Below are 115,343 nucleotides of genomic sequence, written 5' to 3'. Positions count from 1 at the left end.
TGAAACCAATAATAGCGGTTAGCGGGGTGCGTATTTCGTGACTCATATTGGCCAGAAATACGCTTTTTAGCCGGTTGGCTTGCTCTGCCACTTCCCGGGCTAAAATCAACTGCTGATTGGCATACTCCAGCTGCTGATTGGCATTGGCTAAATCCTGAGTTCTGACTGCAACTTTGTCTTCCAACTGCAACTGATAAGCCCGCTCGCGCTCACGGTACACTCTCAGCTGGCGAACCATTACATTAAAAGCCGCAAACATATCGCCTAACTCGTCCTGCTTTCTGACGGTTAATACTGTAGATAGGTCTCCACGCCCCACTGCAGTTTTGGCGACTGTGAGCTCCCGAATGGGCGTTAACACAAATCGGGCCAGCACCCAATAAATCAGCACAGGTAAACCTATACAGAACAAAATACAAAACAATGCAATTAATGATGGCTTATACGCCATACTTTTATCCAGCAATGCGGGTTGCACCCCAATGACCAACTGATAGGGGCCAGCCAATGACACGCCCGTCACCAGCATAGGCTGCCCCAATAACAAGCTTGGAACAAACTCGTGCTGATCAACACTGGCTTGAATTTCAGTAAAACTCACAGGTGAAAATGCGCTCCCCATCAATAAGGCATTTTCAGCGAAGGCTATTGTTGCAGCTTGACTGACGACTAAAGGCGCTCGCAGTTCACCACTTAACTGGCTGATACCACGTTGGAATAATTCGGGTTTGATCACCAGAACCACATAACCCCAAAGTCGCTTGAAATCACCGGATGACTGCCCCGACAGATAGACTTTCTGCGCAACATAAAGATTAAGTTGATTTGAACCTTGCTCACTGGATAGAAAAAAGCCTTTGTCATCCATCATCGACTGCAAAGCTGAAAAATACTGGTTTCGAAATCTGCTGGTTTCAGCCGCATTTTTTTGTTCAGGTATAGTGAGCTGGTAATCGCCATTTAAGCGAATAAACTTAATGGCGCTGATGTCAGGTTCCCGACTGCGATAACGTTCAAATTCTGTAATTAAATCAGCGTCCACTCCAGGCTCACCGGAAATAAAACGCTCAACCAGACGTTGGCTTGATAAGACCAGCAAACTTTGCTGATAAGAAGATAATTTCAAACGAATATTTTGTTGCGTTTGTACCAGCTCATTTTTGATTTGCAAAAACAGCTGCTGTTCGTAATAGCGCGCGCTGAAATGATAGGACAAATACCCCAGACATAACAAAGGCAGAACCAGAATAGGCAGCATGTAGACTACTAAAGTTTCACGTAACCTCATGAAGATCCTGATTTATACCCTAAAAGCGCCCTGTGCGATGCCAAAGCATAACCAGAGCGCCTTCGAACTACAAGACTAAGCTTTAAATAGCGTACGGATCCAACGCTCTTCGGTAATAAAGTTCCAGCTCCAGCTTTTCCATTGCGCTGACAATCCTTGAGCTACTATTTGCTCTTCAGTTTTGCCAGCGGCTTTCAGCGCACTCACTTCGGCGAGAGTCTGCTCCATCATGCTTAAAAAGCGCTGTAACCCCGCTCTATCCATTAAATCACCATGACCAGGGATTAACTTGGTTTTATCGTCGATTTGACTGAGCAGCAGTTTGACGTTGCTTATATAGCCCGTCACTGAACCTCCACTCTTTAGGTCAATAAAAGGGAAACGGTCCGCAAAGAATAAATCCCCTGTATGCAACACATTGGCATCTTTGAACCAAACGACCAAATCGCCATCCGTATGGCTGACGGGCATAGTCACCAGTTTTAAATTTATCCCATTAACGCTAAGCGTTTTTTCACCGACAAAAGTCTCTGTTGGTAAACCTGCCGCTGGGAATTTTGCGTCAGCTTTTAACCGGGTCAGCACATTAGTGTGTGCAATAATCTGAGCGCCTGAAGCTAAAGCCGCATTACCATTAACGTGATCACCATGAAAATGGGTGTTGACCAAGGTTTTAATCTGCATACCTGCTTGTTTGCGTTCAAGCTCAGCCTTGATTTGTGGTGCCATGTGTTCGTACTGCGAATCCACCACCAGCGCACCTTCCGGCCCCACTACAGCGGCCATATTACCGCCCGCCCCTTTAATCATATATAAATGCGGTGCTAATTCAGTGCTTGTGACCTGCACTTTATCCTCTGCAACTACAGCAGTGGATAACATCAATGCCAATAAAACTGTAACTTTCTTCATACCTTCCCTTATGCAAAGAAAAATTTAGCAGTAAAAACTGCGGTTAATACCCAGACGCTTAAAGTCGTTTTGGCCAAACGACCAGTCACCAGACAAAGCACCGCATAGGTAATAAATCCCATGCCTATGCCATCAGCGATAGAAAACGTCAGCGGCATCATCACCAAAACTACGACTACTGGCACGGATTCGATCAAATCGTTCCACTCTACATGCTGCAAGCTACTTAGCATTAAAGTCGCCACATAAAGCAAGGCTCCTGCTGTGGCATAAGCAGGCACCATTGCCGCCAGCGGAGATAACCAAAGTGCAGCTAAAAAGGCCAACCCTACTACTACCGCAGTTAAACCTGTGCGACCACCTGCAGCAACTCCGGCCGTGCTTTCAACATAACTGGTGGTAGTGGACGTGCCCACTAAAGCACCAGCAATAGTAGCCGAACTGTCAGCCAATAAAGCGCCTCTTAAACGGGGGATTTCACCATTGGGTTTTAACAAACCCGCTCTTTGGCTAACAGCGACGAGAGTGCCAGAGGTATCAAATAAATCTAAAAACAATAAGCTTAAAATCACTGGCACCATGGCCCATTGCAGCACAGAGGCAAAATCCAGCTGTAAAAAAGTAGCAGCTAAAGAAGGAGGCATAGCCACAACACCAGTAAAGCTGGTGTCACCGCGCCACCAAGCGATAGCAGTGATCACTAAAATACTGATAAATACGGCCGCATGTTGTTTGCGATGCGCCAGTGCAAAAATCAGGAAAAAACCAGCTATGGCCAACAGCACTTTAGGGTCATGCAAATCGCCCAGCGTCACCAGCGTCGCAGGGCTGGCCACTATGATATTGGCAGTTTTTAATGCAATCAGCGCCAAAAACATCCCGATACCTGCAGCTATCCCCATCTTTAACGCGAAGGGGATACTCTGAATAATCCATTCCCGAATTTTGAAGATACTCAGCAGTAAAAACAAAACACCGGAGCAAAATACTGCAGCTAATGCAGTCTGCCAGCTATGGCCCTGTTCCAGCACTATCACATAAGTAAAAAATGCGTTCAGCCCCATACCTGGAGCTAAAGCTACGGGTAAATTAGCCAGCATACCCATAGCAATAGAGCCAAAAGCTGCCGCCAGACAAGTTGCGACAAAAACAGCCCCATGATCCATACCGGTTTGTGCCAGCATACTGGGGTTCACAAACAGGATATAACTCATCGCCATAAAGGTAGTAAGGCCAGCGATCAGCTCTTTTTTAATGCTGCTCTGGCGCGCCGTCAACTCAAAATAACGATCTATAAATTTCATCAGCTCAGATCCGTTTGTCAGATGCAGAAATGCAAAAACCCGAAGCATAGCCCCGGGTCTTTCAACAGCCAAGTAAATTCTTGCCTATAAACAATAATGAGCGGCCAAAGCTGCGACAGGTGAAGCCGAAGGCTTACCATGTTGCCAGTCGCCGCCGTCTACCCCACTGCCGGCAATGTCGATGTGGCAATAAGGCAGCGGTTGTTCAGTGTTTAATGCGTGTTGATCCAAACCTGCAGCTGCGACTAAAAACGCCATAGGGAACTGATGGCCACGTGGCGTCACTGAAGAAGGCGCGTTGTTACAACTTAATAAATCATCGGCTGAACTGCGACCTTTAATAAAGCTAAAGTCTTCACGGCGGCTACGGGAGATTTCGCTCGGGTCCGCCCATAAATCCCCCACCATAGCCAGATCGGCAGATAAACCCATACGGCGGGCAGCACCGTTTTCAACCAGAGCACTGTATGGCCCAACTGCACGGGCCGCATGACCTGTTAAAGTTGCAATAGAATATAAGGTAGGATTGACCGCAGTTTTGGCATCTTCGCGTAAATGCGATAATAAGTCCGCTAATACCAGACGACCTTCAGCATCCGTATTACCAATACGTACCCGTACTCCCGCATGGCTGGTAATAATTTCATCCGGCACAAAAGCGTCAGAACCTATGCTGTTACGCACAGCGCCAATTTCCGCGATGATGCGAATGCCTTTGGTTTTTAACAAGGCTACAGTTTTGATAAAACCAGCCACAGCCGCCGCACCGCCTTTATCACGACTCATACCTGCCATGCCGCCGCCGATTTTTAAGTCTGCACCACCAGTGTCATACACCAGGCCTTTACCGGCAAATAACAGAGTTTGTTCAATATCACCTTCGCCCTGATACTCAAGACGGATCACAGCAGGTTTATGACGTTCAACCTGCAAAGAGCTGCGTGCTACAGCCATCAGTAGGGGATAATCTTTTTGCAGCGTATCGACTTTAGTTTCTACCGATACCTGTACATCAGTACCGGCAAAAGTTTCAACACAATAATCAGCGAAGCGACGTGGCGCCATACGCTCAGGTTCAGTGCCGCATAAATCACGGGCAACACGTTTCCCTGCCTCAACGGCGTCCATATAACGGGCCTGATATTCTGTTACACCGATTACGCCAATTTGAGTGACAGGTTCAATCACTGCTTCACCACGGGCTTCACGGCCTTCCAACGGCTGCCACAAGGCCTGACAGGCACCTAAATACGCTACTTCTGCTGCATATTGATAAGCATCTGGATCCGGTGCAATCACATACAAAGCCGGAGATTTAGCACCAGCGGCTTTGGCCTGACTGATACCTTGTTTGGCGGCATCATAAAAACTGCGGACATCATCGTAATCTCTGTCCAGTGGGCCAGTAGGTGAAAGCACTAAACGTTGGCCCGGCGCTTTTGCAGATAACAACAACACAGTTTCTTTGCCGATACGGCTATCTATAGCCGCAGCAGCATTAATTTCAGACTGTAATTCAGTCACAGCAGTAAAATCGGACGCAATAATAATCAGAGCATCCCATTGAGAGTCATTCAGAGCAGCCTGAACAGAAGATACAGCGATAGCAACCGGATAAGACATGAATGTGGCCTCAAAAAAATAATGAGCTGCATTATTAAGTACGCGGCGCTTTGAGGCAATAGAACAAAAGGATGCGAGATTTATACCCTGTAGCTAAAAACTGACAAGCCAGCGAGAGCTGGCTTGACGGGCGTTGATAAAACAAAAATACGCAGTATCAGATAATTTTATTCTGCTGCCATTCCTGCTCTTTTTTCATACGTTGCTGACGTTTCTCACAAGGGGTATCGCAGTCACAGGCCTTTTCGATGCCTAAAGCACCCAAGCCACCACAGCTGCCGGCTATGGTTTTACGTTGCACCATGTAGCCTATAGCCATAGCAGCAACTACAACTATCAGGATGATAAAAGTAAAAATAAAAACTTCCATAGCCACCTCATCAAACTTAGAAGCGTTGAACAACCAGTCTGCCTGCTTGCCCGTTACAGGGCGCTATTGTAACAAGTTTCAGCCACTATCCCTACGCAAAAACGTGATTCAGACAAATAAAAAATTGTCAGGACCAATTTTTAACAATGCGAAGCATTGGCACGAAGGGTGAGCGCCAAGGATGGCTGCGAATAAAAATGGGGTCCCAAGGGACCCCATTTTTTAATTTGCTTTAGCTTAACCGCCGAAGTCATCCAACAGAATGTTGTCGTCTTCTACACCTAAGTCTTTCAGCATGTTGATCACCGCTTTGTTCATCATCGGTGGACCACACATATAAAACTCACAGTCTTCCGGAGCTTTGTGGTTTTTCAGGTAATTTTCAAACAACACGTTGTGAATAAAACCTGTGTAACCAGTCCAGTTATCTTCCGGCTGTGGATCAGATAAGGCCACGTGCCACTTAAAGTTTTCGTTTTCAGCTTGCAGCATGTCGAAATCTTCAACATAAAACATTTCACGCTTAGAACGGGCACCGTACCAGAAGCTCATCTTACGTTTGGATTTCAGACGGCGTAACTGGTCAAAAATGTGTGAACGCATTGGGGCCATACCAGCACCACCACCTACGAATACCATTTCTGCTTCAGTGTCTTTCGCGAAGAACTCACCGAATGGACCAGAAATAGTCACTTTATCACCGGCTTTTAAGCTCCAGATGTACGAAGACATTTTACCGCAAGGTAAGCTCAGGTTATTTGGCGGAGGCGAAGCAATCCGCACGTTTAACATGATAATGCCTTCTTCTTCCGGATAGTTCGCCATAGAGTAAGCACGAATAGTTTCTTCGTCTACTTTGGATTCCAGAGTGAAGAACTTAAAGCGTTCCCAGTCACCACGATATTCAGCTGGAATATCAAAGTCAGCGTACTTCACATGGTGAGCCGGAGCTTCAATCTGAATGTAACCACCAGCACGGAAAGGTACTGATTCGCCATCAGGAATAGCCAGCTTCAATTCTTTGATAAAGGTTGCTTTGTTATCGTTAGAGATAACAGTACATTCCCACTTTTTAATACCAAAGATTTCCGGTTCAACTTCGATTTCCATGTCAGTTTTCACACTAACCTGACAAGCTAAACGACAACCTTCGCGACGATCACCTTTAGTCAGATGGCCCATTTCCACAGGTAAAACGTCGCCGCCACCTGCATGAACATGAACACGGCACTGACCACAAGAACCACCGCCACCACAAGCTGACGACAGGAAAATACCTTTATCAGCTAAAGCGCCAAGTAATTTGCCGCCGGCTTTTGTTTGAATGGCTAACTTAGGGTCGCCATTCACTCCAATGGTAATGTCACCTGAAGACACCAGTTTGGCCTTAGCAGCTAAAATCATAACAACTAAAGCCAGAACCAGCAGGGTGAACATTCCAACGCCAAGATATATCTCTTGCATTGTTCTTTCCTTTTACAGCAATTGCTTACAGTGAAACGCCTGAGAAGGACATAAAGCCCAAGCCCATTAAACCAACCATGATAAAACGTGAACCTAAACCACGCACGCCAGCTGGCATGTCGGCATATTTCAGTTTTTCACTGACGGCGGCCATTAACGTGATAGCCAGAGTCCAGCCAATACCACTACCTAAACCAAAGACTACGCTTTCACCGAAGTTATAATCGCGCTCAACCATAAAGGCTACAGCACCAAAAATTGCGCAGTTTACTGTGATCAAAGGTAAGAAAATACCTAAAGCGTTGTACAAAGCAGGTACGTACTTGTCTAAGAACATCTCTACGATTTGTACTAAGGCTGCGATCACACCGATATAAGTGATAAAGCCCAGGAAACTTAAATCTGTGCCAGGAAAACCAGCCCACGCTAAAGCACCAGGAGCCAACAGGTTGTGATAAACCAGGTTATTTACAGGCACAGACAAAGCTAAAACGAAAGTTACAGCTATGCCTAAGCTGAATGCCGTTTTGACTTGTTTTGACACTGCGATAAAAGTACACATACCGAGGAAAAAGGCTAACGCCAGGTTCTCGATAAAGACTGCACGAACAAATAAACTAATGTAGTGTTCCATTGATAGCCCCTTATGCCTTCTCAACTTGCTCTGGACGGAAGGTACGCAGTATCCAGATCAACAAGCCGATGATGATAAACGCACTTGGTGCAATCAACATCATACCCATAGGCTGATACCAGCCACCGGCGCTGACTAATGGGAGTATTTCAACACCAAATAAAGTACCAGAACCAAAGAGTTCACGGATAAACGCAACGATCAGCAACAACACTGTGTAGCCTAAACCGTTACCAATACCGTCTAAAAAGCTCATTAATGGTGGGCTTTTCATGGCATAAGCTTCAGCACGACCCATTACGATACAGTTGGTGATAATCAAACCAACAAATACCGACAGCTCTTTGGCTACGTTGTAAGCAAAAGCTTTCAGCACCTGATCCACCACTATTACCAGTGAAGCGATAATGGTCATCTGTACTATGATACGAACGCTGGATGGAATATGGTTACGGATCATCGAGATAAACATGCTCGAGAAGGCCGTTACCAAAGTCAGCGCTATACCCATAACTAAAGCTTTATCCAGCTTAGTGGTTACAGCCAACGCAGAACAAATACCTAATACTTGTAATGCGATAGGGTTATTTGCAAAGACAGGTCCGAAGACGAGGCTTTTAATTTCTTTTGCACTAGCCATTGTTTAATGCTCCATCGCGAACTTTGGTCAGGAAAGGTGCGAAACCTTTGGCGCCAGCCCAAAAATCGAAAGTATTCTGTACACCCTTACTGGTTAAAGTGGCGCCAGACAAACCATCTACTTCATAGGCTGAAGTAGGATTTGCATTACCTGGCTTCATCACTTTGATAGCCGGAGCACCAGACTCGTCCAACAACTTCTTGCCAACAAATTGAGCAGTCCATTTAGGGTTTTGTACTTCACCACCTAAACCAGCGGTTTCGCCTTGTTCATAGTAGTTAATACCTTTAATGGTATTGCCATCGTTATCCAAAGCTAAAAAGGCGTGCATAGTCGACCATAAACCATAACCATGGACTGGTAGAACTATGGCTGATAACTTGCCAGATTCAACGCCGTCGTTATAGGCGAAGTAAACAGGAGCAATATTGGCACGGCTCTTAATCGAAGCCTTGTCGTCCGCACCTTCCAACTTGATGCTGGTTTCAGGCGCTTTCATCGCTCTGCGGTAGTCATAGCTTTCCGGAGCCATATCAACGAACTCGCCGGTATTCAGATCCACTAAACGCTCCTGAATATGCTTAGCGTAAAGTTCTTTGATGTCGCCACCAGATAACAAACCCGTCACTGCCAGAACGTTTTTCTGAGAATCTAACAGTTTGTTTTCAACCTGTTTTGGACGCAACTGCACAGCAGCTGTTGCTACCAAAATTGCACAAACCAGACATAAAGCAATAACCACAAAAAAGGTTTTGCCGATACTATCGTTATTACTAAACATTACGAGCAAGCCTCCGTTTGATATTCGACTGGGCCACCATGTAATCAAACAGCGGAGCAAATAAGTTAGCAAACAATATAGCCAACATCATACCTTCAGGGTAAGCCGGGTTTACCACACGGATCATCACCACCATAAAACCAATCAGGATACCGTAAGCCCATTTACCTTGATTTGTGAAAGAGGCCGATACCGGGTCTGTTGCCATAAAGAACATACCAATAGCGAAGCCGCCTAACACAATATGCCAGTACCAAGGCATAGCAAACATAGCATTTGTTTCTGAACCAATCATGTTGAACATAGTGGCAAAAACAACAGTACCGACCATAACACCAGCCACAATACGCCATGAGGCAATGCGGAAGTAAATTAAGGCTAAACCACCGATCATCAGAGCTAAGAAGGACGTTTCACCTACTGAGCCTGGAATAAAACCGTAAAACGCATCCCACCACTGAGCATTGATTGACCAGTCAGATACTTCACCATTGACGGCTTTAGACAACCAGGTAGCACCAGAGAAACCATCAGCTACTGTCCATACTTTGTCACCTGAAATCTGTGCCGGGTAAGCAAAGAACAGGAAAGCACGACCAGCTAACGCAGGGTTTAAGAAGTTACGGCCTGTACCACCAAAGACTTCTTTTGCCACAACCACACCAAAGGTAATACCTAAAGCGGCTTGCCACAGAGGAATAGAAGCAGGAAGAATTAAGGCGAATAGAATAGAAGTAACGAAGAAACCTTCGTTGATTTCATGCTTACGCACGGAAGCAAACAACACTTCCCAGAAACCACCTACAACGAATACAGTGGCATATATAGGCAGGAACCAAACGGCGCCGTACCACATTTTGCTGCCCCAACCCGATTCAGCGCTGAGTTCACCACCCAGTAACTGGAATAAGCCGACTTGCCAGGTCTCAGGCATACCAAAACCAGCCTGCAGCGCGATAACCGCCTGATGACCGATATTGAACATACCAAAAAACAACGCAGGGAATAACATTAACCAGACAAAAATCATGATACGTTTCAGATCGATACTGTCACGAACATGAGTACCCGCTTTGGTCACCAGACCAGGGGTATAGAAAATAGTTGCAGCAGCTTCATATAAAGCATACCACTTTTCGTATTTTCCGCCTTTCTCGAACTGCGGCTCAATACTTTCTAAAAAATGCTTTAAACCCATTTTTAGCCTTCCTTCTGGATAGTCGTCAGGCAATCACGCAATGCTATGCCGTAGTCATATTTACCAGGGCAAACAAAGGTAGATAACGCCAAATCTTCTTCATCCAGCTCTAAACAACCTAAAGAGACCGCGCCATCTGTATCACCAACCAACAGGTCACGTAATAACAGAGTTGGCAGAATATCCAACGGCATCACACGTTCATAGTTACCTATTGGTACCATGGCACGTGACGAACCATTGGTGGTGGTGGTCATATTAAACAGGCGTTTAGGATTTAAGTGAGCCAAGTAAGCACGGGTCACAGAGAACTTGTCAGCACCAGGCATAGCCCAGCCTAAAAACTCTTTGTCATACCCTTCTGCCAGCACAGACACCTGGTTGTGGAAACGTCCAAGGTAACCATGCACACCACCGGCAGCAGCGCCTGATAATACAGAACCAGAAATGATACGGTTCTGACCATCTTGCAGCTCACCTGCAGTCAGCTCAGCAATAGAAGCACCTAAGACTGTTTTCACTAAACGTGGATTTTTCACTACAGGACCGGCTAAAGAGATCACACGCTCTGAATTCAGTTGACCTGAAGTGAAGAGTGCGCCGATCGCAATCACGTCCTGATAGTTGATATGCCACACCACTTTTTTGATGCCGACAGGGTCGAGGAAATGGATATGAGTGCCAGGTAAACCAGCCGGGTGCGGACCGTCAAACTCTTCAACCTGCACAGCAGGAACTGAAGGGACATTGCTACCCGCTTTTTTACACAGATAAACTTTGTCAGACAAACGGGATAACACTGTTAAACCATTGCTGAAGTCTGCACTGCGTTGTGCTATTACTACAGTCGGATCAGCAGCCAATGGATTAGTGTCCATAGCCGTGACGAAAATAGCTCTAGGTGTGCTGTCAACCGCTGGCGAAGTGCTGAATGGTCTGGTGCGTAAAGCAGTCCACAAACCTGAACCTGTTAAGTTCTTCTTCACTTGTTCAACAGTTAACGTAGCAAGTTCTGCAGCGGTGAAGGAATCAAAAGCGACGGACTCGTCACCTTCAGCTTCAATAACAACAGACTGCAACACACGCTTAGCACCGCGGTTGATTTCTTTGACTGTACCGGCAACAGACGCCGTGAAAAATACGCCTGGATTCTTTTTGTCTTCAAAAAGAGCCTGACCTTTTTTCACACGGTCCCCAACCTCTACCAGCATTGTAGGACGCATACCGACGTACTCTTCGCCTAGTACAGCAACGTGTTTGATGGACGGGCCATCATGTATGTCTTGTTTGGGACTGCCCGAAAGGGGAATGTCCAATCCTTTTTTGATTTTTATCATACGTACTTGCACTTTTAACGGGAAGAAACAGGGCCTGGTTTATCGGCTGCTCGCCGCGCGTAGCATCCGGGACCTCAACAGCCTAACCTCTGTTGCAGGTGGCGGACACACGTACCAAAGTCGCGGATTCTAGCACTAAACATAAGTGCTATCTATGTTAATCAACAAAATTATCCAGCATTTCAGCCGACTTGAGCTCAGTGTAGACAAGATTTTTAACTTTGCCTTTCGCTCTGCTGTCAATGCTTTCAAATTCAGTTAAATCGACCAAAAACCAAAGGTTCATTAAAAAAAAGCCGCATGAAGCGGCTTTTCAAAGTTACTGCACCAGATTTTTCAGCGGCAATAAGGCCGGCACATCGGCGTCGTAATCGACATGGCTGTAGCCAAAACCGAATAACCGCAGGAATTCATTGTGATAACCTTTGTAATCGGTCAGCTCATCAATGTTTTCTGTGGTCACCTGGCCCCATAAGTCTTTGACTGCAGACTGGATATGATCAGACAATTCTTTGCCATCCATGCGCAGGCGACCACCTTCGTCTAAAGTGCGGCTGTTGTTGTAAAGCGCTTGCTGGAACAAACCATAAATCTGTTCGATACAACCTTCATGAGTGCCTTCTTCTTTCATCACACGGTATAACAAGGAGATATAGAGCGGCATAATAGGAATAGCAGAACTGGCTTGTGTCACTAAAGCTTTTAATGAAGCTACATAAGCATGGCCTGCAACTGAATCCAGTTTTTGCGTAATAGCAGTAGCGGCACGGTCTAAATCTTCTTTGGCTTTGCCGATAGTGGCTTTGCCGTAGATAGGCCAAGTCAGCTCTTTGCCAATGTAAGTGTAAGCAACGGTCTGGCAACCTTCAGCTAAAACACCAGCTGCATGCAGCTGATCTAACCAGCGTTCCCAGTCTTCCCCACCCATGACTTTTACCGTATTGAAGATTTCTTCATCAGAAGCAGGTTCAACAGAAACGTTTTCAATTTCACGTTTGCTGGTATTCAGGGTTTTGGCAGTGTAAGCCTGAGCTATAGGCTTTAATACTGAGCTGTAGACTTCGCCAGTCACCGGGTCTTTACGACGCGGAGCAGCCAGGCTGTAGACCACTAAATCAATTTTGCCCATTTCACGACGTATTAAATCAATAGCCTGGGATTTTAACTCGTCGGTAAAGGCATCACCGTTCAGGTGTTTGTTCCACAAGCCTTCAGTAGTTGCGGCCTGTTCAAAAGCCACAGTGTTGTACCAGCCAGCAGAAGCTGTTTTGCCTTCGGTAGGTTCTTTTTCAAAAAAGATACCTAAGGTTTTAGCACCTGAAGCAAAAGCTGAAGTAATACGGGAAGCCAGGCCATAACCCGTTGAAGCACCAATGACTAATACATTTTTTGGACCACCGGCCACAGGGCCTTTGGCTTTGACATAATCAATTTGTTCTTGCACATGAGCAGCACAACCGACCGGATGCGCGTTAGTGCAGATAAAACCACGAATTTTAGGTTGGATAACCATAACAAAACCTATTGTTGGTTGAAAATTGTCAGCTAGTTTAAGCCGTTAGCTTAAAAAACAGGTCTGATCAGCAAAAATAGCAGCATTGTGGATTTAAAAACAAGAACTTAGTCACATCTGCAACTGCATGACCAAATCAAAATACAGCGGCGGATAAAGTTAAAGCGTCTTACGACGCTTTAACTTAGTAGGATCTCAGGACTCCGGTAAGGCAGTTTTTTCTCTTTTACTGCCACCAAAACATTTAGGCGATGCCGGTGGTTTTTCGGCGTAATATTCGTACCATTCGCCAGGTGTATAGGTATGCAAGGCTAAAGCATGAATTTTTTCGGCCAACTCCTCGGCCACTACGGCATTGACTGCCCTGTGGCGGTTTAACAATCTCATGCCATCAAAGGCATTTGTCACTATCACGACTTTAAAATGTGACTCCGAACCCGGTGCCACACTGTGCATATGGCTTTCATTGACCACGTCAAGGAACACAGGATCAAATGCGCTCAATAACTTCTGTTCTATTGCGGTATGAACCAACATAGCTGAACCTCTTCATTGCTCCCTCACCTCTACTCTAGTTAAGGCATTACACCTTGTCAGCCCGCTTTTTTGCAAAAGTGAAGGAAAATCCGCTAAGCGACTGCTGCCATAGAGAAAATATAATTAAGTTGTTTTTTGCTTGATTTCACGAAAAGTCAGGTTTACACGTCCCTCTGTGGCTGAGGCCATTTTCGGTACTCTGTGCTGCCAATACTGCTGACATTGGCCTGCCATCAGCAACAATGATCCGTGCCCAAGCTCCAGCTTCAACTGTGTCCCTAAGCCCTTATGTTTTAAGTCAAAAAACCGCTGCTGCCCCAAGCTTAACGACGCAATTTGCGGGTTTTCACCCAGCTCCGGCTCATCATCACTATGCCACCCCATATGCTGCTGACCATCAGAGTACCAGTTCAGCAATACCGAGTTAAAATGAGTCTGACACAATTGATTTACCCAGTCTGTAAGTTGTCTGACCAACGGATGCCAGGGTTCCGGCTCAAATAATACGCCTGAATATTTATAACTGCAGTGCGGATCGCCCATCCACACCTGCTGCCTTGGGATCAGCACGGCTTTGCCAAAGATTTTTATTGCGGGCTGCTGCCAGTTTAATTGCTGCGCCAATTGCTGATAACAGCGCTCTGCCTGCTCTGGCGACAGCCACTTTGGCCAAAATAACAACTCTGCTTGCGGTAATACAAAGTGTTGCAACGATCCATGGTTGTCGCTCTGGTGTGCACGTGTCAAAATACAACCTTCTCTTCTTTAAGTTGAATGGCATGAATACTATTTTTACCGTCGCTGACAAGCAACTGCAGTTGGACAGATTACCACTGGGGCAAAGCAATCGCAGCTTACAAGCTTGGGATGCGGCCGATGAATTGCTGTTGCAACAAGCCTTACCTTTGCTTAATGAACGTGCTGATTTAAAAGTGGTAGTGATGCACGATTTGTTTGGCGCTTTGTCCTGTGCTTTGGGTGATTACCCACATAGTCAGCAGAACGATTCTGTATTAAGCCAGCAAGCGACAGTGCACAACAGACAACAAAACGGCTTGTCTACCGATGCTGTGAGCTTTCTGGACAGTGTGACTGCTTTGCCCGCTGATGTGGATCTGGTGCTGCTGAAAGTACCTAATAATCATGGTTACCTGCGTTATATGTTACAGCAATTGAGTCAGGTCGTTCGGCCAGACACTATTATTATTGCAGCAGCAAAAGCCAAAGATATTCATAAAAACTTACTGGCTATTTTTGAGCAGGAATTAGGAGCAACTCAGGCTTCGCTTGCCCAGAAAAAATGCCGGACTATTCATTGTATTCCTCGCGGTGAAGCTCGTGCTTTTACTTACCCTATTCAATGGGAATTACCTGATTATCAGCTGACACTGGTTAATCACGCCAATGTGTTTGCGAAAGAGCAACTGGATATAGGCGCACGTTTCCTGTTGGAACATTTACCAGTACTGGATGCAGGCTCTCTAGTAGCCGATTTAGGCTGCGGCAATGGTGTGCTTGGCGTTGCCTTATTACAACAACAGCCTGAGGCTAAAGTGATTTTTACCGATGACTCCTATATGGCTGTGGCATCATCAAAAGCTTCAGTTGAGGCCAACATACCTGAACTATTGTCTCAGGCCGAGTTCAGAACAGACGACTGTTTAGCCAGCCAGGCTGATCAGAGTCTGGATTATGTGATTTGTAATCCGCCTTTCCATCAGCAGCAGGCTGTAACAGAACATATTGCATGGCAGATGTTTAACGACGCCAAACGTTGCTTAAAGGCCGGTGGTAAATTACGTATTGTGGCCAACAGACATTTGCCTTATTACGAAAAAATGACGGTACTGCTGGGCGGATGTCGCCACATAGCCAGCAACAATAAATTTGTGATCCTCGAATCAACCAAAAGGAAATAACTATGTCCTCTGTTTTGCGACCAGTTTTAGTGGCTTTCAGTCTGGCTCTTGCCGCCTGTAGCAGCACTTCATCGTCTTTTTTAGTCACGCCCCAGGTATTCTGGAATCAAAGCAAAGCGTTGTCAGGTGCCGAGTTTGTGTTGACCGTGGTGGATCAGCGTCCTTCTGATCAAACCTTATTTTTGCGTAAAGGCACTGCAGTCACTAGTCTGCCGACCAGCAATAATCTGGCACAGCAACTGGAGTCCACCTTAACGGATGCAATGACAGCACAAGGGGCTAAATTAACCTCCAGCAGCGTGACCACTATGACAGTTCAAATTCTGAAGTTATCTGCAGATGCGGATCAACGCACAGTGGAGCATCTGGTGAAAAACGATGTCGAACTACGTATTGAGATCCAAAACAGCCATGGTTCTTTTGATAAAGTCTATGCAGGCAAAAGTAGCTTCTCGGGCCCGTTTAAGCTGGACAACGCCGCGGCCGAAGTGAAATTACGGGTTTTAACGGAACAAGTGCTGGCTGAGTTACTGAACGACAGCAGCTGGCACTCTTACGTGAAGGGCTAAGTGATGCGTCTGATTACTTTAGTACTGATCACACTGTTTTCAGTCTCTGCGGTGGCGGCGGTCGACATGACCAAGCCTACAGGCAAATATGTGCAGCAAAACAACTTGTTTCCGAAAGTAAAGCTAGTCACATCAGTGGGTGACATCATAGTCGAACTGGACAGAATCAAAGCACCTCTGGCCGTGAATAACTTCTTAAGTTACGTCAATATAAAAGCCTATGACAACACAGTGTTTCACCGGCTGGAACCTGAATTTGTGTTGCAAGGTGGTGGTTATAAAGCTGATATGGCGCCAGTGGACGAATTTCCGGCTGTGTTTAATGAATCAGGCAATGGTGTAAAAAATCAGTTTGGCAGTATTGCTATGGCTCGTAACAACGATCCGCACAGCGCCACCAGTCAATTCTTTTTTAATCTGAATGATAATTCAAGTTTGGATCCAGGCAAAAACTGGGGTTATACGGTTTTTGGCCAAATCCAGGATGGCTTTGAAGTACTAGAAAAAATGAAGCTGCTGGAAACCCATACTGATGAAACCACAGGCTGGCAAAATGTGCCTAAACAGCCAATTATCTTAAAACAAGTGATTTTACAGCCAGAACAATAAAGCCCGACTATACTTGCTCTGAGCACACAGAGCTGGCGTGGTGCCAGCTCTGACAGGGATCAGACCTATGTTAGAGCCCTTTATTGAACAAAAATCACGACAGTTAATTTTCTACCTTTCCCGCTTCCTGCGTGGCCGTCTGCCGCACAGAGAGTTACATCTATTTGTCTGGGATACGCTGGAGGAATGGTCTCAGTTTCGGGTCAGAAGCTGGCGACCTGAAACCTTGCGTGAGCAGGTGTTCTGGCATTTGCTGTATCAGATTGAATACTGGTCTGAGCCTGAACTGAAACAAAACACCGAAGTACGCCGCGATTTGCAGTATTGCCTGAGCTTTTTGCATGGTTATGGACAACTGCCTTGCTATTGCGTGGGGGTAAGGCCTTGATCTAATTTATTGAAGCTGTAAGCTGGTTTCATGTTTTTCTGCACGGACTACCGTCTTGTCTGCTATTGCTGCTTTTTTTTCCTCCTTACAACTTTATTGCCAGCGCCGGGTTCTAACCATTTTTATTATGGGTTTTTCCAGTGGTTTGCCGTTAATGCTGGTGTTTGGGGTATTGTCATTCTGGCTCAGAGAAGCCGGAGTATCACGCGAACAAATAGGTTATTTCAGCTGGGTGATTATGGTGTATGCCATTAAATTTATCTGGTCACCTCTGATAGACCATTTAAGCTTACCCGGTCTGAAACACTGGCTGGGGCGTCGGCGTAGCTGGCTGATCCTGTCGCAAAGCCTGATTGTTCTGGCCGTACTTTTAATGGCCACTATGAACCCGCAAACAGAATTGAAATGGATGGCACTCTGTGCTGTGTTATTAGCTATAGCGTCGGCAACTCAGGACATCACTATAGATGCCTATCGTATAGAAGCGGCGCCTGAGCGTTTGCAGGCGGTGCTGGCTGCGGCCTATCTGGCGGGCTACCGCCTTGCCATGATCTTCTCATCAGCTGGTACTTTATGGATAGCGGCGTTATTCAGCAGCACTGAGACTGGTTATGATCTGCAAGCCTGGCAGTCCACTTATCTGGTGATGGCAGGCTGCATGGCCTTAGGCTTATTAACCACTCTGCTCTCTCCCGAACCAGTTGTTGAAGATCAGCTTAAGATTAGCCCTGCCCATAGCTCTGTCAGTCAAAAGTTGATGAACTGGCTAAAAGTTGCAGTGGTTGGCCCCTTTGTTGATTTTTTTGCCCGTCACGGCCTGAATGCTTTACTTATTTTAAGTTTAATCGCCTGTTATCGCGTATCTGATGTCGTAATGGGAGTGATGGCGAATGTGTTTTATGTGGATATGGGTTTTAGTAAAGAAGAAGTCGCCAGCGTGTCGAAAATCTTTGGCGTGCTGATGACCCTGCTTGGAGCTGCCTTAGGGGGCATGTTGATCAATAGCTTTGGGACCTTACGGATATTGTTGCTTGGCGCCTTGCTTAGTGCATGTACCAATTTACTTTATTGTTACCTCAGTACCCAGGGCCACAACATACCTTTATTAATTGCGGTTATCTCTGCTGATAATTTAAGCGCAGGAATAGCCACCAGTGCTTTTATTGCTTACCTGTCGTCATTAGTTAACTTAGCTTTTACCGCTACACAATATGCCCTGTTTAGTTCCCTGATGCTGTTATTACCTAAGTTTCTAGGCGGATTTTCCGGGGGATGGGTCGAAGTGATGGACTATCAGGCGTTTTTTGTTATGACGGCTCTGATGGGGTTACCGGCCATTGTACTTTGTTTTGTGCTGTTCAAAAAAACGCCGCGTTAACGCGGCGTTTTTTTTCAGATAAAAGCAAATTAAGCTTCGATCAGAACTTGCTTCAATCCGTCCATAGGATCTATGGCCAGAGCCTGACAATAGCGAACGTATTCAACTACATCAAGACGACGTTCCTGATTCTCAACCTTGCCGATAAAAGAATGCGGAGTGCCTAAAATCTCAGACAAACTGCGCATGGTATGGCCTTTTTCCTGACGCTGACGCTTCAGCCACACACATAATCTTTTATTCTCATCTGAAATAACGCTTTTAGTACCTTTCATTTGTTGTTCTCCCAGCGCGCAAGCGCCTTGTGTTTACGACTTAAACTTCCTGCCAAAAAAAATCCAAAGCTTAGGGAATGTCCCAATAAGCAAAAAAAGCAATTCATTAAACCATAGGTTGTTCAGAGCGTATAGTTACCTTGCTGAAAATGTAGTCACTTATCGCAGATTTTTGTCGATTAACCGCCCTATTAAAAAATAGGAACGAACAATTTAATTTACACAACAGTGTCTGATCTAACCTGATTGCAGCTATGTTTCCACAAAAGGTCTGACTGTTAGCTGAACGAGCTGTCTTTTAGCACAAAAACTAAAAAGGCCTCTGCACTGCAGAAGCCTTTTTTCTCGTAGTGATACGCACGAAGAACTAAACGGAGAAACTGGAACCACAACCACAGGTTGTTGTTGCGTTTGGGTTTTGCACAATAAAGCGGCTACCTTGCAGACCATCAGTGTAATCGACTACGCCACCAGCCAGATACTGCAGGCTCATAGGATCAACCACCATAATGACACCATTTTTTTCGACAACCAGATCACCTTCGTTTACTTTTTCATCAAAAGTAAAACCGTACTGGAAGCCTGAGCAACCACCACCTGTGATATAAACCCGCAGTTTTAACTCAGGGTTTTCCTCTTCGGTGACTAGGGCCAATACTTTATTGGCGGCGGCGTCGGTAAACTGAATAGGAAGTTGTAACTCTGACATATGTCCTCCGGTATAACTGGGCGCGGATTATCTAATACTTGACTAATTTATTCAAGTATTTCGCCGGGCTGTACACTAGGCCAAAAAAAGCTCTTATCGACCTTAGCTGACTTGGCCGAGCGGGCTGCCGCCACCTTTAAAGCCACATCCACTTTTTCAGGTTTAAACCCTTCTGGCAAAGAAAACTCACCTTCAATGATCTGAAAGTATTTAAAGCTAAAAGCTTTATCACTTTTGCTGAATCCCGCTAGTTGCAACAGATCGACTGTATCTCTTTTATCACCGGCAAAACCATGTAATTTCAGATCAACAGTGCCCTTGGCAAAATTACGTTGTTTATCCTGCTGGATAAGCACCAGATTAAATCTGTAGCTATTGGCTGAGGCTCCAGGGGTGATGCTGAAGCTATCAATAATCAAACTGTCGGCCTGCAATTCAGGAGAAATAATACGCTGATAAAAGGCCAGGTCTTTGCGGGTATCAAACAGCTTTTGCTGTTCAGCTTTGAGTTCTTGCTGGATCAGTTGTCCTGCACTTTTTTCCACCGCTAATTCGGCCGTCAGATAGTCGTTTTGTTTTAACTGCTCGTTCAGGTTAGCTGTAAGGTTGTTGGTTTTTTTCTGACTTTCTTCCAGTTTGGACGAAAGCAAATTTACCTGTTGCACATAATAATAATTGCCAAATAACTGCCCGGCCAAAGCAGCAAGCCCCATCAGACCTGCGGTGACCAAAACCTGTCTCCAGCTACTTTTGAGCCAGAGCAAAAACTGCATACGATTCATCAACCTACTCAAATAGTTATGTTACACTTTGCCTATCGCGGACTCAGACACTATAGCATGTTACTACCAGCGGACTGGCAAGCAAAATTACGACTTCGGTTGGCTTTCCCTCTTACGTCAGTACAATTGTGCCTGTTGGCTATAGTGGCAGGCTTTTTAGCCGCATTGCTGATCCTGCTATTCCGTCTGACTATTATTGGCATCCAAAGTTTCTTTTTAGAACGCACCGATGATTTCTCTGGCATATCCGAAGGCTATCGCTGGGCTTTGCCTTTTATTGCTGCTGTGCTTATTAGCATCATGGCGATGTTAGTTGGGTTGGCCCATTACCGCATGGGTATAGCTTATGTAATCCACCGTATTAAAACCCAATATGGGGTGATGCCATTCTGGAATACCTTTAATCAGTTTTTTGGTGGCATTATAGCGCTAACCAGCGGTTTCTCTGTAGGTCGTGAAGGTCCTTCAGTGCATCTGGGTGCTTTTGGTGCAGGTTTACTTGGGCAATATTTACACCTGCCTTATAACAGTATCCGCATTCTGGCCGGCTGTGGTATAGCAGCTGCAATTTCAGCTTCTTTTAACACGCCTTTAGCCGCCGTTATTTTTGTGATGGAAGTGGTGCTGCGGGAATACCGAATTCATGTGTTTGTGCCTGTCATGTTGGCGTCTGTAGTTGGCGCTCTGCTAACGCGTGGCGTGTTTGGTATGGGCAATGATTTGGCAGCGCTGAAAATTGTCTCGATCAGTGGTTGGCATCTGCCTTATCTGGTGCTTTGTGGCATCGCCATTGGGGCTGCCGCTTATGTCTTTAACCAAAGTATCTGGCGTATTTTAAAGTGGTTCCAGAAATGGCATTTAGCGCTGAAATTATTTTTGGCCGCAGCTATCACCGCCGCTGTCGGCCATCTGGTTCCTCAGGCGATGGGTGCTGAGACAGGCGCTATATTTTATGCCGTCACCGCATCTACTGAATTCTGGTTGTTATTGACTATCTTATTGGCAAAATTTCTTTTAACTGTAGTGGCTGTAGGTTTGGCAGTGCCAGGTGGTGTGATAGGTCCGGTCTTTGGTATAGGCATTCTGGCTGGTACTTTATTGGCGTTTTTACCTGTATTCGTGTCGGGCGATGCAAGTTTATCCGGTACTTACGCTACTTTGGGTATGGCGGGTTTTATGGCGGCCACATTACATGCGCCTTTAGCTGCTTTAGTGGCAGTGATGGAGCTGTCCTATAACCCCGATATTATAGTGCCAGCCATGCTGGTGATTACCTGCGCTTATGTCACTACTGTACAACTATTTAAAAACAAATCGATTTTTGTCCTGCAGTTAGAACTGCAACAACTGCCCTACAAATTGGCGCCAGCCGACGACGTATTGCAAAAAGTCGGTGTACTGGCGATGCTGGATAAAGAGTATGTGCAGCTATCGGCTTCAGAAGAAGATAAAATTGAAACTATTCTGGCAGATAAAGCGGCTCACCAGTTGCTGATCCTGCAAACAGACAACCCAGAACAGCCTTTCTTGCTGATTGATTATGATCTGGATGCATCTATGACAGGGCAATCCACTCTATTGCGCCAACCACTGCAGGGCTTAAGTCATCAGGCTTCTATGGCAGAAGTTCATACTATTCTGGATGAACAAAAAGGTGGTGTAGTGTATATTTTCGACCCACAACAGCCTGAACAACTTTTAGGTCTGATCCGCTGGGAACAGGTTCGAGCCCTATTAACTAAACAGAATAATTTAATCTGATGAATACATTACTGGTTATTAAAGCATTGCATGTCAGTTTTATGGTGGCCTGGTTTGCCGGCATTTTTTACTTGCCACGGCTCTTTGTCTATCACGCTGACACGAAAGATCCGGCCGTAGATGCCCAGTTTAAAGTGATGGAAAGGCGTTTATTGTATTTCGTCACGCCTTTTGCAGTACTGACGCTGGTGTTTGGCCTTTGGTTGATTCATCTATATGGTGCAGCCTGGTTTGCAGTAAGTAGCTGGCTGCACTACAAACTGCTGTTGGTAACTCTGCTTTACGTCTATCACGGCTACTGTTTTAAGCTGCTGAACGACTTTAAACAGGGGAAAAACAGCAAAAGCAGCAAATTTTACCGCTTCTTTAATGAATTCCCTGTACTGTTACTTTTTGCCATTATTTTTCTGGCGATTTTAAAGCCGGTATAGGCTGATTTAAAGCACCTTATTTGCTATGCTATGCGCCGACTTTCAGCCAGTTTCGGCGCCCCGCAACCTCTAGCAGATGAGCACCCAGTATGAGCTTTAAAGGCGAACACATCCTCTCCGTCAAACAGTTTGACCGTGACAAAATTCAGCAGGTTTTTGATATTGCCCGCAGTATGGAACCTTATGCGACGCGCCAGAAGCGCACCACTGTGCTCGAAGGTGCCATTTTAGGTAATTTATTTTTTGAACCCAGCACCAGAACCCGTGTCAGCTTTGGTTGTGCCTTTAACCTGTTAGGTGGCGAAGTTCGTGAAACCACTGGCATGCAATCCTCTGCGTTATCCAAAGGTGAATCCTTATTTGATACAGCCCGGGTGATCAGTAGTTACAGCGATGTTATTGCTATGCGCCATCCACAAGCTGGTTCAGTGGCTGAATTTGCTGAAGGCAGCCGCGTGCCGGTATTAAATGGCGGTGATGGTGCCAACGAACACCCAACTCAGGCTTTGCTGGATTTGTTCACCATAGAAAAAGAGCTGGCCGCTTCACAGCAACATATAGATGGTATGCATATCGCCATGATTGGTGATTTAAAGTTTGGTCGTACCGTGCATTCATTATCCAAATTACTGGCTCTGTATAAAAACATTCAGTTCACTCTGATAGCACCAAATGAACTGGCGATGCCGGATGACATCGTCTCGCTGATTGAAAATGCAGGTCACAGAGTGACAGTGACGGATCAACTGGCAGGCAACTTAAACGCGGATATCGTCTATCAAACCCGTATTCAGGAAGAGCGTTTTCCTTCCCAGGAAGAAGCCAATAAATACCGCGGTAAATTCCGCTTAAATCAGGATATTTACACCAAACACTGTAAATCCAATACAGTCATTATGCATCCGCTGCCCCGTGATTCCCGTATCGAAGCCAATGAGCTGGATAACGACTTAAACCTGAACCCGAATCTGGCCATTTTCCGGCAGGCGGATAATGGTGTTTTAGTGCGTATGGCCTTGTTTGCTTTAACCTTAGGTGTGGATCAGCTTGTCAGCAAATACGAGCGTGAAGTGCCCTGGTACAGTAATAAGTAACCCAAAGGCACAGACCTCTACTTTTCATTTATCTTTAAGTCGGGCTTTGTGCCCGGCCGTCTTTTAAAGGTTTCGTTTTAAGGATCCACTATGTCCAAGTCAGCACAGTTATTTCAGCAAGCACAAAAAACTATTCCTGGTGGCGTTAATTCTCCAGTCCGCGCTTTTAAAAGCGTAGGTGGCACACCGGTGTTTATCGACAGCGCTAATGGGGCCTATTTATATGATGTCGATGGTAAAAAATACATCGACTATATAGGTTCATGGGGCCCGATGCTGTTGGGGCATAACCATCCTTCAATCCGGGAAGCTGTAATTAAAGCCGCTGAAAAAGGTTTAAGTTTTGGTGCACCTTGCCCTGCTGAAATCACCATGGCTGAAACCATTTGTGAATTAGTGCCAAGCATGGAAATGGTGCGTATGGTCAGCTCAGGCACAGAAGCAACCATGAGTGCTATTCGTTTAGCCCGTGGTTTTACCGGTCGTAACAGCATTCTAAAATTTGAAGGCTGTTACCACGGTCACGCCGACTCATTGCTGGTCAAAGCAGGCTCAGGTGCTTTAACTTTAGGTGTACCAAACTCACCTGGTGTACCAGCTGATTTTGCTAAATACACGCTCACTGCAGAGTTTAACAATCTGGAGCAGGTCAAAGCGATTTTTGCCGAACAAGGTGCTGATCTGGCCTGTATTATCGTCGAGCCGGTAGCAGGCAATATGAACTGCATTCCACCAGCACCAGGCTTTTTAGAAGGTTTACGTGCACTTTGTGACGAATACGGTGCAGTGCTGATTTTTGATGAAGTAATGACAGGTTTCCGTGTCGCATTAGGTGGCGCCCAGGCCTATTACAACATCAAACCAGATCTGACTACTTTAGGAAAAATTATTGGTGGTGGTATGCCAGTCGGCGCTTTTGGTGGCCGTCGCGATATTATGCAGCATATAGCACCTTTAGGTGGTGTTTATCAGGCTGGTACTCTGTCAGGCAACCCTATCGCTATGGCAGCAGGTTTAGCGGCTTTAACGGAAATCCGTAAGCCTGGTGTTTATGATGTATTAACGGCCAAAACTACACAGCTGATTGAAGGTTTAGCGGCAGCGGCTAAAGAAGTGGGTATTCCACTTGCAACCACTCAGGTGGGAGGTATGTTTGGTGTGTTTTTCAGTAATGAAACGCAGATCACGAACTACCAGCAAGCGACACAATGTGATATCGCAGCCTTTAAACGCTTTTTCCATCTGATGTTAGAGCAAGGGGTTTATCTGGCGCCTTCAGCCTATGAAGCCGGCTTCTTGTCTATAGCTCATAGTGATGACGATCTGGCTTACACCATAGCTGCGGCTAAAAACGCCTTTATTCAACTGAAAGCTTAACTTTTACTCAGCAGGCTCAGGATGCAACCAGATAATGTCGGTATCCTGAGCTCTGAATTGTTGCACAAACAAAGTTCCGTTCCCTGAAATCAACGCCTGAGCGGCTTGCGACAACGGCCATTGTTGCTGTTGTTGCTGTTGTTTCCAGTCGTAATAATTTAATACAGTCCCCCCCTCAGATAACCAGTACAAACCAGTATCTGTGCTGGCCCATGCCGCAGCGGCTGTTGTACGCCAGCTAATTTGTACTGGCAGTGTCGTCATCCTTTGTCCGTGTCGCCACAGTTTTACATAGGGAGTGTCCTGCAGCTGTATAGCCAGGCTTTGCTCTGGTCCACACTGTACATTGACAACATCGTTCAGCAGTTGCCGGATTTTTCCTTGTTCAAGTTGGTTTAAAGTCCAATCTTTCTGGTCATAAGATGTCCAGTATAAAACTTCATTACAGACCACAAAACGCTCACTACCTGCCATTTTTTCTGTCAGAGGTAGTAACTCTCCCCTCTTTTCCGAAAACTCAAACAGTTGTCTGTCGATCAGAATTAACAATTTGCCATCAAGCCATAACAACTGCTGTATAGCTAATTGTGTTTTAAACTGGCTGATCTGTTCTGTATTCTGCCCTTGCGAGCGCCATAACTGAGGCAACCCCGAACGGTCGGACACGAAATAAGACTGGTCTTGCTGCACCAGCAATAGAGATTCAGATCTGTTACTTTCGGCAAAAGGCAAAGTAACGATTTGGCTGTTTTGTTCCTGCCACTGCAGTTGCATTAAATCAGTGACAGCCTGGGCCGGATAAACAGCTAATAAGGATTGTTGCCATACCGAACTATCAGCAAGATTAAAGGTCATCTCGCCAAAAACTCTGCTGTTTCCAGTTCGCAGTGACAATACCTGGAGTTGTTTGCCAGATTTATTCACCAGCAAATCATGCTCCCCCCACCAGGCTAGCTGGTTGGCAGAAAACTCAAAGTCGGTAATCACACGCCAGTCTAAGTCTGTCAGGTCCAGCTCTATCAGGGAAGAATGGCTATATCCCACTTGAGCCAGTGCATAGGCTTTTTTGTCTTTAACAATAAAGTGACTGATGCCGCGCCACCGTGCAGGAAACTGCATCAACAAACGCTGTGAATTTTCCTGCTGCCAAAGCCAGAGCTGAGTTTGGCCAGTCGCAGGCTCCAAATCCAGCCAATACAAACCATCTGCAGTTATTGCTTGTCCTGCAGCAATAAACTGATGGCAGGAAAACAATGGAATAGCAGCAGTAAAATGTTGTTTCACTGTTTTACGCCAAAATGTGCATTCTTGCTGTTGTTGCGACCGGAAAATAATTTGTTCGCTATTTAACCACTGAGGCTGGGAGAGATGTTGATAACGTTCCTCATCATAACGGAACTGCATTGACGGCAATTGTTGTGTCACCCAACGCCAGTTGGCTTCATCGGGGCTCTGATGCTGAAACACGACTAAAGATTGATCATTGGACAACAAAGGTGTTTGTTCCTTGCCATCCAAAGCGCTGACAGGTGTCAGTTGTAAGTAGCGGGGTAAACTTGCTTTTTCGTTCATTTTACTGACCAATAAAGCAAAACTTAGGCTAAAAAGTAACAATATTAAGGTGCTGAACCAGATATACCGGATACGTTTTAGTTTCCTCTTTTTACCACTGTGCCAGCTTTCTATTGCTTGTTGAGTACTGAGTAAATCTAAAGGGGCTTCAGCTCCTTGTTGTGTTTGCACATCTGGAGGAGGTAAATCCACCTCTGCAACAGGAGCAAGCCAGCAATAGCCTTTTTTCGACAAGGTAGCAATATAGGTTGGTTCAACTCTGCTGTCTTGCAGAGCTCGTCTGAGAGCCGCAATAGCGCGGGTTAGGGATTCATCAGAACCTAAACCTTCCCCCCAGACACCGGACAATATCTGTTCGCGACTGACGACCAATTCTTTATGGTCAAGGAAAAAATTTAGTAACTTATGCAGCCTTGGTTCCAATGTCAGCACCTCCGGATCAGCTGACGCCGACAGAGGCTGTAATTGTCCAATGGTACGCAGATACCGCCATTGACCAAAGGTCAGGTAGTCTGCTGTATGTTGCATAAGGGTCCGCCTACATAAACAAGTAGGCGGATTATAACCAATTCAAGCGAAAAGTAGAGTAGGAGTATTAAACAGCCTTAATAGCTGACTGTGTAATTACTACTTGGGTCGTAGACTCTAATGTTTGATCTTCAAAATCTACACCACGGCAATGTGGCCAATTTGGGCATACACCTGCAACAGCTTGTGTGTGGCCTACAGCAGTGGCATTACCACCTGAAATTAAAGAAGTTGAAGCAACTAAAGCGGCAGCAGCGATAAATTTGATCAGTTTCATATTTAAGTTCCAATTAGAGTGGTTGAATTCGACCACTGCAGTATCGGATACTCGGAATTACATAAACTGATGAAATTATTATAAATTAATGATTAATTTATGGTTTTTAGCTCTAATTTAGCTATATCTAAATCCTGAGTTTCTCCTATCACCATATAAATGTACTGCCCATCATGACTTAACGAGAAACGGGATGAATACAAATCAGAGACTAAAGCAAATGGAGTCAGAGCTTTATCATGGTAAGAGTAAAAAAATAACTGGCTTTGCTGCTGCTCATTGATAGCGGAAAAGTACAGACCGTTTTCCCGCAGCAAAAAAGTAGAAGACTCAGCAAATATTAATCGCTGCACTTCATCACTTAAAAGCTCTTCACCCTGGTCAGTTAAAATGCTGTATTTACCTGTTAAGGTGCTGCGTTTTAATTGATGGTTGCTGCTTTTGCTTTGGATAAAAAAATCGACGCCATCCAGATAAACCACTGGCTGAGTTGAAGAATCCAGCTGATAAGACATCACCTGCCAATTGCCTTTATTATTGATCGTATAAAAAATGCTGTTGGTCTGTTGACCCCAGCTCAGGTTTTTCACTACCTCGCCTTTGGCACTTATTCTTTTTGCCTTGCCAGCTAAATCAAATAACCAGACTTCCTGATCAATCAACACCAATAGCTGTTTGCCATCTTCGGAGAATTCCATATCTGATATAACCACGGTGCTTTCAAAATGACTGATCATTTGCTGCTTGCCATCTGGATAAAACAACCAGATCTGTGGCAATCCTGTACGCATAGAAACGGCAGCGGTAGGCCCATCTACAGTAGGATTAGCCTCCACCGTTCGTTCACTGCGGTTGGATTTAAAAACTATTTCTTCTGACGGATGCGAGTTGGTAATAGGGTTATTAAACTTTTTAATATAATAATTGCCATAACGACCTACTGTCCCATAAAGCTCGCCTGAAGAGCCTAATAGTATTTCCGAAGCTTGGTTATTGGTAAGGGCTACCGTTGTTTGTTTAGCTGTCTTTACGTTAATACTTTCAATATTCCATCGACGGGCAGGATAATAAATCTGCTCGTCATTATGACTCCAGGCAATATCACCCGGATAACTATGTTTAATATGTAGCAATAGGGATGTTTCTCTGCTATTTAAATCCATTAACCATATTTGTACAGAGTTGCTGGCAACATCACGTAAAAAAGCAATCTGATCGCCGCTATGAGAGTAACGGGCGGTAAAGTCCCCCATCCCTGAGTTACTGGCTAATACCAATTGAGTTTTATTCCCTGAAGCGATATCCAGCGAATAAATAGCCATACGTTGTTTGCTATTTTCATCACTACTGAATAATAAGGACTTGCCATCTGGAGCCCAGGAGATACGGGTAGATGTGCTGCCAGCACCACAGGAGGTCAATAATTTATCTTCTGTCGCTGAATAACCTGGTTCACCAACAAAAGTTAATAAACGGATTTCGCAGGATTCACGGTATTTAAGGCGCTGATAAGCGACAGCTTTACCATCAGGTCTGAAACTGGCTCCATAATCATCGGCATCGCTTTGAGTCAGTTGTAACGTTTGATGGTTCTGCAAATTCTGCAACATCAACACATTGGAATGGTTTTTACTCTTTTGATAGCTATACACCAAAAATTTCTTATCATTTGAAATAGCCGGATAATATTCAAAACCATCCAACGAAGACACAGGGATCCAGTTAACAAAAGGAGCTTGTTCTTCAGGCACTGAGTCTGTTGGCCAGAAAATCCAACTGGCTAAAATAGCCAGCATGACAGTCGCAGCGCTCAGGCTCAACCACCAAATACGATTGATCTTACGTTCAGCAGCATTCTGTGGCGCCTCATAATCATCCGAGGCCTGAGCTATCAGTTGTTCCTGCTCAACCACTTTGGCAATAAAACGGTAGCCTCGCTTGGGTATGGTTTCAATATAACGGGGAGACTTCACATCATCGCCCAATACATCACGCAAAACACTGATAACCCGTGCCACACGGCCGTCAGTGACAGAAGTCATTTGCCAGACTTCTTTAAGCAATTCCTCTTTGCTGATTAAGCGACCAGGGTTCAGTAAAAAAAAGTTCAATACGCTTTGGCACAGATGATCGAGATCAGCCAGTTGGCTTACTTCCATCCGGTTGTTAAGTTTTGCCAGCTTGTCTAACTGCGGTAAATACCACCACTCTTCAACTTTTAATTGCTTCTCTGGCCTGAACGACATAAGTCAATAATTCCCGTTTATTCGCAATCCGTAAGTAGGGTCGCACTGACAACTTTTGGTAACAACAGAGTTCCTTCACAATCATCAGCGACAGCACGCCCTGTCGCAGCAGAAAAACGTCCCAAAGTAACATCTGGAGGTATAGCTCTGAACAAGGAATTCGGAGGGACCATTCTGAAATACTGGCTGAATAAAGTTAAAGCACCAGACCCCCCTGTCAAACCTATAGATTTATTGTCATCTCGTCCTAACCAGATAGTGACTGAAGACTCATGCTCAAAACCAGTAAACCAGCTATCTTTGTGATCACTGGATGTTCCGGTCTTGCCGGCAAAGCGTATACCAGCAAACTGATTCGCCAGAGTTTTTGAAGTACCGCTTCGCGTACTTTGTTGCATGGCATATTGCAACAGGTAATCCGCATCTTCTGTAACTCTTTGTTGCACAATGTTTCTGCGCTGATACAGCATAGTACCGTCTGTTTTGGTAATAGACTCTATGCTGGCTAATTTTATATAACGGCCTTTGTTGGCAATAACCTGATACAGCTGAGCCACTTCGGCAGGCGTCAGCTCTACCGCACCTAAAAACGCTGAAGGTTGCAGCTTCACATCACGCTCAAGCCCAAGGCGTTTAAAGCCATCCTGCAGAGCTGGCAAACCCAGTTGTAAACCTAAACGCACTGTAGGAACGTTCAGTGATTCAGATAGAGCCTGAATTAAGGTCACTTGTCCGCGGAACTTCTTATCAAAGTTCTGAGGGCTCCAACCGCCCTGACTGCCTTTGAGGTGAATAGGACTGTCATCGAGCATAGTGGCCAGACTAAACTGGTTGGGTTTACTTAGTGCCTGCAGATAAAGCACGGGTTTTACTATGCTGCCAATCTGACGACGGGCATCTAAAGCCCTGTTATAACCAGCAAAATGTACCGCTTTACCACCTACTATGGCTTTGTATGACCCAGCCTGGTAATCGGTCACCACCATAGCTGCTTCCAATTTGCTATCCAGTTCCGACAAGCGTTGTTTGACTGTGTGCTCGGCAGCAAGCTGAGCCTGAGGGTCCATATAGGTGAAGATTTTCATACCTTCAGCAATAACAGCAGGGTCTGTCACCAACTCCTTCAGCTCACGTTTCACCGCATCCAGATAAGAAGGTGAACGACCTTTTAAATGATGACCTAAAGGTATAACCGCCAATGGTTTACTCACAGCGCGCTGGAAGTCTGCATCTGATAATAACTGCTCGTTATGCAGCATTTTCAATACCAAATCGCGGCGATCCTTAGCTCTGGCACCAAAACGACGCGGGTCATAATATGAAGGTCCTTTGACAATGGCGACCAGCAGCGCGTATTCCTCTGGCTGCAACTCATCCAAAGGTTTACCAAAATAAAACTTGCTGCCTAACGCAAAGCCATGCACTGCATTGTTATGGAACTGACCAATAAAAATTTCATTCAGATAAGCTTCCAGAATTTGATCTTTACTGTATCGATAATCGAGAATTAAGGCGATCAGCGCTTCATTGACCTTGCGAACTATGGTTTTATCCGCCGTCAGATACATGTTTTTTGCCAGTTGCTGGGTTAAAGTTGAGCCCCCCTGCACTGTGCGTCCAGCCATAAGATTGGCCCAAAAGGCACGAACCACAGACCAGACAGACACACCATGGTGCTGGTAAAAATCCCGATCTTCTATCGTCAGCAGTGCATCTTTAATATGCTCCGGCATATCTGCCAGATTCACCATTTCTCTGTCTTCCTGCTCTGAGGAAACCAGATGCTGCACCAGTTGAGGTTCGATCCGGGCTTTTTGCACCGACTTTTTCAGTTGATGGTCATAAATGTTATGCACCCTTTGACCTGCAAAAGACACAGTAAAAACTTCTTCCTGATCGTAGCCATCGGCAAACTGAAAAGCGCGGCGAAACACTGTCACCTTATCGCCACTCTGGCTGTACTGACCAGGACCATTGATTTTATTGACCGCCCTGTACTGCAATAAATCCAGCTCACTGACTAATTGCTTTTGGGTCAGACTTTTACCAGGGATCAGCTCCAGACTGCGGGCATAAACCTGAGCTGGAAATTGCCATTTATGACTGGAAAACAAGGTGGTAATTTTGCTATCCAGGTAAATCAAATAAATAAATAAGGTCAGTAGCAACACCAACCCTAACTTCAATGCCAGCCACAACATTTGTTTGGCAAACTGCGGGCGCTTAGCGTTTTTAGCAGCTGGTTTTTTTCTTGGGGTACGGCTTTGTTTTTGTGTCATTTTTGCATAGCTTTTTTAGTTTTATTAGTCGGCATGGCCTCTGCAGGATTGTCTGGCCAATAATGTTTTGGATAACGGCCTTTCATTTCCTTTTTCACTTCAGCATAACTATTAGCCCAGAAACTGGCCAAATCCTGAGTTACCTGTAAAGGGCGACGCGCTGGCGACAATAAATGAATTTTCATGGCTAAACGCCCGTTTGCTACAGCCGGAGTATCGAGCTGGCCAAACATTTCCTGAATTCGAACAGACAAAATGGCTTCTCCTTCATCGCTGTAATGAACAGGGATCATAGATCCCACAGCTGAACGCCAACTGTCTGGCAGGCTGCTATTCAGCATTTGCTGCTCTTTGTACGTTAAACGTTGCCATAATAAAGAGTAAAGATCTAACTTATTCAAATCATTCAGTTTTGTAAATCGACCTAAAGCTGGAGCTAACCAGACTTCAGCGTCAGCCCATAAGCTATCATCATCTACCTTGGGCATAGCCTGTTCTGGCATGTACTGATGCATCAATTGCAGTCTGTATCGCAGCTGCATGGCTTGTTCAGTCCAGGGTAACGCCTGCAAACCTTGTTGTTTCAGCCAATCCAGCCAGGCCTGTTGCTGTTCGGATTCTGTCAGTTTGGAATGGACTGACTTACGTTCCAGTACACAACTGCCCAGAACTAAGCGCTGCTCCGCTATAAAACGACCTTGCTGCGCATCAAAACCAAAATAGGACTGCTTCTGCAAATCAGCCTGCCATTCCTGCATCAGTTCTGCCATAGTCCAGCGTGCCGCCAGACTGATTTGTGTGCTGTGGCCAAAATACAAATCACAGATCACCAGCACTTCAGTGCCTGACAGAGGACTGTCAGGAAATAATAAAGCACCCGCATTATTCGTCAGTAAGTAACCTTTGCCCCGCAAGATAGCAATGCGGTCAGGGAAAGCCCGGCTTAATAAGGCCGCTGTTAAATGCTGAGGTAAGTAGCTGCTGACTTTAATCTGATTCTGCTGTGCCAGTTGCTTCGCCTGTTGCAATAAAGCGCCATACAAAGGTTGCTGCAGCAACTGGTCAATATCCTGCTCACGACTGCGATTTGGATTCTCCAGCATCGTTGCCAGCACCACAGCCAACCAGGCAGCACCTTGCTCCCCCTGTTGTTCCAGCGCTTTGCCATGCAGCACTAAAGCGGCCAGTCGGGGCTCAGTACCAGTGGCTAACAACTGCCGGCCAAAGTCAGTGATCTGGCCTTTGTTCGTGATAGCTTTGAGTTGTAACAACACCCAGGCGGCCGATTTCAGGTTGGCTTGTGGCGGTTGATCCAACCAGAATAATTGCTCTGGCGAGCAACCCCAGGCAGAAATCTCCAGTAATAGCGAAGTTAAATCTGATTGCAGTATCGAAGCAGGAGTAAAGGCAATACGGCGCTGCCACAGCTCCGCACTATCGAGGCGATAACAAATACCGGCCGATAAACGCCCTGCCCGTCCTGCTCTCTGAATAGCAGCGGCCTGACTGATGGCAACAGTATCCAATCGTGTTAAGCCATGTTTGGGATGATACACAGCCTGACGACAGAAACCGGAATCGACCACCACTTCAATACCTTCAATGGTTAAACTGGTTTCGGCAATATTAGTGGTCAGTACTAACTTACGCCGCCCTCGTGGGCTAGCTGCTATAGCTTGTTGCTGCTCAGCCAAAGTTAAAGCACCGGACAACGCATAAATATCTAACTGGCTATCGTTGTTTTGCTCCAATAACCAGTCTCTGGCCTGATTAATTTCACGTTGACCTGGTAAAAAAGTAAGGATACTGCCCTGATGTTTGAAGCTGGCTTGCAGACTTAATTTAGCACTTTGCAACCAGACAGGTTCGGCTGTAGGTACTTGATAAACAATATCCACAGGATAACTGCGGCCTTCGCTGCTCAGCACGGGTGCGTCCAAGGCGAACGCTAGTTTTTGCTGTTCCAAAGTGGCCGACATAATCAGCAATTGCAAATCACTGTTCAGTTGCTGAACTTCTAATGCTAAAGCTAATGCCAAATCTGCCTGCAGGGAGCGTTCATGGAATTCGTCAAAGATAATCAGGTCTATGCCTGCAAGTTCAGGATCCTGCTGAATTTTCCGGATCAATACCCCTTCGGTGACGATCAACAAACGAGTGTTTTTGCTGTAACTTTTTTCATGACGAATTTGATAACCAACCTGTTGCCCTACAGCTTCGTTCAACTGACTGGCAAGATAACTGGCAATACTTTTTGCGGCCAGTCGCCTCGGCTCTAACAGCAGAATAGTTTTTCCGGCGAAATCGGCATGGTTGAGTAAAAACAGCGGCAGGTAGGTTGATTTACCGGCACCGGGCGGCGCAGATAAAATCACTTTGTTGTGTTGTTTCAGGCTCTGAACCAGCCTTGGGCAAATCTCTGCAACAGGTAACAAATCAGGTCTCGCAAAAAACAAAAAGCAGCCTTATCTTAGCTGCTTTTTTGGTTGAACCGAAGCCAGAAACAAACTTTATGCCGCTGACTGCTGCCTTAAACAGCAATCAGCCAAAGATTATTCCTGAGTCAGAGTTTGAGCCACTAAACGAATGCCCATACCTGTTGCACCTGCGGCCCAAAAACCATTGGCTGAATTATGGAAAGCTGCAGCTAAATCTAAATGAACCCAACCTTTGCCGTCGTTAGGCACAAAACGACTTAAAAAACCTGCCGCATTGCTGGCTCCACCTGTGCCCCCACCTTTGACAGGACGGCTATTGGCTGTATCGGCATAAGGTGAAGGGCATTGGCCCTGATGCCATTTCTCCAGCGGTAGTTGCCAGGCGCCTTCCTGCACTTGTTCGGCATAACCTAACACACGTTGTGCTAAGGCCTTATCCAAAGCAAAGACTGCATTGTATTCGGAACCTAAAGCATTCATTGCAGCACCGGTTAAAGTAGCTGCATCAATGATCAGTTCAGGCGCTGCTTCTGCAGCTTTTTGCAGACCATCAGCCAGTACTAAACGGCCTTCAGCATCGGTATTAACGATTTCGACAGTGACGCCATTTTTATAGGTCAGGATATCACCCAGTTTAAAGGCACCACCTGAGATCAGGTTTTCGGCACAGCATAAAATCAGCTGCACTCTTTTGTTTAAGCCCTGCAAAATGGCCAAAGCTAAAGCGGCTGTAACAGTGGCTGCACCGCCCATATCGCATTTCATGGTCACCATGCCTTCGCTGGCTTTAATTGAATAACCACCCGAATCAAAAGTAATACCTTTACCTACTAAAGCGGCAAAAACCGGTGCATCAGCCTGACCAGTTGGATTGTAGTCCAGCACTAACATAGCCGGGTCACGCTCACTGCCACGGCCTACGGCATGAATACCGACCCAGCCCTGTTCCAGCAAAGTAGAACCCGCAATAATTTCAGTGGATACTGTGCCAGCTGGCGCTACAGACTGAACAAAAGCTGCAGCCTGTTCAGCCAAAGTAACAGGGGCTAAATCTTCTGGGGTTTGGTTGATAATAGCTTTAGCCCAGCTAAAAGTTTGGTGCAACTGCTGTAATTGCTGTTGTTCGGCATCTGTCCCCGTCCAGCCGATAGCACCTAATTTCTTAGCTGTACAAAAACCCTGATACAAAGCCCACTGGCTATCGACAGTCCAGCCATCACCTGCCAGTTGAAACTGTTGAATACCTAAGGCATCTAATTGACGACCAGCTTTTTGCACTGCACGTAAATCAGCAGCTTTGACATGAAGTTGATAACCAGCCGCATCTGGTGTCAGCAGCACATTTTTGCCCCACTTGGCATCTGCAGCAGCGCTGCTTAAGCGAATTTGAATTAGATCTGACATAGTTTTTTATCTCTTAATGCGTGGATAGTGCGTCGATAAAGTATGAGCCGAGTGTATCACAGGGCTTTATGAGGTTAAGACGCTGTGTAACATTTTAGCGCTCAATGCAATGAGCAATGCGGCAAATACTTTCTTTAAAGTGGCCACAGGCAAACGGTGCGCTAACGCAGCACCAAGCGGCGCGGTAAAGTAACTGACAGCCGCAATTAACAACATGGCAGGCAAATACACATAACCCAGGCTGTACTCTGGCAATACTGCATCTGTCGAAGCACCAGCAAGGAAATAACCCAGCGTACCGCTGATGGCTATAGGTAAGCCAACTGCAGCAGAAGTGCCTATCGCCTGCTGGATTTTGACATTACACCAGGTCAAAAAAGGCACTGTCAGCGAACCTCCCCCTATAGCCACCAAAGCGGATACGGCCCCGATCACCAGCCCAACCCCACTTAAGCCTATAACGCCTGGTAACTGGCGGCTGGCTTTAGGTTTAATATTCAGCAGCATCTGTAGTGCGACATAACTCATAAAACAGCAGAAAAATATCGCCAAAGCCAAAGAAGATAAAGCAGCCGCCAGATAAGCCGCAGCTACAGTGCCTATTAATATGGCCGGAGTTAACTTCCAGACCACAGGCCATAAAATAGCGCCATGCTGCTGGTGACTTCTCATACTGGCAAAAGACGTCACTATAATGGCAGCCATAGAGGTAGCCAGAGCCATATGCACGGATAATTCAGCAGGAAATTGCTGTGCTAAAAATAAAGCAGTCAGTACAGGTACCATAATACCGCCGCCGCCTACCCCTAATAAGCCTGCAAAAAAACCTACAACTGCCCCCAGCAACAAATACGCGATAATCCATTCGATGGCCATATAAGCACCTTTCTGTCATAAAAAGAGCATTACTTTAGCAAAGTCATGCAATAAATATCTTCTGTTTTGAATAAGTTAACTGGGATAGTACAGAACAATGCTTCCCAAGTGATGTTTCTGCGGTTTAGAGTGTTGTTTTTTTAAACCAGCCGAATTTGTGGACCGCAGGAAAAAAGGTGACGCAGGCGGTTCTGCTCTGTATACTTCGGCGGCTTTTTTAATAGTGATTGCAGCTGTCATATTTTTCTGCTATCACTAGCCGCCAACTTTTTGCTTGGCACTGTTTTACAGGAGATGATCATGCCAGAAGGCAAAACCGTAAAAACCTTGGGACTGTTAGCCCTTGCAGGCGTAGAGCCTTATCAGGCCGCGCAAGGCGAAGAGTACATGAACCCAAAACAGCTGGACCATTTCCGCCGCATTCTGGACGCATGGCGTCAACAGTTACGCGAAGAAGTGGATCGCACCAAAAACCATATGGCCGACGAAGCTGCAAACTTCCCGGATCCAGTGGATCGTGCTGCTCAGGAAGAAGAGTTCAGTCTGGAATTACGAGCTCGGGATCGCGAACGTAAATTACTGAAAAAGATTGAAAAAACGCTACAAAAAATCGAAGACGAAGACTTTGGTTTCTGCGACACCTGTGGTATCGAAATTGGTATCAAACGTTTAGAAGCCCGCCCTACAGCCGATATGTGTATCGACTGTAAAACGCTCGCTGAAATCAAGGAAAAACAACTGGGCGGTTAATGATGCCTGTTGTCCCTCCTGCATACAGGGGCCGGTTTGCGCCATCGCCATCCGGCCCTTTGCATTTTGGATCCCTCATTGCTGCTGTGGGCAGCTATCTGCAAGCAAAATCCCAACAAGGTCAGTGGCTGGTGCGGATGGAAGATATCGACAGTCCCCGTATGCAGGCTGGTGCAGCCGATGGCATTTTACGAACCTTAGAGCGCTATCAATTACTGTGGGATGGTGATGTCTGGGTGCAAAGTCAACGACTAGAGCGTTACCAGCAGGTGTTGGAGCTATTTCAACAACAGCAACTAACCTACGGCTGTAACTGCAACCGCTCTCGTATTCAAAGCCTGCCACAAGGTTATGATGGCTATTGTCGCGATAAACAGCTGACAGAAGGCATGCTTGCCTGGCGTTTAAAAGCACCGGCTACTGCGCCAAGCTTTACCGACCTTTTAGCTGGTGAAGTGCAGATCCCCACGGCCCTCGCCGCTGAAGATTATATTTTAAAACGCCGTGATGGCTTATTTGCCTATCAGTTGGTGGTTGTAGTCGACGATTTGGATCAAGGTATTACAGAGGTGGTGCGTGGCGCTGACCTGATTGACCTGACGTCCAGACAACAAGCTTTGTTTCAGCTACTTGGTGCAACAGCCCCTGCATATCTACATCTGCCTTTGGCTGTGACTGAACCAGGCTTCAAACTCAGCAAACAAAACCATGCACCAGCTGTTGAAGACTGGCCCGTCAGTGCCACTTTAACTGCTGTTTTACGTTTTTTGGGCCACCCACCCCCAGCAGATTTAGTTGGGGCTGAGGCCAGCGAATTACTGGCATGGGCCAGTGCACACTGGCAGATCAGACAAATCCCAAAACAAAGCGAGCAAAAATCGGCAGATTTCCTGTAAAAAATCAGAGATTTTCCAGAAAGCACAAGGCCGCACGTTCTATTTTTCCAGAGGCTGCGGTATCATTAGCCGCTTTTTTCATCGAGTTCATTTAGCTAAGCTCACAAGGAGTACTGCCATTATTTCGCGAGTCCTGGATTTTTGCCGCCGCACCCTTGGCAGCAAAAGCGTTGAGAGCGTTGCTCAACCCAAAAAAAGCCGTCAGTCCATTCTGCCGGAGCTGAAAAAAATATCCCGTGATGCTCATTCAGTGTCGCGCAAAGACATCAGCCCGAACGCATTAAAGGTGTTATACCGCTTAAAAGATGCGGGTTATGAGGCCTACCTGGTTGGTGGTTGCATCCGCGATATTTTGCTTGGCTTAAAACCAAAAGATTTTGACGTGGTGACCAATGCTCACCCGGAACAAGTGCGTCAGGTGTTTAAAAACAGCCGCCTGATTGGTCGTCGCTTCCGTTTGGCTCATGTGGTATTTGGCCGTGAAGTGATTGAAGTCGCTACCTTTCGTGGCCATCACACAGGCGATGATGAAACAAGCCCTAAAGCCAGCCAAAGTGATGCCGGCCAGATTCTGCGTGACAACGTGTATGGCACCATTGAAGAAGACGCTGAACGTCGCGACTTTAGCATCAATGCCTTGTACTACTCAGTGGCTGACTTTGCGATTTACGACTTTGCCAACGGTATTGAAGCCATAGCAGCGCGCAAAATTGAGCTAATTGGCGATCCTGAAACCCGTTACCGTGAAGATCCGGTGCGGATGCTGCGTGCTGTGCGTTTTGCTACCAAGCTGAATATGGACATAGCAGCAGAGAGCAAAGAGCCTATTAAAGAGCTGGCTGTGCTATTGAAAAACATTCCGGCAGCCCGTTTATTTGAAGAATTCCTCAAGTTATTTATGGCAGGCAAAGCCTTTGATAACTTTGTGATGCTGAACGATTTAGGCATTATTAAGCAGCTGTTGCCTCAACTGGCCAAAGTGTTAAAACAGGATAGTAGCGGCAAAGTTTTTAACATGATCACCAAAGCTATGCAGGATACGGATCAGCGGGTTGCCATTGATAAACCTGTGACACCGGCTTTTACCTTTGCAGCTTTGTTATGGTATCCGGTTGAACAACGTGCAGAAAAACTGCTGGTTGAAAGTGGTTTAAACGAAGTGGACGCACTGAACATTGCCATGATGGAAGTGCTGGACGAAGTACAGCGTTCTATCGCCATTCCAAAACGTTTTAGCCTGACCATTAAAGACATATGGTTCCTGCAAAGCCGTTTAAGCAAACGAGCTGGCCGTCGCGCCTTTAAATTGATGGAGCAGGTAAAATTCCGTGGGGCTTATGATTTCCTGCAATTACGCGCTCAGGCCGAAGGCGGCGAATTATTGGAGCTGGCCAACTGGTGGCAACGTTTCCAGTCCGATGACGAAGCAGGCCGTGAAACTTTAGTACAAAACCTCGGTAAAGAAGGTATTGAACGCCGTCCACGCCGCCGTCGCCCCCCCACCAAACGTCGCCCTTCTGGCCCGGCCAATGGCTAATACCCTTGTGTATATTGGGCTGGGCGCTAATTTAGCCCAGCCGGTGCAGCAATTAGAACGTGCGGTTTTAGCTTTGCAGAGCATCAAAGACACTGAGCTTGTGCAGGTCTCGTCTTTCTATGGCTCCAAACCTATGGGGCCACAGGATCAGCCGGATTACGTCAATGCAGTGGCAGCGCTTCATACCCGCTTATCCGCAGAACACTTGCTGACAGAACTGCAACAGATTGAGCTTGAACAAGGCCGGCAACGTAAAGACGAACGCTGGGGCCCTCGTACTCTGGATTTAGATATTCTGCTGTTTGGTCATGACATCATTCAAACAGAACGCTTAACAGTGCCACATTACGGCATGAAAACTCGTGAGTTTGTGCTATACCCGCTGGCAGAACTAGACTTAAACCTTGTATTACCTGATAACACTAAGCTGAGTGAGTTGTTGACGACTGTGCCTTTAAACGGCCTGACTCGTCTCTGATAACTTGCGCGCCTCATGGTTTTATGCCAAGGTGCGCCCCGAATTATTCCCTTGTGGTCGGATGAGAAAGAAATGGCAAAAATTACCACTGCTCAATTGCTGAAGATGAAACAAAAAGGCGAAAAAATTACCGCCTTAACGGCTTACGATGCCAGTTTCGCTAAATTGTTTGCCGATGCCGGTGTGGAAGTTATTCTGATCGGTGACTCTTTAGGTATGGTACTGCAGGGCCACAGCGACACTTTGCCTGTGACCACAGCTGAAATTGCTTATCACACGCGCTGCGTCCGCGCTGGTGCACCGCTGGCATTTGTCATTGCCGATATGCCATTTATGAGTTACGCCACAGTGGAACAGGCGATGCAAAACGCTACGCCTTTAATGCAAGCCGGTGCCAATATGGTCAAGCTTGAAGGCGGTGATTTTTTATTACCTACCATTAAAGCCTTAACCGAACGTGGTATTCCGGTTTGTGGCCACTTAGGTTTAACACCACAGTCTGTGCATGTATTTGGTGGTTTTAAGGTACAGGGCCGCGATGAGCAGGCGGCTGACTTAATGGTGCAACAGGCCATAGCGTTACAGGAAGCAGGCGCTCAGCTATTGGTCGTTGAATGCATTCCATCAGCCTTAGCTGAACGTATATCCAAAGCACTGGTGATTCCGGTGATAGGAATAGGCGCAGGCAAAGAAACCGATGGTCAGATTTTAGTGATGCATGATTTATTGGGCATCAGCTCTGGCTATATCCCTAAATTCTCGAAGAATTTCCTGCAGGAAACCGGCGAAATTAAACAAGCCATAGGTAAATACATTCAGGATGTCAAACAAGGCCAGTTCCCTGGTCCAGAACATAGCTTTTAAGGTTCAATCTCTATGTTAATGATTCAGGATATTGCCCAGCTACGCGCTTTAATTCGTCAATGGCGCAGTGCTGGTGAACGGGTTGCCTTTGTGCCGACTATGGGCAATTTGCATCAGGGCCATTTGCAGTTAGTCGATACCGCCAAACAAAGAGCAGACCGGGTTATTGTCAGTATTTTTGTGAATCCAATGCAGTTTGGTGCTAATGAAGATTTAGACAAATACCCCCGCACTTTAGAACAGGACTGCAAAGGATTGACGGAACATGGTGCTGACGCGGTATTTACCCCTACGCCCGCCGTTATTTATCCAAGGGGGCTGGATGTACAAACTTATGTCGAAGTGCCGCTGTTGGGCGACTATCACTGCGGCGCCAGCCGTGCCGGGCATTTTCGTGGCGTGTCGACCATAGTCACTAAGCTGTTTAATCTGGTGCAGCCGGATATCGCCTGCTTTGGCCAGAAAGACTACCAACAATTAGCTATTATCCGCCAGATGGTGGCTGACTTGTCCATGCCTATTGAAATCATTGGGGTACCAACAACCCGCGCTGAAGATGGTTTGGCGTTAAGTTCCCGCAATGGGTATTTAACCAAAGAACAACGTACCACAGCACCGGCTTTATACCGCACCTTGCAGTGGATGAAACAGCAATTAAGTCAGGGCTTCAGCGATTTACGTGCTTTAGAGCAACAAGCCAAAGATCAGCTCAATGCTGCAGGTTTCAAAGCAGATTACATCAACATTTCTAACCGCCAGACCTTAGTACCAGCGACAGACTCAACTGCTTCTTTGGTGATACTGGCCGCTGCTTATCTGGGCAATACGCGGCTGATTGATAATATCGAAGTTTAACTCTCAGAAGAACGAACTGTGGGTCAGAGCCAAAGCTCTGACCCGGTCTGTACGACACTGAACTGAGAAAAACCAACTGTTCTTCTAGCCTGTCAGCCTTCTCCTCAAGCAGGCAATTCGTTTCTGCACACTGCCTCAGGTTACGCCCAACTCTTTTGGCCAACAAAAAATGCGCTGATCTGATTGCAATGAGGGTATTTTGCAGTTGCCTTTGGATGGCAACCCCCATCAATTGGTGTGGTGTTTAGCTTCAGAGCCGCAGTGATTCAGCTTCGGCCAGGTTCATGGCCATCATAACGTGGCAAGTCTGCATCCAGATTATCCCAGCTGGCTTTTGACGAAACAAAGTTATGGCTGATGGGACGCTCGGTGATTTCTGAATCCAGTATGCCCAAACGAATGCGGATCCTGCCTGGGTCTGCAGCGCTTGAGCTGTACACAGGACTGCCGCAGTTGGAGCAAAAATGCCGCAACCTGCCTTGTTTTAACGAAAAGGCTTTGAGCAGTTCTTTGCCTTGAATCACACTGAATTCTGTACTGGATACGAAGCCGTTGGTCGCATAAGCCGTGCCGCTGGATTTACGGCACAAGGAACAGTGGCAATGAATAATGTCGGTAATAGCACCACGAATTTCTACTTTTACTTCAGCACAAAGGCATTGGCCTGAATACATAACAAGTTTGCTCTTTCAATCACAGCTGGTTAAAGGCTGTCTTTTCTTGGCATCAACAACCACAAAATGACATAAACAAATATGCCGGGAAAAGCGGCGGACAACACCGACAGCAGCACATACACCAGCCGTACACCACCGCTGGACCAGCCAAAGTACTCTGCTATACCACCACAAACTCCAGCGATCATTTTATCATTGGATAAAGCTAAGCTTTTATCTGACATCGTACTTCCCTCTTGAATAAACCCGAACTCTAAAGTAACTCTGCCAGCGACGCTTAGCAATGCATGAAGATGTAAGAAACTATGAACGCCTTTACGAACACCTTCTGACTGCACTATGGTAACAAGCGGCAGAGTGATAACTCTGCTCCACCATAATACAGACCTGTCATAGTGTCAGTCTGACGTAATAAAGGAAGGATTGATGAAAATAACAAAACAGATTTTCGGTTCTACCCTGCTGGCTGCAACTGGCCTTTTATCGGCTGGCCTATCTTCAGAACTGAGCGCAGCCACTATGCCCGCTTTAAAAGGCAATGAAACACTCTGGCTGCTTGATAATACACATCAACTCATCAAAGTGAAGGTTGCAGCTCCGGACAAAATAGTCGAACAGAAAACACTTTCAGGCCTGGCAACAGGCGAGGCTTTAGTTGGCATAGATTACCGCGTTGCTTACGGCGTTTTATTCGCATTATCCGACCAAGGCCAGTTGTACAGTATAGACACCGGCACTGGAAAACTGACAGCCACAGGCCCTGTTTTATCTGCAGGCACCTTAAAAAAAGGTCAGTTTGGCTTTGATTTTAACCCTGTGGCTGACCGGATCCGGGTGGTGAATGAGCATGGTCAAAACTTAAGACTACACCCAAAGACCGCAGCTTTAGCTTCTGTTGACCCTGAACTGCACTACGCAGACAAGGACGCTAACTTTGGCAAAAAACCCACCATAGTGGCTGCAGCTTATACCTACAACCAACAAGACAGCACGCTGACGACCAACTACGCCATAGATAAAACCCATGGCACGCTGGTAACCCAAGGCAGTAAAGAAGGCACAACGCCAGCGGTATCACCTAATACAGGCCAGTTGTTTACCGTAGGCAGCCTTGGACTACAATCGCTGCAACAGATCTCCTTTGATATTTCCGACTTAAGTAACCTAAGTTTTATGGCTGTCAGCACAACAGCAGAGCCGGCCAGTACTCTGTATCAATTAGATTTACAGACAGGACAAAACAAAAAACTGGGTACTTTGGCGAATGGTCAGGGCCTGCTTGGTATGGCGATTGAACCCTGATTGGTAAGTTATTACCGCTCTGGCGCCATAAAAAAAGCCCGGTCACTTCACACTTCAGTGCTGTGATTGGGCTTTTTAACTACAGTGAACCTGCGCTTCACAGAATAAGATCAGGCTGCGCTGTCTTTAGCCAGTTGTAATAACTTAGGCAAAAACTCTTTATCCAAAGCGGCCACTTGCTGCTGTTCTTCCAGCACATCAAATAAAATTTGATCTGTCGTCAGCGGATTTGCCAACACTACACGGAACACCACAGTGTCCTGACGCTGATAACGTTCAGGTTTAATCCGGGTACGGGAGACAAAAGAGCGGCCTTCTTCCCTTTGGGTTTTCTGAATAAAGCGGGTTAAACCATTTAGCAGCTCATTAAACTTATGTAGTTTGTCGGGCGAAGCTTTCGCCATAGCACGCTGAACTTCGGCCGGTACATAACGATAGGTTAATAAACACAGCTCAGGTTCAGTGATCAGCTCAAACTCTGCGTGTTCTTTAATCAAACCGGCAAAATAACGGGCTTTGTCCAGACTGCGGTTAATCAGAATTTCATAACCCTGACGGCCAATTACCTGTAAGCAGGCATGCACCAACATGGCCATACCAGGGCGTGAACCTTCCAGCGTCTGGCTACCTAAATCTTTGGAACCTTTACGCAGAATATATTCAGCGTGATGTTCTATTGCATGGGCTGAAGATGGATGCTTAAACACCACCATACCAGCGCCCATCGGCACATACATTTGTTTATGCGCATCTATAGTGACTGAATCCGCCCGCTCTATGCCGCTCAGCAGATAACGGTACTTATCTGATAATAAAGTAGCCCCACCCCAGGCGGCATCAACATGGAAATGACAACCCAGTTCAGAGGCTAAATCGGCTAAATCATTCAATGGGTCAACGTTGCCGGTTTCTGTTGTGCCAGCCACACCCACTATCGCCATTACTTTGATATTTTTATCATTCAGCTCACGGCTGACGCGGCGCATTTCTTCAATTTGTACTTTGTTATTGGCATCGGTTTTCACCGGAACTAAAAACTCGCGGCCTATACCTAAAATATCAGCGGCTTTGCCCAAGGAATAATGACCCCGCTCTGACACTAAAATAGCTAAGCCTTCGTAACCATAATATTTCATGGCACGGAACAAGCCTTCTTTGGCCACGCCTTTAAAGTCACCTTCGGCTTTTAATAAGCGGTTACGGGCTATCCAGAGCGCTGTGATATTAGCGATGGTGCCGCCTGAACAAAATGCACCTAAGGAATGGTTAGCGCTGTGCATCCATTTTTTATAAAAGCTATCGCCCTCGCCATACACCAGATGGTGCATCATGCCGATGACCTGACGCTCTAGCGGAGTAAATGCTTTGGACGTTTCGATTTTCACCAGATTCTGGTTTAAACCCACCATCATTTTTGACAGCGGCAACACAAAATAGGGCAAAGCTGAGGTCATATGACCAATAAAACTTGGGGCTGCAGTATGTACTGAATGCGCCACCAACTTTTCCATCATTTGCTCGGCATAATCCGAGACAAATTTAGGTTCAGAGGGTATTTGATGGGCCTGAAAATCGCGCTCAATTTGCCACAGTGGTTTTTCCACAGCGACAATACTTTCGCGTAAAAAACCAGCCAGGTTTTGCGAAATATTCTGTTCGATGATACTTAAAGTCGAGTCCGGAGCCTCTGGCACAGTAAATATCCGCCACAAGGCTTCTTCAGAAGCTGTAGCCTGACGTTTGTTTAATTCTGTCATTCGTATCCTGTCTCACCGTTGTCGCTATTTCGGCTTCTTATTTTGTGTTTTCAGGCCGTAAAATCAGTAAGTCAAAAAGGAGGTCACTGTACTAAATGCACCTTTAAATGTCTTTAAAAAATTTCATCTGTTGATCATCTTGCTGCAAAGAGTTGCATGAACCCGCTATTTTTACTGAATGTCGCTACCAGATTGCAGAAAATGTCCATAAAAGCGCCAACCGAATTCAGTTCAAAGTATTAGCTGTCAGCCTGAATTAAATCAGCTAAGCTATCAAGGTATTGTTTTAAGGTCCCTTTTTTAACGAGTCATTGCATGTTACGGATCCGTTCAACACATTTTATTGTCCTTAGCCTGGTGGTGTACCTACTCGCCATTGCTGCTTACGTATTTTACCAGTACCAGCAAACCTACCAGACTAAACTTGCTCAGGTTGACTTACAGCTGGTGAATGCGGTTAAAGCTGTGCCTTATCTGTTAGGTGACAATTACCACAACAACATCAATGGCCCGCAGCATATTTCCAGAGCTGACTATCTTAAAATTGCCAAGAAACTCAGCCTCTATGCCAAAGATTTAAAATTGCAGTATGTCTACAGCATGATTCAGGTGGACGGCAAAGTACATTTCACCTCTTCGAGTTATACCGAAGATGACCTGTTGCGTGGCCAGTTGAGTTACTTTTACGATTACTACCCAGAGGCGACAGCAGCGAATAAAGCCGCTTTTGCTTCTATAACGCCAGTGTTTGAAGAGTCGGTTGATCAGTTTGGTCATTTCCGCTCTGTGCTGATGCCATACCAGAGTGCCGATGGCACAATTTATTTAGCCGGAGCAGATATTGCCATCACAGATTTAGAGCAATGGTTGTTGGATAGCATGCAAGAGTCGGTTTTAAGTGGGTCGATATTTTTTGCTTTGGCCTTACTGCTGGCATTGAGTTACGCCATGGTACTGCGAAACAACCTGACCACGGATCGCAGCTCGGGGCGGCGTAATGCTTTAGCTTTAGAGGCTCATTTGCGCCGTGAAACCGGTGGTTTAAGTCAATTAGCTATTTTGCAGGTCAATAATCTCGAAGAAATCAGCAACTTGTACGGTAACCTAATAGCAGAACAAGCTTTTAACCAATTTATCCATCAACTGCAATTGCATTTAGGCCGCTCCTTCCGCTTGTATCGCTTGTCCTTTGAGAAACTGGCGATCCGTCGCGTGGCCAGTATTTCTGACAATGAATTGCACGACAAACTAAAAAGTTTTGATTTCTCTCAGCCCGTACTAAACGACCCCTATTTACTCTTTACTGTGACTTTAGGTGTAGCTTTATCACCTGCCGCAGCGGTATTGGAAAATGCCACACTGGCGGTCAATACCGCACGCTTGCAGCAACAGTCTTTAGTGGTGTATTCAGATAATTTATTAGCGCTGAAACAACACCTGCATACCAATATCAAAATGGCCAAAGAAGTGCGTGAAGCTATAGGCCATGAACAAATAGTGCCCTACTTCCAGCCCGTGGTCCAAATCAGCACTGGCGAAATATTCCAGTATGAATGTCTGGCCCGTATTTTACGCACTGACGGCAGCATACTGACGCCAGACCAGTTTTTAAGCATCATCAACCGTAGCCATCTGGATACAGAACTGACCAAAATGATGTTTATTAAAAGTGCCAGTCAGTTTGCGGCCTCTGAAGTCAGCTGGTCTATTAACGTCAATTGCCGAGATTTAGTGGATGATGAATTACAGCAGTTTTTCCTCGACTACCTACAGCATTATCCAAAACCAGAGCGGGTGTATTTTGAACTGGCGGAAGCCGGAGTATTGCCTCAGTTTGAACGCTGCCGCGATGCTATAGCTGCGTTACAAAAAGCTGGAGCTAAAGTACTGCTGGATGATTTTGGGGTGGCCAGTGGTGTAGGTATGGCCGATCTGCTGCAATTGCGGGTAGACGGTTTAAAAATTCATGGCAGCTTAATTGAGCTGATAAGCTCAGATCAGGACGCTCAACTCTTTATTGAACATATCAGCTCTTTTGCCAAACAAACTCAGTTGCTGATCATCGCTGAGATGGTCGAAAGCAAACAGTCTCTGGATGCGCTGGAACGTTGTGGTATCAGCTACGCCCAAGGCTACTATTTTGGCCCGGCAGCACCTGTGCCACTGCGCTACTACGAAAGAGGCTCAGTCTAAAAACAAGAGGCGCTGATACAGCGCCTCTTGTTTTCATCTTAAGTATCAACGTCTGTCTAGCTTCTAAGACCAGTTCCTTTATTAATCAGGTACATAGCGAAGCTAAAAAACACCACAATAAAGCCAATAATCACGCTGAACGCAAACACCAGATTGACATCACTAACGCCTAAAAAGCCGTAGCGGAAGGCGTTGACCATATACACAATAGGATTGATTTGCGACACGTATTGCCAGAATTGTGGCAATAAACTTAATGAATAAAACACCCCACCTAAATAGGTTAAAGGCGTCAGCACAAAAGTTGGAATAATGCTGATGTCGTCGAAGGTTTTGGCGTAAATGGCATTAATTAAACCGGCCAGCGAAAATAAGGTGGCAGTTAACACTACAGTCGACATCAGAATAAACAAGTGATGCACTTTGATATCGACAAAAAACAGTGATAACAAAGAGACAATCAATCCAACCAGAATACCGCGCGCTACACCACCGCCAACATAACCCAATACTATGATGTAGTTAGGCACAGGCGCGACCAACAGCTCTTCGACATTACGTTGGAACTTGGCGCTGAAAAAAGACGAAGCCACGTTCGAGTAGGAGTTAGTGATCACTGACATCATAATCAGGCCAGGCACAATAAACTCCATATAACTGAAGCCGCCCATCTCACCAATACGGGAACCCACCAAGGCGCCAAAAATGACAAAATACAAGGTCATGGTAATGGCTGGTGGCACCAGGGTTTGCACCCAAATGCGCATAAATCTGTTGGTTTCTTTATAGAGAATACTTTGTAGCGCTATTAAATTACGTGAACTCATGCTTTTGCTCCGCGTCCGTTTTCGACCAGACTGACAAACAACTCTTCCAGACGGTTGGCTTTGTTACGCATCGAAAGTACCTGAATGCCCTGCGCTGTTAATGCACTGAATACACCATTTAAGCCCTGAGCTTTCACCACATCGACTTCCAGGCTATGGCTATCTGTCTGACGGAAGGTATAACCTTCCAGTGTGATCACTGCATCAGTAGGTGCTATATCGAGTAAAAAGGTTTCTTTGTTCAGCTTACTCAGCAGGTTCTTCATGCTGGTGTTTTCGACAATCTGACCTTTGTCGATGATGGCAATATTGCGACACAACGACTCAGCTTCTTCCAGATAGTGGGTCGTCAAAATAATGGTCACTCCCTGCTGGTTAATTTCTTTCAGGAACTCCCACATAGAACGGCGTAGTTCAATATCAACGCCTGCTGTAGGTTCATCTAAAATCAGCAACTTAGGTTCGTGCATTAAAGCTCTGGCTATCATCAGACGGCGTTTCATACCACCAGATAGCTCACGCGAACGAGCGTTGCGTTTGTCCCACAACCCCAGCTGACCTAAGTATTTTTCAGCCCGTACTATGGCGACAGAACGCGGCACGCCATAATAACCAGCCTGATTCATTACTATTTGCAGCACAGTTTCAAACTGGTTGAAGTTAAATTCCTGTGGCACTAAACCCAGCTGGCTTTTGGCATCTTCCAGTTGAGTGTCCAGATCGTAATCAAAGACTTTGACTGTGCCGCTGCTTTTATTCACCAGCGAACTGATAATGCCAATGCTGGTACTTTTACCTGCACCATTTGGGCCCAACAACGCAAAAAAGTCGCCTTGCTGTACTTCAAGGTCTATGCCTTTTAAAGCGACAGTGCCACTTTTATACACCTTGTGTAACTGTTTAATATCTAACGCTAAGGTCACTGTTGATCTCCATAGCCCCAACGGCTGACTAACTGTTGCTTTAAACCTAAATGGTCAAGAATTCGTGCCACCATAAAGTCGATTAAGTCATCGACAGATTGAGGCTGATGATAAAAACCCGGAGCAGCAGGCATCACCACAGCACCAGCTTTGGACAAGGCCAATAAGTTCTCCAGATGAATGGTACTTAACGGAGTTTCGCGTGGCACTATAATCAGCTGACCACGCTCTTTCAGTACCACGTCGGCTGCCCGTTCAATCAGATTGTCACTCATGCCATGAGCAATAGCGGCTGCAGTGCCGGTGGAGCAAGGACAAATCACCATTTGTTTAGGTGCAGCTGAGCCTGAAGCACAAGGCGAAAACCAATCGTCTTTGCCATACACAGCTAACAGTTCTTTAGTGCCACCGGTTTTTTCCAGAATAAAATCACGGCAGGCCTCAGGGCCGCCCGGCAGTTTTAAATCATATTCAGTGGCAAAAACCACACGGGCTGCGCTGGAAATCAGCAGATGCACTTTGACCTGCTGTGCCAGTAAATTTTCCAGCAAACGCCAGCCATAACCAGCGCCTGAAGCGCCGGTAAAAGCTAAGGTGACTTCTTGGGTCATGGAGTTCTCTTTTTAAAGTGGTGGCAACGGACTGATCTGCGGCTTTAACGTCATGCTAAAGCATCAAGCAACTTTTGATGTATCCCACCAAAACCGCCATTGCTCATAATCACTATATGATCCCCTGCGGACGCTTTTTCAACCAGGGCCGCCACTATTAATTCCACCGATTGAAATACTTGTGCCCTACCCGGCATCTGGTCTGCCACCGCAGCCAATGACCAGCCCGAATTTGCGGGTTCAAACAGCAGCACATCATTTGCATCATGCAGCGAATCGGCAATAGCAGATTTATGTACGCCCATACGCATGGTATTGGAGCGTGGCTCCAGCACTGCCCAAATTTTTGCGTCCCCCACACGAGCTCTTAAACCTGCTAAAGTGGTTTCAATAGCTGTTGGGTGATGGGCAAAATCATCATACACAGCAATACCTTTGACTGTACCTTTAAGTTCCATCCGGCGTTTTGGTGCGACAAACTGCGTTAAGGCTTCAATAGATACAGCCACAGGCACACCGACATGGCGGGCAGCAGCTATTGCCATTACAGCGTTTTCGACATTGTGGTTGCCACATAAATCCCAGTGTAAGGTGCCTTGTGACTGGCCCTGATAAAAGAGTTCAAATACGCTGCCATCTGGTTGTTTTAATTCCACAGTCCAGTCTTTGCCATAACGCTGCTGCTCACTCCAGCAGCCCATAGCTAAAGTTTGATCCACAGCGTCGACATGGGCAGGGCTTAACACCAGTCCACTAGCCGGCACCATGCGCAGCAAATGATGGAACTGACGCTGAATAGCGGCTAAATCCGGGAAAATATCAGCATGATCGTATTCCAGATTATTAATCACCAGAGTGCGGGGTCTGTAATGCACAAACTTGGAACGCTTATCAAAAAAAGCCGTGTCGTATTCATCGGCTTCAATCACAAAAAATGGCGAGTCACCTAAACGGGCTGAGCTGTCAAAATTCTGCGGAATACCACCAATCAAAAAACCAGGCTTTAAACCCGCATACTCCAGCACCCAGGCCAACATGCTACTGGTGGTGGTTTTGCCATGAGTACCAGACACTGCCAGCACCCAGCGTTGATGCAGTACCTGTTCCGCCAGCCACTGTGGACCTGAGCTATAAGGAATATTCTGATCCAGTGTGTACTCAACCGCCGGATTACCACGCGACATAGCATTACCAATAATCACCAGATCAGGCGCTGGTTGCAGCTGCTTTGGATCATAACCTTGCATCAGTTCAATGCCCAATTGCTCCAACTGAGTGCTCATAGGCGGATATACATTGGCGTCTGAGCCTGTCACTTTATGCCCAAGACTTTTTGCTATAGCGGCAATACCGCCCATAAATGTGCCACAAATGCCTAAAATATGAATATGCATGCTGCATCCTTACTACCAGTAAAACGGGTTCTGCGGCCATTCTAGCAAAGGACTCTGAAGAACAGCTGAAATAAAACAAGCATAAACCTGCAATTTAGCCTGAACTTGATTAAAATAGCAGCCGCTGTGGCCGACAGCCTTCAACCAAAATTAACACTGCGGTCAAAGCTTCCTCTACCTACACAAAAAAAGGATTGTTTTATGCGTCGATTGGCTCCGGCCCTGCGTCTTGATGGTGCAGATGCAGACCTGATAGATCTGATTAAAAGCATCGTAGCTGCCTGTAAAGAAATTTCTTTCCGGGTCGGACAAGGCGAACTCTCAGATGTGTTGGGCTCCACTCTGAACGAAAACGTTCAAGGCGAAACCCAGAAAAAACTCGATGTTATCTCCAACGAGCTGCTCAAAGATCTGATCCTTGAAACAGGTTCGGTGATGGCCATTTCTTCTGAAGAAGAAGACAGTACTGTACCTGGTAACCCGCAAGGTAAATACCTGGTTACTTTCGATCCGCTGGATGGTTCGTCCAACACCGACATCAACAGCTTAATTGGCACTATCTTTTCTATTCTGCCAGCACCCAAAGGTGCGGATCCAGCCGACCCTGCTATTTTCCTGCAGCCTGGCACAGCTCAGATCGCCGCAGGTTACATTTTGTATGGCCCCTCGACCATGATGGCCTTGACCACAGGTAAAGGCACCAGAATGTATACGCTGGATAAAACCTACGGTGGTTTCCTGCTAACGCAGGAAAAAGTCACAGTTCCGGGCGTAACCGCTGAATTTGCTATTAATATGTCGAACCAGCGCTATTGGCAGCCAGCGATGCAAAACTACGTGGCTGATTTGCTTAAAGGTAAAGAAGGCCCACGGGGTAAAAACTTTAATATGCGCTGGATTGCCGCTATGGTCGGTGACGTACATAGAATTTTATGCCGTGGTGGTATTTTTGCTTATCCGCGGGATCTGAAAGATCCAACCAAACCAGACAAACTTCGATTAATGTACGAAGCCAATCCAATGAGTTTTCTGGTAGAACAAGCAGGCGGAGCCAGTACAACAGGATTCGAGCGCATTATGGACATTCAGCCTGTGGACATTCACCAGCGCGTGGCTGTGATTTTAGGCTCGAAACACGAAGTGGAAAGCTGCCTGCAGTATCATCAGGAAACGTAGAGGCAGGGTTTCTCCCTGCCCGTCTCAAGGTACAAACCGATGTTGAGACAACAAAGCTGCAGCTTCAAGTACGACGGCTATAGCCATATTTACGACCGCTGCTATAATGCAGCACCAAATTTCAGAACAGAGGAAGCGTTATGAGCTTAAGTCAGGTTGCCGCAGGTAAAAATCTGCCAGATGAAATTAATGTCATCATTGAAATTCCGGCCAATGCCGATCCAATCAAATACGAAGTAGACAAAGACACAGGCACTGTCTGGGTTGACCGTTTTATGGCTACTCCAATGTTTTATCCTTGCAACTATGGTTTTGTAAACCACACTCTGTCGTTAGACGGTGACCCGGTTGACGTTTTAGTACCTACGCCATACCCACTGGTACCAGGTGCTGTGATCAAATGTCGTCCTGTTGCTGTATTAAAAATGGCGGATGAGTCAGGCGAAGATGCAAAAGTATTGGCAGTGCCAATCAGCAAACTGACGAAGATTTATGACAATATCCAGGATCTGAACGACGTGCCAGAACTGCTGAAAAACCAGATCCAGCACTTCTTTGAACGTTACAAAGAGTTAGAGCCAGGTAAGTGGGTGAAAGTGATTGGCTGGGGCGACAAAGCTGAAGCCAAAGCTGAAATCGTCAGTTCATTTGAACGCGCTCAGCAGAAGTAATATTCAGTTTAGAAAACGGCACCAGGGTGCCGTTTTTTTATCCTGTCTTCTCTCTAGACACTGCACTTTGGTCCCGAATCAAAACACCACTAAACCCTTTGTCTGGACTCCGTCTTTTTTTATCAAATAAACGAAAAATCTGATAAAAACTTCTGCAAATATCTGTTATTTTCAGCAACAGATTTGGTTTCGCTAACCATTTTCATTATTACAATAATAAACGCCACTTCAACACTATGATTGGAGTGATTCAGGGGTAAAGTTATGGCTTTGTTTGAATTCGGGTCTGCGCGCAGCAAAATTGTGCTGTCTTTCATCATCACGCTGATTAGCATGGTGTCAGTAGTCACTGTACTGGCAGAGCAACACTGGCTCTGGTCTGCATTAGTTATCCTTATCGCACTGGTCATGCAAGGAGTTTTTCACCAATCAGCCTTAAAAGGCTATCAGAGCTATATCACAGAGCAGCAACTATTGATCAGCCGCTCTGTACAGGAAAAAAATCTGGGATTGCAGTTAAGTACCACAACGACAACTGAACTTGCTTTACCTTGCCAGCAATTTAATCAGTGGCTCAGCACGCTGCAACAGCAGCAACAAGAGTCAACAGCTCTGAGTGAACAATTAAAGGATCTGGTGAGCTCTATCCGTCATATTGCAAAGGATGAACAGAAGCACCTGAGTCAACTGGAACACGCAGCGGGTCAGACGCTGACGATGGTAGAGTCGATGAACCAAAGTGTGCTGGACGAAGTACAAAGCGCAAATTTAGCAGCGGAAGCAGCTAACCACTCCAATCAAATTGCGCTACAAGGTCAACAAACCGTATCTAGCACTGTGCATAATATCGAACAATTGGCGGAGCATTTACAACAGGCGTCCACCACTATTGCGAAACTTGAGCAAGACAGCAATCAAGTAGGCGCTGTATTGGAAGTCATTAAAGGCATCGCAGAACAAACTAACTTACTGGCACTGAATGCAGCTATTGAAGCAGCAAGAGCTGGTGAACAGGGCCGCGGTTTTGCAGTAGTAGCAGATGAGGTTCGAACTCTTGCGTCCCGTACACAGAAATCAACCGAACAAATTCAGCACACCATTGAGCAGTTGCAAAGTGCCGCACGTGAAGCAGTACAAAAAATGAAGCTTAGCAGCGAGCAAGCAGATTTAAGTGTGCAATCGGCCAATCAGGCCGGTCATGCATTAAAGGAGATCACCGGCAGTATCGCGCAAATTTGTGCGATGAATCAGGAAATCGCTTCAGCAACAGACGAGCAGCAACATCTGACCAAAACTATGGTGAACTATGTGCGTGATATAGCTACCCACACCACTCAAAGCCAGAATAACACAAAAGATTTAGAGCAAATGGGTGAGCAACTGGCGTTGATTGCCAACAGCTAAAACGAAGTGGCTCAGATTAAAATAAATTTCGCTATTTAATTTTACTCTGAGCCCAATCTTTAGCTTTTCGCTAAAAACTTCACTAAATCCACAGCAGTCATTGGTTTAGCATACATAAAACCCTGCACTTCTTCACAGCCCATAGCGCGAACCGCATCTTCCTGTTCCTGAGTTTCGATCCCTTCAGCTATGGTTGCCAACCCTAGTTTTTGACCTAAGCTCACTATGGTTTCAGCAATCAAAGTGCCATTAGGTCGTGCAGAAACCTGAATAAAAGCGCGATCGATTTTAATTCGGTCCAGCGGCAATTGCTGTAAATAACTTAAGGATGAAAAGCCTATGCCAAAGTCATCAATGGCGACTTTAATGCCGAAGGTTTTTAGCTTATTTAACGCCGCAATCACTATTTTCGGGTCGTCCATCACCACAGACTCTGTGATTTCCAATTCGACCAGAGCTGGGTCTACCTGATAGCGCTCAACACAGTCAATCACAGACTGCACAAATCGGTGGTTACGGAACTGAGGCATAGATACATTCACTGCAATACGCAGATGAGAGAATCCCTGAGCTTTTAATGCTTGCAACTGCTTACAGGCTTGCTGCAACACCCAGTCACCGATTTCGATAATCAGGCCTGAGTATTCTGCCAGCGGAATAAACACCGCCGGAGAAATAAAGCTACCGTCCGGCTGAGGCCAGCGTAACAGCGCCTCCATACCCAGCACATGGCCGCTTTTCAAACAAATTTGCGGTTGATACCACAGCTGGAGTTTATCTTTCTGGAAATCCGATCTCAGGCTTCTGAGCATCACCAGCCGGTCGACCATCTGCTCTTCCATTTGGGCACTGTAGTACTCAAAATTTTGTGCCAGATGTTTTTTTGCTCGGTTCAACGCAATATACACATGCTTCAGAATAGTCAGACCATGCAGCGCACTATCCCGTAAACGGCAAAACCCGAAACTGGCGTTTACCTGCAAGGAGTGCTCAGAACACTGGAATGGCATTTCAAAAATGCCGGACAAGGTTTCTGGTGTCAACGCCAGCTCAGGGCCAATTAAACCAAACACATCAGCACCTATGCGGCCAATTTGAGCAATTTCACCAAACTGAGCTACCAGCCTGTGGGTAATAGCGATCAGCAGTTCATTACCCGTTTCCTGGCCTAAACCGTCATTTACGTCAGAGAAGTGGTCAATATCAATCAGGACAGCCACATTACGGGCTGGGTCCAACCGGCGGGTTTCTTGCAACAAAGAGGTAAATTCGTTGCGGTTTGGCGTCTTGGTTAAAGGATCGATATAAGCCGCATGTTTAAGTTGCTGAAACAAAGTGACATTTTCATAACCTATGGAAATATTACTTAAAAACACTTCAATCAGCTGACGGTCAAAATCTTCAACAGGTCTGTTGGTTTCAATATAGACAGCTGCAGCATGATCGATATTACCCAGATACAGCACAGTATCCTTATCGGTGAAAATATGCCGCCGCTCAGCCAGGCAAGTAGTGATTTGTTGAATAATTCTGTGATTATTCAGCCGCTCCAGTTTGCATTTAATATAAGGCGCATAATGCCCAGCTGCACCCAATACATAAATATTGTCACTGCTGCTGCCATCATCCTCAATCTGAGCACAAAGTACGCCTTCTGCATGCAAGCCTATCAGGGAAGAAATCTGAGTGACTACACCTTCGGAAAACTCGTGCAACGAATGTTGTTCCAGTAAATTGGCTCCGGCATTAATAATTTTCTGCAAGCCAATGCGATTCTGGTTAATAGTGCGGATTTGCTGATAACTGCGGATAGACGAAATAATAGCAGTGACCAGTTTATTCCGGGTTAGCTCAGTTTTGGTTTTGTAATCGTTGATATCATATTCTTTGATTACACTCTCTTCAGGAGCATAACCTGGCTGACCTGTGCGCAGAACTATACGCACTTCATCCATTTTTAATTCATCACGAATTTGCTGCACCACTTTGAGGCCAGCATCGTCAGATTCCATCACTACATCAAGTAAAATGACAGCTATATAGGGGTTATTCGCCAGAAATTTTAAGGCTTCTTTGCCGGAAAACGCATGATGAAACACCAGTTTACGGTCCAGAACCAACAAATCAGACAAAGCCAATTTAGTGACCGTATGGATCTCTTCATCGTCATCAACAATCAACAGGTGCCATTCACCGCTGGATTGCGTCTCGACTTCCGAATTCGTTTCGTCTTCTGCGAGGAACAGAAAATCATCATCTGCTGCTTTTGACACCATGCTCCGACCTTTTTTACATCTGCTGTGGGGATATTTTTTTTAAAGCATATCAAGGCACTATTGCATAAATACTAGCATATACCCTGAATTAACTTTGACAATCAGGGCCCAACCCCACCACTATCCTTTGTAAGCATTTAATCCAGTTTATCTACACTATACCCTTAGGCAAAAAAAGCAATTCATTTTATTAAAATCTTTGAAAATCAGAAAGTTAACACTTTCACAAATTTCTTTTAAAGTCGAGACTGAATTTTTGCGCTATTGTGAAAATTCAGCAATAAAATCTGTCTCTACCAGAGGTATATTGATGCAGAAAGTCTCTGCAGGCCGGGGTCATCAACGTTTACTGCAACTGGCCCGTAACCAGCTTGGTCACGAATTTGCGACAAAAACCAGCGCAAGTGACGCAGAATCAGTGAATTCAGTCCAAAGCAGTGACTTTAACCAACGCCATCAACGCCTGGCACAACGCTCGGGCGCACCAGTTGCTAATGATACAGACTTTAAAGGCCCTAACCTGCATCAACGCGCTGAGCGCCGTGAACGTATGCAAAAAGAACGGCAGCAATCAAATTTAGAAAAAATAATGGCTCTGGCTTTAGACTACTGTCCTGAATACGTTGCAGATATGGATGTGGATCCCGACTGGTTTCAACAATACTGTGATTTAGTATTAAATATTTCTAACCAGACTATGCAGCAGCTCTGGGCAAAAATACTGGCTGGAGAAATTGGTCAACCCGGTAGCTTCTCATTAAAAACCTTGTTTCTATTACAACGCATGAGTTTTAAAGAAGCCTTAGCCTTGCAAAAAGCCGCCAGCCTGACCTGCCGGGTCAGACTACAAGACAGCGGCCATATCTATTTTGGCTATGTACGCAAACCTTCCATCTGGCAAATTCTGACAGGCCGCAGCAGAGCAGTGCTGAATCTGAGCCAGTTTGGCCTGACTTTCCCGCAGATATTAAGCCTGATTGATTTAAATCTGTTGCATCAAATTGAAATTGAAAGCGGTGAATTGATCCCGGACCAAGCTTTGCAGTTGCAATACCACCAGCACCAGCTGAGCTGCAAAGCAAAGTATTCTGGTGTTGTGTTGCAGTACTATAAATTTACCGCTGTTGGTGTGGAGTTGTTACCTTTGCTGAATAGCCAGGCCAATCCGGCTTACCTTCAGGCAGTGAAACAACTGTTTAGCCCGGTATTAGAGTTTGAGGACTAAGCTGCTGACAATAACGCACCAGATCGGCCACTTTCTGCGCGTCCAGCGGTTTAATCACCACATCATTCATACCTGCCTGATGAAATTGTTGGATCTCAGCAGGTAAAGCATGAGCGGTAAAGGCCATAATGACAGTATCCTGATGTTGCGGTAACTGCCTGATCATATGAGTCGCCAAAACACCCGACATATCCGGCAATTGAATATCCATCAGGATCAACTGATACCAGCTGCTTTTAGCAAGCTGAATAGCTTCAGCTCCGCTGGCAGCAGTATCCACCTCAAACTGTTGTTGGCTCAGCATGGCTTTGACAAAAGCCAGATTGGTTTTATTGTCATCGACCACCAGCAATCTGAAATTATTCTGTTGTGGTTTTTCACCAAGATGCTGCCGGATCCTGGCAGAAAGCATTGGATTGGCTAAAACAGGGCAGCTCAGCAGAGCTTTCCAATCACTTAAATAAGCAGGATCAGAAAATGCAATCACTTGGCTGCGGGCGGTAACCTGATGCAGCTCAGTCCAGAGCTGTGGACTTTCATCCGGGGCTGGCAGTTGGATCAGCACTAAATCCACCAGACGGTGCTGCAATTCAGCTTTCAGTTGCCCAACCTGCTGAAGGCAAATCACTTGTTCTGCCACTGAGTACACGCTTTGCTTTAACACCGCTGCACGTATGCTGTTGCTGTCTACATAAATCGCAGTTTGTTGCATCTGCAGATCCTTGACTAACACTGCAGTCAATGGCAACTCCAGACGCACTGAACACCCTAAATCATCCAGGGCTGAAACAGATAATCTGGCGCCCAGGCGTGACAACAGTCCGGCACATAGCTGTTGCAACACACCGGTTTCGTCAGATTCTGCAGCTGTAAGCACTTGCTGTATAGCGCGGCTCTGGCCGGCATGGTCAAATTGCAGCAGCAGCTTATTTTCAGAAAATGCCTGCAGATTAATAAACAAACTCAGCTCGTGTTGCTGCAAATCCTGCATGATCAAACTCAGGATTTGTTTAAGCAATTGAGCAGTATGTTGGGTGCAAAACTGTACGTCGGACAAACTTAACGCCGGATCTTCAACCAGAATAAAAGGCACTTTTGCTAATTCAAACTCTTGCTGCCACAACTCCACTTGTTGTGCTAACCATTCAGGAAACCAGACAGTTTGGATCTGTAGTTCTGTGTTATCTAACAAATCCTGCTTCAGTAACCAGCTCAATAGCTGAGCCTGCTGTTCTGACTGTCCAGCCTGCTCAAGTACACAAAGTTGTTGCCACTGCAGCAACCTGGATTGGCAGACTTCTAATTCGCTGGCTAAAACGGCCTGTTGTTGCTGAAAACTAATTTCCAGTTGTGCACGCTCAGTGTCATTGCTGTTCCCCTGTAGTTGTTCCGCCTGACTTTGCAATTGCAACTGCTGTTGAAACTGTTGTTGCTGTGCATAGAGCGCACGAAACAACTGAGTCAGTTCAGCACTATCAAACTCATTGAGTTTTTTACTATCAGAATTCGACGAAGCTAAAGTACGGATTTGCCTTAAAAAGCCTTGCCAGCGCAGATGTTGAGTTTTAAAAATTCTGCGCTGCCACAACAATGCCAGAGCGACGATAATAACTAAAGCAGTCCCCCATAAGCTGCTTTGCCACCACCATAGCTTAGATAACCGCAGCGGAGAAATCTGAATAGCGACATAACCTAAAGTGCTGCCTTCAACTGCAACTTTGTTGCTGTCGAAATAACTCATGCTAGCTGGGGTAACCATAACAGCAGACCAGAGTAAGGTCGAACCATCCTGCAAGGCTTTTTGTCCGGTTAAATCACGGGTCGGACTGAAATTGAATAATTCACGGGGAAATTGAGTGGCGGCAAATAAATTACCATCAGCCTGATACACCAGAATAGCTTTGATAGGTAAAGTGCTGGAAAAACTGGTGGCCAGCAGATGGCCTTTGACTTGCTCTACTTTGTTTTGAACTAAAAAAGGCTCAACCATCAAAGACAAACTCATCAGCAATTGCTGTTCTGCCTGCACTCTGACTAAAGTCTCGTGGCGTAATTGCAAGCTTGCTGACGCATAAAGACAAGCAACTATCAGCACCACAGAACCCAACACCAAACCTAGTTTAGCTTTTAACGTCATGTTAATTGAACCTCTTTTCCTTAACCTGCACTATAAGCTGCCCCTCAAAGCAGAACAATAGCTATTCTGCTTTGAACCTGGGTCAGCTTATTGCTTTATCAGGTTTTAGAAATGCAGTTCAGCAGAAATAAAAGCACCATCGAAAGTTAAATCTGCATCTATGTTGTCAATGTCATCCAGCTCAAGTTTGGTCTTTTTAACACCTGCTTTTAATGACAGATCCACAGCCAATGAATCGATCAATTCATAGGCAATACCAAACTGCATATCAGACAAAGAACTGCCGTCATAGCTGACGTAATTCACTTCAGCAAAAACTTTTGTGCCAGTGCCTAATAAACCAAAACTACCGTACAGGTAACCCATAGGAATTACAGCAGACAAATCCTGACTCGCACTTTGGCCCTGGCTTGCCACTGTAATATCGCCATCTAAGTATTTAGCTGTCACACCTAAATCCAGGCTTACTAAATCATTGTCCAGAATCTCGTAATAAAAGGTGGCATCAATGTTAGATAAATTCAGGTCCTGAGCAACGTTGCTACCCACTGCAAAAGTTTGATTATCAAACACAAAGGTTTGATTCAAAGTGGTGTTGCCGTTAGAAGTCAAACTATTACGTTGTAGCTTAATATTTGGTAACAAAGGCACCGGATGTTCAACTTTGATATAAAAGCTGCTTAAGTTTTTGTCGTCAAACTGAAAGTCCTGCTGATTGCCTGTCTGACCAAAACTACCTTTGGTATCGGCGAAATGCAGATCCGCACCAAGGTATAAACCACCAATGGTGTCAGCCATAACGGCAGGAACAGCGAATGCAGCTACAGCTACCATACTCAATACAGACTTTTTCATGCTTTATCCTTGCGCTAATAATTCAGTTAAATCCAGCAGAGCCGCATTGGCTCTGGAAATATAATTCGCCATCACCAGACTGTGATTTGCCATAAAACCAAAACCACGACCATTCAGAATCATTGGACTCCAGACCGGTTCCTGGGTCGCTTCCAGTTCACGGATAATTTGCCTTAAGCTAATCATCGCGTTTTTGTTGGTCAGAACCTCCGCGAAGTCCAATTCTATCGCTTTTAAGAAGTGTAACAAAGCCCAGCAAGCGCCACGCGCCTCATAAAATTCATCATCTATGCTCCACCAACTGGTTTTAATTCTGTTGGATTCAGCTGTAGCTGTGGATTGTCTGGCATTTTTGTCACCAGCCAAATCGGTGTTTAATCTGTCTTGCCCGACACTGACACTTAAACGCTGGCTATAACTGCCAAGCCGTTTTTCCACATTTTTCAGCAAGTCACGTAAATTATCAGCTCTGGTGTAAAACTGACTGTCCGTTTTCTTCGGATCCAATAACGCGGTGCGGTACAAAGATAATTGCGCAATAGCCTGCTGATACTCAGCTTCAGCTGCGGGTACAGCCCAGCTGCGATGATCAATATTGAGCATAGGCTGCGCCAGTTTTAAATACTGATTTTCAATAGACTGCGACTGAGAGCGGCTTAAATCTTTGCGCAGCGCCAGGGCTAAATCACGCGACATTTCCAAAGCCCCCAGCTCCCAGGCTGGCATATTGTCCAGCAGCGAAAAAGGTGGCACTACATCGTTACTGGTAAAACCGGCATTTTTCGTCAGCAGAGTTTCCAGCACCCGAATCAACGCGCTTGTTGTGGTGTAACCTACAGTTTGCTGGTGTTCCGGACTAAGTTCGGCTGATAAATCTTTTACATCAAACAGCTCTGGTTCACTGCTGGCCCACCAGGCAGTGCCGTAGCCCAAAATAAAAACGAACAGCACGGTTAAACTGACGATCCTGAATCTGTTCATTTTGTCACTCCTAGTGAGTTGGAATTGCGCTGACCGAAGCCTGGATTTCGATGGATTGGCCATCTTTAAAAGTTAAACGTAACGGGATTTGCTGACCTTTGCTAATACTGGTTTTGGCATCAAACATCATCAGATGCAAACCGCCAGGTTGAAAATGCACCTGCTCTCCGGCTGCAACCTTAACCGACTGCACCTGTTCCATTTTCATCATGCCATCTTTATGGCTGTGTTGATGCAGCTCAATACTGCCAAACTGCGGGCTACTGGCGCTGATTAATTCTGCATCTACAGTGCCGCTATTGCTGATACTGAAATAACCTGCAGTCATACTACGGCCAGGCAGCATTTCCCGGACTGTGGCATCTGTGACCAGAACTTCGGCCAGAGTCGCACTGCTACTCAGACTCAATAATGCAGCAACTATCCACTTCTTCATTCAGCTTCTCCTTTTAAGATCAGACCTTTATCTTACACGACTATTTTACACAACAGGGGGTAGGCCAACAAACTTCGCCGATGAAGAGCATTGACTTCTTTGCTAACCGCTTTTTTAGTATGAAGCTTAACAAACTGGTGACAAAAACAGCAGCTGTACAATTATCTATTAGCCCTACCCCCGATTTTATTGGGTTTTGCATTTCAGAAAGTCTAGTTTTCAGACGTTTAGCGATTGTCAACCCAACAACCCCCTATAAATTTATACTTTTGTTTAAATAATAACCTTTGCATTGTTGGCAAAAATCCGTAAACTTAGCGCCCCTTTAGGGTAGAGCCTTGGTTTTAGCGGTGCGCATAGGTCCATATCAATTAACGAACAACGTAATTTGCGCTCCTATGGCTGGAGTGACGGATTACACTTTTCGTGAGCTTTGCCGTCGTTTTGGTGCAGGTTTAGCTGTATCAGAAATGATGTCGAGCAATCCTTTGGTCTGGCAAAGTGAAAAATCGCTAAATCGTATGACTCACCAAAATGAATCTGGTCTTCGATCGGTGCAAATTGCCGGTTCAGATCCAGATCAGATGGCTGAAGCTGCTGTGTTTAATGTTGAGCATGGCGCCCAAATCATCGACATCAATATGGGATGTCCGGCAAAAAAGGTGAATAAAAAACTGGCTGGTTCGGCGCTATTACAGTATCCGGATCTAGTACAGCAGATTATTCAGGCCGTAGTTCAGGCAGTAACAGTACCTGTGACCTTAAAAATCCGTACTGGCTGGGACATCGAACATAAAAATGGCGTACAGATAGCGCAAATAGCGCAGGACAACGGCATTGTGGCTTTAGCGGTTCATGGCCGCACTAAAGCTTGTATGTATAAAGGAGAGGCGGAGTACGACACTATCCGCGCTATTAAACAAAATGTGTCTATCCCGGTGATTGCCAATGGCGATATCACCACGCCGGAAAAAGCCAGATTTGTATTGGACTATACCGGAGCAGACGCGGTCATGATTGGCCGGGCAGCTCAGGGCAGACCCTGGATTTTTCGTGAAGTGGTGCACTATCTGCAAACTGGTGAACATCTGGCTTCGCCTTCAACGGGCGATGTCAGGGATATTTTGCTGGAGCATGTCCGTGGCTTACACCAGTTATATGGTGAAGTGCTTGGCCCACGTATTGCCCGCAAACATGTGGGTTGGTACCTGGCAGAGCATGACAGCGAAGGCATGTTTCGCAGTGAATTTAATGGTATCGAACAAGCCCAACAGCAGTTGGATACCTTATACGTGTATTTCGAGCAATTACTAGCAGCAACCTAACGTAAAAGAGAATAGGCAATGTTTAATCAAAACGTGACTTCGCCATTTATCACCAACGCCCATGTTCAAACGCAAGAAAAACCGCAGCCTTTAAGCAACGCGGTACAAAAAGCGGTGGCGAACTACTTACAACAACTGAACGGTCAGGACGTAAACGACCTGTACGAATTAGTGTTGTCCGAATTAGAAAAGCCGTTATTAGAAGAAGTGATGAAATACACTCGCGGCAACCAGACCCGCGCTGCCAACCTGATGGGCATCAACCGCGGTACTCTGCGCAAGAAGCTGAAACAATACGGCATGAGTTAATGCCCCCGCGGGAGGAGTCCCGCAGTGAAAAGCACCTTCGGGTGCTTTTTTGTTTTTTCCCGTCGTACTTGACGCTGCAGCTTCGTTGGCTGCGGATTCTCGCCCCAGTCACATAGTGGACTATGCTCCTGGGAGCTCGAATCCTTGCCGCCTTGCTGCAACGCCAATTACTTAGGGAAAAGCCTGCAGTAGCGGGTTAAGTAAATAAGGGATTTCACCAGCTAATCCCGGCGATACATCAAAGCCTTTTTTCTCTATGCTTATGTCCTGGCTTTTTTGTTATCCCAAAGCTGTGAACCACAGCAGTGCTGGTCCGAATTAACCATTACAGCGGAGAATGATCCAATGAACGCAGCTCGTCCAATCCGTCGCGCCTTGTTAAGCGTGTCAGATAAAACCGGTATAGTTGAATTTGCTCGTGCTTTAGCAGCCCAGGGTGTGGAACTTCTGTCCACAGGCGGCACAGCCAAGTTATTGGCAGAACAAGGCATAGCAGTGACTGAAGTATCAGATTACACAGGTCACCCGGAAATCATGGACGGCCGCGTCAAAACGCTGCATCCAAAAGTACATGGTGGCATTCTGGCCCGCCGTGGTATGGACGAAGCTGTGATGGCAGACAACAACATCAAGCCAATCGATTTAGTGGTAGTGAACCTGTATCCGTTCGCCAACACAGTGGCCAAAGCAGGTTGTACTTTAGAAGACGCCATCGAGAATATCGACATTGGCGGCCCAACTATGGTGCGTGCTGCAGCTAAAAACCATAACGACGTCACTATAGTGGTGAACGCGGCTGACTACGACAAAGTATTAGCTGAGATGGCGGCCAACGCCGGTTCTACTACTCATGCTACCCGTTTTAGTTTAGCCATCAGCGCTTTTGAGCACACAGCTCAGTACGACGGCATGATCGCCAATTACTTCGGCACTATGCTGTCTGCTTATGGGGATGAAGACGCCAAACCAAGCAAATTTCCCCGCACTTTTAACGCTCAGTTTGTGAAAAAACAAGACTTACGTTACGGCGAAAACAGCCACCAGAGCGCGGCTTTTTATGTGGAAAACAGCATTCAGGAAGCTAGTGTTGCCAGCGCGACTCAGCTGCAGGGCAAAGAGCTGTCGTACAACAATATCGCTGACACAGATGCCGCTTTAGAGTGTGTGAAAGAATTCGACGAGCCAGCTTGTGTGATCGTAAAACACGCGAACCCTTGTGGTGTGGCTATTGGCGACGACATTCTGGCCGCTTATGAACGCGCCTATAAAACAGACCCGACTTCTGCTTTTGGCGGCATTATCGCGTTTAACCGCGAATTAGATGCTAAAACTGCAGAAGCTATTGTCAGCCGTCAGTTTGTTGAGGTCATTATCGCGCCAAGCGCGACAGCTCAAGCAGCAGCTGTGGTGTCTGCTAAACCAAACGTGCGTTTACTGGTCTGTGGCGAGTGGGACAGCAAAACCACTGGTTTTGATATCAAACGTGTCAACGGTGGTGTGTTGGTACAAGACCGCGACCAGAAAATGGTTGGCCTGGATGACTTAAAAGTCGTATCCAAACGCCAGCCGACAGCAGAGGAATTACGTGACTTATTATTCTGCTGGAAAGTGGCGAAGTACGTGAAATCTAACGCCATTGTGTATGCCAAAGACAGCATGACTATTGGCGTCGGTGCTGGCCAGATGAGCCGCGTTTACAGCGCTAAAATCGCTGGCATCAAAGCCGCTGACGAGAACCTGGAAGTCAAAGGTTCAGTCATGGCATCAGATGCGTTTTTCCCGTTCCGTGATGGTATTGATGCGGCCGCTGCTGCTGGTATCAAAGCAGTGATCCAGCCTGGTGGCTCAATGCGTGATGCGGAAGTAATAGCTGCTGCAGACGAACACGGCATGACGATGATCTTCACTGGCGTGCGTCATTTCCGTCACTAAGACGGAGTGCGGCACTAGAAAAAACGGCAGTTAAGCTGCCGTTTTTTTTACTTCTGAAGTTCATCTCTAAGCTAAAGAGCCTAATAAAGGTGATAAAGGCAGGTTTTCTACTTCACGTTGTGAGAACTGCACTGAAGTCACCACTAAGGCTGTGACCACTAACACAGACGAAACAGCACCAGTCCAGCCTAACCAGCGTATCAGTTCTGGTTGTTGTCTTTTGGTACGCAGCCAGTGCATCCAGAGCCCGCCTGCGACTAAAAAGGTAAAACCCAACCCAAACACAAAATACAGTAGCTTGACGCCAAGCCCGGCAAAGTTACCAAAATGCAGTGGGTCAGCCATATCTGAGATATAGGCCACAGGTTTTAATTCACCGCCTTTTTGTAGTTTTAGCACTTGCGCTGTCAGCGGATGCAGGTAAATACGGTTGGCTCTGTCACGCACCAGCAGCGTATCATCCTGACCAGTCACCACCACAGGCGCTTTGTCAGACTGTGGATAATTCAAAGCTCTGATATCCAGTTCGGGTCTAGCCTTTTGTGCAGCCTGCATCAATTCGGTTAAAGACAAAGCTTTGTGAGTGATGGCCTGCTCCAGCTTTGGTGCTTTTGGATAATGATCCACTTTAAACTTCAGTAAGAAGTGTTCGGTGAAGTACCAAAGACCAGTCAGGAACATCAGCAGAATAAAACCCCAACACCAGACGCCTGTCCATTTATGCCAGTCAGACCAAAAAGTACGGCTGGAGGCTTTAGCCCCAGAAGGCAACTGAAAGCCTTTACGCCACCACTGCCGGTAGACATAAAAACTGCTAACCAAAATAATCAGCAGTAAAAAACTTAAACTGGTCACCACAATTTTGCCGGTAGAACCCAGCGACAGGTACATATGAATATTACGTAAAAACCGTGAGACAGTGCCCCACTGGCCTTCGCCTGTTAAAGCACCGGTAGCGGGATCAAAATAAACAAATTTAAATTCAGAGCCTGCATTCAGGCTAACGGCACCCGCCAGATACCACTGCTCTGGCACATTCAGGTTGCTAATTTGATAGTCAGGATAGGCTTTGGCTAAATTTTGCTCCAGCACCTGCCAGGGCACAGGGCCCTGTCGTTCAGACAAGGCCCTGTATTTTTGATCTGACAGATACTGAATTTCATGGCTGACCACTGCCAAAGTGCCGGTCAGACAAACCAGCAACATCAGAATGCCAAAAGCAAAGCCAGCAAAAGAGTGTAGCTTAAACCAAGTTTTTGCAGTCATAGCCAGCTTAGAACTGATAACTGGCGGTGACTATTAAACGGCGTGGTTCACCCGGAAAGTGCCCGGTCCGTTCGATAAAACCAGCAGTGGCATAAGTTTTATCAAACAGATTTTTCACATTGGCCTGAAACATCCACTGCTGCCAGCGGGTTTGCCAGCTCATATCAAAGACGGTGTAGGATTTTACATGCTGACCATCAATACTTAGCTGATCGCTAACGTAATCCATACCAGCGGCTATAGCAGAGTTAATACTATCCAGCTCATAACGACTCCATACCCCTATCTGATGTTGTGGCGCATTAGCAAATTTGTCACCCACAGCATTAGTAATAGCGCTGGTGCTTTCGACAATACGGGTATCGTTGTAGGCATAGTTCAGGTTTAGCACCCAGGAGTCGGTTAAGTCGCCTAACAAGTCCACTTCCACGCCTTTACTTTTTACTTCACCCAAAGCGATTAGATCGTCACGGCCATCACCGCCGACATCACCGCGAGGGTCAGCCTGCAGTATGTTATTTCTAATCATTTCATAAGTAGCCACATTCAGGCGAACAGCATCATTCAGCAAGGAAAAACGCGCACCAGCTTCAACAATACTGGACTGCTCAGCCTCAAAAGGACCACCTACTTCAGGCACCTGAGATGCGGTCGCCTGTGGGCTGAAGCCTGTGCCTTTGACTGCATACAAACGCACCCAGTCCGTCAGCTGGTAGGTAGTACCCACACGCCACGAGCTGTCGCTGCCATCTACTTTGGATGACGCCACATTATTTTTATCTTCAAAACTGTCCCAGCGCACACCCAGCAACAGATTCCAGCTGGCGGTTAAATCCAGTTGATCCTGCAGATAAAAACCCTGGCGCACAGCTGTAGTATCGGTAGGAGTGGATTTGATGCTGTCGATATTGTAATCAGCAGCTGAGGTCAGGCCATACACAGGATTTGTCAGGCTAATACCTAAAGCCTTACCGCCCTGCTCTATAGGCGCTACATTGCGGCCTAAAAAGTAGGAGTCTTGCGTCATCGTATCAGCACCAATTAACAACTGATGATTCAAACCCGCAGTACTGAACTCCACTATGTTGTTCCAGGTTACACTGTCTGCCGTATTTTCGCGGCGCTGATCCCTGAACTGACGGCGGCAATAATCCACTACACCATCGCCATCTGTATCATAGCTACAGAAAGGTTCATGGTAGTTTTGCAGTTCGGTATTTTCATAATGGCGCCAGGTCAGATCGGTGCGCCAGTTATTATTAAATTCATGATCGGCCCGTACCTGCCAAACGTCTGCTTCCAAGGACTGGAAATCTGTGGCTTCGTTATGGTTCCAGGCTCTGTCGCCGAGGAAATTGCCCTGATCATCTGTAGGTACACCCCGTAAGCGGGCGCCCTGATAATCCTGAGTTACCGTATTGTATTGCAGCGTCAGACTGGTGCTGTCGGTCAGATCAATCAGATAGCCCAGATCCAGAATTTCGTTTTCAACTTTGGTGTTCCAGCGAAACGGCTGCTCAGAATCACGGTAATAACCAAAACGATAAGCTTGCTGCTCTGTGAGCGGACCACTCAACTCGAGCGAACCTTGCCAATACTCATCATTACCTAAACCTAATTCCAGCTGGTTTTTTGCGGTGCGTTGTGGCTTTTTAGTGACGTAGTTAATTAAACCGCCAGGAGCGCTGCTGCCATATAAAGCACCGCTGCTGCCTTTGAGGATCTGTACTTCCTGCACGTTAAACAGCTGAGGCACAGCAAAACCATTAAAAGGATCGCCTCTTACGCCGTCGTATAAAATTTCATCCTGACGGAAACCACGAAAGGTGACACCTGAGTAACTAAAAGCACTGACACCACTCATGCTACGGTATAAGTCTGTGACCTGACGAGCGGCCTGATCGCGGATCAAGGCTTCAGGTAATACCTGAATACTCTGAGGCACCAGTTCTAAATCTGTATCTGTTCTTGTGCCTACACTGCTTTGAGAAGCCCGATATAAAGTCTGAGCTCGGCCTTTGACCTCTATCACTTCCAGATCGTTGTCTGCTTGCAGTTGATTTGAAGCTTGTTGATCTGACTGCTGGGCATAAGCAGGAATTGAATTTAAAGCAGCAAGAACTGCAATAGTTAATAGCGAAGGAGAGCGTAAGGACAACATAACAGCCTCAAAGCGACAACAAAGGCGCACAGACTAAACAAGAATGATTCGCAATTCAAGTGAATTTATTTAATCAGTTGTTGTCAGCGCGCTTTTATTGTTATCCGCTCGACTTACATAAACTTAGCAGGCACAGACCAGGCTAAACGAACCGGAATTGTCGCGGTTAAATCCAACTCAAGGCAAGTCAAAGAAGCTTTTTTCAGTTCCAGAAAAGTTTTATCCACGCCTAATAATTCATTTACGAGTAACGCCAGTTCAGGTTCATGCCCTACCAGCAGCACAGCTTCATTGTCCTGCAACTGACTGAATAAATGAGCTTTTGCTTCAGCGGCTGTGACTGAAGGCAATAAACAAGGCCACTCTTCAACCTGCACTTTAACCCCTGAGTCTTTACGCACTAAAGCGGCCGTTTGCACCGCTTTGGTTTGTGGACTGCAAAAAATACGATCGGGTAACAAACCTTGTTTTTGCATAAAAGCCGCAACACGGCGAGCCTGTAATCTGCCCTTTTCATTCAGACAACGATCGGCCTCATCCACCAGCGAAGTTCGTACATCGGCTGTGGCATGGCGCATCAAATACAGAACTACTTTCATCAACTTCACCTTCACTACAGAAAATGATGGCAGCCTAAAGCCAGACCATGACAGTTGTATGACTTTATGCCAAGTTAGCCATCAGGTCTGTGCTGCGACAATTTGTCACATGCTGTTTTGCTATCAAAGTCGGTAGGATCTGAACTTTATAAAGTTCAGGTACTTAGCGATGTACAAGCCTCTATTTTTTCCTGTTTGTTTGTTTAGCATGACCTCTGTTGCTGTCGAAGCAGATTTCCCGGAAACACAAGCCAAGGAGCAGCACGTCGAAGTCATGGTGGTGACCAGTAGCCGGCAACAGCAGCAATTGAAGCTGCTGGCAGAATCTGTAGCTGTGTTAAGTGAAGAAGATATTCGTAAAGTAAGCCCGGGGCATCCTGCAGATTTGCTGAATAGGGTGGCTGGGGTGCATGTAAATGATTTAGGTGGGGAAGGTCATATGACAGCTATTCGTCAACCTATATCCACCAGCGGTGTTTATTTGTTTTTGGAAGATGGTTTGCCAACCCGTCCTACTGGTTTTTTTAATCACAATGGCTTGTATGAGATTGATATTCCTCAATCAGGCCGGGTTGAAGTCACCAAAGGTCCAGGTTCTGCCCTTTACGGCAGTGATGCCATAGGGGGCATTTTTAATATTCTCACCAAAGCGCCACCACTTAGCAGAGAAACTGAACTCAGCTTGGAAAGTGGCAGTGATGGCTGGAACAGAGGGTTAATTGCAGTTGGAGCATCAGTGACAGACCAGAGTGCGGCACGCTGGGATTTAAACTGGACCAAAAGTGACAGCTTTCGTGAAAATGCTTACTATGACCGATTATCCAGCAGTCTGCGACTGGATCAGGACTGGAATGCTACCACCAAAATCAAGTATCTGGCGAGCTTTGGCAAAATTGATCAAAGTGGCGTTTCAGGTTTAAATGAACAGGACTACCTGCTACGCCCGCAAACTAACTATTACACTGGCGATATCGCCTTTCGCGATGTTCAGGCATTGCGTTTATCCGCTGAAATCCGCCATCAATGGTCGGATCAATCCGAGTTAATGCTGTTACCTTTTTACCGCGATAACAAATCAAGCCTGATGCCAAGCTGGATGCTCAGTTATGATCCTGTCACCAGTGAGACTGAATTTTACTCCATGGGATTGTTGGCTCAATGGTCCAGTCAATTGAATAAACAACTGCAATGGATCAGCGGTCTGGACTACGACTATAGCCCCGCCCGTTACACTGAATGGCAAATTACGGTACAGCGTGAGAATGGTATTTATACTGGCTATGAAAAAACTGGCCGCTTGCATTACGACTTTGACGCCGATCAAAGCTCTGTTTCACCCTATAGCCAACTGCAATGGCAAGCATCAGCAGCCTTGAGTTTGACGGCAGGCGTGCGTTATGACTATTTCAAGGTAGATTACCGCGATTTATTGCCAGCATCAGTGCCTGAAACTATAGGCAGAAGCAATTGGCTCAGACCTGATAACACACATTTGAGCTATGAAGCCCTGAGCCCAAAATTTGGCGCCTTGTACCAGCTCAGTGCACAGCAGCAGATTTACTTTAACCACAGACATGCCTTTCGGGTCCCTTCTGTGGGCCAGGTTTTCAGACCGGGATCCACCACAAACAGTACAGAGTTAGAGCCGGTGAAAGCACGTAATTCAGAGCTTGGCTGGCGTTTACAGGGAAAAAACTACAGCCTGGATTTAGCTTATTATCAGTTGGATATCAAAGACGATGTCGTCAGCTATATCGACAGCAACGAGCGTAAAGTCACCAATGCGGGTCATACCCGTCACAAAGGCATTGAAGCAGCCTTGGTCTGGGCACTGACAGATGAATGGAAACTAGGCAGTGGTTTTACTATCACCGATCAGAAGTATCTGGATTTCCAATACCTGTACTCCTGCTTTCCACCTGCTTGTGCAGCGCCAGTGACCGAAACCCGTAACTTCAGTGGTTTTGATGTAGGCAAAGCACCAGAGCAACTGGCCAATGCCAATCTGAGTTACAACCCTGCGTATATTCAGGCACTGCAACTGGAACTGGAATGGCAAAAAGTCGGGGCCTACTTCACTGATGAAACCAATACCAATAGCTACCAGGGCCACCAGCTATGGCATCTGCGGGCCAACTATCAATACAGCAATGACCTGCGCCTATACGCACGGTTAATGAATCTAAGCGACAAAGTGTACTCCACCTATACCAGCAATCAGGTGGGTTCCAGCGCTATTGAATACAGGCCTGGTATGCCACGCAGCCTTTTTGTTGGCATGAATTTAAGTTTCTAAGGAGCACCCCATGCAAAACAGAACCCTGATGCGCTGGCACAAGCGGCTAATTTGGCTCGGTGGCCTGACATTGCTTAGCTTTGCACTATCTGGATTTTTACATCCGCTGATGAGCTGGACAGGGCCTTCAGCAGCCAAGATGACGCCGCCCACCATGCAGTTAACCCCTCAGCAGTTGCAACAAGCCCAGCAACAGCTGCAGCAGCGTCAGGGTGAGGCCTATGCACTGGTAAAACTGCTGCCTTATCAGGATGAGATCTGGATCCAGCTCAGTAGTGATAAATCAGAACCCCGGCAATATCAGAGTTTGACGGGGCACGCTATTTCTGCACAAGCAGATCAGCAAATGGCAGTCTGGCTTGCAAGCTGGTATACCGGAGTTGCAGCAACACAACTGCAGTCAGTGCAGTTTCAAACCACTTTTGACCATAGCTATCCAGAGGTAAACCGGCTTTTGCCTGTGTATAAAGTTCAGTTGGGGGAGCTCACCGCCTACATTCATACTGAAAGCCAAAGCCTGGCATCGCTGAGCAACAGCTACAAAGACAGTCTGCAATTGGTATTCCGTACTTTACATAGTTGGAACTGGTTGAAGGCTGTGCCTGAACTCAGGGTAGCTGTAATGAGCCTGTTGCTGGTTTCTGTGCTGGTGTTAGTGTTCACCGGTAGCTATTTACTCTGGTCATTGCCATCAAAAATAAAACGCCGGGGCCTACGGCTTTGGCATTACCGTTTAGCCTGGGTCCTGTTTATCCCTGTTGCCTGCTATGCCATCACAGGTTTTTATCACCTGCTGCATAACAGCCAAAACGATCAGCTGATAGGTTTGGCATTGCCCGCACCAGCCCAGTTGCCGGATTTCAGCACTGCAACTCAAAACTGGCCCGAGCTCAGCCAAAACACCGCAGTACGTCAGCTCACTTTGGTGCAGGGTCCACAGCAACATTGGTATTGGCGTATGGCGCTAACTACGGCAGAGTTGCGCACTGAACGCGAGCAACGTTTTCAGGGCCAAGCCACAGAACAGCAGGTTATTTACCTGCCACTGCAACCGGAGAAAGCTAAACAGAAACTTGATGACAGCAACTACGCTGAATTTCTAGCCGGTATTTATTCACCCAACTGGCAAGCAGATACGCTGCAGCACGTGCGGCACTTTGGCATGAATTACGATTTCCGCAACAAGCGTTTACCTGTATGGCAATTGCAAACAGCAGAGGGCGATTTGCTGTTTGTGGATACTGCAACAGGCCAAAGGGTGGAGCAACTGCGCCAGAGCGATCAACTGGAAAGAAGCAGTTTTTCTTTGCTACACAAATGGAATTTACTGATGCCACTGACAGGTCGCTTTTATCGTGACGTTTTAGTTGAATTGTTGATGCTGCTTATTGTTGGACTGGCTGCAGCAGGTTTTGTGATGCGCTACAAAACAAGTCGCTAAGCGATCTAGCAAGAAGGTGCGACCTTTTGCCACATTGCGTAAAAGGTCATACAGGATGAAAATAACTTCGACGTCCACCAGATGACAAGGTGTTCCCACTCCTATAATCTGAGCTGTCAGTTTTTTGCAACGGCTGCTTCGCAGCCGCTTTTTTTGAGACACCATGAACAGCATTTCTTTCAACAACAGCTCCAACCTAGACCACCCCATTGAGCAATTGCAGCGCTTTCGTTGGGTCCTCATTAGTTTGGAGCTGCTGGCGAGCCTTATTGGCTATTTGTTTGATTATTCTATCCATAGCTGGAGCCTGCTGTGTTTTGTCTTAGCAGTGCATATATTTACCAATATCAGCCTGAAGCTGTGGCGTGGTCACCAAGGTTCTGAACAACGTTTTATCGCAATCAGTATTTTTATTGATCTCTTTATGATCACCGCCCTGTTGGCCATGACAGGTGGTGCCAGTAATGGATTTGTCGCTATTTTATTGCTGCCTGTTGCCGTAACCGCAGTCTTATTCTCCGCAGGTCCCAGTTATCTGATGGCGGTTTTAGCTATTGGCTGTTACAGCTTGCTGTTACAAATTCCGCTGGCAGGTGACCATTCAGCGCATCAGCATCACAGTGCTCAGAACATTACGACAGAACCCTTTAGCCAGCATATCAGCCAGATGTGGTGGGCTTTTAGCTTTAGCGCTTTTATCGTCAGCTGGTTTATCAGCGCTCAAACCCAACGTATTCGTATCACCTCGGCCCAATTAAATAAGCTGCAACAAAAACAACTGCAGCACGAGCAAGTACTGGCGGTCGCGACTTACGCCGCCAACGCAGCTCATGACTTGGCGACACCACTGCAAAACCTGGTGTTACTCACTGACGAGCTGACAGAGCAACAACAAGACCTGGCCTTAGCTGCCGATCTGCGTCAGCAATTACAGCTCTGTCAGCAGATAGTATTGCAGCTTCGTACTAATGCGCAGCAACTGCGTAAAGGTGACGTACAGCCGCAACCTTTGTATAACGCTATAGAACACAGTATTCAGCTTTGGCTGGTCAGCAGACCAGAGATCAGCATGGAGCAGAGTTTCAGCAGCGACGAGTCGCCTTTAACTGTCACTGACAGCATGAGTCTGGCGGCGGCTTTATTTAACATTCTGGATAATGCAGCTGATGCCAGTTTGCAAAATAAACAACCCAAATTAAGTCTTACCATGCAGCAAAACAACAGTCAGTTGGAGCTACAGATTAGGGATTATGGTCCTGGTTTGCCAGAGCACGATCTGGCGCAATTAGGCAAAAGGCCACACCAAAGTGAAGAGGGTTTAGGCTTAGGCCAGTTTCTGGCCAATGTGTCTATTGAGAGTTTAGGTGGCAAAGTGGAACGGGAGAATTGTGCAGGAACAGGTGTATTAACCCGTATTGTTTTTATTGGTAACCCGCGATGAGATTGGTGCTACTGGACGATGATGTCACCTTAACCCGAACTTTGTGCCGCCGACTGGAAGGCTTGGGGCATCAGGTGCAAAGCTATAACGAGGCAGTAAGCCCAGATTTATTAGTGGCAGAACAGGCCGATTGTTATCTGCTGGATTTACGTTTTGGTACTGTCTCTGGGCTGGATTATGTGGCGCCGTTACGACAACAGCTGCCGAAATGTCGCATCGTATTACTTACGGGCTATGCCAGCATAGCTACTGCAGTGCAAGCGGTAAAAGCCGGAGCAGACGACTACCTGACCAAGCCTGTAGATTTCGCAACTTTAACTCAGGCTTTAAGTGGTCAAGTCAGCACAACAGCAACAAATGAAGCCGATGTTTTATCGACAGATCAGCTGGAATGGGAGCATATTCAACGGGTTCTGGAACAGCATCAGGGCAATATATCCCAGACCGCCAAAGCATTGGCTATGCACAGACGTACCTTGCAACGCAAACTACAAAAACACAGGCCCTGAATTCGCTTTACTTTTTCTTGTCAGCGGCTACAATACGCGCCGCTCTTTTGACTGTTCTTTATACAATAAGGTAATCGTTATGCATCCGATGTTAAACATCGCAATTCGTGCTGCCCGCAGCGCAGGTAATGTCATCGCTAAAGCTTGTGGTCAGATGGACTTAGTTCAGACGACTCAGAAAGGCACCAATGACTTTGTGACCAACATCGATAAAGAAGCAGAACAGGCCATAGTGCATGTTTTACGTAAGTCATTCCCGGATCACGATATTATCGGTGAAGAAAACGGCGAATATGGCAACAACAATAGCGATTACCAGTGGATCATCGACCCGCTTGATGGCACCACCAACTTTATCAAAGGCATTCCTCACTTTGCTGTATCCATAGCTCTGCGTCATCAGGGCAAACTGGATCAGGCCGTGGTTTTTGACCCATTACGTGGTGAAGTTTTCACTGCATCCCGTGGTGCAGGCGCTCAGCTTAATGGTCGTCGTATCCGTACCACCAATTTACCTGATTTAGGCGGCGCTATTCTGGCGACAGGTTTTCCGTTTAAACACAAACATCATTTAGATGCGTACACCGAAACCTTTAAAACTCTGATGATTCAGGCTGCAGACGTACGCCGCACTGGTTCAGCAGCGCTGGATTTATGTTATGTCGCAGCAGGCCGTTTTGATGGTTTCTGGGAAATTGGTTTAAAGCCGTGGGATTTCGCTGCAGGCGAGCTGATTTTACGTGAAGCCGGTGGCTTAATCAGTGACTTCGCTGGTGGTAACAACTACCTGCGCAGCGGCAACATTGTTGCAGCCAGTCCAAAAGTATTAGGTGCCATGTTAAAAGGCATGCGCCCACATTTAACAGAATCTCTGTTGAAGTAAATATCCCTGTAGGGGACGGGTTTATCCCGTCCCGTCTTGCGTTCTATTCCAAACTCTGCGGGTTTATCCCGTCCCGCTTCGTTCATCACAGTTGTGGCTTAGTCAAAGGCAGCCCAGCATTGACCCAGGCTGTATACCCCCCCGCCAGACTCCAGACATCCTGATAACCCATTTTCTGCAGCATATCGGCCGCTAATGCCGAACGAAAACCACCACCACAATACAAAATCAGCGTTTGTTGTTTATCCTGCACTGCTTTTTCCACATCCCGTTCAATCACACCTTTACCCAAATGAATAGCAGCAGGCAAATGCCCGGCCAGCCACTCTAAATCCTCCCGCACATCAACCAGCACATAAGGGGTTGGAAACTGCTGTAAATCAGCAATAGTCAGCTCTTTCACCCTGCTTTTGGCATCGTCGACCACAGCCAGAAAGCCAGGGGAATGTTGTTTGGACATAAAAACCTTCTTGTAGTTACATGTAGCCACTACTTTTAATCAATGGCTGTGTCAGTTAAATCAATATAAAACGAAGCTACCTCTTTTCCCCCTTAGCCGCAAGCCGCTCAAAAATGGGTGGCCAAGGTTTTAAGACGAGGAGTGTTTGAGAGAGGAGCGGTAGCAACGAACGAGTTGCCGAGTCGCCTTGGACGCACTTTTTTGAGCGGGCTTTCGCAGCGGCCAGGGTCGCCTTTTCTTTGGATACTTTCTTTTGGCGACACAAAAGAAAGTATCTCGCCAACGGCGAAAGCGTTTTAATTCAGTAGCAAACTGCTACAAAATTCTAATCCACACCAACCGACAGGGCTCTGCACTGGCTTTTATCTGCAACTCCCCTGCCTCAGCTGTGCATAACAAGCTTTGCCCTGCGTCCAGTTGATAACTCTGCTCTTTGAAACTTAGCTGAAGCTGACCAGAAGCCAGATATAACAAAGATTCATTGGCAAGAGTTAAAGATAAAGGTTCAGTTACAGACAATACCTGCAAGCTGGCTTTGACATCAGAGCGCCTGGTCATCAGATTAAAATCCCGTACTGGCCCTGCTATTAATGTGCAGTCAATGGTTGTTTCACCGGCAAAAGCAAAAGGCTGTAAATCTTTATCCAACACAACTGCCTGCTCTTTTGCCCCATGCAAACAAAAACCATTGCCTTGCAGCAGCATAATAATGCGGTCGATTTGTTCAAAACGGGAAAAGGGACCGTCGCTGGCGACTTCGGCTATAGAAACACGCCAGCGCATGCCGCTTTGGTCGTCAGAACGGGCGAGTTGATGCGTAATTCCGCCGCCATTTTTCCAGGCCTGAGTGTGCCATTGGTCTGGGGAGATAAGTTGAAGTGCCATAACAAGAACTTAAAAGCTATTTAAAGTGGCTTATCTTAGGCGCTAAGTTAGGGTGACAAAAGGGCCTGACCATAAATAAAAACGCCTCTTTGCAGCGAGGCGTAAAACAATCAGCTGGCGTTGTTGCAGCAAAACCAGCTGTTTTTGTAGGGGCGGCGGCTTGTCCCTGCCCTTCTATAAACACCGCGGTATCATTAAACGGGCGGGGATAAACCCCGCCCCTACAGCGTTCGGGCAATTAGCAGCAAGCGCTAATACAATTCCTTCCTTCTGCCTTAGCGCGATACAAAGCCGTATCGGCCGCACATAACATGGCAAAAGGAGTGCGGAACTGGCCGCTGCTTTCACTGGCATAGCCCTGACTGACAGTGACAGCGAGCTCCTCCGACAGGCCTTGCTCACAAAAATTCAGCAGACTGACATAATGCTGCACTCTTAATGCCACGGCTTTGGCCATAGCTTCGTCGTGGTAAGGCAGAATCAATGCAAACTCTTCACCACCATAACGGGCCGCTAAACCCTGACCACGGGGAACAGCCAGCGAAATAGCAGCTGCAATACGGCGCAGGCATTCGTCGCCCTGAATATGACCGTATTGATCATTAAACTGTTTAAAATAATCGACGTCGACAATCAGCACACTGACAGGGCTCTGTTTGCGACTGCATTCGTCCCAGTATTGTTGCAGCATTTCTTCAAAATGGCGGCGATTGGCCAAGGCTGTTAAAGGGTCGGTGCAGGCCAGCGTATGCAACTTGTAACACTCGGCTTTGTAAGAGGATAAATCACGTATCACTATCACCAGCAGCGGGTCGTCTGAAGGTAAATAGGACAACGACAGCTCAATATCTTTGACATCACCATTAGCACAAATAATGGCCATTTCAGCCGGCGACTGTTGCTGCGACAATAAACCCCGACGGCCCATATCCACCAGGCTGTGGTAATGCTGCTGATAGCGTTTCACTAAAAAGTCCGGCCAGCAGTGCCCCCGTAATGCACCCTGGGTATGGCCCAAAAACTGCGCTGCTTTGCTGTTGATACACACTATAGTGCCGCTGGAATTGACCACTAATACAGCTTCAGACAAGTACTCAATCAAAGCAGGTAAAGACTCAAGATGAGGGACCGCATAACCACCAGCACCAGAAAAATCGATCCGGCTTACATCGTTGCGATTATAAAGTGAAGGGTTTAACTCGGCACTACTGCCATTCGCTTCACTTACAGGTGCAGAAGTTAAATATAATCTTTTAGTTTGTGCTGAACCAGTCATAGGTCTGTGCTCCATAAGCCCTTATACCGACGCATTACTGCGTTTACTGAGCATGACTTTAGAACTTATGGAAAAAACAAACCTTCCGGCAACCTTCTGATTTAAATCATTGAATTTAAATAGAATAAAATTCTCTAATAAACTAAAAAAGCCCCAACTGGGGCTTTAATTCAACTTTATCGCCTGTGTCAGCAGTAATAATCCTGTTCACACTTGCTTATAACAACAGCTATTCAGCTTTTACCGCCAAACACAACAGCTTTAGCAGGCTCACTTAGGTGGCACATCTTCCTTGTTTACAATCTGCGGATCCGGGCTTACCAGCAGCAAATCATTTTCTTCCGACTCGAGGATAAACTGGTATTTGCTGACACCGGAGTTTTCAATATTATTCTCCAGCTGAATGCTTTGGCCGTCGCTACTTACCGTCACTTTTTCTATATGACCGTCAAAAGGGTTGGTAAAACCAGCGCCTATTAAACGTAAACCTTTAGGCGATTTTTTGCCCGGCACCAACACATAGGTAATAGTGGTATTTTCAGTCAGCTCGACATTACCGTCACAAACTACACCACTTTGGGCATAACCAAATATCGCCTGTTTATTTTTATCTAAGGTGACACTGGTTTCGATAGGGTCGGCGGCATTACAAAATGGCAAGCTGGAGCCTGTTAATAACAATTTGTCGGTGTCAGTGATAATCAGCGCATTTTGATACTGGCTGATGCTACTTTATTGGCCAAACAGCGCCAGAATTTTATAAATTTCAGTGGCCGACAAATTGGTTTCCAGCAGCTCTTTATCAAAGCTGATTTGCTGGTGTTTTTTCGAAAACTTCACACTGCTGACAAACTGAAATACATGCTGTTCCAGTGCATCTTTACCCAAGAAACTTGGAGTTGCGGAGAGGCGACAAGTCAGTGAGCCTCCAGGAGCATAGCTTACCTATGCGACTGGGGCGAGATGGCGCAGTCAACAAAGCCGCAGCTTCAAGTGCGACGGGTATAAAGGCGAAGCGGAATTTAACAGCTACTGCAAATCAGCATTGGTTTTTACAGGGGCAAGTGCCAGATCAATTTCTTGTTGGGTGGCGGCCTGACTGAAAAATGGCGCTGCTGCTAATAAAGCAGTAAAAAGTAAAGTCGTTTTTTTCACGCTAATTCCTTTTAATTGAAAGGGTTAAGATGGGGACAAATCTGGCTCCATACTAATAGCGGGACAGGGAATACACAATAGAAAATTGGGGATAGTTTAAGTTATGGCTTTTTTAACGCTGAAAAAGCCCCGATTGGGGCTTTTAGATTAAGAGTTACTAATTGCTATAAGTACTAAGACTTAGGAGGTACCACATCTCTATTTACTATTTGCGGGTCAGGGCTTAATAACAACAAGCTATTGGTTGTATTAGTGAAAATCAGCTGGAATTTTGTTGTACCAACTACACTGTCTTCATCAACCAGTACCAGCTCCTGACCATCAGCTGAAACCTGCACCGCATCGATAATTTGGTCATAAGGGGTTAAAAAACCAGCACCCATAAAAGCATAACCAGCAGAATTAACCAGTCTGTAGGTAATATTTTCTCCACAAGTCACGACCACATTGCCAGTGCAAACTGCACCATCCTGCAGATAAGTGACTTTAGGTTCTTGATTAACATCCAGCGTAATCATGACGTCAATAATAGGGCCCTGAATTAAAGTTGTAGCGTTCATAAGTTTTCCTTGGTTTGGGTTAAAGAACAAAATTTTAGAAAGCACTGAGTACGATATTCGATTTCTGTAAAAGCTTTTGCAACTCAGGGTGTTGATCCAGCTCATTAAGGCAGGTTAAAGCTAAAGCATAAGGTTGGATATAGTGAGGCTTTTTATCTTTTTGCTGCAAAGGTTCCAGTAGGCTCTTTACCTTGGCGCAGGATTGCTTGCTTTTATCATGTTGTAATTGTGTCCTGTAATGCCTAGCCTGCAGCAGTTCAGTTTCAGCTAATGCAAGCACTAATCTTGGATTACCGGGTTCAGCAGCATAGAACTCCTGATACAAAACTAATGCCTGAGATGTAAAGTCTGTGCTTTTCTGTGATTGACTTATTGCCTGATAATAACGGGCGGACTCAAGTAATAAGTTACTATAGATCCTCAGATAGTCTTGTTCACTACCATAGTCCCCTTTCATTTTGAGAAGCTCATGCAGCAATAAATCAGGGGTATAGTTGATACGCGAGTCACGTAGCTTCGCATTCAATCTCATTAACAGAACTTTGTAGTGAAATGAACTACGTTGCCATACTTTGTTGTCGGGATCCTGTTTAATCACTTGTTCCAGCATGCGGTGAGCCTGATGTAATAGCTCAAAAGCTTGCATGGTTAATCCCTGATAGTCATTAATAACAGCAAGATTAGAATAGCTGTTAAATACTTTATCCAACATGTAAGCATCTGATTTAGCTCTAATATTCATTTTTTCAAATTCAGACTGTATCTGCAAATGCACGGAGATAGCCTTATTTGCATTCCCTTCAGATAATGCAGCACTAGCTAGCCAAGATCGGGTATCTGCTATATCTGCAATCAAAGCGGTATTGGTAGGATCTTTAGCTTTTGCTAATAATTTAAGATTAAGCGACTCATCAAAAAAAGCTGTGGCTTGCTCAAACTCTTGCAATTTCATCGCCAAAGAGCCTAATGAATTAGTAGCGTAAGATAACTCCATGAGGGCATCTACACTGTCTGGCGCTATTTTGTACATAGCCTGGCTATAGCTGTAATACAGCTCAAGTTCTGGTTTGGCCTCTAACCAGTTATTGGCATCGTACTGAATTTGCCCTAACCAAAAGGCATTGGCGCCTAAGGTTTTTAGCAGTTCTAAATTATCTGGTTGCTCACTAAGTACTGGTGTCAGTTTTTCTCTGGCTGCTAATAAAGCGGTTTTGGCTTCATCAATTTTGTCACGTGAATACGCCACTTCGCCCATAGCTTCCAGCGTTTGGCCATGTTGCAAGCGGGCCTGGGTGCTTAGGTACTGATCTTTTTCCGCATCAGAAAAGTCGCTGAAATACTCCAGCGCTTTATTGCTGATACCGTCCAGTAAATCCATCCGGCCTATGCTGCGCAATTTGTCGGCAAAATCACCCACCATAAAACCTAATAAACTTTCGGCCGCCAAACGTTTTTGCTGCGCCAGTTTTTCCGCTTCAAAACTTCTGAAGCTCATTAATACAGCAGTAAAAGTCAGCACACAGAGTAAGGCAAAAGTTAAGCGCCTGCTGGTGCGTACTAATTTGGATCTTTTGCCTGAGGCCAAAATAAAAGCTTGTTCGTTGGAATCCAGCGTAAAAAAGCCATTTTGCGCTAACTGCTGGGCTTCGGCTAAAGGTTTGCCGTCGGCCAATAAATAAGCGCTGTGTTTATCTTCGGCCAGCCAGCGTTTGGTTAAATGCTGCAAGCGGCTTTTTACACTTAAACTTTGATGATGTTCTGCTATCCAGGCTGTGGCTCTTGGCCAGCGCCTTAATAAAGCTTCGTGTGCCACACTAAAACAAGGCACAGCGTTTTGCAGGTGGGAGACAAATAAACGATGCTCCACCATGGCTTGTACCAAAGTACGTTCAGCGTCATTTTGTAATTGTTGCCAGAGTGCAGTGCGGCTGGTGATGGACTGTTCGTCTTCGCGTAACGTCACCAGTAAGGAGAGCACCCGGGGTAAGCTGTCTTTTTCTGCTGTACTTAACTGGGCTATGGCCTGCTCGGCATTTTTACCTATAGCACCTTCAATACCACCTAAATTTTTATAGACAGAAAACAGCAGTTGATTGCTGTCGCTGCGCTGTAAATACAATTCCTGCAAGGTGTATTGCAGCATAGGTAAAGCATCGGGGTTGCTGGCCGCTTCGCTGCATAACAACTCATCCAGTGGTACTGCGGTGTTTGGATCTAAATCCCAGCTTAAATTGGCGGCTATGGCGGGTAAGCGGATCATTTGTAAAAGTTCGGCTCTGCCGGGCGGTGCTAAGTCAAAATGCGCACCACGGGCTTTGCCTGCCATCAAACTGGGATAGGTAACCAATAAAGGGTAAAACTCGTTACGACAGGCACTTAGTACCAGCACTAAACCTGAAGTGGCCAGTTGTTCCATCCGGTCGATAAACTGCAACCTTTCTTCTTCGCTAAACAGCGGCGAAGACAACAGCACTTCAAGCCGGTCGATAAAAATGGCAAAACGGCATTTGCTTTCGTTTTGGCTATGATTTTGAAGCGCTTTTTTACAGCTTTGCAGCACCCAGTCCATTTGATGCTGTAATTTGTCTGCGAGCTGCTCAGCACTGCAGCCGTCAAATACGGGCTGGTCTGCAAGGTCCCAGTCGAGCAAAGCACTGGCCAGCTGCATCAATAATTGGCCAGGTGTCAGATCAGCTAAATCCAGACTGCTGTACGACTCCACTTTAACGCCGTTGTAGCCGCTGTTTTGCATCAGATTTGGCATTACGCCGGCATTAATTAACGAGGATTTACCGCTGCCGCTTGGGCCTAAGACTAAACAAAAGGCTCTGCCGTATTGCACTTGCTGCGCTATACGTTCCAATAAGGTGTCAATTTGACTGCCACGGCCAAAAAACACTTTGGCATAACGGGCATCGTAAGCCTGTAAACCCGGAAAAGGTGAACCGCCCTGCCAGCTTTGAGGTGTGGCGCTCTGTTCCTGCCCCAGCGGGAAAGTGACCTGAGCTAAAGTGCGGTAACCACGTTTACGAATGGTTTCAATATAAGTAGAGGAAGTAGCGCTGTCGCCAAGAGCTTTACGAATTTGGGTGATAATTTTATGCAGCGGGTTATCGCCCACTTCAGCCTGAGGCCAGCAAATGCTGACAATCTCGTCGCTGCTTAGTACTTCTCCGGCGTTTTGGCATAACAACACCAGCACATCCATAGCTTTAGGTTCAAGCTGGATCAGCTGTTTGCCAAGCCTCAGCGTATTGGCACTGGGGTCTACCTGCCACTCGCCAAAAAAGAAAGTACCAATCATAACCACAGCCAGAAGTTAACTATATGTTTAATATATAGTTGTGAGCTGCATTATGAAAGCACTGATTTGTTACCCGTCGTTCTTGAAGCTGTAGCGGCGTTGGCTGCGCTCACTCGCCCTAGTCGCATAGACAACTATGCTCCCAGGGTCTCACTTGCTTGCCGCCTTGCCACAACTCCAATTACTTAGGGTAAACATCAAAGCGAGGGCAAGCTTACACCCTTAAAAACCTGCCCCCCAAAATATTACTCTAACCCGAATTAAAACCAACAAAAAAGGAGCCGAAGCTCCTTTTTGACTGATGCCTGAAATTACTTGGCGCCCAGTACTGCGAAACGTTTTTTGAAGCGGTCAACACGGCCGCCTACGTCTAACACTTTCTGCTTACCAGTGTAGAATGGGTGGCAAGCTGAGCAAACGTCCAGGTGGATGTCTTTGCACAGTGTAGAGTGAGTTTTGAAAGAGTTACCGCAAGTACAAGTTGCAGTGATTTCTTTGTATTCCGGGTGGATACTTGGTTTCATGGGTTACCTCGTTAGGCCGTATCGCTATCTGATCAACTGTTGTCAGACACCATACGCAATTTCAGTTAAATTAGGGCGCGTAGTTTAATGGCTAAGGCTTAAAGTTTCAACAAAATGGCTGATTTATTTTTAATGGCTTTGTGTTACGTCGATCATTAAACTAATTGCTTGATAAAACAGGTGGAATTTAGCTGTGACAGTACTGCGGGTAGCCTTACCTATACCTCTTAGGGTGCATTTTGATTACCTTTGTGACAAAGAGGTAAGCCCAGGTTGTCGTGTTTTAGTGCCTTTTGGTAAACGCGAGCTGATAGGTATTGTCTGGCAACTGAACCCCACCGACAGTTACGACGCGACTCAATTAAAAGCTGTGACCGAAGTATTGGATCAAATACCTGTATTAGCAGCCCCTATTCGCCAGTTACTCAGTTTTGCCGCAGATTACTACCATCATCCTTTGGGTGATGTGCTGACCAGTGCCCTGCCCGCTTTGTTACGCGATGGTAAAAATGCCGATCCGGTTAAAGGCCATAGTTATAGCCTGACCGAAGCTGGCCAGCATTTAACTGCAGAGCAATTTAAAGCAGCTAAAAAACGGCTGGCCTTATGGCAACAGCTGCAGCAGCCTCAAACCGAAACGCAGTTACTGCAGCATTTTCAGCGCAAAGAGCTGTTGTATTTTGTTGAACAAGGCTGGGCTCAAGTGACACCAGTGTTATATGGCCCTTATCACACTGCAGCTGAGCAGCAAAAATCTTTGCCACTGAATCCGGCGCAGGCGCTGGCGGTGACAGCAGTGCAACAAGCCTTAGGCAGTTTCAGTTGTTTTTTACTGGAAGGGGTGACAGGTTCAGGCAAAACCGAAGTGTATCTGCAAAGCATAAGCCCGGTGGTCAAAGCCGGTGGGCAGGTACTGGTGTTGGTGCCTGAAATAGGTTTAACACCACAAACTTTAGCCCGTTTTGAACAACGTTTTGCTGTGCCTGTGGGCGTCTGGCATTCCAATATGACAGATCTTGAGCGTTTTACCGTTTGGCAACGATGCCAAACCGGTGATTTAGCCATAGTGATAGGCACCCGCTCCGCCTTGTTTTTACCTTTTTTAAAGCTTGATTTGCTGATTATTGATGAAGAGCACGATAACTCCTTTAAGCAGCAAGACGGTTTTCGTTATCACGCCCGTGATTTAGCCATTAAACGCGCTTCGATTCAGGGTTGCCCTATTTTATTAGGCTCAGCCACACCCAGCTTAGAGAGCCTTGCCAATGTGCAGCAAGGCCGTTTTGCGCATCTGGAATTACCTGACCGCGCCGCTGGCCAGTTGATGCCGACAGTTGAGCTGGTGGATTTAAAACAACAGCAAATGATGCATGGGATGGCAGGTTTAACTCGCCAGCGTATCGAACAACATTTAAAACTCGGCCAGCAAGTACTGCTGTTTTTAAATCGCCGTGGTTTTGCCCCAGCTCTTATTTGTCATGAATGTGGCTGGATGACCGAGTGCCACAGATGCAGTGCTTTCACTACTTTTCATAAACAAAGCCGTCAGTTGGTGTGCCACCATTGTGGGGCGACTAAAGGTGTGCCGCATCAATGTGGTGGTTGTGGCAGCACCCAGCTGGCTCCTGTGGGTCAGGGCACTGAACAGCTGGAAGAGCAGTTACAGCAACTGTTTCCTACACATACTGTCACCCGACTGGACAGAGACAGCATCAGACGCAAAGGCAGTTTGCAAAAAGCCTTGGATCAGATATTACAAGGCGAACCTCAGCTTATTTTAGGTACTCAGATGCTGGCCAAAGGCCATCATTTCCCTAATGTTGGCCTTGTGGTGATTATTGATGTCGACTCTGCTTTATACAGCAACGACTTCAGAGCGCCTGAACAATTAGCTCAGTTGTTAACTCAAGTATCAGGCCGTGCCGGACGAGGCTCACAGCCTGGTAAAGTGCTGCTGCAAACCCATTATCCGGGCCATGCTTTGTTGCAGGACGTGATCCAAAACGGTTACGCCTCCTTTGCCCGCAGTGCATTAAAAGAGCGGCAACAAACCTTTTTACCACCTTTTATGTTCCTGGCTTTGTTTAGAGTGGAAGCGCATCAGCTGGAGCTTTGTAAAGAGTGGCTGCAAAAAGTGGCTGACCATTACAAAAACTGGCCACAAGTGCAGTTACTGGGGCCATTGGCTTGCCCTATGGAACGTAAGGCGGGTAAATACCGCTGGCAAATTCAACTCTTTGCCAAAGACAGGAAACAATTACACCAAAGTCTGGACTCTGTGCTGGCGGAAATCAGCCGCTGGTCGTTAAGCCGTAAGGTGAAATGGCAGCTGGATGTAGACCCACAAGACCTGAATTAATCATTTCTTTTTAACAAAACTGCAGTAGAATGCGGGACATCAGGCCAGTTGTTGTTAGTTGTGAAGATGCCACCAAAAGATTATGTCAAAGCAGGTCGGGCCGCTCCCAGACCAAGAAAAAATACCAAAACAGTGAAACCTTTCCCCTGGCCGCTAGTGATAACGGTAGGTGTGTTAGTGATTGGTTTTGCTTGGTTTTTATACCATTTATCGCAAAAAACTCCAGTAGACGATCCGGTAACGCCAGTCATATCCGCGAAAAAAGACGATTTGCCACCTAAGCCAGCCAAAGAGCCTTACCAGTATATTGAAGAACTGGAAAATAAAGAAATTCAGGTGACGGTGGAGGAGCTGGCTGCCAAAGGGCCATTTTTAATGTTTTGTGGTACTTACCGTGCTATAGAAACTGCTCATCAAATGAAAGCCAAAGTTGCTTTTGCCGGCTACCCTTCAGAAGTGCGGCGCATTGAAGGTAAAAATGGCGTGTTTTTTCGGGTAACTTTGGGGCCTTACACCAGCAAACGTCAGGCTGAAAGTGACAGAAGCCGGTTGATGCGACAAAAAGTGGTGGAGTGCCGCATCGCCACAGCCACTTAAACGCCTTCCATATTTATATCCAAAGTAATTGGAGTTGCAGTCAACAAAGCTGCAGCTTCAAGTACAAAGGGTATTGAAAATCTGCGTTCCCACCCTTATCTCCTTGGTAATCCGTTTTCCTCAGCCAAAAAGGGCTTCCGATGACCACTATTGTTTCTGTACGCCGCAACGGTCATGTTGCGATTGCGGGTGACGGCCAGGTTTCGCTTGGCAACACTGTGATGAAGGGCAACGCCCGCAAAGTTCGCCGTTTGTATCACGGCAAAGTATTAGCTGGTTTCGCCGGCGGCACAGCCGATGCTTTTACCTTATTTGAACGCTTTGAAGCCAAACTCGAAATGCATCAGGGCCATTTAATGCGCGCAGCTGTTGAGCTGGCTAAAGACTGGCGCACTGACCGCATGCTGCGCAAACTCGAAGCCTTGTTAGCTGTAGCTGACGCCAATTGTTCACTGATCATCACTGGTAACGGCGATGTGATCCAGCCAGAACATGATTTAATCGCCATCGGCAGCGGTGGACCTTTTGCTCAGGCGGCTGCGACTGCACTTTTGGCCAACACTGAATTAAGCGCCCGTGAAATTGCAGAAAAAAGCTTAACCATAGCTGGTGATATTTGTGTCTATACCAATCATCACCAGACCATTGAAGAATTGTAAGGGTAAATTTGAATGTCTGATATGACTCCAAGAGAGATAGTCCACGAGCTGGACCGCCATATTATTGGTCAGGCTAATGCTAAACGTGCTGTAGCTATTGCACTGCGAAACAGATGGCGCCGTATGCAACTCGCCCCGGCTTTGCGTCAGGAAATCACGCCAAAAAACATTTTGATGATAGGCCCAACAGGTGTAGGTAAAACTGAAATAGCCCGTCGTCTGGCTAAATTGGCCAACGCACCTTTTATTAAAGTCGAAGCCACTAAGTTCACTGAAGTAGGTTATGTCGGTAAAGAAGTGGAAAGTATTATCCGCGACTTGACCGACAGCGCAGTAAAAATGTTCCGCGAGCAGGAAGTGGCAAAAAATAAATTCCGGGCGGAAGAAGCTGCAGAAGAACGTATTCTGGACGCCTTATTGCCACCAGCCCGTGATGCCTGGGGTAAAGCAGAAACCAGCGAGTCGGACAGCAACACCCGCCAAACCTTCCGTAAAAAATTACGTGAAGGTCAGCTGGATGATAAAGAAATTGAAATCGATTTAGCCGCACCTGTAATGGGTGTGGAGATTATGGCACCGCCGGGCATGGAAGAAATGACATCCCAGCTGCAGTCTATGTTTCAGAACTTAGGTTCAGACAAGAAAAAAAGCCGTAAGCTGAAAATTAAAGATGCCTTTAAGCAACTGGTTGAAGAAGAAGCAGCCCGCCTGGTGAATCCGGAAGAGCTGAAGCTGAAAGCTCTGGAAGCTGTGGAGCAAACCGGCATCGTCTTTATTGATGAAATCGACAAAATTTGTAAGCGCGGCGAAACCAGTGGCCCTGATGTGTCGCGTGAAGGTGTGCAACGTGATTTGCTGCCACTTATAGAAGGCTGTACCGTTACCACTAAACACGGCATGGTGAAAACTGACCATATTTTGTTTATTGCCAGTGGTGCATTTCAGATGGCAAAACCGTCGGATTTAGTACCTGAGCTGCAAGGTCGTTTACCAATACGGGTTGAGTTGGATGCCTTATCAGCCAACGATTTTGAACGTATTCTGACTGAGCCGAAAGCCTCGCTGACGGAACAAAGCGTGGCCATGCTTGCTACCGAAGGTGTACAAATCAGTTTTGCTGAAGATGGCATTAAACGTATTGCCAATGCAGCCTGGCAGGTGAATGAGCGCACTGAAAACATCGGAGCACGTCGCTTATATACTGTGATGGAAAAATTGCTGGAAGACCTGTCCTTTGATGCGGCTGATCACAGCGGTCAGCAAATTTTGATCGACGCGACTTATGTTGATTCACACCTGGACGCATTAGTGCAGGACGAAGATTTAAGCCGTTTTATTTTATAACTTTTAGTAAAGGCCATAGCATGACAGCACAGACTTCTGTTCCAGCATCAGCTGCAAAAACCTCACAGGTGTCTGTGCTGCATTACCATCGCTTCAGTAAAATGCTGGACGTTAAATTTTCTGACGGACAAGTTTTTCACTTTAGCGCTGAATTTTTGCGGGTGTTTTCGCCTTCGGCCGAAGTGCGGGGTCATGGCAAACCTCAATTGGTCAGCCATAAAAAGGCGGTAGCAATCACCCAGATAGTGCCGGTAGGCCAATATGCGGTAAAACTGGTATTTGATGATGGCCATCAGACGGGGTTGTATAGCTGGGCTTATCTGGCAAAACTGGCGGCAGAGCAGGACGAACTTTGGGCGGATTATTTACAGCGCTTAAAACAAGCCAACAGCAACCGCGACAGTCAGCTGATAATCAAACAAGTACATTGATCATCAGCTGTGTTCACAACTCCAGCCTTTATTACGCCTTAAATTTATCTACTGTCATGTGCAACATGTTGGCCTGACTGGCCACTTCTTCACTGATCTGAGCGTTGTGTTTAGAAATACTCAACGAATCCTCAGAAATATCGCGAATACGCACCACATTTTTATTCACGTCGGCAGCTACTAAACTTTGCTCTTCCACAGCAGTCGCAATTTGGGTGGTCATATCCATGATCAAGCCCACATCATTGGTGATTTGCCGCAATAACTCGATAGTAGAGCCTGCCTGACTGGCGCTTTCTTTGCCCTGGGCCTGACAGTTTTGCATCACAGCAACAATGCTCTTAGTGCGTTGCTGTAAGCCGGAAATAATCTTTTCTATCTGGCCGGTCGACTCTTGAGTGCGCTGCGCCAGGCTACGGACTTCATCAGCTACTACCGCAAAACCCCGGCCTTGCTCACCTGCTCTCGCCGCTTCAATAGCAGCATTCAGCGCCAGCAAATTAGTTTGTTCGGCAATGCCCCGAATCACATCCAGCACAGAGCCAATAGTCGCACTGTCTTTCTCCAGCTCAGCCAGAACGACTGAAGCTTGCTGTAACTCCTGTGATAAACCATTGATCCGATTTACTGTTTGCTCGACTTCTTTTAAGCCTGACAGCGCATTGGCGTTGGTGTCCTGAGCTTTGGTTGCAGTGTTTTCAGTATTGACTGCAATTTCATCCACTGTAGCGCCCATTTCTGTGACAGCTGTGGCCACCATATCGCTTTCCATTTGCTGCTGCGCCATGCCTTTACTGGTTTCTGCAGTAGACTTCGCCAGTTCGTGAGTGGCTACATCCAGCATTTCCAGTGCCTGGTTCACATTACTTACCAGCTCCTGCACATCGGACAGCATATGATTAAAATCTTTGGCCAAAGTGGTCATTTCATCTTGCCCTTCTTCAGAAACACGCAAGCGGAAGTCATTGTCTTTACGCACTAAACCTATAGTGGCACACACTTTTTGGATAGGTTGCAAAATACTGTTGCTGGTCATCAGCACCAGCGCTATCACCAGCACCAAGACCAAAACAAACAAGCTGATAGCCAAGGTTTGGCTGGCTGAACTGGCTTGATTCACCGCCTCTTCGGTGCGTTTTGACATTAACTCCAGACTTTCTTCGGTTTGATGGATAGCTTCGCGCATTTGCCCCATCAGCCCCTGATCGTGCGCCAGACCAATTTTTTGTTCACCTTCCACTAAGCGGACAAAAGCCAGACTGTAAGCATCGGCTAACTGCTGCATGTTCAGAGCTTGGGTTGTGTCACTGATATTGCTCTGAATTTGGCTGCGGAATTGTGCAAAACCTTTGTTAAAACTCTCGAGGTATTTCATGTCCAGCCGCAGCATAAAATCTTTCTCTGCACGGCGTAATTGCAACAACTGAGTGGTCAGCAGCAAGTCGTTGGTGTCTTTAAAGGCCTGCTCTAGTTCATGCGCTTTGGCCCTTAACTCACCATACAAGCCAGACTGAGGGTCTAAACCAACTTGTTCTGACAATTGCACCAGCTGATTAAAGAGTTCCTGATAACTTTTGGTAAAACCGGCGAAGGAGTTTAGTGGGGTTACATCTATACCTACATCTGTCAGTCCTTCAGATAACAAAGCGGCTTTTTGATTCAGTTGTGTGGCGGTTTGATTAAACTTTTGCTGATACTCTAAATCGGAGCGTAATAAGAAGTCCTTTTCACTACGTCTTAGCTGCAGCACATTCAGGTTTAGCTGCTCCACTTCAAGCCTTAGCTCGGCCAGAGTGGTCAGTTGACTGCTTTGAAACAGCAGCAACCCCAACATGATTAACATCGACACAGCCACTGTAATAGCATTCAGTAATAAACGCTGACGTATAGAAAATTGACGTAAAAAAGCCATAGAAGATACTCCAAAAATACTGCGCAAACAGTTGAATCAGCGGGGGATATGAAAATTACTATTAATTATAGAGAGGGAATACAAAGGCAGAGGACTTTTACCAGGCGAAATATGGAATATTTAGTAAAATTTGCAGAATTAATGCAGGATTTGTTGAGCAACCATACAACTGGACACACCTAAAGAAGAACCCGCCAGAATATCCAGTGGAAAATGTACCCCTAGCAGGATACGCGATAAGCCAATTAAGCCTGCCCAACTAAAAGCCAACCAGGCCCACTCTGGATAAAAGCACAACAAAGTACTGGCAACTACAAAGGCTGCAGCTGTGTGACCGGACGGTAAACTGAATTTATCTGAAGCCTCGATATGGGCTTGCATCATACCTGCCATTAACTGATAAGGACGCTGGCGACGGATTGAGTTTTTCAACAGCAGATACAAAGGCAATTCGATAGCAAAACTCAGTAGCAGTAATTCGGTAAAGGCGCTGGCGTGAGTGAGTTCCAAAGCAAACAACAAAGCAACCAACAGCAGATATAAAGGACCGTCTCCGGTTTTTGAACACCAGAAACTAAATTGATGGATCCGCTTGCGTTCGCTTTTGCTAAAGAGTGCAACAAAACAGCGCTGATCCCATAATCCGAGCCTTTGTAACCACATAAGCCACCCGCCGCATTACTTTGACTGCTTCTAGCTTAAAGTGGCTTGGTGACAAAAACATGACAAAAAATAATCTATTACTTTGATAAGGCACAACCATTCAGCAAAGCCAGAGCTTCCGTTTCCGGTAAAGGTTTAGCCAGCAGATAGCCTTGAATGGCATCACAAGCCAAAGTCCGCAGCAACTGCAGCTGAGTTTCAGTTTCAACCCCTTCAGCCAGGATACGTTTGCCTAAGCCATGCGCCAGCGTGATCATAGTTTTGACTATCATCATATCCGAATCATTAGCAGCCATCTCAGTGACAAAACTGCGGTCAATTTTAATTTTGTCGATCGGCATTTTGCGTAAATACCCTAAAGACGAGTAGCCAGTTCCAAAGTCATCAATAGAAACCCGGATCCCCATTTGCTGCAGCTCATTAATATAGTTAGAGCCTTTTTCCATATCTCCCATAGCAGTGTTTTCCGTGATCTCCAGCTCAAGCACGGCTGGCGACACCTGATATTTCAACAGTAATTGCTGAATTCGACTTTTTAAGCCATCAACCTGAAAATGTACAGGCGACATATTTACCGCCAACGGAATATGAATGCCTTGTTTTTTCCACTCAGCTAAAGTGCAGACTGCTTTTTCCAGCAATAACAAATCCAGTTCTTTACTTAATCCCACCTGCTCTACAAGAGGTAAAAACTGCCCAGGCATTAACAAGCCTTTTTGTGGATGCTCCCAGCGAACTAAGGCCTCATAAGCTTCAATTTTTTGTTCGCGCAGATCCCATTGCGGCTGGAAATAAAAAATAAACTGGTCCAGCTCTAAAGCCAACAGTAAGTCTTTCTCCAGACTGAGCAGGCGGGCCGATTCTTCTTCCATGCCCGGCTGATAAAAGGTGCAACGTTGTTGCTGACGTTTGCAATGGTGAAACGCAATATTAGCTTTTTGCAGCAACATCTCAGCTACGGTGGCGTGTTGTGGCGCACAGGCCAGACCTATGCTGGCCGTCAGCTTAGTCAGGCCGTTGTCTGTGGTAAAAGGCTTTTCAATGAGTTGCTCCAAATGCTGTAAAGCAAACAGCTTTTGTCTGTCTGTTGTGCAGTCTTCCAGTACCAAAGCAAAAATATCACCACCGGTTCGCGCTATTAATCGGGGTTTAACAATAGAAGACTCAAAACGGCGGTTTACCTCTCTTAAAATGCGGTCTCCCTGCTTCAAGCCCACGGATTCGTTTACCACTTTAAAGCTATCCAGGCCAATCATTAGCAAAGTGAGTGATTTATCAGCCTGCAACAACAGCGATAACTGCCGCAGCAGCGCGTCACGGTTTAAGGCTCCGGTGAGAGGGTCGTGGCTATCCAGATATTGGGTTTTTGCCGTAAGTTGCTGATTGGTGCTGCGCTCGTCTTCCTGCAACCAAATGATCAAACCTAAACCTAATATCACCTGAACCAGCAGTTCCAGATGTTTCAGATAAAGCACAACCAAGGCCGAAACATGCTGAGAGTCAAGCCATAACATAGAAATCGCGCTAGCCAAAAAGAGCATTCCCCAGGCTAACATGGCACTGGCGACTACTTTAGTTGCAAAAATTCGCTTGGTTAAACTCCATAACCAGAACCCCGCCACACATAAAGCAACGCCTATCAGCACTAAGCGCATATAAAATTGCAGGTACAAGGTCATAGCCTGCCACTGCGGCAACAACAAAAACAAATTGACTGAGAGGAAAGAAATGCCTGTCACCAACAACAAGAGTTGGTTAACGGTTCTGGCTGCAAGCCGCTGCTGTTTCACAGCTTCATAGACCCCAACCAAAATCCAGACCGCAAAAGCGTAACAAAAACTGATATACAAAAACTTGACGCCTAAGCCTAAAAATTCAGCCGCAAATACAGGTCGCCAAAATGCCTCAACTAAAATAAAGGCTGCGTAAGCCGTAAAACAACTGAAAGCTATAGCCCAAGATTTCAGGTAGTTACGTTGATAAACACGAAAAAAATACCAAAGTAAGGCAGAAAGGGTAAAAGCAAACCCTATCTGCGTCAGGTGTAACAAGGTACGGGCTAACAGCTCTGGACTCAAAGGCAAGATCCTGATTAAACAACTTCAGTGAAAGTAGCAAAATCACCTTAACACTGGCAATACAGAGTCACAATCAAGCAGTAAAAAGAATAGTAAAAATAGCAGTAGGCGCCGCGTTGACAAAAGATCCACTGCTGAGCTGACTATTTCGCAGTTGCCCCGTCAACGAGGCGATTGAGCGCAGTCAACGACCTTGCAGCTTCAGGTGAGACGGGTATACTGTGTTTTTGATCAAAGACTTAAAGTTTGGAGCACCAAATGGAATATAACACTTCGGAATTATGTGACCTTTACGCCGACATGATCGATGTGGTTGAGCCTATATTCGCCAACTACGGTGGCCGCCGTTCTTTTGGTGGCACAATCCAGACCATTAAATGCTTTGAAGACAACGGTTTAATTCGTCAGGCTTTAGCCGAATCTGGCGTGGGTAAAGTGTTATTAATTGACGGCGGTGGTTCTGCCCGTCGCGCTTTGATTGATGGCGAGTTAGCTTCTATAGCTGCAGCCAATGGTTGGGAAGGCATTGTCTGTTACGGCAGTGTGCGTGACGTCGACACACTGGAAGACTTTGATATTGGCATTCAGGCAGTAAACGCTATTCCTGTCGGAGCTGATGATCGTGGATTTGGTGAACACGAAATTCCAGTGAACTTTGGTGGTGTGACCTTTTTACCTGGCGACCATTTGTATGCCGACAACACAGGCATTATTTTGTCCCCTGAGCCTTTAGATCTGGAATAACAGATGAGTGATGCTCTAATCCGCTATCAGGCCGCCTCTCTGGCGGCCTTTCAACAGCTGCGCGAAGGTGAAACCCGTTTGGGTCAGGTGTTGCATTATGCCGATCCTGTTTTGCCTTTAGCTGAAGCTTTAACTGCAGCTAAACAACAAGGCTGCGCTTTTGTGTTGTTGGGAGTGCCTGAAGATATAGGCCCGCGCGCCAATTTAGGTCAGGGTGGTTCTGATCTCGGCTGGCAGGCCTTTATCCGTAAGTTTATTAACTTGCAGCACAACGAATTTTTAGACGGATCACAGATACTGCTGTTGGGTGAGCTGAACTGCGCCGACCTGCAACAGCAAAGTCAAAATGCCGATGTCGCGACTTTACGTAGTCTCTGTGCAGAGATTGATTTACGTTTAGAGCCTGTTTTGTCGGCTATTTTTTCTGCAGACTTAATGCCTATACTGATAGGGGGCGGTCATAACAACAGCTTGCCACTGTTAAGTGCTTTAGCCAAAAGCCAGCAGCAGCCGGTTAATTGCATTAACCTTGATCCTCATGCTGATTTCCGTTTGCTGGAAGGCCGCCACAGTGGCAATGGTTTTAGTTACGCCAAAGCTCAGGGGTATCTGCGACATTATCTGGTGATGGGTTTGCATGAGCTGAAAAACTCAGCCAGTTCCTTAGCGCAAATTAAAACTGCTGGTGTGGATGTGTTGAGTTATCAGCAGCTGTTTGTCCGCGAGCAAGCAGCTTGGCCAGAACTGTTGAAGCAGTGGTTAAGTCAACGCGATTCACTGCAAGTCTTTGGTATAGAGTTAGATACAGACGCTATTACAGGTATGCCGGTCAGTGCCTACAATAGCTGTGGCGTATCAGTGCAACAAGCTGAGCATTTTGTATATTTGCTGGCAAGCCAAACTCAAAGTCGTTACTTACACCTGGCTGAAGCAGCTCCGGCTCAGCACCCTGCTGGTTTAGCTGCTGGTATGAACGATGCGGGTCAAATTTTAACGGCTTTAGTCTGTGCCTTTTTGTTTGGTAAGATTCAGCCTACGTAAGTTATTGATTCAAAAAAAATCGAGACAACTTCAGATTCTAGGGTCAGAGCTGACGGCTTCTGACCCTAGTAAGTCGCCTTACTGTAACTCCACTGCTTTACCCACTCAGGAAAAGCATCCAATGCAAAGGGCTTGGCATATAAAAAGCCCTGCCCTCTGGCACAGCCCATAGCTATTAGTTTTTGCTCGACTTCAGGTTGTTCAATGCCTTCGGCCACCACCATAAAACTCATGTTTTTTGCCATATCAATAATGGCGCCGGTAATAGCGGTGTGAGTATCTGAACGGTGCAAGTCAAAGATAAAGGAGCAGTCTACTTTCACCTGACTGATAGGTAGCTCACGTAAATAAGCCAGCGATGAAAATCCGGTGCCAAAATCGTCCAGCGCCAGCTCTACTCCAAGTTGTGCCAGATGTTTTAGCATACGCATCGCTTTCGCTGGTTCTGCGACCAAGGCACTTTCTTTGAGTTCCAGCACCAGCTGCGCTGGCTGCACTTTATGACGTTTCAATAACAGCTCTAAGCTATCAACCAACTCATCCTGCAATAAATCTTTACTGGAAATGTTTACCGCTATTTTGCAGTGGATCTCTTGTTGTGCCAGTTCGGCAAGGGTCATCACTGCTTTTTCCAGTACCCATTGCGTCAAGGGGTAAATCACTCCCATTTGTTCAGCAAGTTCTAAAAACTCTGCTGGTCCCAACAAACCACGGCGCGGATGATGCCAGCGCACCAATACTTCACCAGCCACAACCTGGCGCGAACTCAAGGCAATTTGCGGCTGAATATGCAGTTTTAATTGTTGCTGGCTAATGGCATGACGCAACTCGGCCATCAAGCCCAGTTTGTCATTGTTATAACTGATCAGATCCGGATGGAAGACTTGTGAACTGGTCTGGGTCCATTGTCGGTTTTGCATCGCAAGATGGGCACGTTCGATTAAATCAGATAACAATTCACCATGCTGCGGATAATGGGCAATGCCACTTTTTAGTTGATACTCCACAGCACAGCCATGAATGAGTAAGGCTTCAGGCACATTGTGCTCAAGTCGGCGGGCAATTTGCTCTGCCGCATGCTGGCGGGTATTCGCATCGACCCAAAGTACAAAATTTACCCCGCCTAAATGAGCAACTTTACTGCTTTGTTTTCCTTGTTGCTCCAGCACCAGCAATTCCTGATCCTGCTGTACAGCGGCGTTAATGCGCTGAGCTATCTGTAACAACACCAGATTAGCATTCTGGTGCCCCAACGCCTGATTCACTCGTTCGAAGTTTTGAATTTTTAATAACAGCAAGGAGGCTTTTTGATTAAGATGGCTGCGACACCAGAGCTCAAACTGCTGTTGCAACTGCAATTTATTAGGCAAACCGCTGGTGTCATCATGCAAGGATAAAAAGGACAAGTCGTTGGATTTGGCTTCTTTGTGCGCCGGTTCTTGTATTGCCTGGCGTTTTTTCAACACAAAGATCCAGCCAGCCAATAGCAGCACTAACAGGGTTAATAGTACCACTGCATAAAATAAAGGCTGGCCCACCAGACTCTGGGCCAAAGCGGGAGCAGAGCTGGTCAGCAGTACAGCAGACAAAACAGACCGAAAAAATAACGACACAGCCAACACTCAAAAGATCAGATAAGATCTTAAGATTACTCTGTTTTTCTACCTTGTAAAGTTAGCTCAGTCCACGCAGATTGACTTCACGCCCTGCTTTAACCAATTGAGTTAAGGCGCTGACACCAAACTGATAACACAATTCTGCTGGCTGACTGATTTGATAAAGTCCAAAATCAGCCTGCAGGCCCACAGCTAAAGTGCCTCTGTCGGCCATACCTAAAGCGGCAGCCGCATGCCGGGTCACGCCAGCTATGGCTTCTTGCGGCGTAAAACGGAATAAAGTACAAGCCATATTCAGCATTAAAGGCAAATTACAGAAAGGCGAAGTACCAGGGTTTAAGTCGGTAGAAATTGCCATAGGCACCTGATGCTGGCGCAACAAATCAAAAGGCGGCAATTTGGTTTCTCGTAAAAAGTAAAAAGCACCAGGCAACACCACGGCCACAGTACCAGCAGCTTTCATTGCCAACACGTCTTGTTCTTGCAGATATTCAATATGATCGGCAGATAAACCACTGAATTCAGCCACTAAACTGGCACCACCTAAATGCGATAACTGCTCGGCATGCGCCTTGACTGGCAAGCCTAAAGCTTTGGCTTTTTCAAATAACAAGCGGCTTTGAGCGACCGAAAAGCCTATGCCTTCACAAAATACGTCAACCGCATCAACCAAGCCTTGCTGATGCAGTTGTGGTAGCATCTGATCCACCACAAGTTGCATATAGTCATCAGGCCGCCCCGCATAGTCCGCCGGCAAAGCATGAGCACCTAAAAAGGTTTTCTGAATATCGATAGGGTGAGTACGATTGAGTTCTGCTGCGACTTCCAGAATTTTTTGCTCTGTTTCTAAATCCAAACCATAACCTGATTTGATTTCAACAGTGGTTACGCCCTGGCTTAACAATGTGTTTAAGCGCTGCTTGCTCAGTACAAACAACTCCTCATGGCTGGCGGCACGGGTCGCAGCCACTGTGGATTTAATGCCACCGCCCGCTTCAGCAATTTGCTGATAAGTAGAGCCATTTAAACGCATTTCAAATTCATTAGCGCGGCTGCCGGCATACACTAAATGAGTGTGGCAATCGATGAATCCCGGTAATAACCACTGGCCTTTACCGTCATACAAGGGCGTGGATAACAAGTCAGTTTCCGGCAAATCGGCTTTAGCACCAAGCCAGGCAATACGGCCTTCTTTGACAGCCAAAGCGCCATTGGTAATAGCACCATAAGGCTGACCATTATCAGTCATAGTAGCTAAATTGACATTAATCCAAATTGCATCAAAGACTTGCATTTCATTCCCCTGCACGGCTTTTGGCCTGTTTTCTAGCGCTGAAATTAATTCTACCCGAACAACTTGTATATACAACCAAATTCAGCTATTTTTCTTTGCATTCAAACTCAGGCGTTAAAGCAGTCATGGACAACAGTTCTGGGCAAAAGAAGTTTGCCGCTATCAAAGATTATATTTTGAGTCAGGTAGAAACTGCAGCCTGGCCTGAGCATAGTCGTATTCCATCGGAAAACGAGCTGGCGACTCAGTTTGCTGTCAGTCGCATGACGGCACGTCGTGCTTTGCAAGAACTGACCGAACAAGGCGTGTTGTATCGTACTCAGGGGGTTGGCAGTTTTGTCGCTTCGCCTAAGTCACAATCATCTTTGCTGGAAATTCGTAATATCGCCGATGAAATTCAGCGCCGTGGCCATTTTCATAAAGCCGAACTAGTGCAACTGACCAGCTTACCTTGCCCTGGAGTTGTCGCCACAGCTTTAGGTTTAAGCCGCAATGCGCCGGTGTTTTTTTCATTGATTGTGCATTATGAAAACCAGCAGCCTCTGCAATTGGAAGCCCGTTATGTCAATCCGGAGCAAGTGCCTGATTATTTAGCGCAGGATTTTGTACTACAAACCCCTCATGAATACTTAAGTGCTGTGGCCCCTTTAACAGACGCCGAGCATATAGTCGAAGCTGTATTGCCGGATGAACTGACACGCCAGCATTTAAAAATACCAGCTTCTGAACCTTGTTTACGCCTGACACGCCGCACCTTCAGCCGGGGTGGCGCTGTCAGTTTTGCCTATCTGACTTGTGCAGGCAGCCGCTATCGTTTAGGCGGGCACCTGACGATCAAACCTAAGACTTAAAAAGATAACCTTATGAGCATCCACGTTTAGACCCAAGCCCTGTGATCCGAGCCACCCGCTGCAGTGAAATTACCGCCAAGAGCTGGCATACCGCTGCCAAACCTATGTTGATGAAGAAGCTCAACCCTGAAGCGCTCTTTAGTGGTGTATGGCGGTTTAGGTGGCATGGGTGGCGGCCACTATGGCTGGTTTTCATTTGATTGCCTGTGAAGTCGATGAATCCCCTATCGACTTCCGTGCACCACTACGCGCACCACTAAAAGGCACTGCGGCAGTTGAGCAAGCCAAGACAATCTGACCTCATCAAATCAGCTTTTCTAATGACGACCGCTACTTTACTGCTGATATCGAAAAAGCAACTGAACTGCTGCCTCAGGGCAGCTTAAATTCTTTATTACTGGTTAACTGGTTAAGCAGCTTTTAAGCTCATAGTTTTATTACGCTTTCTAACAAAGAGCACCAAATTGGTGCTCTTTTTTTATAAGAAAAAACTAAATTTGCACCAATCTGGCTAGACCAGTTAAAAAAACTTTGTTAGTTTCAGCTGCGTATATACCTAATGCCTTATTTCTAACCAATACTAAAACCATAACAGCTGTTGGAATTTGTCTATGAAACTTCGTGTTGCACATAAAATTTATCTGGGCTTTGGCTTTATTGCCTTGCTGTTATTAGTCGCCAGTTTATCGTCGCTCTGGAGTTTTGCTGTAGTAAACAGTACCAGTAGCCGGATGAATGAAACCGCAGTACCGGTGCAACAACAAAGCAATATGGCGCAAATTCAGTTACTTAAACTCGCCAAATTATCAGCCTTGGGTTATACGGCTGAAGACGCTGTCAAAATTAAGTCCTATCAAAACGAATTTAGCCAGACATCCGACATATTCCGCAGCAGAATGGACACTCTGACGCCTTTAGTAACCAAAGAACCCGCTTTACAAAAACCTTTAGCAGAAGCACAACAAACCTCTTTGGCCTATCAGCAAGCCGTTGAGCAACTGTTTAAAGCCCGCTTAGAAGCTTTAACTCAGGGTGACAAAGCCGGCGCAGAGTTGAAAGAGCTGGAAAATCTGATCGACACAGCAGGTGCAACGCTGGTGGATATTTCCTTTTTAGAGGCGCCAGGCAAAGCGAGCCAAATGGAATTATTAGAAGGCGCAGCGGGCCGGATGGATGGTCAGCTGTTGGGTTTACTGAAAACTGTGCGTGAAATAGCCGCTATGACAGATCCGGCACAACTGGCAAGCAGTCAGGAAAACCTAGAGTTTGCCTTTAGTGATATGCAAGGCAATCTGGATTACATTGCAAACATAGTGAAACAAGTAGGTGCTGATGATTTATGGCAGGATTTTCTGACGCAACTGAACGAAGCCAAAAGCCGGATTGAAGGCGCAAACAACCTGGTGAGTATTAAATTACTACAGGTAAAACAATTACAAACAGCAAGGCAACAACTGGAACTGTCGGAACAACAAGTGACACAGGCGGTGGCCGCGTTGGATCAGATGATCGGTCAGGCAGATAGCCAATTTAATTCGTTACAACAAGATTTATCCTCCGCCTTAAATTCCGGCACTATCCGCGCAGTCATTATGCTGATTGTGCTGGTGGGTCTGGCAATAGGCGCTGCTTACCTGACCATTAAAGCCATGATTACCCCTTTATCTGGTATCAACAGAGTGCTCGACCGCATAGCTCAAGGCGATTTAAGCCGGGAACTGACCATTAATTCAGACGATGAATTTGGTGAGTTATCTACCAATGTAAATACGCTGATTAAAGCCCTGCGACAACTGATTGAACAAATTCAGCAAGGGGTACTGGAACTGAATCAAAGCGCTCGCTTCTCCAGCCAGGAAGTCAGTGCTATTCATCAGGCTTTAAGTACCCAGCATCATCAGGTCGCTGAAGTGAATGGTATTACCCAGCAGTTGGCGACCAATACACATCAGATCGCAGAGCAAGCCGATATAGCGCAGCAGCAAATGCAGCAGGCTTTAACCCAAAGCCAGCAAATTGATCAGGTATCAGCGGCCAATAACAAACTGATCCAGGAACTGGCGCAGCAACTGAACGATACCAGCAATACCATGCAGGCGGTAAACACCGAATCAAACAACATAGGTGGCATTCTGACCACTATTCGTGGCATAGCCGAGCAAACCAACCTGCTGGCGTTAAACGCGGCTATAGAAGCAGCCAGAGCCGGTGAACAAGGCCGCGGTTTTGCTGTAGTCGCAGATGAAGTCCGCTCTTTAGCAGTGCGAAGTCAGCAAGCGACAGATGAAATACGCTCTATGATTGGCAGTTTGCAGCAACAAAGTATGCATGCGGTGAAATCTATCGAAAAAGGCCAAACCGATGCCAATAACTGTGTAGCGCAAAACGGCCAGCTAATGACAGCTTTAGCTGAAATTAACCATGCTATCGAGGCGATGCATCAAATCAGCGATAATATTGCTACCACTACGTCCAGCCAGTTACAGCTCGGAACAGCTATAGAGCAGAGCATGCATAGCATGGTGGATTTGGCAGAACAAAGTACCGAAAGAGCCACTTCAACTCTGGAGCAAAGTGCACAGGTTGCGACAGCGGCAGGCGTACTGGAAAACGCAGTGCGCAGCTTCAAATTACATTAAACAGCCCCTCTTACCTGGTCATCAGCCAGAGCCATTGCTCTGGCTTTTTTATCAGCACCAAAGATGAACACTGTCATCAATAAAGTTGAGCGGAGAAGACGTTTTTGCAGTCGGGAGTTGCTTAAGACGGAGTTCTGCATCCATCAGTTGATGCCGCAAAAAGCTGGCTAAGTGATTCGGTAGTAACCTGCTATCAAAACAGTGAAGTGACAGAATAGAACACATGAAAGGTCAGTGTGGCAGTAAAAAAAATGGCCAGACAGTGTCTGACCAGGCAGGAAGTGTGTAATCCGTTATCTTTATTCCGTTCCATGTCTAACATTCGTAAACGCTTGATCATCATGACAAATTTGGCGAAAAAAACATGACGAAAGCTTTATATAGCTTGATAACAGCCTTATATCAGCGCTAATTGGTCGAAATTTTCAGCATTTATGTATTTTTTCAGTCGTTGCTGGTCAAAAAGTTCGATACCAGCTTCTGCAGCAAAAAGCCTGACCTGACTATTAATTTTCTGGTAGCTGACGATTAAGCCCCTTTGACAGTTCAGTGATAACATCTGCTGAAACACAGTTCGAACCTGAGCAACTGTCAACGCATGATCTAATTCAGGTTGGATGTAAAGTAATAAAGCCTGTTGTTGACGGCGAATTAAAAAGTGGGACTCACAATCTTCTACCGATTCCATTTCTCGGCCAAAAAATTGTAATAAGAGTTGAGTGTTCTCTTTAAACTGCTGTTGCTGCCGCCCAAGTTTATTGCCTTGCGGCCACCACATAGGATTCAGCACTTCTTCCTGACGTTCAAGCTCCAGAAAAGCAAGAATATTAAACAGCAGAGCCAGCAGAAACATCGACATAAACAGCCATAACATCACACTTGACCAAGTGGAGCTTAATACCCAACTTTGACTGCCGGACAAAACTGAGTACTCAGAAAATAACAGGTAAGTTGCCCCTGCAACTATTCCTGCGGCTGTCGCAATGCATGAGCTGATCAACCATTTGTTATTCATCACAGGTTCTCCTGACGGACTTGATAGCTGAAGTATCAAATTCCGCAGAGTTTTTTACCTGAATGAACCCTGATATTTGCTTTATATCTGTTTAACCTGCGTATTTAAAGCTGCAGCTTTGTTGGCTAAGCGTTCTCGCCCCGGTCACATAGACAGCTATGCTCCCGGGGTCTCACCCACTTGCCGCCTCGCCGCAACTTCAACTACTTTGGTTAAATCTGACTTTTGCGTATTTAAAGCTGCAGCTTTGTTGGCTAAGCGATCTCGCCCCTAGTGTGTTTTTTCGGTAACACAGCAAAGCGGCCTTCAAACACAGCTACTTGTATATCATCACAAAAAATACCGACAGTAATATCCAGCTTAGCTTTGCGATCTTGTGCCAATGCTGAAAAATTCGGCTGACATTGGTGTCGCCAGCAACGACCTTCAGCACGGCCTGTGACAGGTTTCAGATACCGGATATGAGCATCAGCCAATACAATATCGCCATCCAGCTGCTGATCGTTTAACAGCAGCCAGACCATTCCCCAGCCAGTTAAGGTGCCTAAGGTATAAATGCTGCCAGCAAACATGGTCTGATGTAAGTTGATATTGGGTTCGAGCGGAGCGGCACAGCAAATCTTTTGCCTATCCACATGTTGCACTTTTAATTGCATATAAGAAGAAAGCGGAATTTTTTGCCAGAAGGTTTGCTGTAACTCTGGCACCCATTGTTGCAGTTCCTTTAAAGAAGCAGAAAAGGCCAAGCTTTTCACATAACGATGATGGGCTATACCAAATAAAGCATTGGCAGGTTCCAGATACTGATAGCCCGCTTTTTGGTAAAAACCAGAAGCCGTATCACGGGCATTGAGAATAATGCGTTGCATGCCCTGATCCAGCGCCACCTGCTCTAACTGCTGCAGCACCATAGCGCCTAAGCCATGACCCTGCCATTGATCAGACACCGCCATATAACGCACCTGAGCTGTATTTTCGTCTACCTTATGTAAGCGTCCAACTGCCACAATTTCACCGTCTTCGGTGCAAACCATACGATGAAAAGACGCTGTTTCCAACTCATCCTGTTCAGAGCCTTTAGGTTGATCCCAGGGAGCTCGCAGCACCTGCCAGCGTAATTGATAGTAAGCTAACCATTGAGCTTCAGTGTGTGGGGCGCTAAGCTGCCAGTTCACGTTGTCGTCCTGTAGTCCGTTGATTTGAGGGTATTGTGAAACAAAAACCTGACGCTATACAACAGTTAGTCTGGTTTCAGGCGGGACCACCCCGGCTGGAACTAACGGAAGAAGGTTGTTTTTTATGCCTTTATCTGGACGGCATCATGCAAAGCAAGATGAACCAGTTAGCGCCAGCTGCAACACTTTCAGCCCATTTGGTGCCCATTCTTCAATCTTTACAACAGCTTAAACCAGAATCAGTGTTGCAATTGGGTTTAGGCGGTGGTGATATCAATAGGTTTATCACAACGATTTTGCCTAAATCTCAACTTGTGACTGTTGAATTAAATCAGGCGGTGATCGACGCCTATCAGCGTTTTTTTTGTCTGAAGGGAAAAGAAGAAGTACTGGCGTTATCTGCTCAGGATTTTTTGCAGAACAACCAACAGCAATGGCCTTTTGTGCTTTGGGATATTTATCCACTTTTTGAAGGCTGGCAGCAGGCTATGCAAAAAACCTTAGAGCAGACTGGCACCATTTGGATCAATTTGTCACAACCTGAATATCAGCAGGAACTGGAGGCTTTATTGACAGAGCGCCGTTATCAATGCCACCACATTGATCGCCATCTGAATCTGATTTATGAAATCAGCTCTCAAGCAGAAAAGTAACAGGGCCATTATTGACCAACGCCACCTGCATATCAGCACCAAACTGACCTGTAGCGACCTCAATACCAAAACTTCTGCAGTAAGTAACAAAATCCTGATACAGCTTCAATGCGTTATCAGGATGAGCAGCGGTAGAAAAACTGGGTCTTAAACCCGAATTGGTATCAGCCGCTAAAGTAAATTGTGATACCACCAGCAAAGCACCACCAGCTTGTTGCACATTCAGATTCATTTTGCCGTTTTCATCGGAAAACACTCTGTATTTAAGTACTTTCTCTGCCAATTTTTTGAGATGCTGCTCTGTGTCATCTTTCTCTACACCAAGCAGCACCAATAAACCTGTATGAATAGCGCCAACAACCTGTTGATCCACTGTCACACTGGCGGAACTAACCCGCTGAATAAGGGCTTTCATACCATAGCTTCCACTTTTTCTGTCCGCACTGTCCTCGCCATCACCAGGCTGGCTTGATACAAAGCTTTTGTTATACCCGTTTCAGATGCGGAGTGACCCGCATCCACCACCCAGTTCAGCTGAGCACCAGGCCAAAGTGATGCCAGACTAAAAGCATTTTCAGCTTTACAGATCATATCGTAACGACCATGCACTATCTGACAAGGTAAATGGCTGATTTTATGCACATTATTCAGCAGTTGATCGGGTTCAAAAAAACACTGATGCTGAAAATAATGATGCTCAATCAGCGCCAAAGCTAAAGCTGACTGCGTATCCATTTCGCCACTGCGGGCAAATTCGTTGGGGAGCAAAGTGGCAATACGGGATTCCCAGATACTCCAGGCCAAAGCGGCCTCTACACGGACAGCTTCATCTTTATGATGCAGCTGCAACTGGTAGGCCTGCAGAACATCCAGTTGTGAAAGATGAGCGATTGGTTTGATAAAATCCTGATAATAATCAGGAAATACCTGACTGGCACCAAAACCGTTGCGATATAACCAATCAATATCCTGCTCTCGCCCAAGGAAAATACCACGCAAAATAAAACCTAAACAATGCTGTGGATAGTGTTGGCCATAGGCCAAAGCCAGGGTACTGCCCCAGGACCCTCCAGCTACAACCCAGCTTTGGATCTGTAGATGCTGTCGAATCAACTCCATGTCCGCGATCAGATGTTGAGTACTGTTGCTTTCCAACTGCAATGCAGGAACAGACAAACCACAGCCTCGCTGGTCAAAAATAATAATATGGTACAAGGCTGGGTCAAATAACTGACGATGAAAAGGCGAGCTACCACCACCAGGACCACCATGGCAATAAATCACCGGAATACCATCCGGATTACCACTTTGTTCCAGATAAATCTGCTGATGGTCAGGAGTCTGAAGCCATTCAGTGGAAAAGGGGTCTAGAGAGACGGCTGTATTCATGCAGTGTTGTCCTTTTCGGCTAACTTTTCAGTCTCAGAGGCTGCCTGCAGATAAAGCTCTTCCAACAAAGCAGTTAACTCAGCGCCTAATAACACCACCAGCCACACCAGATAGATCCATAAAAATAAAATCGGCACTAAAGCCAAAGCACCATAAATGGCCTGATAGGATGGGAAATGAGTGATATAAAGGGCAAAACCTTTTTTCAATAATTCAAACATAACGCTGGCTGTTACTGCTCCAATTAATGCATGGCGATACTGCACTTTGGCATTAGGCACCACCAGATACAGCAGAAAAAATGCCAGAATAGAAAACACATAAGGCGTCAATGTCAGTAATACAGTGCTTAACCCCGGAGTGTAACCATCAGCCAGACTAGATAAAGACAAAATATAAGAAGTTACAGCAATGGAAGCGCCAAGCAGAATAGGCCCAAAGGTCAGCACCATCCAATAAATAGAAAACGAAATAATCAGCCTTGGGCGTTTTTTAATACGGAATATGCTATTGATAGTTTTATCGATATTGTGGATCAGCATCAGCGCCACAACCACCAAAGCACCAATACCTACAGCTGTCATTTTGCCAATATTTTCAACGAACCCGGCAATATACAAGCGTAATTCATCGCCTTTTGCTGGCGCCACATTAGCATATAGAAAAGCTTCCAGCTGATCGCGCAATTCACCAAACATCGGAAAAGCACCCATCACCGAAAACATCACCGCAATAAAAGGCACCAGAGACAATAACGAGATATAGGCCAGATACCCACCAATCACATTGATTTGGTCGTTTTGACAACGCTTAAGATACAAATTTAAAAAATTATTGCTCTTTGAGCGCCACAACTGCAGCTTCTCTTTGTCCCATCCTTGTGCCATCAGTTTTACTCCACGAAGCTGAACGCTGTACCTGAAGATAGAGCTTCAGTTAAAGCTTTGCTTGGCTTTTCAATAAAATCAGCACCTTGCTGATCAATAAATAACACGGGTAACTTCAGTTCATCCGCAACTTTCAGTCCTTGCTCGCTACCCATACATAAAAATGCAGTCGACCAGGCGTCGCCCCAGGTTGGATCAGCAATTAAGATAGTGGTCGACACTGTAGCATGAGTCACAGGTGTTCCGGTGCGAGCATCAAGTACATGACTGTAACGTACACCATCCTGATCATAAAAGTGACGGTAAGTGCCTGATGTCATAATGGATAGAGGTTCATCCTGCTGCACACTAATGATTTTTTGTAATTTTTGTGAGTCAGGTAAAGGTTTTTCAATAGCCACACGCCAGGCTTTTGCTTCCGGCTTTTTACCTTTACTGACCAGCTCACCGCCCACTTCCACCAGATAGTTTTGAATACCTGCTTTATCAAGAATTTTTGCCAGTTGGCCTACTGTGTAACCCTGAGCAATGGAGGACACATCGACTCGTAAAGCTGAGTGTTGTTTCGCTAAACTTTTGCTGTCAATGAGCGTCACTTTATCCAGACCAATGGTTTGTTTCAGTGCCTGAATTTGCTCAATACTAGGTTTAGTCAGCTTATCACCACGAAAACCCCAGAGCTCAAAATAAGGTTTTACCGTTAAATCGTAACAACCTTCACTGTAAGCAGATATCTGTTTGGCAATCTCAACCAGTTGCACCAGCTCGTCACCGACCTCTGTTGGGGCAAGGCTCTGCTGGGCATTAAAGCCTTCAATCACAGAGTCAGGTCTGTAATTCGACATCAGCAGATCGATGCGTTCAAGCTCATCTTTTAACTGAGTTTCTAAGCTACTTTTATCCAGCTCTTGTTCGCTCCAAAAGCTAACAGTAAAAGTAGAACCTTGAGCAGGTCCTGAAATGCGTTGAATGGGGTCGGGTTGACTACAGGCGGTTAAACCAACAAGAAGAAAGGCAAAAACACTCAGGCGTTTTAACAACATAAGGCGCTACAGACAAAAGAATGGATGGCGCCAGTGTAAACAAAACAAGGCATAAAATCCAGCCACTAAGGCCGTAGTTACTGGCTTACAGCGGAACAAGCGAACAGACTGGACGCTTAAATTCAGGTTTTGGTCGCTGGCAAATTGTGCAATCACCTGACTCAGGTTAGTTTGTTTACTGTCTTATCAGAAGAGGTTTACCAATGAAAAAGCCCCAGGCCTTAGCGCCTTTTATTTACTCTTGCATCGCAAGTGCCACTTTGCTCTGTACTTTGCCCGTTTTTGCTTCGGATGCAACAAGCCAGTACTTTGAATCTGAAGATATTTTTGCTCTGGAATATGCTAAGGAGCCGCAAGTATCGCCAGATGGCAAACAGCTAGTGTACGTGCGTAACAGCAACGATATTATGACCGACGGTACGCACAGCAGTTTATGGTTGCTGGATGTAAAAACCGGCCATCAAAGTCCTTTATTTGTTGATCAGTTTAACTACGCCAGCCCACGCTGGTCTGAAGATGGCAGCCGCATTGCTTTTATCTCTGACCGTTCAGGTTCGCGCCAAATCCATGTGCATTACGTTAAAGAAAACAAAACCGCGTTAGTCAGTCAGCTTTCCAAAAGCCCAGGCAATTTAAGCTGGTCACCAGATGGTGAACAACTAGCCTTCACCATGAATGTACCGGCTCAACCGACCAAACTGGCTAAAGCCACCAAAATGCCGAAAAAACCTGAAGGCGCCAAGTGGTCTGAACCTGCAGTGCTGATTGAACGGGCTCAATATCAAGCCGACGGCCAGGGCTTTTTAAAATCAGAGTTTCGCCATGTTTTTGTTTTACCTTCCACAGGGGGTAAAGAACGCAAGCTGACTGAAGGTGACTTTAATTACGGCTCAGACTTAAGCTGGACACCGGACGGCAAAGCACTGATATTCTCGGCTAATACCAGCAAAGACTGGGAATACCAGCCACGCGACAGCGACTTGTACCAGTTCACGCTAGCCAACAGTCAGTTAAAGCAGCTGACCAGTATGCCAGGTCAGGAAACCTCAGCTGTATTTTCACCCGACGGCAAATACCTGGCTTTTGTCTGGGGTAATAATGAAAAAGTACCTTACACCAACGGCAAACTAAAACTGATGGACTGGCGCTCAGGCGAAATTAAAGACCTGACCAAAGAGCTCGACAGAGACGTCGAAAACCCACAATGGTTCGACAATAGCAGTCTGGTGATCCAGTTTGACGATAAGGGCAAACGCACTCTTGCTTCTGTTTCTTTATCCGGCAAACTGCAGCAGTTAACCGATCAGCTGTCTGGTGCAGCTCTACCTCAGCCATATTTAAGCGGCGAATACAGTGTGGCGAATGAAGTGATCGCCTTTACTCAGGGTAATTCCCAGCGTCCGGCTGATGTGGCCGTGATTGTTAATGGCAAAACCCGTACTTTAACTGCACTAAATGAAGATGTGCTTGGTCATAAAAAACTGGGGCAAGTGCATGAAATTAATTACAAATCATCTTTTGATGGCGAGCCAATCCAAGGTTGGTATATCACACCACCGGATTTTGACCCAAAGAAAAAATACCCCATGATGCTGGAAATTCATGGCGGCCCACATTTAGCCTATGGCCCACATTTCAGCGCTGAGATGCAACGTTTTGCCACTGAAGGTTATGTGGTGTTTTACGATAATCACAGAGGCAGCTCGTCTTATGGCGAACGTTTTGCCATGTTATTACATGGTAAATACAGCTCACCTGAGGATTACGCTGACCACGATTCAGGCGTCAATGCGATGATAGACTTGGGTTTTGTTGATAAAGATAACCTGTTTATAGCTGGTGGATCTGCCGGCGGCATAGCCACAGCTTATGCGGTAGGCCTGACCCAACGTTACAAAGCAGCAGCAGTGGTCAAACCTATTATCAACTGGCTGAGTAAAGTGCTGACAGGCGACAGCTATTTGTATCAAACCTTCCATCAGTTCCCTGGTGTGCCTTGGGAAAACGTTGAGCATTATTGGAAACGTTCACCTTTATCCCTGGTGGGTAATGTCACCACTCCAACTATGCTGATGACAGGAGAAGCGGACAGACGCACGCCCATTAGTGAGTCTGAACAGTTTTACCAGGCACTAAAAATTCGTAAAGTCGACACTGTGATGGTGCGGATTCCTGGCTCGCCTCATGGCATCGCCAATAAACCCAGCCGGATGATCACCAAGATTGAGTACATTCTGGCCTGGTTTAATCAATACAAAACCAGTTCAAACTAACACTGTAAAAGCCCGGTTCTCCGGGCTTTTTTATCTGTGCTGTTGAACACCAAAACCAAGAAGCATGGATGCTTGTATATCAGTGTGGTTTTGTTGGTCTTGTTTCAGGCAAGCAGTTCGACAACCCAAGGCGAGAGCGTGAGTGTTTGTTTTTTGTTCACGCTGTTCAGCAATCGATCTGGCTAACCTAAAAGACAAAGCAAGATGTGTCAATTACGTTCCAAAAGCACTCAAACAACGAGCTGAATTTGTTAACAGAGCTTTCTCCAATTCAGTAGTGAAAACAGCAGATAAATCTAGCTCGCAAAACACTTCCACTAGCTTGTGCACAGACCCTCTTTGTTGTTATTGGATTCTTAGCCAAAAAGGTTCGATCACGAAGATGGCTTGTAGTTCAAACTTTCTTATCCCGAGTTAAGTTGAAGCACTTCATGAGTGATAATGTTTCTTTCGCCATGCCAATATAGCGTAACCAGCAACGGAGAGAATGACTAACCCGAACATCTGATAAACAGGCATGACGGCAAAAATTAGCCCTGCCTGTCCATCTGAGCTTGATGTAGCCATGAAGGTTTCTAGATAGAAGGGAAGAGGGAATATACAGGTTATAACACCAGACACAGGGATAACCTGACTTTTCAGTTTACCGCTAAGTTGGACTGCAGCGACAACCAACGGAATAATTATAGGCAGAGTGATCCAAAACCATATAAACAAGCTCGTCTCTTTTGTTATATATATTACAATGGTCAGTGATAAGGCCATCAATAAAATAGGGGCATACCTAAATTTTTCAGCTAAGTGCATGTAAAACTCCTTGGATAATTTTTATTATGATTCAGCTTATTTAGAGTAAAAATTTCATGATACTTGATGAGAATGGATATATTCCAGATAACCATTCTCTGCGAGAAACAATTTTATTTAGCTATGGTACATAATGAAAAGTACAATTTCGCTCAATAACGTAATGACCGCCTAAGCCATTAGGAAAACGCCACAATTCGCAGCTCTGGAACATAGTACCGCCATTTAAACTTGGATAGCTAATGGTAGCATAACCACCTCCACTTCCGCCTTGCAGTGGTGCATTAGGTGCGCACTCAGCAGCACTAGTATTTTGAGTTGCACCGCAATATGCTGCGAGAGCAATGGGATGGTTTTTGACAAACTGGTAATAGAGCTCAGCTTGTGATGAGAGAAGTAAACTTATCAGAGCTTTTCCGGTAACACTTGACCACCAGCTTCCAGCAGCATGCTGTAGTATTGTGTTTCTCATATTAAACCTGAACTCGTCATCACAACTGCCTTTACTGCGAGTACCCGTGTAACAGATATCATGTGAGTCGCAAGCGGCTTCAAAAGGGAAGTTAGGAATAATTGCATAAGACCATGGTTCGTTGGGGTTACCACATCCATTTGCAAGAGAATTACTTGATTGGAATATTGCTGCCCCTCTGGTATCGGAACTAATGATATTAACAGTATTGGAGTTACGATATTGTTCGAATGCAGCCTTTAATTCATGATAACCGTTGATGGCAGGAATTACATCTGCAGGCAGTGCTTGAGGAATTGCGAGCAGATATCTTATCGATGGCTCAAGAGGGATGCCAATGTTTTCATCGTAATAATTCGGGTCTAGTATAATTTCAAAAGCTTTAGCTTCGCGCCTATCAAGATTAACAACAATGACGTTGCCAATACCAACTTCTTTGGCTGCATTAGCATACACAGAAGATGTTGTACAAATATTACAGACCACGACTTGTGCTGGGACTTCAGCATGTGCATTTGTTACAAAACAAAGCATAGTTACCAGCAGCAGAGCCAATCCGATTAACTCTTTCATTACGAATGTCATGAAATCTCTCCTTGATTTTTTGTTCCCAATACATTCACTTTCTAATGTATTGTTTTTTTTATTAAATAACAATAGAGCTTTTAGGCAAATTCAAGTTTTTGTAAAATAATTGATACTGGCTACACTCCATAGACAGGACTACCGTATGAGTGTTTGATTTTTGTTCACGCGGTTCAGCAATCGATCTGGCTAACGTAAAAGACGCAGTAATATGTGCCAACTACGGTCAAAAAGCACTCAAAAAATGGACTGAATTTATTCAAAATAACCTTCGCGATCTTGCCCGGTGCGACAACACAGTGGGAAATAACAGATGGCACAGTGGCTTAGCGGTACAGTAACGGCAAATACACACTGGACTGACACTTTATTCAGCTTGCGGGTGCAGACCGAAGCGTTTGATTTTATTGCCGGCCAGTTTGTCCGGCTGGCTCTGGATACAACGGATGGCAGAGTCCAACGTGCCTATTCGCTGCTGAATAGCCCAGGCGATACAGAGCAGGAGTTTTTAATCAGCACAGTAGCCGATGGCTTGCTGACACCACTACTACACCAATTAAAACCGGGCGATACAGTGCAAGTCAGTCAACCTGCCAGTGGTTTTTTTATTCTGGATGAAGTGCCTGATGGTAAAAACCTGTGGCTGATTTCAACAGGTACTGGTATTGGCCCATATTTATCCATGCTTGGCACAGACACCCCGTGGCAACGCTTTTCTTCTATTGTCCTGCTGCACAGTGTGCGTTTTGCCGCTGAACTGGCTTATCAGCCCCTGATTAGTCAATTTCAACAGCGGTATGGTACACAACTGCACTATCAGCCCATAGTCACAAGAGAAGCCTACTCAGGCGCTTTACAGCAACGTATTCCTGAGTTAATCAGTAGCGGTCAACTGCAACAAGCTTGTGGGCAGAGTTTGACTACAGAGTCTCAGGTGCTGCTGTGTGGTAATCCGCAGATGATCACTGAGACCAAAGCAGTGCTGGAAAACCTTGGCCTGAAAAAGAATTTACGCCGCGATCCTGGGCAGATCACAGTCGAACAATACTGGAAATAACCCTGTACTGCGTCGCTAACACTGAGTCACAGGTAAAGTCAGCGAGCCTTTCAAACTTTGCTGCTGATGAATCTCTACCAGGCACAACTGGCTGGCGACGGCTTCAGAACTCATTTTCAAGTCCGATACCGTTTTGCCTTTGATTTTCAGTTCAACCTCTTTGTCTTTTGCCAATTGGTTCAGGCTATGCACCACACAAATATTGTTGGCTAATCTGTGATTAAGCGCTAAATCCAAATCACCTACACCAGCCACTCTACTTCTGTCTCTGTCCAGTTCAATACGCAAATCCGGTTTGTGATCGGCAGTAAAACCAGCAAACTGCAGATTAAACACCAGCACATCTTCAAAGGCTAAATTGTCTTGTTCAGACTGAGGGAACTCCATCGTCAGTTGTTGCGCAGCGCCTAAAGACGCAGCTTTCACTAAAGCTTCAGGATCCGGCAAAACAGCCTGATCCAGTTGCTCTGACCAGGTGGGCCCATACACCCAACGATACAAAGCAGTATGAGGTTCTTCACTGGCTTGTTGATACCAGGTGTTTTGCAATGCCGCAATTTTTTCGGCTTTGAGGTAATAACGCAGCGCTGTGTCCTCTGGGCAGGAGCTCACAGAAAGCATAGGTTTTTTACCCAGTGCTATCACCTGAGTATTATTAGGGTCCTGCTTTGTTTGCCACCATTCGGCTGCCAACA

The 115,343-nt window shown here is 46.1% G+C and carries 105 protein-coding genes (2 of these 105 running past the window's edge); 42 read left to right on the top strand and 63 right to left on the bottom strand.

Annotated features, from left to right (window positions below):
- The 15 genes from EK374_RS04210 to EK374_RS04145 form a co-directional block, all read right to left on the bottom strand.
- Positions 1-1,288: the 5' end (the start) of an ATP-binding protein gene (locus EK374_RS04210; RefSeq protein WP_127020424.1), read on the bottom strand. Its footprint begins 1,379 nt before the window's first position; only the first 1,288 of its 2,667 coding nucleotides appear in the window; it begins with the start codon at positions 1,286-1,288; its stop codon lies beyond the left edge, outside the window.
- 75 nt (positions 1,289-1,363) lie between these two features.
- Positions 1,364-2,200 (bottom strand): MBL fold metallo-hydrolase, encoded by an 837-nt coding sequence (locus EK374_RS04205; protein ID WP_127020422.1) that lies wholly within the window; start codon positions 2,198-2,200, stop codon positions 1,364-1,366.
- Between the two features lie 8 nt (positions 2,201-2,208).
- A complete protein-coding gene (locus EK374_RS04200) occupies positions 2,209-3,504 on the bottom strand; it encodes an NCS2 family permease (protein ID WP_127020420.1) in 1,296 nt (431 codons plus the stop codon).
- A gap of 84 nt (positions 3,505-3,588) precedes the next feature.
- On the bottom strand, positions 3,589-5,127 hold the full coding sequence (locus EK374_RS04195) for a M17 family metallopeptidase (RefSeq protein WP_127020418.1): 1,539 nt from the start codon (positions 5,125-5,127) through the stop codon (positions 3,589-3,591).
- Between the two features lie 157 nt (positions 5,128-5,284).
- Complete coding sequence (nqrM, locus tag EK374_RS04190; protein ID WP_053425695.1) at positions 5,285-5,497, bottom strand: (Na+)-NQR maturation NqrM; 213 nt, start codon at positions 5,495-5,497, stop codon at positions 5,285-5,287.
- A 237-nt stretch (positions 5,498-5,734) separates the two neighbouring features.
- Positions 5,735-6,961, bottom strand: coding sequence for an NADH:ubiquinone reductase (Na(+)-transporting) subunit F (nqrF, locus tag EK374_RS04185; protein ID WP_127020416.1), 1,227 nt, complete (start codon positions 6,959-6,961; stop codon positions 5,735-5,737).
- 25 nt (positions 6,962-6,986) lie between these two features.
- Complete coding sequence (gene nqrE / locus EK374_RS04180) at positions 6,987-7,595, bottom strand: NADH:ubiquinone reductase (Na(+)-transporting) subunit E (RefSeq protein WP_127020414.1); 609 nt, start codon at positions 7,593-7,595, stop codon at positions 6,987-6,989.
- Positions 7,596-7,605: 10 nt separating this feature from the next.
- On the bottom strand, positions 7,606-8,235 hold the full coding sequence (locus EK374_RS04175; RefSeq protein ID WP_127020412.1) for an NADH:ubiquinone reductase (Na(+)-transporting) subunit D: 630 nt from the start codon (positions 8,233-8,235) through the stop codon (positions 7,606-7,608).
- Entirely contained in the window at positions 8,228-9,016 is a 789-nt protein-coding gene (locus EK374_RS04170) for a Na(+)-translocating NADH-quinone reductase subunit C (RefSeq protein WP_127020410.1), read from the bottom strand. The genes EK374_RS04175 and EK374_RS04170 overlap by 8 nt, the downstream gene beginning before the upstream one ends.
- A complete protein-coding gene (locus EK374_RS04165; RefSeq protein WP_127020408.1) occupies positions 9,009-10,214 on the bottom strand; it encodes an NADH:ubiquinone reductase (Na(+)-transporting) subunit B in 1,206 nt (401 codons plus the stop codon). Before EK374_RS04165 ends, EK374_RS04170 begins: the two co-directional genes overlap by 8 nt.
- Before the next feature lie 2 nt (positions 10,215-10,216).
- Positions 10,217-11,551, bottom strand: a complete 1,335-nt coding sequence (locus EK374_RS04160) for a Na(+)-translocating NADH-quinone reductase subunit A (RefSeq protein ID WP_127020406.1) — start codon at positions 11,549-11,551, stop codon at positions 10,217-10,219.
- Between the two features lie 157 nt (positions 11,552-11,708).
- Positions 11,709-11,837, bottom strand: a complete 129-nt coding sequence (locus tag EK374_RS21000; RefSeq protein ID WP_267898325.1) for a hypothetical protein — start codon at positions 11,835-11,837, stop codon at positions 11,709-11,711.
- A gap of 33 nt (positions 11,838-11,870) precedes the next feature.
- On the bottom strand, positions 11,871-13,064 hold the full coding sequence (fabV, locus tag EK374_RS04155; RefSeq protein ID WP_127020404.1) for an enoyl-ACP reductase FabV: 1,194 nt from the start codon (positions 13,062-13,064) through the stop codon (positions 11,871-11,873).
- A 195-nt stretch (positions 13,065-13,259) separates the two neighbouring features.
- On the bottom strand, positions 13,260-13,601 hold the full coding sequence (locus EK374_RS04150; protein ID WP_127020402.1) for a BolA family protein: 342 nt from the start codon (positions 13,599-13,601) through the stop codon (positions 13,260-13,262).
- Between the two features lie 123 nt (positions 13,602-13,724).
- Positions 13,725-14,348, bottom strand: coding sequence for an alpha-ketoglutarate-dependent dioxygenase AlkB family protein (locus EK374_RS04145; RefSeq protein WP_127020399.1), 624 nt, complete (start codon positions 14,346-14,348; stop codon positions 13,725-13,727).
- A 32-nt stretch (positions 14,349-14,380) separates the two neighbouring features.
- Here EK374_RS04145 and EK374_RS04140 point away from each other — a divergent pair, with 32 nt between their 5' ends.
- The 5 genes from EK374_RS04140 to EK374_RS04120 all read left to right on the top strand — a co-directional run bounded on the left by EK374_RS04140 (position 14,381) and on the right by EK374_RS04120 (position 18,464).
- On the top strand, positions 14,381-15,520 hold the full coding sequence (locus EK374_RS04140; RefSeq protein WP_127020397.1) for a methyltransferase: 1,140 nt from the start codon (positions 14,381-14,383) through the stop codon (positions 15,518-15,520).
- A gap of 2 nt (positions 15,521-15,522) precedes the next feature.
- Entirely contained in the window at positions 15,523-16,089 is a 567-nt protein-coding gene (locus EK374_RS04135; RefSeq protein ID WP_233280331.1) for a YajG family lipoprotein, read from the top strand.
- Between the two features lie 3 nt (positions 16,090-16,092).
- Positions 16,093-16,698, top strand: a complete 606-nt coding sequence (locus EK374_RS04130; protein ID WP_127020395.1) for a peptidylprolyl isomerase — start codon at positions 16,093-16,095, stop codon at positions 16,696-16,698.
- A 67-nt stretch (positions 16,699-16,765) separates the two neighbouring features.
- Positions 16,766-17,086, top strand: coding sequence for a hypothetical protein (locus EK374_RS04125; protein WP_127020393.1), 321 nt, complete (start codon positions 16,766-16,768; stop codon positions 17,084-17,086).
- A 55-nt stretch (positions 17,087-17,141) separates the two neighbouring features.
- A complete protein-coding gene (locus EK374_RS04120) occupies positions 17,142-18,464 on the top strand; it encodes an AmpG family muropeptide MFS transporter (RefSeq protein WP_127020390.1) in 1,323 nt (440 codons plus the stop codon).
- 29 nt (positions 18,465-18,493) lie between these two features.
- On the opposite strand, the gene EK374_RS04115 is transcribed toward EK374_RS04120, so the two are convergent.
- The 3 genes from EK374_RS04115 to EK374_RS04105 all read right to left on the bottom strand — a co-directional run bounded on the left by EK374_RS04115 (position 18,494) and on the right by EK374_RS04105 (position 20,179).
- A complete protein-coding gene (locus EK374_RS04115) occupies positions 18,494-18,739 on the bottom strand; it encodes a helix-turn-helix domain-containing protein (protein WP_008897260.1) in 246 nt (81 codons plus the stop codon).
- 367 nt (positions 18,740-19,106) lie between these two features.
- On the bottom strand, positions 19,107-19,448 hold the full coding sequence (erpA, locus tag EK374_RS04110; RefSeq protein ID WP_008897259.1) for an iron-sulfur cluster insertion protein ErpA: 342 nt from the start codon (positions 19,446-19,448) through the stop codon (positions 19,107-19,109).
- A 47-nt stretch (positions 19,449-19,495) separates the two neighbouring features.
- Positions 19,496-20,179, bottom strand: coding sequence for a DUF6776 family protein (locus EK374_RS04105; RefSeq protein ID WP_127020388.1), 684 nt, complete (start codon positions 20,177-20,179; stop codon positions 19,496-19,498).
- A gap of 108 nt (positions 20,180-20,287) precedes the next feature.
- Between EK374_RS04105 and EK374_RS04100 the strand changes: the two genes are divergently transcribed.
- From EK374_RS04100 to hemL, 4 genes are all read left to right on the top strand, one after another.
- Positions 20,288-21,991 (top strand): chloride channel protein, encoded by a 1,704-nt coding sequence (locus EK374_RS04100; protein ID WP_127020386.1) that lies wholly within the window; start codon positions 20,288-20,290, stop codon positions 21,989-21,991.
- Positions 21,991-22,422, top strand: a complete 432-nt coding sequence (locus tag EK374_RS04095) for a CopD family protein (protein ID WP_127020384.1) — start codon at positions 21,991-21,993, stop codon at positions 22,420-22,422. The genes EK374_RS04100 and EK374_RS04095 overlap by 1 nt, the downstream gene beginning before the upstream one ends.
- A gap of 89 nt (positions 22,423-22,511) precedes the next feature.
- Complete coding sequence (locus tag EK374_RS04090; RefSeq protein WP_127020382.1) at positions 22,512-23,516, top strand: aspartate carbamoyltransferase; 1,005 nt, start codon at positions 22,512-22,514, stop codon at positions 23,514-23,516.
- 90 nt (positions 23,517-23,606) lie between these two features.
- Positions 23,607-24,893 carry a glutamate-1-semialdehyde 2,1-aminomutase gene (gene hemL / locus EK374_RS04085; protein WP_127020381.1) on the top strand — a complete coding sequence of 429 codons (1,287 nt, stop codon included), beginning with the start codon at positions 23,607-23,609 and terminating at the stop codon, positions 24,891-24,893.
- Between the two features lie 3 nt (positions 24,894-24,896).
- Here hemL and EK374_RS04080 read toward each other — a convergent pair whose 3' ends face one another.
- The 7 genes from EK374_RS04080 to EK374_RS04050 form a co-directional block, all read right to left on the bottom strand.
- Positions 24,897-26,993, bottom strand: a complete 2,097-nt coding sequence (locus tag EK374_RS04080; protein ID WP_127020379.1) for a winged helix-turn-helix domain-containing protein — start codon at positions 26,991-26,993, stop codon at positions 24,897-24,899.
- A 67-nt stretch (positions 26,994-27,060) separates the two neighbouring features.
- Entirely contained in the window at positions 27,061-27,270 is a 210-nt protein-coding gene (locus EK374_RS04075; RefSeq protein WP_127020377.1) for a hypothetical protein, read from the bottom strand.
- A 92-nt stretch (positions 27,271-27,362) separates the two neighbouring features.
- Positions 27,363-29,516, bottom strand: a complete 2,154-nt coding sequence (locus EK374_RS04070; RefSeq protein WP_127020375.1) for a winged helix-turn-helix domain-containing protein — start codon at positions 29,514-29,516, stop codon at positions 27,363-27,365.
- Between the two features lie 17 nt (positions 29,517-29,533).
- On the bottom strand, positions 29,534-31,795 hold the full coding sequence (mrcB, locus tag EK374_RS04065; protein WP_206099279.1) for a penicillin-binding protein 1B: 2,262 nt from the start codon (positions 31,793-31,795) through the stop codon (positions 29,534-29,536).
- On the bottom strand, positions 31,792-34,251 hold the full coding sequence (hrpB, locus tag EK374_RS04060) for an ATP-dependent helicase HrpB (protein ID WP_233280330.1): 2,460 nt from the start codon (positions 34,249-34,251) through the stop codon (positions 31,792-31,794). The genes mrcB and hrpB overlap by 4 nt, the downstream gene beginning before the upstream one ends.
- Positions 34,252-34,347: 96 nt before the next feature.
- Positions 34,348-35,637, bottom strand: coding sequence for an aminopeptidase PepB (pepB, locus tag EK374_RS04055; protein WP_127020373.1), 1,290 nt, complete (start codon positions 35,635-35,637; stop codon positions 34,348-34,350).
- A gap of 66 nt (positions 35,638-35,703) precedes the next feature.
- Positions 35,704-36,513, bottom strand: coding sequence for a sulfite exporter TauE/SafE family protein (locus EK374_RS04050; protein WP_127020371.1), 810 nt, complete (start codon positions 36,511-36,513; stop codon positions 35,704-35,706).
- Positions 36,514-36,813: 300 nt separating this feature from the next.
- Here EK374_RS04050 and dksA point away from each other — a divergent pair, with 300 nt between their 5' ends.
- The 6 genes from dksA to panC all read left to right on the top strand — a co-directional run bounded on the left by dksA (position 36,814) and on the right by panC (position 41,893).
- Positions 36,814-37,263 carry an RNA polymerase-binding protein DksA gene (gene dksA, locus EK374_RS04045; RefSeq protein ID WP_127020369.1) on the top strand — a complete coding sequence of 150 codons (450 nt, stop codon included), beginning with the start codon at positions 36,814-36,816 and terminating at the stop codon, positions 37,261-37,263.
- Complete coding sequence (gene gluQRS / locus EK374_RS04040; RefSeq protein ID WP_127020367.1) at positions 37,263-38,159, top strand: tRNA glutamyl-Q(34) synthetase GluQRS; 897 nt, start codon at positions 37,263-37,265, stop codon at positions 38,157-38,159. Before dksA ends, gluQRS begins: the two co-directional genes overlap by 1 nt.
- 250 nt (positions 38,160-38,409) lie before the next feature.
- Entirely contained in the window at positions 38,410-39,696 is a 1,287-nt protein-coding gene (pcnB, locus tag EK374_RS04035; RefSeq protein WP_233280329.1) for a polynucleotide adenylyltransferase PcnB, read from the top strand.
- Positions 39,689-40,174: a 2-amino-4-hydroxy-6-hydroxymethyldihydropteridine diphosphokinase gene (folK, locus tag EK374_RS04030; RefSeq protein WP_127020365.1), complete on the top strand. Its 486-nt coding sequence runs from the start codon at positions 39,689-39,691 to the stop codon at positions 40,172-40,174. The genes pcnB and folK overlap by 8 nt, the downstream gene beginning before the upstream one ends.
- Before the next feature lie 72 nt (positions 40,175-40,246).
- Complete coding sequence (panB, locus tag EK374_RS04025) at positions 40,247-41,038, top strand: 3-methyl-2-oxobutanoate hydroxymethyltransferase (RefSeq protein WP_127020363.1); 792 nt, start codon at positions 40,247-40,249, stop codon at positions 41,036-41,038.
- Between the two features lie 12 nt (positions 41,039-41,050).
- A complete protein-coding gene (gene panC / locus EK374_RS04020; RefSeq protein ID WP_127020361.1) occupies positions 41,051-41,893 on the top strand; it encodes a pantoate--beta-alanine ligase in 843 nt (280 codons plus the stop codon).
- A gap of 266 nt (positions 41,894-42,159) precedes the next feature.
- On the opposite strand, the gene EK374_RS04015 is transcribed toward panC, so the two are convergent.
- Both EK374_RS04015 and EK374_RS04010 read right to left on the bottom strand, forming a co-directional pair.
- Positions 42,160-42,567 carry a GFA family protein gene (locus EK374_RS04015; RefSeq protein ID WP_127020359.1) on the bottom strand — a complete coding sequence of 136 codons (408 nt, stop codon included), beginning with the start codon at positions 42,565-42,567 and terminating at the stop codon, positions 42,160-42,162.
- Positions 42,568-42,596: 29 nt separating this feature from the next.
- Positions 42,597-42,794 (bottom strand): PspC domain-containing protein, encoded by a 198-nt coding sequence (locus EK374_RS04010; protein WP_127020357.1) that lies wholly within the window; start codon positions 42,792-42,794, stop codon positions 42,597-42,599.
- Between the two features lie 202 nt (positions 42,795-42,996).
- On the opposite strand from EK374_RS04010, the gene EK374_RS04005 reads away from it, so the two are divergent.
- Positions 42,997-43,872, top strand: a complete 876-nt coding sequence (locus EK374_RS04005; protein ID WP_206099278.1) for a DUF4394 domain-containing protein — start codon at positions 42,997-42,999, stop codon at positions 43,870-43,872.
- A gap of 110 nt (positions 43,873-43,982) precedes the next feature.
- Here the strand turns inward: EK374_RS04005 and panP are convergent, their stop codons facing one another.
- Positions 43,983-45,629 (bottom strand): pyridoxal-dependent aspartate 1-decarboxylase PanP, encoded by a 1,647-nt coding sequence (gene panP / locus EK374_RS04000; protein WP_127020355.1) that lies wholly within the window; start codon positions 45,627-45,629, stop codon positions 43,983-43,985.
- A gap of 315 nt (positions 45,630-45,944) precedes the next feature.
- Here panP and EK374_RS03995 point away from each other — a divergent pair, with 315 nt between their 5' ends.
- Positions 45,945-47,822 (top strand): EAL domain-containing protein, encoded by a 1,878-nt coding sequence (locus EK374_RS03995; RefSeq protein ID WP_127020353.1) that lies wholly within the window; start codon positions 45,945-45,947, stop codon positions 47,820-47,822.
- 56 nt (positions 47,823-47,878) lie between these two features.
- Here the strand turns inward: EK374_RS03995 and EK374_RS03990 are convergent, their stop codons facing one another.
- Genes EK374_RS03990 through mpl form a run of 4 tightly spaced genes read right to left on the bottom strand, consistent with a single transcriptional unit; the run spans position 47,879 to position 51,577 of the window.
- Positions 47,879-48,649 carry an ABC transporter permease gene (locus tag EK374_RS03990; protein ID WP_127020351.1) on the bottom strand — a complete coding sequence of 257 codons (771 nt, stop codon included), beginning with the start codon at positions 48,647-48,649 and terminating at the stop codon, positions 47,879-47,881.
- Entirely contained in the window at positions 48,646-49,572 is a 927-nt protein-coding gene (locus EK374_RS03985; protein ID WP_127020349.1) for an ABC transporter ATP-binding protein, read from the bottom strand. Before EK374_RS03985 ends, EK374_RS03990 begins: the two co-directional genes overlap by 4 nt.
- Positions 49,569-50,183 (bottom strand): flavin prenyltransferase UbiX, encoded by a 615-nt coding sequence (locus EK374_RS03980; protein ID WP_127020347.1) that lies wholly within the window; start codon positions 50,181-50,183, stop codon positions 49,569-49,571. The genes EK374_RS03985 and EK374_RS03980 overlap by 4 nt, the downstream gene beginning before the upstream one ends.
- Before the next feature lie 50 nt (positions 50,184-50,233).
- Positions 50,234-51,577: a UDP-N-acetylmuramate:L-alanyl-gamma-D-glutamyl-meso-diaminopimelate ligase gene (gene mpl / locus EK374_RS03975; RefSeq protein ID WP_127020345.1), complete on the bottom strand. Its 1,344-nt coding sequence runs from the start codon at positions 51,575-51,577 to the stop codon at positions 50,234-50,236.
- Positions 51,578-51,778: 201 nt separating this feature from the next.
- On the opposite strand from mpl, the gene EK374_RS03970 reads away from it, so the two are divergent.
- The 3 genes from EK374_RS03970 to EK374_RS21040 all read left to right on the top strand — a co-directional run bounded on the left by EK374_RS03970 (position 51,779) and on the right by EK374_RS21040 (position 54,828).
- Positions 51,779-52,753 carry a class 1 fructose-bisphosphatase gene (locus EK374_RS03970; RefSeq protein WP_127020343.1) on the top strand — a complete coding sequence of 325 codons (975 nt, stop codon included), beginning with the start codon at positions 51,779-51,781 and terminating at the stop codon, positions 52,751-52,753.
- A 140-nt stretch (positions 52,754-52,893) separates the two neighbouring features.
- Complete coding sequence (ppa, locus tag EK374_RS03965) at positions 52,894-53,424, top strand: inorganic diphosphatase (protein ID WP_127020341.1); 531 nt, start codon at positions 52,894-52,896, stop codon at positions 53,422-53,424.
- A gap of 264 nt (positions 53,425-53,688) precedes the next feature.
- On the top strand, positions 53,689-54,828 hold the full coding sequence (locus EK374_RS21040) for a methyl-accepting chemotaxis protein (RefSeq protein ID WP_127020339.1): 1,140 nt from the start codon (positions 53,689-53,691) through the stop codon (positions 54,826-54,828).
- A 59-nt stretch (positions 54,829-54,887) separates the two neighbouring features.
- On the opposite strand, the gene EK374_RS03955 is transcribed toward EK374_RS21040, so the two are convergent.
- A complete protein-coding gene (locus EK374_RS03955) occupies positions 54,888-57,104 on the bottom strand; it encodes a two-component system response regulator (RefSeq protein ID WP_127020337.1) in 2,217 nt (738 codons plus the stop codon).
- 310 nt (positions 57,105-57,414) lie between these two features.
- Here EK374_RS03955 and EK374_RS03950 point away from each other — a divergent pair, with 310 nt between their 5' ends.
- A complete protein-coding gene (locus EK374_RS03950; protein ID WP_127020335.1) occupies positions 57,415-58,329 on the top strand; it encodes a TIGR03899 family protein in 915 nt (304 codons plus the stop codon).
- Here the strand turns inward: EK374_RS03950 and EK374_RS03945 are convergent.
- The 4 genes from EK374_RS03945 to EK374_RS03930 all read right to left on the bottom strand — a co-directional run bounded on the left by EK374_RS03945 (position 58,301) and on the right by EK374_RS03930 (position 62,738).
- Complete coding sequence (locus tag EK374_RS03945; RefSeq protein ID WP_127020332.1) at positions 58,301-60,466, bottom strand: response regulator; 2,166 nt, start codon at positions 60,464-60,466, stop codon at positions 58,301-58,303. The genes EK374_RS03950 and EK374_RS03945 overlap by 29 nt on opposite strands.
- Positions 60,467-60,571: 105 nt before the next feature.
- Complete coding sequence (locus EK374_RS03940) at positions 60,572-61,321, bottom strand: TIGR04219 family outer membrane beta-barrel protein (RefSeq protein WP_127020330.1); 750 nt, start codon at positions 61,319-61,321, stop codon at positions 60,572-60,574.
- Between the two features lie 3 nt (positions 61,322-61,324).
- Positions 61,325-62,302: a DUF2333 family protein gene (locus tag EK374_RS03935; protein WP_127020329.1), complete on the bottom strand. Its 978-nt coding sequence runs from the start codon at positions 62,300-62,302 to the stop codon at positions 61,325-61,327.
- Between the two features lie 10 nt (positions 62,303-62,312).
- Positions 62,313-62,738: a copper chaperone PCu(A)C gene (locus EK374_RS03930; RefSeq protein WP_127020327.1), complete on the bottom strand. Its 426-nt coding sequence runs from the start codon at positions 62,736-62,738 to the stop codon at positions 62,313-62,315.
- A 338-nt stretch (positions 62,739-63,076) separates the two neighbouring features.
- On the opposite strand from EK374_RS03930, the gene dusB reads away from it, so the two are divergent.
- The 3 genes from dusB (at position 63,077) to purH (ending at position 66,304) form a co-directional block, all read left to right on the top strand.
- On the top strand, positions 63,077-64,063 hold the full coding sequence (gene dusB, locus EK374_RS03925) for a tRNA dihydrouridine synthase DusB (protein ID WP_407691851.1): 987 nt from the start codon (positions 63,077-63,079) through the stop codon (positions 64,061-64,063).
- 18 nt (positions 64,064-64,081) lie between these two features.
- Complete coding sequence (gene fis, locus EK374_RS03920; RefSeq protein WP_008897208.1) at positions 64,082-64,372, top strand: DNA-binding transcriptional regulator Fis; 291 nt, start codon at positions 64,082-64,084, stop codon at positions 64,370-64,372.
- 345 nt (positions 64,373-64,717) lie between these two features.
- The gene (gene purH, locus EK374_RS03915) at positions 64,718-66,304 is read left to right on the top strand and encodes a bifunctional phosphoribosylaminoimidazolecarboxamide formyltransferase/IMP cyclohydrolase (RefSeq protein WP_127020325.1); all 1,587 of its coding nucleotides are present in this window, start codon (positions 64,718-64,720) and stop codon (positions 66,302-66,304) included.
- A 66-nt stretch (positions 66,305-66,370) separates the two neighbouring features.
- On the opposite strand, the gene EK374_RS03910 is transcribed toward purH, so the two are convergent.
- The 3 genes from EK374_RS03910 to sixA form a co-directional block, all read right to left on the bottom strand.
- Positions 66,371-67,570 carry a PepSY-associated TM helix domain-containing protein gene (locus tag EK374_RS03910; protein ID WP_127020323.1) on the bottom strand — a complete coding sequence of 400 codons (1,200 nt, stop codon included), beginning with the start codon at positions 67,568-67,570 and terminating at the stop codon, positions 66,371-66,373.
- Between the two features lie 7 nt (positions 67,571-67,577).
- Complete coding sequence (locus EK374_RS03905; RefSeq protein ID WP_127020321.1) at positions 67,578-69,731, bottom strand: TonB-dependent siderophore receptor; 2,154 nt, start codon at positions 69,729-69,731, stop codon at positions 67,578-67,580.
- 113 nt (positions 69,732-69,844) lie between these two features.
- Complete coding sequence (gene sixA / locus EK374_RS03900) at positions 69,845-70,330, bottom strand: phosphohistidine phosphatase SixA (RefSeq protein WP_127020319.1); 486 nt, start codon at positions 70,328-70,330, stop codon at positions 69,845-69,847.
- Between the two features lie 169 nt (positions 70,331-70,499).
- Here sixA and EK374_RS03895 point away from each other — a divergent pair, with 169 nt between their 5' ends.
- The 5 genes from EK374_RS03895 to suhB all read left to right on the top strand — a co-directional run bounded on the left by EK374_RS03895 (position 70,500) and on the right by suhB (position 76,900).
- Positions 70,500-72,626: a TonB-dependent receptor gene (locus EK374_RS03895; RefSeq protein ID WP_127020317.1), complete on the top strand. Its 2,127-nt coding sequence runs from the start codon at positions 70,500-70,502 to the stop codon at positions 72,624-72,626.
- Between the two features lie 10 nt (positions 72,627-72,636).
- Positions 72,637-74,067, top strand: a complete 1,431-nt coding sequence (locus EK374_RS03890; RefSeq protein WP_127020315.1) for a hypothetical protein — start codon at positions 72,637-72,639, stop codon at positions 74,065-74,067.
- A gap of 163 nt (positions 74,068-74,230) precedes the next feature.
- Positions 74,231-75,508, top strand: coding sequence for an ATP-binding protein (locus EK374_RS03885; RefSeq protein ID WP_127020313.1), 1,278 nt, complete (start codon positions 74,231-74,233; stop codon positions 75,506-75,508).
- On the top strand, positions 75,505-76,017 hold the full coding sequence (locus EK374_RS03880) for a response regulator transcription factor (protein WP_127020311.1): 513 nt from the start codon (positions 75,505-75,507) through the stop codon (positions 76,015-76,017). Before EK374_RS03885 ends, EK374_RS03880 begins: the two co-directional genes overlap by 4 nt.
- Positions 76,018-76,096: 79 nt before the next feature.
- Complete coding sequence (gene suhB / locus EK374_RS03875) at positions 76,097-76,900, top strand: inositol-1-monophosphatase (protein ID WP_127020309.1); 804 nt, start codon at positions 76,097-76,099, stop codon at positions 76,898-76,900.
- Between the two features lie 85 nt (positions 76,901-76,985).
- Here suhB and EK374_RS03870 read toward each other — a convergent pair whose 3' ends face one another.
- From EK374_RS03870 to rpmE, 9 genes are all read right to left on the bottom strand, one after another.
- Entirely contained in the window at positions 76,986-77,360 is a 375-nt protein-coding gene (locus EK374_RS03870) for a rhodanese-like domain-containing protein (RefSeq protein ID WP_127020307.1), read from the bottom strand.
- 315 nt (positions 77,361-77,675) lie between these two features.
- A complete protein-coding gene (locus EK374_RS03865; protein ID WP_127020305.1) occupies positions 77,676-78,245 on the bottom strand; it encodes a HutD/Ves family protein in 570 nt (189 codons plus the stop codon).
- 238 nt (positions 78,246-78,483) lie between these two features.
- Positions 78,484-79,521 (bottom strand): sensor domain-containing diguanylate cyclase, encoded by a 1,038-nt coding sequence (locus tag EK374_RS03860; RefSeq protein WP_127020303.1) that lies wholly within the window; start codon positions 79,519-79,521, stop codon positions 78,484-78,486.
- A 270-nt stretch (positions 79,522-79,791) separates the two neighbouring features.
- Positions 79,792-80,181: a DP-EP family protein gene (locus EK374_RS03855; RefSeq protein ID WP_164731815.1), complete on the bottom strand. Its 390-nt coding sequence runs from the start codon at positions 80,179-80,181 to the stop codon at positions 79,792-79,794.
- Positions 80,182-80,253: 72 nt separating this feature from the next.
- On the bottom strand, positions 80,254-80,409 hold the full coding sequence (locus EK374_RS20655) for a hypothetical protein (RefSeq protein WP_164731814.1): 156 nt from the start codon (positions 80,407-80,409) through the stop codon (positions 80,254-80,256).
- Between the two features lie 141 nt (positions 80,410-80,550).
- Positions 80,551-80,676, bottom strand: coding sequence for a hypothetical protein (locus EK374_RS20995; protein WP_267898324.1), 126 nt, complete (start codon positions 80,674-80,676; stop codon positions 80,551-80,553).
- A gap of 173 nt (positions 80,677-80,849) precedes the next feature.
- A complete protein-coding gene (locus EK374_RS03850; RefSeq protein ID WP_127020299.1) occupies positions 80,850-81,236 on the bottom strand; it encodes a DP-EP family protein in 387 nt (128 codons plus the stop codon).
- A 34-nt stretch (positions 81,237-81,270) separates the two neighbouring features.
- Positions 81,271-84,540: an nSTAND1 domain-containing NTPase gene (locus EK374_RS03845; protein WP_127020297.1), complete on the bottom strand. Its 3,270-nt coding sequence runs from the start codon at positions 84,538-84,540 to the stop codon at positions 81,271-81,273.
- Positions 84,541-84,851: 311 nt separating this feature from the next.
- A complete protein-coding gene (rpmE, locus tag EK374_RS03840; RefSeq protein ID WP_082101889.1) occupies positions 84,852-85,064 on the bottom strand; it encodes a 50S ribosomal protein L31 in 213 nt (70 codons plus the stop codon).
- Positions 85,065-85,257: 193 nt separating this feature from the next.
- On the opposite strand from rpmE, the gene priA reads away from it, so the two are divergent.
- The 5 genes from priA to EK374_RS03815 all read left to right on the top strand — a co-directional run bounded on the left by priA (position 85,258) and on the right by EK374_RS03815 (position 90,454).
- On the top strand, positions 85,258-87,423 hold the full coding sequence (gene priA / locus EK374_RS03835) for a primosomal protein N' (protein ID WP_127020295.1): 2,166 nt from the start codon (positions 85,258-85,260) through the stop codon (positions 87,421-87,423).
- Between the two features lie 177 nt (positions 87,424-87,600).
- Complete coding sequence (locus EK374_RS03830; RefSeq protein WP_233280328.1) at positions 87,601-88,020, top strand: SPOR domain-containing protein; 420 nt, start codon at positions 87,601-87,603, stop codon at positions 88,018-88,020.
- A 140-nt stretch (positions 88,021-88,160) separates the two neighbouring features.
- On the top strand, positions 88,161-88,679 hold the full coding sequence (gene hslV / locus EK374_RS03825) for an ATP-dependent protease subunit HslV (protein ID WP_046520987.1): 519 nt from the start codon (positions 88,161-88,163) through the stop codon (positions 88,677-88,679).
- Between the two features lie 12 nt (positions 88,680-88,691).
- Positions 88,692-90,023: an HslU--HslV peptidase ATPase subunit gene (gene hslU, locus EK374_RS03820; protein WP_127020293.1), complete on the top strand. Its 1,332-nt coding sequence runs from the start codon at positions 88,692-88,694 to the stop codon at positions 90,021-90,023.
- A gap of 20 nt (positions 90,024-90,043) precedes the next feature.
- Positions 90,044-90,454, top strand: coding sequence for a gamma-butyrobetaine hydroxylase-like domain-containing protein (locus EK374_RS03815; protein WP_127020291.1), 411 nt, complete (start codon positions 90,044-90,046; stop codon positions 90,452-90,454).
- A gap of 31 nt (positions 90,455-90,485) precedes the next feature.
- Here the strand turns inward: EK374_RS03815 and EK374_RS03810 are convergent, their stop codons facing one another.
- The 3 genes from EK374_RS03810 to EK374_RS03800 form a co-directional block, all read right to left on the bottom strand.
- Positions 90,486-92,366 carry a methyl-accepting chemotaxis protein gene (locus tag EK374_RS03810; protein WP_127020289.1) on the bottom strand — a complete coding sequence of 627 codons (1,881 nt, stop codon included), beginning with the start codon at positions 92,364-92,366 and terminating at the stop codon, positions 90,486-90,488.
- A gap of 138 nt (positions 92,367-92,504) precedes the next feature.
- Entirely contained in the window at positions 92,505-93,029 is a 525-nt protein-coding gene (locus EK374_RS03805) for a phosphatase PAP2 family protein (protein ID WP_127020287.1), read from the bottom strand.
- Positions 93,030-93,106: 77 nt separating this feature from the next.
- The gene (locus tag EK374_RS03800; protein ID WP_127020285.1) at positions 93,107-95,107 is read right to left on the bottom strand and encodes a putative bifunctional diguanylate cyclase/phosphodiesterase; all 2,001 of its coding nucleotides are present in this window, start codon (positions 95,105-95,107) and stop codon (positions 93,107-93,109) included.
- Between the two features lie 258 nt (positions 95,108-95,365).
- On the opposite strand from EK374_RS03800, the gene rraA reads away from it, so the two are divergent.
- Together rraA and EK374_RS03790 are read left to right on the top strand one after the other, a co-directional pair.
- Positions 95,366-95,851, top strand: a complete 486-nt coding sequence (gene rraA, locus EK374_RS03795; RefSeq protein ID WP_127020283.1) for a ribonuclease E activity regulator RraA — start codon at positions 95,366-95,368, stop codon at positions 95,849-95,851.
- Between the two features lie 3 nt (positions 95,852-95,854).
- Positions 95,855-96,892 (top strand): formimidoylglutamase, encoded by a 1,038-nt coding sequence (locus EK374_RS03790; RefSeq protein ID WP_127020281.1) that lies wholly within the window; start codon positions 95,855-95,857, stop codon positions 96,890-96,892.
- Positions 96,893-96,957: 65 nt separating this feature from the next.
- Here the strand turns inward: EK374_RS03790 and EK374_RS03785 are convergent, their stop codons facing one another.
- Together EK374_RS03785 and hutI are read right to left on the bottom strand one after the other, a co-directional pair.
- Positions 96,958-98,505, bottom strand: a complete 1,548-nt coding sequence (locus tag EK374_RS03785) for a putative bifunctional diguanylate cyclase/phosphodiesterase (RefSeq protein ID WP_127020279.1) — start codon at positions 98,503-98,505, stop codon at positions 96,958-96,960.
- Between the two features lie 61 nt (positions 98,506-98,566).
- Positions 98,567-99,802 carry an imidazolonepropionase gene (hutI, locus tag EK374_RS03780; protein WP_127020277.1) on the bottom strand — a complete coding sequence of 412 codons (1,236 nt, stop codon included), beginning with the start codon at positions 99,800-99,802 and terminating at the stop codon, positions 98,567-98,569.
- 125 nt (positions 99,803-99,927) lie between these two features.
- Between hutI and hutC the strand changes: the two genes are divergently transcribed.
- The 3 genes from hutC (at position 99,928) to EK374_RS03770 (ending at position 103,292) form a co-directional block, all read left to right on the top strand.
- Positions 99,928-100,653: a histidine utilization repressor gene (gene hutC, locus EK374_RS03775; protein ID WP_127020275.1), complete on the top strand. Its 726-nt coding sequence runs from the start codon at positions 99,928-99,930 to the stop codon at positions 100,651-100,653.
- Between the two features lie 160 nt (positions 100,654-100,813).
- Positions 100,814-100,951, top strand: a complete 138-nt coding sequence (locus tag EK374_RS20650; RefSeq protein ID WP_164731787.1) for a hypothetical protein — start codon at positions 100,814-100,816, stop codon at positions 100,949-100,951.
- Between the two features lie 313 nt (positions 100,952-101,264).
- Entirely contained in the window at positions 101,265-103,292 is a 2,028-nt protein-coding gene (locus EK374_RS03770) for a methyl-accepting chemotaxis protein (protein WP_127020273.1), read from the top strand.
- A gap of 397 nt (positions 103,293-103,689) precedes the next feature.
- Here EK374_RS03770 and EK374_RS03765 read toward each other — a convergent pair whose 3' ends face one another.
- Positions 103,690-104,307 carry a restriction endonuclease gene (locus EK374_RS03765; protein WP_127020271.1) on the bottom strand — a complete coding sequence of 206 codons (618 nt, stop codon included), beginning with the start codon at positions 104,305-104,307 and terminating at the stop codon, positions 103,690-103,692.
- 254 nt (positions 104,308-104,561) lie between these two features.
- A complete protein-coding gene (locus EK374_RS03760) occupies positions 104,562-105,482 on the bottom strand; it encodes a bifunctional GNAT family N-acetyltransferase/hotdog fold thioesterase (RefSeq protein WP_127020269.1) in 921 nt (306 codons plus the stop codon).
- Positions 105,483-105,517: 35 nt separating this feature from the next.
- Here EK374_RS03760 and EK374_RS03755 point away from each other — a divergent pair, with 35 nt between their 5' ends.
- Positions 105,518-106,135 carry a class I SAM-dependent methyltransferase gene (locus EK374_RS03755; RefSeq protein WP_127020267.1) on the top strand — a complete coding sequence of 206 codons (618 nt, stop codon included), beginning with the start codon at positions 105,518-105,520 and terminating at the stop codon, positions 106,133-106,135.
- Here the strand turns inward: EK374_RS03755 and dtd are convergent.
- Genes dtd through EK374_RS03735 form a run of 4 tightly spaced genes read right to left on the bottom strand, consistent with a single transcriptional unit; the run spans position 106,113 to position 109,454 of the window.
- Positions 106,113-106,550 (bottom strand): D-aminoacyl-tRNA deacylase, encoded by a 438-nt coding sequence (gene dtd, locus EK374_RS03750; protein ID WP_127020265.1) that lies wholly within the window; start codon positions 106,548-106,550, stop codon positions 106,113-106,115. The genes EK374_RS03755 and dtd overlap by 23 nt on opposite strands.
- Positions 106,547-107,524 carry a prolyl aminopeptidase gene (gene pip / locus EK374_RS03745; RefSeq protein ID WP_127020263.1) on the bottom strand — a complete coding sequence of 326 codons (978 nt, stop codon included), beginning with the start codon at positions 107,522-107,524 and terminating at the stop codon, positions 106,547-106,549. Before pip ends, dtd begins: the two co-directional genes overlap by 4 nt.
- Positions 107,521-108,411 (bottom strand): virulence factor BrkB family protein, encoded by an 891-nt coding sequence (locus tag EK374_RS03740; RefSeq protein WP_127020261.1) that lies wholly within the window; start codon positions 108,409-108,411, stop codon positions 107,521-107,523. Before EK374_RS03740 ends, pip begins: the two co-directional genes overlap by 4 nt.
- A 5-nt stretch (positions 108,412-108,416) precedes the next feature.
- Positions 108,417-109,454, bottom strand: coding sequence for an FAD:protein FMN transferase (locus tag EK374_RS03735; protein ID WP_127020260.1), 1,038 nt, complete (start codon positions 109,452-109,454; stop codon positions 108,417-108,419).
- A 203-nt stretch (positions 109,455-109,657) separates the two neighbouring features.
- Here EK374_RS03735 and EK374_RS03730 point away from each other — a divergent pair, with 203 nt between their 5' ends.
- Positions 109,658-111,727 carry a S9 family peptidase gene (locus EK374_RS03730; protein ID WP_127020258.1) on the top strand — a complete coding sequence of 690 codons (2,070 nt, stop codon included), beginning with the start codon at positions 109,658-109,660 and terminating at the stop codon, positions 111,725-111,727.
- 429 nt (positions 111,728-112,156) lie between these two features.
- On the opposite strand, the gene EK374_RS03725 is transcribed toward EK374_RS03730, so the two are convergent.
- Positions 112,157-112,534, bottom strand: coding sequence for a hypothetical protein (locus EK374_RS03725; protein WP_127020256.1), 378 nt, complete (start codon positions 112,532-112,534; stop codon positions 112,157-112,159).
- A 121-nt stretch (positions 112,535-112,655) separates the two neighbouring features.
- Positions 112,656-113,591 (bottom strand): hypothetical protein, encoded by a 936-nt coding sequence (locus EK374_RS03720; protein ID WP_127020254.1) that lies wholly within the window; start codon positions 113,589-113,591, stop codon positions 112,656-112,658.
- Between the two features lie 313 nt (positions 113,592-113,904).
- Between EK374_RS03720 and EK374_RS03715 the strand changes: the two genes are divergently transcribed.
- A complete protein-coding gene (locus EK374_RS03715) occupies positions 113,905-114,648 on the top strand; it encodes a ferredoxin--NADP reductase (RefSeq protein WP_127020252.1) in 744 nt (247 codons plus the stop codon).
- A 15-nt stretch (positions 114,649-114,663) separates the two neighbouring features.
- Here EK374_RS03715 and EK374_RS03710 read toward each other — a convergent pair whose 3' ends face one another.
- Positions 114,664-115,343, bottom strand: the 3' portion of a protein-coding gene (locus EK374_RS03710; protein ID WP_127020250.1) for a hypothetical protein. 46 nt of this gene lie beyond the right edge of the window; 680 of the gene's 726 nt are visible here — the last part of the coding sequence; the start codon falls outside the window, past its right edge; it ends in the stop codon at positions 114,664-114,666.

It is taken from the genome of Rheinheimera mangrovi, assembly GCF_003990335.1.
Taxonomy (GTDB): domain Bacteria; phylum Pseudomonadota; class Gammaproteobacteria; order Enterobacterales; family Alteromonadaceae; genus Pararheinheimera; species Pararheinheimera mangrovi.
The sequence above is the reverse complement of the archived record's forward strand: the minus strand, read 5'-3'. Positions and strand labels throughout refer to the sequence as shown.

What these genes read in the sequence shown, in the direction of transcription:
- EK374_RS04205 (WP_127020422.1), bottom strand. Translation starts at nt 2,200, where the DNA reads ATGAAGAAAGTTACAGTTTTATTGGCATTGATGTTATCCACTGCTGTA.
- EK374_RS04200 (WP_127020420.1), bottom strand. Translation starts at nt 3,504, where the DNA reads ATGAAATTTATAGATCGTTATTTTGAGTTGACGGCGCGCCAGAGCAGC.
- EK374_RS04195 (WP_127020418.1), bottom strand. Translation starts at nt 5,127, where the DNA reads ATGTCTTATCCGGTTGCTATCGCTGTATCTTCTGTTCAGGCTGCTCTG.
- nqrM (WP_053425695.1), bottom strand. Translation starts at nt 5,497, where the DNA reads ATGGAAGTTTTTATTTTTACTTTTATCATCCTGATAGTTGTAGTTGCT.
- nqrF (WP_127020416.1), bottom strand. Translation starts at nt 6,961, where the DNA reads ATGCAAGAGATATATCTTGGCGTTGGAATGTTCACCCTGCTGGTTCTG.
- nqrE (WP_127020414.1), bottom strand. Translation starts at nt 7,595, where the DNA reads ATGGAACACTACATTAGTTTATTTGTTCGTGCAGTCTTTATCGAGAAC.
- EK374_RS04175 (WP_127020412.1), bottom strand. Translation starts at nt 8,235, where the DNA reads ATGGCTAGTGCAAAAGAAATTAAAAGCCTCGTCTTCGGACCTGTCTTT.
- EK374_RS04170 (WP_127020410.1), bottom strand. Translation starts at nt 9,016, where the DNA reads ATGTTTAGTAATAACGATAGTATCGGCAAAACCTTTTTTGTGGTTATT.
- EK374_RS04165 (WP_127020408.1), bottom strand. Translation starts at nt 10,214, where the DNA reads ATGGGTTTAAAGCATTTTTTAGAAAGTATTGAGCCGCAGTTCGAGAAA.
- EK374_RS04160 (WP_127020406.1), bottom strand. Translation starts at nt 11,551, where the DNA reads ATGATAAAAATCAAAAAAGGATTGGACATTCCCCTTTCGGGCAGTCCC.
- EK374_RS21000 (WP_267898325.1), bottom strand. Translation starts at nt 11,837, where the DNA reads ATGAACCTTTGGTTTTTGGTCGATTTAACTGAATTTGAAAGCATTGAC.
- fabV (WP_127020404.1), bottom strand. Translation starts at nt 13,064, where the DNA reads ATGGTTATCCAACCTAAAATTCGTGGTTTTATCTGCACTAACGCGCAT.
- EK374_RS04150 (WP_127020402.1), bottom strand. Translation starts at nt 13,601, where the DNA reads ATGTTGGTTCATACCGCAATAGAACAGAAGTTATTGAGCGCATTTGAT.
- EK374_RS04140 (WP_127020397.1), top strand. Translation starts at nt 14,381, where the DNA reads ATGAATACTATTTTTACCGTCGCTGACAAGCAACTGCAGTTGGACAGA.
- EK374_RS04135 (WP_233280331.1), top strand. Translation starts at nt 15,523, where the DNA reads ATGTCCTCTGTTTTGCGACCAGTTTTAGTGGCTTTCAGTCTGGCTCTT.
- EK374_RS04130 (WP_127020395.1), top strand. Translation starts at nt 16,093, where the DNA reads ATGCGTCTGATTACTTTAGTACTGATCACACTGTTTTCAGTCTCTGCG.
- EK374_RS04125 (WP_127020393.1), top strand. Translation starts at nt 16,766, where the DNA reads ATGTTAGAGCCCTTTATTGAACAAAAATCACGACAGTTAATTTTCTAC.
- EK374_RS04115 (WP_008897260.1), bottom strand. Translation starts at nt 18,739, where the DNA reads ATGAAAGGTACTAAAAGCGTTATTTCAGATGAGAATAAAAGATTATGT.
- erpA (WP_008897259.1), bottom strand. Translation starts at nt 19,448, where the DNA reads ATGTCAGAGTTACAACTTCCTATTCAGTTTACCGACGCCGCCGCCAAT.
- EK374_RS04100 (WP_127020386.1), top strand. Translation starts at nt 20,288, where the DNA reads ATGTTACTACCAGCGGACTGGCAAGCAAAATTACGACTTCGGTTGGCT.
- EK374_RS04095 (WP_127020384.1), top strand. Translation starts at nt 21,991, where the DNA reads ATGAATACATTACTGGTTATTAAAGCATTGCATGTCAGTTTTATGGTG.
- EK374_RS04090 (WP_127020382.1), top strand. Translation starts at nt 22,512, where the DNA reads ATGAGCTTTAAAGGCGAACACATCCTCTCCGTCAAACAGTTTGACCGT.
- hemL (WP_127020381.1), top strand. Translation starts at nt 23,607, where the DNA reads ATGTCCAAGTCAGCACAGTTATTTCAGCAAGCACAAAAAACTATTCCT.
- EK374_RS04080 (WP_127020379.1), bottom strand. Translation starts at nt 26,993, where the DNA reads ATGCAACATACAGCAGACTACCTGACCTTTGGTCAATGGCGGTATCTG.
- EK374_RS04075 (WP_127020377.1), bottom strand. Translation starts at nt 27,270, where the DNA reads ATGAAACTGATCAAATTTATCGCTGCTGCCGCTTTAGTTGCTTCAACT.
- EK374_RS04070 (WP_127020375.1), bottom strand. Translation starts at nt 29,516, where the DNA reads ATGTCGTTCAGGCCAGAGAAGCAATTAAAAGTTGAAGAGTGGTGGTAT.
- mrcB (WP_206099279.1), bottom strand. Translation starts at nt 31,795, where the DNA reads ATGACACAAAAACAAAGCCGTACCCCAAGAAAAAAACCAGCTGCTAAA.
- pepB (WP_127020373.1), bottom strand. Translation starts at nt 35,637, where the DNA reads ATGTCAGATCTAATTCAAATTCGCTTAAGCAGCGCTGCTGCAGATGCC.
- EK374_RS04050 (WP_127020371.1), bottom strand. Translation starts at nt 36,513, where the DNA reads ATGGCCATCGAATGGATTATCGCGTATTTGTTGCTGGGGGCAGTTGTA.
- dksA (WP_127020369.1), top strand. Translation starts at nt 36,814, where the DNA reads ATGCCAGAAGGCAAAACCGTAAAAACCTTGGGACTGTTAGCCCTTGCA.
- gluQRS (WP_127020367.1), top strand. Translation starts at nt 37,263, where the DNA reads ATGATGCCTGTTGTCCCTCCTGCATACAGGGGCCGGTTTGCGCCATCG.
- folK (WP_127020365.1), top strand. Translation starts at nt 39,689, where the DNA reads ATGGCTAATACCCTTGTGTATATTGGGCTGGGCGCTAATTTAGCCCAG.
- panB (WP_127020363.1), top strand. Translation starts at nt 40,247, where the DNA reads ATGGCAAAAATTACCACTGCTCAATTGCTGAAGATGAAACAAAAAGGC.
- panC (WP_127020361.1), top strand. Translation starts at nt 41,051, where the DNA reads ATGTTAATGATTCAGGATATTGCCCAGCTACGCGCTTTAATTCGTCAA.
- EK374_RS04015 (WP_127020359.1), bottom strand. Translation starts at nt 42,567, where the DNA reads ATGTATTCAGGCCAATGCCTTTGTGCTGAAGTAAAAGTAGAAATTCGT.
- EK374_RS04010 (WP_127020357.1), bottom strand. Translation starts at nt 42,794, where the DNA reads ATGTCAGATAAAAGCTTAGCTTTATCCAATGATAAAATGATCGCTGGA.
- EK374_RS04005 (WP_206099278.1), top strand. Translation starts at nt 42,997, where the DNA reads ATGAAAATAACAAAACAGATTTTCGGTTCTACCCTGCTGGCTGCAACT.
- panP (WP_127020355.1), bottom strand. Translation starts at nt 45,629, where the DNA reads ATGACAGAATTAAACAAACGTCAGGCTACAGCTTCTGAAGAAGCCTTG.
- EK374_RS03995 (WP_127020353.1), top strand. Translation starts at nt 45,945, where the DNA reads ATGTTACGGATCCGTTCAACACATTTTATTGTCCTTAGCCTGGTGGTG.
- EK374_RS03990 (WP_127020351.1), bottom strand. Translation starts at nt 48,649, where the DNA reads ATGAGTTCACGTAATTTAATAGCGCTACAAAGTATTCTCTATAAAGAA.
- EK374_RS03980 (WP_127020347.1), bottom strand. Translation starts at nt 50,183, where the DNA reads ATGACCCAAGAAGTCACCTTAGCTTTTACCGGCGCTTCAGGCGCTGGT.
- mpl (WP_127020345.1), bottom strand. Translation starts at nt 51,577, where the DNA reads ATGCATATTCATATTTTAGGCATTTGTGGCACATTTATGGGCGGTATT.
- EK374_RS03970 (WP_127020343.1), top strand. Translation starts at nt 51,779, where the DNA reads ATGCGTCGATTGGCTCCGGCCCTGCGTCTTGATGGTGCAGATGCAGAC.
- ppa (WP_127020341.1), top strand. Translation starts at nt 52,894, where the DNA reads ATGAGCTTAAGTCAGGTTGCCGCAGGTAAAAATCTGCCAGATGAAATT.
- EK374_RS21040 (WP_127020339.1), top strand. Translation starts at nt 53,689, where the DNA reads ATGGCTTTGTTTGAATTCGGGTCTGCGCGCAGCAAAATTGTGCTGTCT.
- EK374_RS03955 (WP_127020337.1), bottom strand. Translation starts at nt 57,104, where the DNA reads ATGGTGTCAAAAGCAGCAGATGATGATTTTCTGTTCCTCGCAGAAGAC.
- EK374_RS03950 (WP_127020335.1), top strand. Translation starts at nt 57,415, where the DNA reads ATGCAGAAAGTCTCTGCAGGCCGGGGTCATCAACGTTTACTGCAACTG.
- EK374_RS03945 (WP_127020332.1), bottom strand. Translation starts at nt 60,466, where the DNA reads ATGACGTTAAAAGCTAAACTAGGTTTGGTGTTGGGTTCTGTGGTGCTG.
- EK374_RS03940 (WP_127020330.1), bottom strand. Translation starts at nt 61,321, where the DNA reads ATGAAAAAGTCTGTATTGAGTATGGTAGCTGTAGCTGCATTCGCTGTT.
- EK374_RS03935 (WP_127020329.1), bottom strand. Translation starts at nt 62,302, where the DNA reads ATGAACAGATTCAGGATCGTCAGTTTAACCGTGCTGTTCGTTTTTATT.
- EK374_RS03930 (WP_127020327.1), bottom strand. Translation starts at nt 62,738, where the DNA reads ATGAAGAAGTGGATAGTTGCTGCATTATTGAGTCTGAGTAGCAGTGCG.
- fis (WP_008897208.1), top strand. Translation starts at nt 64,082, where the DNA reads ATGTTTAATCAAAACGTGACTTCGCCATTTATCACCAACGCCCATGTT.
- purH (WP_127020325.1), top strand. Translation starts at nt 64,718, where the DNA reads ATGAACGCAGCTCGTCCAATCCGTCGCGCCTTGTTAAGCGTGTCAGAT.
- EK374_RS03910 (WP_127020323.1), bottom strand. Translation starts at nt 67,570, where the DNA reads ATGACTGCAAAAACTTGGTTTAAGCTACACTCTTTTGCTGGCTTTGCT.
- EK374_RS03905 (WP_127020321.1), bottom strand. Translation starts at nt 69,731, where the DNA reads ATGTTGTCCTTACGCTCTCCTTCGCTATTAACTATTGCAGTTCTTGCT.
- sixA (WP_127020319.1), bottom strand. Translation starts at nt 70,330, where the DNA reads ATGAAAGTAGTTCTGTATTTGATGCGCCATGCCACAGCCGATGTACGA.
- EK374_RS03895 (WP_127020317.1), top strand. Translation starts at nt 70,500, where the DNA reads ATGTACAAGCCTCTATTTTTTCCTGTTTGTTTGTTTAGCATGACCTCT.
- EK374_RS03890 (WP_127020315.1), top strand. Translation starts at nt 72,637, where the DNA reads ATGCAAAACAGAACCCTGATGCGCTGGCACAAGCGGCTAATTTGGCTC.
- EK374_RS03885 (WP_127020313.1), top strand. Translation starts at nt 74,231, where the DNA reads ATGAACAGCATTTCTTTCAACAACAGCTCCAACCTAGACCACCCCATT.
- EK374_RS03880 (WP_127020311.1), top strand. Translation starts at nt 75,505, where the DNA reads ATGAGATTGGTGCTACTGGACGATGATGTCACCTTAACCCGAACTTTG.
- suhB (WP_127020309.1), top strand. Translation starts at nt 76,097, where the DNA reads ATGCATCCGATGTTAAACATCGCAATTCGTGCTGCCCGCAGCGCAGGT.
- EK374_RS03870 (WP_127020307.1), bottom strand. Translation starts at nt 77,360, where the DNA reads ATGTCCAAACAACATTCCCCTGGCTTTCTGGCTGTGGTCGACGATGCC.
- EK374_RS03865 (WP_127020305.1), bottom strand. Translation starts at nt 78,245, where the DNA reads ATGGCACTTCAACTTATCTCCCCAGACCAATGGCACACTCAGGCCTGG.
- EK374_RS03860 (WP_127020303.1), bottom strand. Translation starts at nt 79,521, where the DNA reads ATGACTGGTTCAGCACAAACTAAAAGATTATATTTAACTTCTGCACCT.
- EK374_RS03850 (WP_127020299.1), bottom strand. Translation starts at nt 81,236, where the DNA reads ATGAACGCTACAACTTTAATTCAGGGCCCTATTATTGACGTCATGATT.
- EK374_RS03845 (WP_127020297.1), bottom strand. Translation starts at nt 84,540, where the DNA reads ATGATTGGTACTTTCTTTTTTGGCGAGTGGCAGGTAGACCCCAGTGCC.
- rpmE (WP_082101889.1), bottom strand. Translation starts at nt 85,064, where the DNA reads ATGAAACCAAGTATCCACCCGGAATACAAAGAAATCACTGCAACTTGT.
- hslV (WP_046520987.1), top strand. Translation starts at nt 88,161, where the DNA reads ATGACCACTATTGTTTCTGTACGCCGCAACGGTCATGTTGCGATTGCG.
- hslU (WP_127020293.1), top strand. Translation starts at nt 88,692, where the DNA reads ATGTCTGATATGACTCCAAGAGAGATAGTCCACGAGCTGGACCGCCAT.
- EK374_RS03815 (WP_127020291.1), top strand. Translation starts at nt 90,044, where the DNA reads ATGACAGCACAGACTTCTGTTCCAGCATCAGCTGCAAAAACCTCACAG.
- EK374_RS03810 (WP_127020289.1), bottom strand. Translation starts at nt 92,366, where the DNA reads ATGGCTTTTTTACGTCAATTTTCTATACGTCAGCGTTTATTACTGAAT.
- EK374_RS03805 (WP_127020287.1), bottom strand. Translation starts at nt 93,029, where the DNA reads ATGTGGTTACAAAGGCTCGGATTATGGGATCAGCGCTGTTTTGTTGCA.
- rraA (WP_127020283.1), top strand. Translation starts at nt 95,366, where the DNA reads ATGGAATATAACACTTCGGAATTATGTGACCTTTACGCCGACATGATC.
- EK374_RS03790 (WP_127020281.1), top strand. Translation starts at nt 95,855, where the DNA reads ATGAGTGATGCTCTAATCCGCTATCAGGCCGCCTCTCTGGCGGCCTTT.
- hutI (WP_127020277.1), bottom strand. Translation starts at nt 99,802, where the DNA reads ATGCAAGTCTTTGATGCAATTTGGATTAATGTCAATTTAGCTACTATG.
- hutC (WP_127020275.1), top strand. Translation starts at nt 99,928, where the DNA reads ATGGACAACAGTTCTGGGCAAAAGAAGTTTGCCGCTATCAAAGATTAT.
- EK374_RS03770 (WP_127020273.1), top strand. Translation starts at nt 101,265, where the DNA reads ATGAAACTTCGTGTTGCACATAAAATTTATCTGGGCTTTGGCTTTATT.
- EK374_RS03765 (WP_127020271.1), bottom strand. Translation starts at nt 104,307, where the DNA reads ATGAATAACAAATGGTTGATCAGCTCATGCATTGCGACAGCCGCAGGA.
- dtd (WP_127020265.1), bottom strand. Translation starts at nt 106,550, where the DNA reads ATGAAAGCCCTTATTCAGCGGGTTAGTTCCGCCAGTGTGACAGTGGAT.
- pip (WP_127020263.1), bottom strand. Translation starts at nt 107,524, where the DNA reads ATGAATACAGCCGTCTCTCTAGACCCCTTTTCCACTGAATGGCTTCAG.
- EK374_RS03740 (WP_127020261.1), bottom strand. Translation starts at nt 108,411, where the DNA reads ATGGCACAAGGATGGGACAAAGAGAAGCTGCAGTTGTGGCGCTCAAAG.
- EK374_RS03735 (WP_127020260.1), bottom strand. Translation starts at nt 109,454, where the DNA reads ATGTTGTTAAAACGCCTGAGTGTTTTTGCCTTTCTTCTTGTTGGTTTA.
- EK374_RS03730 (WP_127020258.1), top strand. Translation starts at nt 109,658, where the DNA reads ATGAAAAAGCCCCAGGCCTTAGCGCCTTTTATTTACTCTTGCATCGCA.
- EK374_RS03725 (WP_127020256.1), bottom strand. Translation starts at nt 112,534, where the DNA reads ATGCACTTAGCTGAAAAATTTAGGTATGCCCCTATTTTATTGATGGCC.
- EK374_RS03720 (WP_127020254.1), bottom strand. Translation starts at nt 113,591, where the DNA reads ATGACATTCGTAATGAAAGAGTTAATCGGATTGGCTCTGCTGCTGGTA.
- EK374_RS03715 (WP_127020252.1), top strand. Translation starts at nt 113,905, where the DNA reads ATGGCACAGTGGCTTAGCGGTACAGTAACGGCAAATACACACTGGACT.